Raw genomic sequence first — 113,529 nt, forward strand, 5'->3', positions numbered from 1 at the left:
AAGGCTAAATCAATGTCAAAAACAAATTCTGTATCGGCCTTACGCGAGATCAAGAAAAAGCGTACTGCATCACGACCGCGCTGCAACGCCAATTCTCTTTCTTCAGGCGTCATCTCAGGAGTAACGCCGCCAGACCATTCAACCAAATCACGCACGGTTACATAAGATCCCGCGCGCTTAGAGATTTTCACCTCTTCACCATTGCGCATCACGGTAACCATTTTGTGCAGCACATAGTCTGGATAGGTTTTGGGAATCTCCCAACCGCGCTTTTGAGCTACGCCCTGCAAGCCTGAGCGAACGCGGGCAATCGTGCCGTGGTGATCACTACCCTGTACGTTGATCACCTTCTCAAAGCCACGATTCCACTTGCTAGTGTGATACGCAACATCAGGCACGAAGTAAGTAAAGCTACCATCAGACTTACGCATGACTCGATCTTTATCGTCGCCATCATCCGTACTCTTTAACCAGAGAGCGCCTTCGGACTCATATGTCTTACCAATACTTTGTAAATCGCCAACGATTTGCGCAACACTACCATCGGTATACAAGGAAGATTCCAAGTAGTAGCAATCAAATTTCACACCGAATGTTTTTAAATCAATGTCTTGTTCATTGCGCAAATAGGCAACCGCAAATTGGCGAATCGCTTCAATGTCATCCCTAAACTCTGGAGAAGTTTTAAATGCTGTAGCAATCTCTGCAATGTATTCACCGTTATAAGCTTGCTCAGGCCACTTGGCATCACCAGGCTTTAAGCCTTGTAAGCGAGCCTGAACTGATAAGGCTAAATTGGCGATCTGCACACCGGCATCGTTGTAATAAAACTCACGATGAACCTTGATGCCTTGGGTCGCCAATAAATTAGCCAATGCATCACCCAGCGCCGCCTGTCTTCCGTGACCCACATGTAATGGACCAGTTGGGTTGGCAGAGACAAACTCAATCATGGCGCTTTGGGCAGACCCAGCAATTGGAGCGGACTCTCCAAAATGGGGTCCCGTAGAAAGTATCTCTTGAACTACCGCAGTCTTGGCAGCATTACTGAGGCGGAAATTAATAAAGCCTGGACCAGCAATCTCACAAGATGTAATGAGTTCATTAAAGCCTGACTGCTGTTGAAGACGGTCTACCAAGGCTTGTGCTAACTCGCGTGGGTTTAGCTTCCAGGCCTTAGAAAGCTGGAGAGCGATATTGCAGGCAACATCCCCGTGATCAACTGCCTTAGGGCGTTCTAGACGTGGGGCAGGCGCTTCGCCTAGGCCGCGTTCCTGAGCTATGCCTTCAAGGGCATTGCTCAACATTTCAATTAAACGATTTTTATTAGTCGACAACATAGATAAGTGAGTTTATCAGGTGGTAAGCTATCGAAATGATCTATCAATTTCGCTCAAAGGCTGGACCAGACGTCATCATGCTGGCGGATCTGACTAAACGAATTTTTGATATTTTGGGCAGACCCCTGGAGCCTCGCGGCATCCTTACGCTAGAGCAACTCCCAGCACTCATTACCGCTCTTGAAACCGCTATCCTCAAAGACCTTGAGGAGCGAGCCAAATCAAACGATGAGACTGAGGGCGGCGCCGAGAAGCCTAAGCTTGCTGATCGCCTCGGGCAACGCGCCTACCCATTCCTGGAGCTTATGAAGCAGGCTAAAGCCAAAGACGAACCCGTTATGTGGGGTGTTTAGTCCAGTAGGCTTGCCAGCTGACGACGGGTATCTTCAACGCTTTGACCGCGGCGTTTAGCCAAATCTTCAACTTGATCATCTGAAAGCTTACCTACATTGAAGTAGCGGGCATCTGGGTGAGCTAAATAGAAACCGCTCACGCTAGAAGCTGGATTCATAGCCATGGATTCAGTCAGAGTCATACCAATATCTTCAGAACCAATTACGCGTAACAAATCTTGTTTAACCTCATGCGCAGGGCAAGCAGGATAACCAGGTGCCGGACGAATACCGCGGTACTCCTCATTGATCATCTGATCATTAGTCAAAATCTCATCAGTTGCATAGCCCCAGAGATCGGTACGGACACGATGGTGCAAGAGTTCAGCAAAAGCTTCTGCCAAACGATCAGCTAAGGCCTTCAACATAATGGCGCTGTAGTCATCATGCTTTGCCTGAAACTCAGCCACTTTCTTTTCAACACCATGACCCGTGGTGACAGCAAAGCAACCAAGGTAATCAGCAACACCAGAATCTTTTGGTGCAACGTAATCAGCCAAGCAACGATTAGGTCTACGAACACCGTCTACAACCGGACGCTCAGACTGCTGACGCAAGTTGTGCCATACAAACAAAGGATGCTCTCGAGCTTCATCGCTATATAAAACAATGTCATCACCAACCGTATTCGCTGGATAAAAAGCAACAACGGCATCGGCCTGTAGCCACTGACCTTTAATCAGTTTATCGAGTAATGCTTGAGCATCTGCAAATACCTTGCGCGCCTCAACCCCAACAATTTCATCGTCCAGGATGGCCGGAAACTTACCAGCCAAATCCCAAGTCTGGAAGAATGGTGTCCAGTCGATGTATTTAGCAATATCACTCAGCGCAAAGTTTTTAAATACACGACGGCCAATAAACTTCGGCTTTTCTGGAACATAAGCAGACCAGTCGATCATCTCGCGATTCTTGCGAGCCGCCTGTAATGAAATGGTTGGTGCAGCCTTCTTGTTCGCATGTTGCTCGCGAATTCGGACATAGTCATCACGCAAATCTTGAATAAATTTCTTGGCACTTTCATCCGAAAGCAAACTAGAGGCAACAGATACCGAGCGAGATGCATCAGGTACGTACACCACAGGGCCATCGTAGTGCGGGGCGATCTTCACAGCAGTATGCACACGAGAAGTAGTTGCTCCACCAATCATCAAAGGAATTTGGCGCTCACGGAACCAATCGTCACGCTGCATCTCTTGTGCAACATAAGTCATCTCTTCTAATGAAGGAGTAATCAGCCCAGATAAACCAACAATGTCGGCATTCTCTTCCTTGGCGCGCTTCAAAATTTCAGCACAAGGAACCATCACACCCATATTGGCTACTTCAAAGTTATTACATTGCAGAACAACAGTCACAATATTTTTACCAATATCGTGCACGTCACCCTTCACGGTAGCCATCACAATCTTGCCCTTGGCCTTGGCTTCGCCACCAGCAGCAATATGTTGACGTTTCTCTTCCTCAATGTATGGAATCAAAATTGCAACGGCTTGCTTCATCACGCGGGCGCTCTTCACCACTTGAGGCAAGAACATTTTGCCGGCACCAAACAAATCGCCAACGACATTCATGCCATCCATGAGTGGGCCTTCAATCACTTCGATTGGTCTGCCACCACCACCCATGATTTCTGCGCGTAATTCTTCGGTATCTTCTTCAATAAAAGTTGTAATGCCATGCACCAAAGCATGAGTTAAGCGCTCACGAACCTGCGCCTCACGCCAAACTAAGTTCTCAACCTGCTTAGCACCACCGCCCTTGAATTGATCAGCAATATCCAAGAGTCGTTCTGTTGGAGTTTTGCCATCTTTTTCTTTAAAGCGATTAAGGACAACGTCCTCAACACGCTCACGCAACTCCGGATCCAAATCGGCGTAAACGCCCAACTGACCGGCATTCACAATACCCATGTCCATGCCAGCTTGAATGGCGTGATACAGGAACACCGTGTGAATCGCTTCACGAACACGATCATTGCCGCGGAAAGAGAAGCTCACATTGGAAACGCCGCCGCTTACTTTGGCGCCAGGAAGATTTTCTTTAATCCAACGCGTGGCATTAATAAAGTCGACCGCATAGTTATCATGCTCTTCAATACCAGTGGCGATTGCAAAAATATTCGGATCGAAAATAATGTCTTCAGCCGGAAAGCCAATTTCATTCACCAAGATCTCATAGCAACGCTGGCAGATTTCTGTCTTGCGCTTAAAGGTATCGGCTTGCCCTACTTCATCAAAAGCCATCACTACAGATGCAGCGCCATAACGACGGATTAAGCGCGCTTGCTTTCTGAAAGGCTCTTCGCCTTCTTTCAAGGAGATCGAATTAACAATCGGCTTGCCTTGGATACACTTCAAGCCTGCTTCGATAACACTCCACTTGGAGGAGTCGATCATGATCGGAACACGAGCAATATCAGGCTCAGATGCAATCAGATTCAAGAAGCGAGTCATAGCCGCTTCCGAATCTAACATCGCCTCATCCATATTGATGTCAATAACTTGCGCACCATTCTCAACTTGCTGACGTGCCACTACGAGCGCTTCATCAAATTGATTATTCAAAATCATGCGAGAAAATGCTTTAGAGCCGGTGACGTTAGTACGCTCACCAATGTTGACGAAGCCAACATCGGTAGTCACGTTAAATGGCTCGAGACCAGAAAGCTTCATCGCTGGCATCGATTTTTTCTCAATCTTGCTCATGCTGCCGCCTCCGCATTCTCTTTATAGAAAGCACGAGGCTTGCGTTTAGCAACTGCATTGGCAATAGCGCGAATGTGATCAGGTGTAGTACCGCAACAACCACCAACCAAATTGACTAAACCGTCTTTAGCAAATCCGTCGACCAAGCTAGAGGTAATTTCTGGCGTCTCATCAAAGCCTGTATCACTCATCGGATTAGGCAAGCCAGCATTTGGATAGCAGGAAACTGCTGCATCGCAAATCCTTGCAAGCTCAGCAATATATGGGCGCATCAATGCAGCACCTAATGCACAGTTCAAACCAAAGGTGAGCGGCCTGATGTGGCGCAGGCTATTCCAAAATGCTTCGACTGTTTGCCCAGAAAGAATTCGTCCAGATGCATCAGTCACCGTTCCAGAAATCATGACTGGCAAGCGTTCGCCAGTCTCTTCAAAAAATTCATCAAGCGCAAAGAGTGCAGCTTTAGCATTGAGCGTATCGAAAATGGTTTCAACTAAAAATAAATCGACACCGCCAGCAAATAAGCCTTCAATTTGTTCACGGTAGGAAGCGCGCAAAGTATCAAAGGTGACGTTGCGTGCACCTGGGTCATTTACATCCGGCGAAATACTCGCAGTCTTTGGCGTTGGTCCAATTGCACCGGCAGCAAAACGTGGTTTATCGGGAGTGCTATATTTTTCGCAAGCAGCTCGCGCCAATCTTGCCGAGACTTCATTCATCTCACGAGCCAAGCTAGCCATTTTGTAATCTTCTTGCGCTACTGAAGTTGCGCCAAAAGTATTTGTTTCAATAATGTCTGCGCCTGCATCTAAATATTGCTCATGAATTTTGCTAATGATTTGGGGCTGAGTGAGAACTAACAATTCGTTGTTGCCTTTGATATCACCAGGATGATCAGCAAAACGAGTATTGGCTGGTAAGCCGCGATAGTCCGCTTCGGTTAATTTATATTGCTGAATCATGGTGCCCATGGCGCCATCCAAAATCAGAATGCGCTGCTTCAACAGCTCTGGAAGCTCTTGACCGCGGGTATAGGGCTGGGACAAACCATTAGATTGCATTGTTAAACCGGGATTAATCTCTAGAATCCCTTATTCTATTGGAAAAGCCACTTTTCATTTACCCCGGAGCCCTTATGTTTGGAACCATTCCAGAATTTAATCAAAGCCTAGAAATGTTTAAAACCATGTGGGGACAAGGTGCGGCAGGTCAGGCTGGGCAATTTCCCTTCACAGCAGATGCTTCAAAGGCCAGCGGCGGCTTTGCCTCAGCCTTTCCTGGTCTAGATGTGGATGAGCTTGAAAAGCGGATTAAAGACCTCAAAAGCGTTGAAAACTGGCTGAATTTGAACCTCAACATCCTCAAATCAACCATTCAAGGCCTTGAAGTACAACATGCCACGATGATGGCCCTCAAATCCTTTGGTGATGCGGTCTCCGCAGCGGGTGCAGCAGCAACAGGCACTAGCGAAGAATCCGAGACTAAGACGACTAGTGCTAAACCGCGGAAAACCGCAACACGCCGTCGTCGCAAAGCTGGCGACGCAACTTACCTCGACGAAGTAGGTAATTCAGATGAGCAATAGCCTCACCCATTGCAAACGTGAGTTGGTGAATATCTAATTCACGTTTAAACAAAACCGGCACAATCTCTCTTGCATGTGCCGGTTTTTTACATGCGCCCAAGGCATCAGCCAAACGCTCTTCATGGTGGGCTTTCAACTGAGCAACACGCGGCCTAATGCCGGTAAATGGTTTACCGTGTGATGGCAGCACCAACGCATCCTCAGGCAGTGCCAAATATTTTTCAATGGAGTCTAAATAGAGTCCAAGAGGATCGGCGTCTGGATCTGCGTCATAAACGCTCACATTAGTAGAAATGCGGGGCAACAACATATCGCCGGAGATCAAAACTCCAATCTCTTTACAAAACAGAGAAGCGTGCTCGGGCGCATGTCCATAGCCCATGATGACTTGCCAAGAGCGGCCACCAATCGAAATCATTTCGCCATCGAGAATACGGCGGTATTGACGCGGTACTCCAGGAACCATATTGCTGTAGTAGTTAGAACGCGCCCGAATTTTTTCTAAATCTTCAGCGCCTGTTAAACCATGCCTTTGAAAATGATCTGCAGAACCGCCACTACCTGCGCGTGAACCAACTGCTGCGCCACCCTCTTTGCAGCTTAACCATTGCGCAGTTAAATAATCTGTCATAGAAATCCACATGGGGACCTTCCACTTCTCACATAGCCATTGTGACAAGCCCACATGATCAGGATGCATGTGTGTCACGATAACGCGCAAGACTGGCAAGCCTTCAAGCTGGGTAGCAAATACTTGCTCCCAAGCAGCCCTGGTCTCATCGTTAGCTATACCGCAGTCCACAATCGTCCAGCCCGATACGCCGTCTATTTCATCGCGTAACAACCAAAGATTGATGTGATCCAAGGCAAAGGGTAGGCGCATTCTGATCCAGCGAACACCGGGCGCAACCTCCATGCTGCCGCCCACTTCCGGAAGCGCGTCTCCTAAGGGATAATGGACCGCAGCTTCAGCGCTTGCTTGGTTTTGAGTGCTCATATGAAATATTGTTTCTTTTATCTTTTAATTCTGGATTTGCTTTGACAACAGTTCCATCACCTTGCATTAATTGGTGTGACATTAACCCTGAAAATGGTTACTGTCGTGGCTGCTATCGTACGCTTTCTGAAATTGCTGATTGGTCAGACCTAACGAATCCCGAAAAGCTTGAGGTCTGGGAACAACTACAAAATCGCAAACCTCAAGCACCGCAGTAAATCCAATCTTTTTTCTGCACTACTCTCTTATTTATTTACATCGACAATCAATCGACCGCGCACATTTCCTGCCATTAATTCTTGCGCGTACTTAATAGAATCCTCAAGCGAAATTTCATGAGAGATTTCATCTAGAGTTTTTAGATCCACCAACTTCACTAACTGCTCATAGGCAGCAATTCGTTTAGCGCGTGGCACAGTAACACTGTTAACTCCATACAAAGTGACGCCGCGCAAAATAAATGGCGCAACACTCGCAGGAAAGTCCATGCCTTGAGCCAATCCGCAGGCAGCTACAGCGCCATCGCTCTTGGTCTGCGCACAAGCATTAGCCAGGGTATGACTCCCAACGCTATCAACCACTGCAGCCCAGCGCTCTTTTGCCAGCGGCTTGCCAGGAGCGGATAAAGTTGCGCGATCGATAACTTCAGTAGCACCTAATTTTTTGAGGTAGTCAGCTTCTGCCAGACGACCAGTACTAGCAACCACCGCAAATCCAAGCTTGCTTAGCAGTGTGATCGCAAAGCTACCAACACCACCTGCAGCGCCAGTTACCAAAACCTCACCATCGCTAGGCTTAAGGCCGTGCTTTTGTAATGCCATGACACAAAGCATGGCGGTATAACCAGCAGTGCCAATGGCTAAAGCCTGTTTAGCGGTAAGACCTTTTGGCAAAGGGATTAACCAGTCGCCCTTTACCCGAGCCTGTTGACCTAAGCCGCCCCAATGCCCCTCGCCGACTCCCCAACCATTGAGAAGCACCATGTCGCCAGTCTTAAAGTCTGGATTACTGCTTTCTAGTACTTCACCAGCAAAGTCGATTCCAGGCACCATAGGAAAGCTACGAACCACCGGGCCTTTGCCAGTGATAGCCAGGCCATCTTTGTAGTTGAGCGTCGAGTACAGCACCTTCACGCGCACATCCCCCTCCGGGAGGCTGGCTTCATCTACTTGAGCTAATTCTGCACGATAGCCTTGATCGTCTTTCTTTACCAATATTGCTTTAAACATGTCTCTTCCTTTTAGAACGAGGTATTTCCCCGCAGCAATTGCTTAATAGGTTTATCCTAACGAGCATTGCTGATTATGGAGGTTTCCATGAAAAAAATTCTACTATTAACTTCGATTTCTGGCTTGGTGCTCACTGGGTGCTATTCCACTCAGATCAATATGTCTATGGGCAATATGCGCCTTATTAGCTCTAGCGCAGCGCCACAGGATGTGATGGATTTCGCCACGAAGACCTGTAAAGACGATTTTTATGAGGGCGCAAGCTTTCTTTCCAAAGCGGGCAAAGAATATCGCTTCAAGTGTGTAAAAGCTGAAGAAAACGAAATCCTGATCCCGATTCCAGGAACAACAATAGCAGCCCCTGCAAAAGCTGAAGCCAAGTAAGCAAAACCAATGACCCCATTTACCTCACAAGAGCTACGCAAAGGTTTCGCATCATTTGCAACGGGGGTTACTGTCATCACTTGTTTGGATGAGGAAGGCAATCCTCACGGCATTACGATTAGTTCTTTTAATACCGTCTCGCTCGAGCCACCACTCATTCTGTGGAGCCTGAAGAAGCACTCACGACTGATGCCTTGGGTTGAGCTCGGTAAGAAGCATCTCATTCACGTACTAGAGCGCTCTCAAGAAAACTTGGCAATGCACTTTGCTACCGTCAAAACAGAGCAGTTCAAAGATATTGATCACAAGCTAGCAGCTAGCGGCCTCACCCAAATCGATCATTGCGTTGCTTACTATGAATGTGAAACTGTTTGCGTACACATTGGCGGCGATCACAACATTATTGTTGCTAAAGTCATCAACTTAAAAAATCATCCCGAACGAGAGCCGCTGATTTTTGCGCGCAGCCAATTTATTGGTCTCGATTTCGCTGAATCAAAATCTAGCTAGTACCAGCTAATATCAATTTATCCTCACAGGGAAAATGCCATGATGCGTTTATGGGGTCGTAAAAGTTCTATTAACGTTCAAAAAGTATTGTGGTGTCTTGCTGAGCTTGGCCTAAAGGAAGGCAAGGACTTTGAGCGGATTGATGCTGGACTACAGTTTGGCAAGAATCATTCGCCAGAGTTTCTCAAGATGAATCCGAACGGACTAGTGCCCACTATTGAGGTTGACGATGTAGTGCTCTGGGAGTCGAACACCATCCTGCGTTACTTAACTTCGCAATACGACAAAAATGGGCGTTTTCCAAAAGGTGTTGCAGCACAATACAGCTCCGAAAAGTGGATGGATTGGCAGCTGGCAACTTTTTGGCCCCCATTGCGTGCTGCATTTTTAGGCTTAACCAGAACTCCTGAAGCCGAGCGTAACTACGACGCAATACGCAAAGATTATCAAGAAACAAATAAAACGCTAGGCTTGCTGGATCAAGTACTGGAGACACAAGCGTACTGTTCGGGTAATCAATTTAATATTGGCGATATTGTGGTGGCCCTAGGAGTGCATCGCTGGGTTTTATTGAACGATACCTTCCCAGAAAAAACAGGTCCACGTAGTGAGCTAAAAAACGTTGAGCGCTGGTTAAATCAATTGAAATCGGAAACCCGCTTTAGCGAGTTTGCCGATAAAGAACTCAACATCATTAAGTAGTCTTTTCAGCTCTACTGCTGCTTAAATTTCTTAGCGTGGTGATCGGCGCCAATAAATAGATACATTGCTGGCACCACAAAGAGTGTGAATAGCGTACCGATAGACAGTCCAGTAAAAATCACGATGCCCATAGATTTACGTCCTGCAGCACCAGCCCCAGAAGCAATCACTAAAGGCAGTACACCCAAAACCATCGCAGCAGTTGTCATCAAAATGGGGCGTAAACGAACGCTACTAGCTTCCACAATCGCATCAAGCTTGCTGCGGCCCGCTTCTTGTAGTTCATTGGCAAACTCAACAATCAAAATACCGTGCTTACTAATTAAGCCCATGAGCGTGACTAAGCCAACCTGGGTATAGACGTTTAAGGTGGTGAATCCCAAATTAATAAAGATCAATGCTCCAAATAACGCCAATGGTACGGAGACCAAAATCACGATCGGGTCACGGAAGCTTTCAAACTGAGCAGCAAGCACTAAGAAGACAATCAAGATCGCAAAGAACATAGTTACCAGAAATCCGCCAGACTCGGCCATGAATTGGCGTGAAGGGCCAGCGTAGTCCATGCTGTAACCACTAGGCGCAACCTCCTTCAGAGTCTGACGCATAAATTCCAACAAGTCTGCTTGGGAGATAAATGGGGTGCTTACACCAGAAATCGTTGCTGAATTCAATTGCTGGAAGTGATTAATTGATTGGGGCACAACTCTTTGCTTAATGGTTGCAATAGTGCGTGCTTGAACCATGGCACCACTCGGAGTACGAATGTAGTAATCCAAGATTTGATCCGGATTGAGACGGTCAACTTGTTTCACCTGTGGAATGACGCGGTAAGAGCGCCCAGCCACCGAAAAGTAATTGACATAACCACCACCCAAGGCCGCAGATAGCGCTGCGCCAACTTGCTGCTGAGTCATTCCCAAAGCTGCTACTTTTTCTCGATCGATTTCTAAGACGTCTTGCGGCTTATCAATCTTCAAATCGGAATCAACGAAGAAGAAATTCCCACTACGACGCGCTTTATCAAGTACCGCTTGAGAGACTTCGTTTAAGGCCGTATAAGATTCCGTTGTATTAATTACCACCTGTACAGGCAAACCTTGTGCGCCCGGCAATGCAGGAAATTGAAATGCAGCAACGCGTGCACCAGCAATGGAGTTCCATTTCTGTTGCATATCTTCTTGAAACTTCGTTGCATTACGACTGCGCTCACCCCAGTCTTTAAGCAAGATACCGCCAAAACTAGAAGTTGGACTCGTAATCTGAAAGGCTTGCTCGTATTCTGGCTCTGCTGCTGCAATGGCATAAATTTGATCTGCATAAGTCTGCATTTGCGTAACAGTACTATTAGGAGGTCCTGATGCTTGCATCAAAACAATCCCCTGATCTTCTGTAGGCGCCAATTCAGCACGCGCCGTTGAGTACAAATAAGCTACGCCACCTAACAAGATAACACCCATCACGATGATGACCTGCCAAGTGCTTAGCAAATCACGCAAAGTGGTTTGATAGCTGTGATGTACCTTCTCAAAAATACGATCAATCTTTTGTACAAAAGGTGAAGCCTCTTGCTCTTCGGTAAAGATGCGAGAGCACATCATTGGGGATAGCGTCAAAGCAATCAATCCTGAAACCGCTACTGCACTAGCCAAAGTAAAAGCGAACTCAGTAAAGAGTGCGCCTGTTAATCCACCCTGGAAACCAATCGGGATATACACCGCAATCAGCACTACCGTCATCGCTAAAATTGGGCCGCCTAATTCGCGGGCAGCAATTAAAGATGCCTCTAACGGAGATTTGCCTTCTTTCATATGGCGGTCAACGTTTTCAACCACGATGATAGCATCGTCTACTACCAATCCAATAGCCAATACCAAGGCCAAAAGAGTCAGCAAGTTAATCGAATAACCTAGAACTTGCATTAAGAAGAATGTGCCAATCAAAGATAAAGGCATTGCAATCACTGGAACAGCAACAGCGCGAGCGCTACCTAAGAAGAGGTAGATCACCACAGTAACAATGACCAATGCCTCTAGCAAAGTAGAAACAACTTCATCAATAGAACTGGTAATAAATTTAGTGGAGTCGTACACAATCTTGCCGGTCATACCAATAGGTAGCTGCTTCTGAATATCCGGTACTACATCGCGGACTCGCTGCGCAACATCCAATAAGTTGGCTTGTGGCGCAACCTTAATCGCAATAAATACCGACTTCTTGCCACTAAAGGCAACGTTGGTGTTGTAGTCCTCAGATCCCAAGGTGACAGTAGCCACCTGATCTAGGTACACAAGATTGGCGCCATCTTTTTTAATGACTAACTTACGAAACTCTTCAAGCGTATGCAAATCTGTACCAGCAACTAAGTCCACTGACACCATATCGCCTTTAGTACTGCCAACTGCTGATAGATAGTTATTGGCAGACATAGCACTATAGACATCATCAGCACCAACGCCCAGACCGGCCATTTTCTCGCGATCTAACCAGGCACGTAAGGCAAACTTTCGCCCGCCAGTAATCTCCGCATTTTGTACGCCCTCGACAGAGTCAAGTTTTGGCTTTACAACGCGCAGCAGATAATCGGTAATCGCATTGTTAGGGATTTCATCGCTATAAAAACCCATATACATCGCGGCAGTAGATTGACCAACTTGCACCGTCAAGATTGGCTGCTGTGCCTGAGGGGGTAGCTGATTCTTTACTGCGCTAATTTGGGTTTGTATCTGCGTTAAAGCAGCATTGGAGTCGTAGTTCAACTTCAAGGTAGCAGTAATAGTAGAAACACCACTCACGCTAGCCGAAGATAGGTAATCAATACCCTGCGCCTGAGCGATAGAAGCTTCCAAGGGCTGGGTAATAAAGCCTGCGATGGTCTCTGGATCGGCGCCATAGTAGGCAGTAGTGATCGTCACAATCGCATTCTGCGTTTGTGGATACTGGTTTACCGGCAAAGAACCAATTGCCTTCAAACCAAAAATCAATATCAAAGCGCTCACCACCATGGAGAGCACTGGCCTACGGATGAATATGTCAGTCCAATTCATCTGCTACTTATTCCTGCGGCTTAGGATCAGGTGAGTTAGCTGGCTGCACCTTGTTATTAATAATCAATGGCGTGCCATTCTTAAGCTTAAGCTGACCGCTTGTGACAACAGTTGCACCCTCATCGACCCCCTTCAGAATGGCCACTTGATCGCCACGAGTTAAGCCAGTGGTTACAAATACTTGTTGCGCCTCAAGAGCAGGGTTACCCTGCTTATCTTTCTTGCCAGTTGGTTTGGCAATAAATACTGTTGAGCCGTAAGGGTTGTAAGTGACCGCTGTCTGAGGCAAGGTTAAGAGCTTCACTTGATCGCCAAGCTTGATGTTCACATTAGCAAACATGCCCGGCAGAATTTTCTTGTCCGGATTGGCTAGCTGCGCCTCTACTTGAATATTGCGAGTATTTGTATCAACCTTTGGACTCACGGCGGTAATCTTGCCAGTGAAACTTGCATCTTTAAATGCATCGGCTGTCACTACCACCTCTTGACCAACCTGAATTTGCTCAGCATTATTTTGTGGCAAGTTGAAATCGACAAAGATAGGATCAAGGGTTTGTAGTGTTAGTAACTTATCGCCAGGATTGACATACTGACCTGGGTTAATCGACACAATACCTATGCGCCCACTAAACGGTGCCTTCAGATTTTTCTTGGCTACCAAAGCCGTTTGCTGTTCGACTTGAGCTTGTTTGGATTTTGAATCAGCAGCGCTTGTATCAAATACGTTTTTACTAATTGCCTGAATTGCTAATTGCTGTCTATCACGCTCATTTATGACCTTAGCCAAATCAGCCATCGCTTTTAGGGAATTTAATTGAGCAACATCAGAAGCATCATTCAACTTAATCAGAAGATCGCCCTCTTTAACGTCTTGCCCAGACTTTACGGGCACCGTCTGCACCAAGCCACCAAGCTCAGTGCTTAGCTCTACACCTCTAAATGCGCGTACATTACCAACGCTAGTTAATTTAGGCTGCCACTCAGAAGTAGCAACAACCATTGTAGATACCGTAGCAGGAGGCAATCCCATGCCGGCAATGAAAGTTTTAATCATGAAAGTCTTCAACTGATTAAAAGCAAAGATCAAACCTAACAATAGAAATACACCGCAGAGCATGATGGTCATGCGACGTTGTAACGGCTCCATCGCCATCAATTTTTCATGCGCCTTAGTGCCACGCCATTTTTGGCCCATGCGCGCCCAAAAAGCTTTTGCTTTTTCCCAAAGGGCAATTGCTCTCTCGCGCAATTTCCACTCAATCGCTTTACGTTTTGTCCAAGCCCACAAGGCAAGAACTACGATGAGCTTGTTCTTAATGATTTCCAGAAGTTTCATTTTGATCTTTGTTCGCTATGTCTTTTGGTTTAAAAGCAGGGCCTTCACGATTCCACCAACCGCCGCCGAGTGCTGCAAATAATGCTGCCGTATCCGAGAAGCGCGTTGCTTGTGCTGAAACGGATTTCACTTTTGCTTGTTGATACTGATTTTGGTAATAAAGCACTGCTAAATAACTTGCTGTACCCAACTTGTATTGTTGTTGCACTAAATCTAAAGTCTCATAGGCATAACGCTCCGCATCTGATGCGGCCTTAAGTGCCTGAGCGCCAGTCTCTAGTGCCCGCAATGCATTGGCTACCTCTTGAAATGCATTTAAGACGGTTGCTTGATATTGAAAAGCTGCCAGCTCATAGTTGGCGATAGCGCCGCGACGCTGTGCGAGTAACTGACCACCCTGGAATAAAGGCTGCAAGATGCCGCCTCCTAAGGACCATAGCGCAGAGTTTGGCCCAAACAATCCATTAGAGGTTAATGAAGCAGCGCCAATCGATCCAGTGATATTGAATTGTGGCAATAAGTTTGCTGTAGCTACGCCTACAAAAGCATTCTGCGCTTTGAGCTGTGCTTCAGCAGCCCGGACGTCAGGGCGCTGTCGCACCAAGCTAGATGGCACCGATAAAGGAAGCTTTTCTGGCAAATGTAAATTAGCTAAATCAAACTTAGCAATGTTTGCATTGCTTGGGATCTCCCCCACTAGCACTGCCAATTGATTCCGTGCAAAGGCAAGGTTTCTTTCGTAATTAAACAGATCTACTTGAGAATTAGATACCAAGGTTCTCTGTGAGGTGACATCCACTTTTGAAACCGTGCCAATGATTAATTGCTTCTCAGTTACTTCAGCGAGATTGGTTTGGGCTTTCAAAATTTCTTCTGTGGCTTGCATCTGCGCACGTAATGCCGCTTCTCTAACTGCGCTAGTCACTACGTTGGCTGTTAACGAAAGATAAGCTCCCTCCAGCTGGAACTGAGCAACCTCTGCTTGAGCCCGAGCGCCTTCGACAGCACGACGTGCGCCACCAAACACATCCAACTTATACGTCACATTGACTGTCGTGTTGTAAAGGTTATAAGTGTCGGAACCATAATTCATGCCATAGACAGCAGATGGTTGCTTTTGTCTTAAAGCATTTGCACCAACACCAATCGCTGGAAAGTATTGGCCGCCAATTTGTGCATTGACATTTTCTTGTGCTGCACGCAATGCTGCGTCAGCTGCGCCTAAATTCGGATTCTGCTCAAGAGCTCTTTTAATAAGGGCATCAAGCTCAGGAGATTTGTAAAGCTCCCACCACTGCGCCTCAATATCAGCACCTTCAACAAACTCTTGATCAGTACCGCCCGGAACTCCTGGAGCAGGCGTAAGTTTCTTGGCTAAAGGAGTTTCTGTATAGGAAGAAGTCTTTGGTGCTTCAGGCTGCTTAAAGTCTGGGCCAACCGCGCACGCCGAGATAGTTGCTGCACATATGAGCGCTAGCAAGTTCAAGCGTGAGAACTGGGGTATCGACAGAAACATGGTTTGCAACAAATATCCTCTTTGTGAAGAGATATTTGAACACAAAAATGCAATCAGGGCTTCGTAAAGCCCTGATTTACCTGGTAAATTTTGTCCACAACTTTAGGTGAATGTCAAACAAGCAAATACTTATTTGAAACATCCATTTCCAAAAGTTGTAGCGCCCAAGGTTGGAGCTTGGTTACATGAGGCAGCCGCAGCTGCATTTCCGCCGCTGCTACTACTGCTACCCCCGCCACCACAAGCAGAAAGCATGATAGCTACAGAAAAAGTGAGGGCTATAAGCTTAGTCATAACTTTAGTTTGCCAATACTGCGATTGAAGCAAGGCTGCTGCCATTTGCATTGGTTGACTTCACGCGATACAAAGCTCCAACTGCACCAGAAGCATCTGTGTACGAAGTGTCTGAAGTTGTTCCAATTTCGGTATATGCTCCACTAACTTTCTTCAAGATAGAAAAGCCAGTTGGACTACCGCCGTTATCGGTCCAACTAATGCCGACTCCACCACTTCCAGCAGTAGCAACTAAGTTTGTTGGGATTGCTGGTGGCTGATTAGCAGCCACACAAGAAATTACTGTTTTATCTACAACCACTCTAAATTTATATGGAGATGCTTTGATGATCGGTAATATATAACCATTTCCACCGGTACAGCCAGTAGTAGAACTTAACATTAACGTAGATTCGACTACGTTTGCAGCGTAAGTAAAGTTAGTTACGCCAGTACAGCCACCAGTATTATTTCCGCTCCCCGTAATTCCTCCAAGAGGTATTAAGTTCATTGAAAGATTTTTTCCACCGTTAGAGAATGTCCAAGTATTCACCAACTTTTGCAGCCCTGTAACTGGATCAGTATTAAAGTTCGAGTTTGGCATCCCCGCTGTTTTAGCGCTCGCGGAAGAAGGGTCATAAGTAGAACAAGTCCAGCTTCCGTTGAGCTCGGATTCAGTACTTACTCCCTGTGCTGAGCTGTTAATGCTTGCAACAAGATCATTCAAGGTATCCGCTGAAATTACCTGGCCATCTTTAAAGGTAAAAGGAATGATTGAGTCAGCCGCATTGCTAACAACTGCAACAGCAATTCCTGCGCCAGTAAATAAACCAACCAGATAAACAGCAATGCGCTTCATCTTCATGACAGATCCCTAATAAATAAAATGATGCGTGAAATAGTAATACAAAAATCTATAAATTGTTTTAGGTTTGTGAAAATATCCGTTTTTTCACATAAATCTGCAGGAAATGCTTATTCGACCGTAACGCTCTTTGCTAGGTTTCGAGGCTTGTCCACATCAGTGCCGCGCGCACAAGCTGTGTGATACGCCAATAGCTGAAGAGGAACTACATGCAATATTGGTGAGAGGTTGCCATAGTGCTCAGGTAGCTTGATGACATTGATGCCCTCACTGCTTGAGATGTGGCTATCTTGATCAGCAAACACGTAAAGCTTACCACCACGCGCTTTTACTTCTTGCATATTGGATTTGAGTTTTTCCAACAGGATGTCATTCGGCGCTACTGTAACTACCGGCATTTTGTCAGTGACTAATGCAAGTGGGCCATGCTTTAACTCACCAGCTGGATAAGCCTCTGCATGAATGTAAGAAATTTCTTTTAGCTTCAATGCGCCCTCAAGCGCAATGGGATAGTGCATGCCACGGCCAAGGAACAAAGCATTCTCGCACTTAGCAAAAGCATCGCTCCATGCAATGATTTGAGGCTCAAGAGCCAGAACTGCATGAAGCGCTTTTGGCAAATGACGCAACTCGCGAAGCATTTCTTTTTCTGTTTCAGGAGAAATTTTGCCATCACGTTTAGCAATTGAAACCGCCAAGAGATAAAGCGCTAATAGCTGCGTTGTAAATGCTTTCGTAGAAGCAACCCCAATTTCAGCACCAGCTTTGGTCAAGAAATGCCAACCTGTTTCTCTAACCATAGCGCTGCTTGCCACGTTGCAAATTGCCAATGTGTACTGATGGCCTAGGCTCTTGGCATGACGCAAGGCGGCTAAGGTATCCGCAGTCTCGCCAGATTGTGAGACCACCACAATCAATGTTTTTGGATTGGGTACAGTTGTGCGATAGCGATACTCACTCGCAATTTCAACTTGTGTCGGAATACCGGCAATATCTTCTAGCCAATATTTAGCAACACATGCGGAGTAGTAGCTGGTACCGCAAGCCAAAATCAATACTTGATTGAAAGCTTTCCAGTCTTCTGGTTTAGCTTCAAATAGTTCAGGGCCGAAGGCAGCGATGTTGGCAAGCGTGTCGCCAATTGCTCTGGGCTGCTCAAAGATTTCTTTTTGCATGTAATGCTGATACGGCCCAAGATCAACTGACTCAGCTTGAGCTGGCATGGGCTTAAGCTCTCTTTGGGCGACCTTACCTACTTGATCAATTACCTCAATACTGTCCGCCTTGAGAACCGCAACATCACCCTCTTCCAAATACATCATGGAGTGAGCGCGTCCCGCTAAAGCCAAAGCATCAGAGGCTAAGAAATGCTCATGGTCGCCAATGGCAACCACCAAAGGGGAGCCGACACGAGCGCCCACTAGAGTGCTTGGATTATCTTGAGCGATCACACCAATGGCGTATGCACCATGCAACTTAGGTAACACTGCTCTTACAGAGCTGGCAATATCTTTTTGACCACTTGCTACATACTGCTGATGAATTAAATGAGCGATCACTTCCGTATCTGTTTCAGAAGTAAATACATATCCAGCGGCTTTTAAATCTGAACGCAGAACTTCATAGTTTTCAATAATGCCGTTGTGCACAACTGCGATCAAACCATTTGAAGTGTGGGGGTGGGCATTTTGTGTATCTGGTTTGCCATGAGTAGCCCAACGCGTGTGGGCAATACCTAGGGTGCCGAAGAAATCTTTACCTTGCTCACCTAATTCAGAAACGCGAGCAGTCGTGCGCGCTCTTTCAATAGCGTGTTTTGCATCATCGCCATTAATCACCGCAAATCCACAAGAGTCATAACCTCGGTACTCTAGGCGGCGCAAGCCCTCAACCAAAACATCAACAATATTTTTATGGGAGGCCGCACCAACAATACCGCACATTATTTTTTACCCTTTGCGGTTTTCTTAACCGTCTTCTTGACAACTTTCTTTACAGCTATTTTTTTAGCTGCCACTTTCTTGGTGGCAATTTTTTTCACTGCCGTTTTTTTAGCTACAACTTTCTTTTCCTGCTTAACAGGGCGCTGCCACTGCAATGAAATTTGTTTAGCTCTAGAAACAGTCAGCTGGTTTGGAGGGGCATCTTTAGTAAGAGTTGTGCCAGCACCCAATGTCGCGCCACGGCCTACACGCACTGGTGCAACTAACTGAGTATCGGAGCCAATAAAAACATCATCCTCAATAATGGTCTGGTGTTTGTTCACGCCATCGTAGTTACATGTGATCGTGCCAGCACCAATATTGACTCTTGAGCCAACAATGGAATCGCCAACATAGGCCAAATGATTTGCTTTGCTATTAGCAGCAATTTTGCTGTTCTTCACTTCTACGAAATTACCAATATGCACATCATTGGATAAATCTGCGCCAGGGCGTAAACGTGCGTATGGGCCAATGATTGATTGATTGCCTACTTTTGCACCATCTACATGGCTATATGCATGAATAGACACGCCTTTACCAATCACGCTATTGCGAATCACGCAGTAAGGGCCAATCTTTGTGCCGGCATCTAAGGTGACGCAACCCTCAAAGACGCAGCCAACATCAATCGAGACATCGGTGCCGCACTCTAGAGTGCCACGCACATCAATACGTGCTGGGTCAGCAAGTGATACTCCCGCATCCATCAATTGGCTTGCAATATTGAGTTGGTGAACGCGCTCTAACGCAGCGAGTTGGTCGCGGCTATTAACGCCAACCGTTTCAAACTCATCATCAGCTTGCGTTGTACGAATCGGTACGCCATCTTTAACAGCCATCGCGATCACATCAGTCAAGTAATACTCACCTTGGGCGTTACTTGCACGCAAAGCTTTCAACCACTTCTTTAATGAGTTTGTTGGCAACACCATGATGCCGGTGTTGATCTCTTGGATTGCTTTTTGCGTAGGCGTTGCGTCTTTCTCTTCAACGATCTCTTTCACAGAGCCATCTACGTCACGGACAATCCGACCGTATCCAGTTGGATTGGCAAGGTTTTGCGTGAGGAGCGCAAGGGCACTGTCTTGACCACGAACACCATCAGCTAACTTTGCTAATTTAGCCAAAGTCTTTTTTGTGGTGAGGGGAACATCGCCGTACAAAACTAATGTGGGCTCTTGAGTATCTAATTTAGGCAGGGCCTGCAGAAGAGCATGGCCCGTTCCTTTTTGCTCCGCTTGAAGCGCCGTCGCTACCTTGCTAAAACTGGAGTCTTCTTTACTTGCATTTAATAAAAATGCTTTGACGTCTGCTGCGCCATGACCAACTACTACAACAGGACCAGATTTAGCCTTCTTATCTTGTAGTGAAAGAGCGGTACTGAGAACGTGTTGGAGCAGGGGCTTGCCTGCCAAAGTTTGCAGGACCTTGGGCAGAGCGGATTTCATCCGCTTTCCTTGCCCAGCAGCCAAAATGACGATATTCATAAAGGGGAATTATAAGTCCCCTGAATCATGGTTCCACAGGCCAATTCGTCTAAATCAGCCTCATCAATAGCCCTGTCACCAGTTGATCTAGCGGCAATTCCAGATAACTCAGTCGAAATCTCGAGATTTTTGAAATCAAAGGCTTCACCGTCCATCAAATGAGATGGGACGATGTGGTGCATTGAGCGGAATAAGTTCTCCACCCGGCCTGGATGCTTCTTTTCCCACTCGCGCAGCATTTCTTTCATTACCTGACGCTGCAGATTTGGCTGACTTCCACACAAATCACACGGAATGATGGGGAAATTCATATCTGCCGCATAACGCTCAAGCAATTTCTCGGGAACATATGCCAATGGGCGGATCACAATATGTTTGCCGTCATCAGAGCGCAACTTTGGAGGCATGCCTTTTAGCTTGCCTGCATAGAACATATTGAGCATCAAAGTTTCTAGAATGTCATCGCGATGATGGCCTAAAGCAATCTTCGTTGCACCCAACTCATCGGCTACGCGATACAAAATTCCCCTGCGCAAGCGTGAACACAATCCACAAGTAGTTTTACCCTCAGGAATTACGCGCTTCACAATGCTGTAAGTATCTTGCTCTTCGATGTGATACTGAACGCCCAAGCTCTTCAAATAATTTGGCAATATTTCGGCAGGGAAATTAGGCTGCTTCTGATCTAAGTTCACCGCAATAATTTCAAAATTGATCGGTGCACGCTCACGCAACTTCATCAGAATATCAAGCATGGCATAACTGTCTTTGCCGCCCGATACACATACCATTACCTTGTCACCCTCTTCGATCATGCCGAAGTCACCAATAGCTTGACCAACCAAGCGACAGAGTTTTTTCTCTAGCTTATTTTCTTCGAAGATAACTTTACGAATATCGCCCATAAGAGTTCTTTTCTAAATTCTTTTACTCAAGATGCTTTGATGCGAAACACTTCAACGCCCACCGAGTGGCAGTCTGGATATACATCTGGTTTGGCTGTACTCACACGTGCAGCCAAGACTTTAGGGTGCAGCAACATCGCAGTCACAATGTCATCACAGAAAGTTTCTTGTAAATGAATATGGCCCTGCGAGGCTCTAGCCTTAATGGTCTCACGCATAAAGTCGTAATCCACCACCTCATCCAACTGATCTTGGGTTGGCGTATTAAGCCCTAGCGGAATATAGAGGTCTACATTCAAAATAACGCGTTGCTCTGCTTTTTTCTCAAAATCATGAACACCGATGTTGATATAGATCTCATAGTCGCGTAAAAATAAACGACGACAGTCAACAAGAGCAGGATGAGAAAGAATTGCGTGCATGAATATTTACTTTTTAAAAATACTTAATTGGTTTTGAACATCACATCACGTGATGATGGCAGTAAGTGCTGTCCGCCATCGACATATAAAGTCGTTCCAGTAATAGCGCTAGATTCAGCTAAAAATACTGCTGCTTTTGCAATATCTGCAGGCGTTGAAGATTTTCCTAGTGGCGTCATTTGATGCGCCTTTGAAAAGCCGTCATTTGTTTGATCACCTGATGGCAAAGATATTCCAGGGGCCAATCCGACTATTCGCAAATGCGGCGCAAAATCCATAGCTAACAACTCAACAGAAGAAAGTAGTGCGGCCTTAGACAGGGTGTAAGACAAATAATCTGGATTGAGATTGATTAACTTTTGATCTAGCAATTGAATTACTGCTGGAATAACAGCAGGGATCCCTGCAGAAGTATTGGCTTTACTTTTTTGATACTCAAACATCAATTGAGATAACAAAATGGGCGCTGTCAAATTAACCTGCATATGATCTTGCAAACTTTTTCCACTTAACGGAGTGCTTGAGTTGGCGCGATCGTATTCAAAGATGGATGCACTATTTACCAGGCAAGCTAAACCAGGAAAGGCCTTACTCGCATTGAAGAAAAGCCCTTTGGTGGCAGCCTCATCAAGCAAGTCCGCCTGGAAAGCCTGGGCTTTCACACCCATCATCTCGATTTCTCTGATGGTTTCTTGGGCCTCTTGCTCAGATCGCCCATAATGAACTGCTACATCCCAACCCTGACGGGCAAACTGCATGGCAATTTCTCGACCTAGACGCTTGGCGGCGCCAGTCACTAAAACTGCCTTTTTTTGCTGGGATGGGGTCGTTGAACTAGGGTTCAATTAAATTCTCTTAGACTAGCGAGCTATGGATATTACCTTGACCAGCCTTGAAACGGAGCATAGTGCCGCTTTAAAGGCCAAAATAGCCTCCCAAATCGCCTCAGAAGGCGGCTGGCTGCCATTTTCTCGCTACATGGAGATGGCTCTCTATGAGCCTGGAATGGGCTACTACAGCGCAGGCGCCCATAAACTAGGAGCTGGGGGTGATTTCACGACAGCCCCCGAACTTAGCCCCCTCTTTGGCGCTGCTATTTGCTCTACCCTCTTGCCAGTACTTGAGGGACTCAAGGAAAAAGGGTTACCTGCTCAGATTTTGGAATTTGGTGCCGGCACGGGCAAGCTGGCAACTTCCATACTGACCCGCCTAAATGATCTTGGGTTTTCTTTGGCTCGTTACGACATTATTGAAATCTCACCAGACCTAGCTCAACGTCAACAAGAAAGAATTAGAAATACTGTTGAGCAACTCAATCTCAACACTCAGTGCACCTGGCTCACAGAACTACCAGAAAAATTCGCGGGCGTCATTCTTGCAAACGAAGTAATTGATGCCATTCCTTGTGACGCCATCATTTTTCAGAATGGTTTTTGGTATTGGTATGGCGTTACTTTGGAGAATGACAAACTAGCTTGGAAATTGGGTTCCCCAGTTGAGCAACAACTGCTCCCCGAAAGTCTGCTCAGTGGAAATTTCTCAGAAGGTTATGTCACAGAATTACATGCGCCTGCGAATGCTTGGATGCAACAAGTTGCCAAGCATTTAGATGTTGGATTGTTTCTTACTTTTGACTATGGCTTTCCGGAAAGCGAGTACTACCACCCGCAAAGGCTCGAAGGCACCTTGATGGCTCATCACCGTCATCACGCAATTCAAGACCCATTCCACCTTCCAGGTCTTTGCGACATTACAACTCACGTTGAGTGGTCGCAAATTGCTCGCAGTGCATTAGCTGAAAATGCTGATGATGTTTATCTGACAAATCAGGCTGCATACCTTCTGGATGCAGGCATAGGCGATATTGCGTTGGAGATAGGCGACCCCAGTGACCCAGAAACTTTTCTACCAATCTCGAACTCTTTACAAAAGTTGTTGTCTGAAGCCGAGATGGGCGAATTGTTTAAGGCCTTTGCATTTTCTAAAAACTTAGAAAGTCTGTTGCCAGGGCATGTACTTGAAGACTTGCCGGGCTTGCGCGGAAGAAACAGACTGTAGTTCTGACTGTTCTTAAGACTCTAGAGCCGCAGTGATTGCAGCCAACCTGGCAGACTCAAATGCGCTACCAATGCGCTCGCCATTGGATCGATCTTCTGCAGCAACACCAGCAATAATTTCTGCAGTATTGATGGATTGTGCATTACGCATTGCATTGATCAAAGCGGAAACATTCATTGCCAACTTTTCTGCAAGATTCAAAATCGCTTGAGCACGATCTGGCTTACGCCAAACATCCGCACGATTAAACCAAGCCAAAACATCAATCGCCTGATAAGAGGTATCGCGATACTTATTGATTAACACTCTTAGATCGCTAAATATTTCACTGAAATCTCGCACATCGATTGGCATACGAACGCAATCCGCCCATGAACGAATTTCACTAGCAGGTAGGTGCATTAGCGCAACAGCGCAGCGCTCCTCTAGACTATTACCTGCCAAAGCCAAATGCGCGATGAGCTCCTCGCGGAAAGACTCTTCTGCCAGCTTGGAAGTCAGCAATGACGGCAATACAGTGTTAGCGGCCCCAGTATTTAATAAAACCTGAAACAGGTGCATGGGCTTGGCAGAGACTAGGCCTCTAGCCAGCTCCTGCCAAATTCGCTCTGCTGATAATGCGCTTAATTCACCGGACTGAACAATCGCTTTTAAGGCAATGAGCGTTTCGTCAGCCACTCTAAATTCTGGGAAGCGTGCAGCAAAGCGAGCAATTCGCAATAAGCGCAGTGGATCCTCGGCAAATGCATCTGATACATGACGAAATATTTTGGCTGCTAAATCTTCTTGACCATTATGTGGATCAATAATCGGACCGAATTGTTTTCCGTCGACACCCACTTCTTGCGCCATTGCATTGATGGTTAAATCTCGACGCTCTAAATCCTGCTCCAAGGTAACGGAAGGATCGGCATAGAAATGAAATCCTTTATAGCCTTTACCAGTCTTGCGCTCAGTACGGGCAAGCGCGTATTCAGCTTGCGTCTCTGGATGTAGGAACACTGGAAAATCTTTACCAACAGGCCGAAAGCCCTTGGCTATCACCTCTTCTACGCTGGATCCAACCACAACATAATCAATGTCGTGCACAGGCAAGCCCATGAGGGTGTCCCTGATGGCGCCGCCCACTGCGTAGATTTTCATTACTGCATGCCCTCTAAAGTGCGACGACTCATTTTGAATACATCCGTCAAAGCATCAACTCCATTTACCGGCAAGACATTAGGCGCTTTCATGGAGGCAATATTGTCACGTGACATCAATGTAGGACCAGGCAAGAATTCAAATGCCAATGCTTGTAGGTAGCCCACAAAGGCTGGTACTGGAATAATGGCGCAAGAGGTCTTGGCTTTACGCGCAGCGAACTCCACAATTTCTTTCATGGTGTAAACCGTTGGGCCCACCAAATCATAAGACTGGTGAATTGTTTGCGGCATTGATAAAGATTTCACAAATGCAGTCGCAACATCATCCACGCTTACCGGCTGAAATTTCGCCTGATGATTTGCTAAAGGCATAGCAGGAAATAACTTAGTCAATTTAGAAAACAGGTTAATGAACTGATCTTGGGCACCGAAGATGACCGATGGCCTGAAGATAGTCCAATCTAAATTGCTTTCTTTGACCGCAGCCTCGCCATCACCTTTACTGCGCTGATACATTGATGGGCCTTGAGAATCGGCTCCCAATGCGCTCATATGCAAATAGCGCTTTAAGCCATGCAACTGCATCGCCGTAATAATATTTTTTGGCAACTCTACGTGCGCAGCCTTAAACACTTTTCCATAAGGCTGTGCTGGCTTATCGTGCAACACGCCGACCAAATTAATCACTGCGCCATTAGGCTTGATACGCCCACAAAGACTCTGCAATTCATCAAACTCATGAATATCAGCCTCTTCCACATGCACTTTAGGCAACATACGCAATTCACGTGCAGCAACTAAGTGGCTCGTTGGCACTAATACAGAATAGCCCGCAAGCTGAAGTTGCGCAGCAATGACTCGCCCCACAAATCCATTGCCACCGATGAGAAGGATGTCATATTTCATAAGAAGCTTTCTTTGCTTTACGCAGTAATTGATTGTTTAAGGAAGCTCAGATTGAGTTGCAGCCTTTGGTGTAATAACACCTAAGCGCTGTTTTAATGACTGTGTAGAACCATTGATGACTGATGAATAGTAATTTGCATTAGAAAGTACATTCTTCACATAAACACGCGTCTCAGTAAATGGAATAGTCTCAGCAAAAATAGCACCCTCTGTTGGACCGGATAATTTTTCACGCCAAGCTTTTGAGCGAGAAGGGCCTGCGTTATATGCCGCAGAAGCTAAAACCCAAGATCCATCCAGATCAACAAGAACCATATTGAGATAATTGCTGCCCAATGTCAGATTGGTATTGGTATCGCTCAATTTGTCATTGGTGTAGTTTGTCATGCCAATCTTCTTAGCAACATACTTCGCGGTATTTGGCATCACCTGCATTAATCCTGATGCGCCTACAGATGAAGCAGCATTCATAATGAAGCGCGACTCTTGACGAATCAAGCCATAAGCCCAGGCAAGATTCAAATCAATCTGGCGAGCAATTGGAGAAAGCTCCTCTTTGTATGGCGTTGGATAACGCAAACTAAAGTCGTGCTCTTGCTTGGTACGATCTGCAGTATTAACGACACGGTCATACAGGTTGATGCGCTTTGCATACTCAGCTGCTGCAATCAACTGCTTGTCAGTCATATTGCGCAATTCCCAATTCCACTCACGGTTGCCTTCAAAGCGAAGATTCATGGCATATAAACGCTCGCCACGAATAAAGCCCTTGCGGCTGGCCATTGCATCAATCTCTTGCTCGGTTACCTTGGTTTTAGCGGGCGCATGATTTGATTTGCCCAACTCTTCACGCGCAAGTTGCCCATAAAAATTGTATTGGTCAGCAATTAATTCAAAACTCTCTTTGGCTTTTACATCTTGACCTTCGGCCTTGAGCGCACGACCGTACCAATAGGTCCATGCTGGATCTTTGCTGCGTACCGCAGGGTTCATGCCATCAATTGCATTTTTTACCAAGACCCAATCCTTAGCACGCAATCCTGCGCGCACTTTCCATTCTTGCGATTCAACGGAAAGGAGCTCGTTATAACCAAGCTCTTGCTGGAGGCGATACGCATCATCTGCATTCGGATCTAATTTCTTCGCCAAAAATTGTCCGATCACGCCCCATGCGACTGCTTGGTTTTCTTTGCTATAGCGAGATGCGCTTTGAGAAAAGTCACGATAGGCCTTGGATGGGTCCGCCTTCGCTGCTTTGACGATATCTCCAATTGGATCTTCACCACCAAGGCGACGAGCCATGGTGTCATAACCCCTCTCGCTTGCAGCGCGACCAATGGCTTTAGCTTCGCTGGGAGTCATGCCGCCAGCAGCAACTAATGAGGGAACCAATTCTTGGCATGCCTGACCAAAATAACTAGGATCTAACAGCACCGATCGGGAATCAATTGCCAACTTCGTTGGATTCTCACCTTGCGATAACTTTGATAACAAGGAGTAGCACTTTACTTGCGTGTCGTCATCCAAAACAAATTTGGCATACTCCGCATCAAAGCGCGCCCAGTCCTTGCGCTTACCCAACACCAAAAGCCAGTCATTCCGCATACGATCAGCCAGTGCTGTACCCTGGTACTGATTTAAAAAAGCAACGACCTGAGCATCGGCGCTGTAATCATTGCGTGCTCCACCAGCACTATCAAATAGCTGCGGCTTGATCCGGAAATAAGTTACGTAATCATCAAATGGGTAATTGGCTAAATTAGATGAAAGCTGCTGGGTACGAAATACATCGTTCTTTTTTGCTGCCTCACGCAAATCGATGAACATCCGATCAGTATCAGTAATTTCGGCAGGAGCTGCTTTGCTCTCATAAGACTTGGGTAGGTTTGGCTTTTTTAGCTTTTCTGCATAAGAATTGGATATGCCAAGCGCTAGACCCAAAACCAGAATTTTGGCCCACTGATGGTATTTGCTATTAACTGTTGCAGACTTCATTCTTGCGATCTAACCCTATCTCTATTTGCAAGGCTTCGGCCCTGCGATACTTGATTACTATATTCTTTAATTTTCGCCTGATAATGGTCGATATGCACGAGAATTCACCAAAAACTCTTCGTCAAAATTTACTGAAACAACGCACTAGCTTTGCATCTGAGCAAAATTACGCTCAAATTCAAGCCTGCCTAATCGATCACTTAAATCAATTGCTAGCAGAGCAAGGTAAATCTTGGCAATCCATTGCTCTGTATTGGCCCATTCAGGATGAAGTTGATTTACGCTCCACCTTGCTGGCCTGGGTTAAAAATGCCCCCAACCGGACTCTCACGCTGCCCCTTGGCACCATTGATAAACATCTCGATTTTTATCAATGGTGCCAAGGGGATCAATTAATTCCCAGTAAGCATGGCGTACCAGAGCCAGATCCCAACAATGCCTTAAGACCACTCATCAATCCGGACTGCATTCTGATTCCCTGCGTTGGCTGGTCCAGCTCAGTTGAGAACGGTAAACCGCATTACTGGCGACTGGGCTATGGTGGCGGATATTTTGATCGCACCCTAGCCGATCTCAGAAAGAAAAATTCCAAGCTGGTTTGCGTTGGGATTGGTTTTGATTGGCAAAAATTAGATGATGCCCAGTGGGCGGCTCAAACTCATGATGAGCCTCTAGATATGCTTTTGACGGAGTCTGGCTTACTAAGTTGATTTACTTTGTTAAATCTAAGTTATCAGCAATCGCCAAAACTGCATCAGCCTGGTTCAGCGAATAGAAGTGAATTCCGGGTGCGCCTGCAGTTAACAACTGATCACATAAGTCTGTCACTACTTCTTCACCAAATGCACGAATTGAGGCAATGTCATCACCATAAGACTGAAGACGCAAACGAATCCAGCGTGGAATTTCAGCGCCGCACGCATCAGAAAAGCGCAATAACTGGCTGCTATTGGTGATCGGCATAATGCCGGCGATGATCGGCTGTATTACGCCCTGGTCATAGGCCTCGTCCACAAAGCGGAAGTAAGCATCGCTGTTATAAAAATATTGAGTGACGGCGGAGTTTGCGCCTGCCTTCATTTTTTGCACAAAGAAGTCCACATCACTAGCAGGCGACTTTGCCTGTGGATGGGTCTCTGGATATGCAGCTACATCAATGTGAAACCAATCGCCTGTTTCTGCACGAATAAATTCAACTAATTCGTTCGCATGATGAAACTCACCATACTGGCCCATGCCAGATGGCAAGTCACCGCGCAAAGCCACAATGCGCTTCACACCTAATGCTTGATATTGCTTGAGCATCTCGCGCACGCTTTCACGTGAGCTACCAACACAAGATAAGTGAGGAGCAACTGCTGCACCAGCAGCATGTATATCGCTCACCACTTTTAATGTGCCAGACTGAGTAGAGCCACCGGCACCAAAGGTCACGGAATAAAACGAAGGCTTAAGCGTTTCAGAAAAACGCTCGCGCACCAGATGCAACTTACTCTCACCTTCAGGTGTTTTTGGAGGAAAGAATTCGACGCTTAATTCCATGATTTTGGGCCTAGGTTTCTATGTGACTGGATTAATAGCGATAGTGGTCAGCCTTGTAAGGGCCTTCCTTCGTTACGCCAATGTAAGAAGCTTGCTGGTCTGACAATACTGTCAACTCTGCATTGAGAGTCTTGAGCTGCAAACGTGCAACCTTTTCATCCAAATGCTTAGGCAATGTGTAAACACCCACTGGGTATTTATCTGTGCCTACTGCATTCCACAATTCGATTTGTGCGATCACTTGGTTTGCAAATGAAGAGCTCATCACATATGAAGGGTGTCCTGTACCGCAACCGAGGTTAACCAAGCGGCCTTTAGCCAAAATGATGATGCGCTTCTCAGGCTTGCCATTAGCAGCTGGGAAAATCACATGGTCAACTTGTGGCTTGATCTCTTCCCACTTGTACTTTTCAATACCAGCAACATCGATCTCATTATCAAAGTGGCCAATGTTACAAACGATGGCTTGATTTTTCATCTTAGCCATATGGTCATGTGTAATCACGTGGTAGTTGCCTGTTGCAGAAACAAAGATGTCTGCTTTATCAGCAGCGTAATCCATTGTTACCACACGGTAGCCTTCCATTGCAGCTTGCAATGCGCAGATTGGATCTACTTCAGTAACCCAAACTTGGGCAGACAAAGCACGCAATGCTTGCGCAGAGCCTTTACCTACGTCGCCGTAACCACAAACTACAGCAACCTTACCAGCCACCATCACGTCAGTAGCACGCTTGATCGCATCAACCAAAGACTCGCGGCAACCATAAAGATTGTCGAACTTGCTCTTGGTTACAGAGTCATTCACGTTAATTGCTGGGAACTTCAACTCACCCTTAGCAAACATTTGATACAGACGATGAACACCAGTAGTCGTTTCTTCTGTAACGCCTTTAACTTTTTCTAAGCGTGTTGAATACCAAGTTGGGTCTTGCGCCAATTTTTTCTTGATGGCAGCAAACAAAATGGTTTCTTCTTCGCTAGTTGGATTGCTTAAGCAAGCTTGGTCTTTTTCAGCGCGTGCGCCAAGGTGCAACAACAATGTAGCGTCGCCGCCGTCATCCAAAATCATATTGGTGTAGCCGCCATCAGCCCACTCAAAAATACGGTGGGTAAAGTCCCAATACTGCTCAAGAGTTTCGCCCTTAATCGCAAACACTGGTGTGCCATTAGCGGCAATCGCTGCTGCTGCATGATCTTGTGTAGAGAAAATATTGCAAGAAGCCCATTGAACTTCAGCGCCAAGCGCCTCAAGTGTCTCGATCAACACTGCAGTTTGAATGGTCATATGCAAAGAGCCAGTAATGCGTGCGCCACGCAATGGCTGTTGTGCAGAAAATTCGTCACGAATGGCAATCAAGCCAGGCATCTCAGTTTCAGCAATCGCAATTTCTTTACGGCCGAAGTCAGCTAAAGAAATATCAGCAATTGCGCAACGAGTTGCAACAAAGTTATTTAAGTCAGTTACGGTATTCATTAATGCTCCAGCTAAATACGATCCAATGCTGGAGTAGAAACTCGCTAGCCATTGAATCATGGGTTAGCGAGCGCGGTTGCAATTAGCAAACTCTGGGGGTTACCTTAGAATCCACTCCCTTCAAGCCTGGGGAAGTGCTGGGTCTCAGCATTCCTTGCAACGCTCCTTGAAGGTATGCCGTAATTGTAAACAATTACGGCATATTTCGCCTCAATACGACTACAAACTACGTATTTCCTACTTACAGACCTGCTGCGGCACGTAATGCAGCCGCTTTGTCTGTTTGCTCCCATGTAAATTCTGGCTCCTCACGACCAAAGTGGCCATAAGCAGCAGTCTTTTTATAAATTGGGCGCAAGAGATTGAGCATCTTCACGATACCTTTTGGACGCAAATCAAAATGCTCAGAAACCAATTGAGCAATCTTCTCATCCGAAATCTTGCCAGTGCCAAATGTGCTCACCATCACTGAAGTAGGCTTAGCAACACCAATCGCGTAAGAGATCTGAATCAAGCACTTGCTTGCCAAACCAGCGGCAACTACGTTCTTCGCAACATAACGACCAGCATATGCAGCAGAGCGGTCAACCTTGGATGGATCCTTGCCTGAGAAAGCGCCACCACCATGAGGAGCTGCACCACCGTAAGTGTCCACAATAATTTTGCGGCCAGTTAAACCGCAATCGCCTTGTGGGCCGCCAATAACAAAACGACCTGTTGGGTTTACCAAAAAGTTAATTGCGCCTTTGATTAAGTGCTTAGGCAAAACTGGTTTGATGATTTCTTCGATGACTGCTTCGCGCAATTTTTCGAGAGAGATATCTTCATCGTGCTGAGTAGACAACACAACTGTATCGATGGAGTCAGGCTTGCCATCCACATAACGCAATGTCACTTGTGACTTCGCATCAGGGCGCAACCAATTCAAACGGCCATCGCGACGCAATTGTGATTGGCGCTCAACCAAACGATGTGACAAGTGAATCGGCAAAGGCATCAGCTCTGCAGTCTCATCACAAGCGTAACCAAACATCAGACCTTGGTCACCGGCACCTTGATCCAAGCCATCATCATGGGCCTTATCAACGCCTTGAGCGATATCAGGACTTTGCTTGTCGTAAGCAACTAACACTGCACAACCTTTGTAGTCGATACCGTAAGCAGTGTTGTCGTAACCAATTTCACGCAAGGTATTACGAGCCACTTGGATGTAATCAACGTTAGCGTTAGTGGTGATTTCACCAGCCAAAACAACCAAGCCGGTATTACATAAAGTTTCTGCTGCAACACGTGCAGTTGGATCCTGAGCCAAGATGGCATCAAGAATCGAATCAGAGATTTGGTCTGCTACTTTATCGGGGTGACCTTCAGAAACGGATTCTGAGGTAAAGAAGTAATCATTTGCCATTGCATATTCCTTTAAAAATTAACACGATCATTGGGACAACTCGACGTGCCAGGAACCACAACGGCGACGCTTTAGCAGAATTTATGAATCGCCCTGCAAGTTGCCTTAACTCAGCGATGGGGGAATTTTATCCGAAAAATGCCTTATTCGGCAAGGCATGCTGAAATCCACACACTGAGAGCGGCATTGAATATCATTAGGGGGTGAGAAAACTCCTACTTAAGCTCTGCCTCAATACGATTGCCGTGCTGCCTCTTGCGCTTATGCAGGTAATTGGAGCCCTTTTAGGCATGTTGGCTTATGTAGGCTCCAAACAATATCGCTCGTTCTTTAGACCGCAATATGAAGCTGTTGTTATTGCACGGGGACTCCCTTTCAGGCTTTGGAGCGCCGTAAGAGCCTCCGGAATGTTGTTTTCAGATAGCTTGTGGATTTGGCGCAACCCTGCAAAAGCACTGCAGTTGGTTGAAGTGCAAAACTGGGATGTAGTTGAAGCAGCGATTGGCGAAGGACATGGCTTAGTCATGCTTACTCCACACCTTGGCGGCTTTGAAATCATTCCGCGTGTCTTGGCACAACATTTTCCAGCAACGATTCTGTATCGTCCATCACGCCAAGAATGGCTCAATGAAGTGGTTGAAGAAGGTCGCGCTTATCCAAACATGCATTTTGTTCCGACCAACCTGAATGGCGTGCGTCAAATGACGCGGGCACTCACACGCGGCGAGGCTATCGGCATTCTTCCAGATCAAGTGCCCAGTGGGGGTGAGGGTGTATGGGTGCCATTTTTTGGGCGCCCCGCTTACACAACGCCATTACCAGCGCGTCTTGCCAACCGCAACAACACGCCAGTAGTGATGTTTACCGCCAAGCGCAAAGACATTGGTCAAGGCTGGCTCATGCAGGCAACTCGTCTTGAGCCTCTGTCTGAAGACGCCACCATTGCTGCCGCAGAGTTGAACGTTGCGATTGAAAATGCTGTACTCGTCGCACCAGAACAATTCATCTGGTCATACAACCGCTATAAGCATCCTGCCGGTGCAGAATTGCCACCAAGCACTTAGCTATAGAATTAGTTATAAAATTTCGAAATGACCTGGTTACAAAACCTCTTCAATTTCTTAGCGCTTAGTCTTTTGCGTCTCTTTGCTTTTCTGCCGTACACCATAACCGTCCATGTAGGCTATGGTCTAGGTTGGCTTGCAGCCCATATACCCAATGGCCGCACTCATGTTGTCAAAACCAATTTGCGTTTGTGCTTTCCTAATCTCAATGAAAAAGAAATTGATGAACTTGCAATTGAGCACTGGAAATTGTTTGGTCGCAGCGTATTAGAGAGAAGTCGTATCTGGCTGGGCAGCGGCAAACAAATTACCGATATCGTCACAATCAAATCAGCCATTACTCTAGGCGATCGCAAGCCACGTCTACTCATTAATCCTCACTTTGTTGGCCTTGAAGGTGGTTTTATGGCGCTTTCAGTACTGGCTAATGAGCATGACTGGCCCCGTGGCGCTGGCCTCTATCAAAATATGAAGAATCCATTCTTCAACCAAAAAATGATCGAGTGGAGAAATCGTTTTGGTGGAAAGTCGATTGAAAGACAGAGCCGCTTACGCGATCTCATTCGAGAAATTCAAACTGGCAACTTTATTTTCATCGCCCCCGATATTGATCTAGGCCCACGTGACTCAGTCTTTGTGCCCTTCTTTGGCATTCAAACCAATACCATCACCTCAGTATCGCGCTTGGCTAGGCTGAGCGGTGCTGAGGTATGCCTCATGACGACTACCTTGAACAAAGACCGTAAAGGCTATACCTGCAATATCAGCGAGCCCCTGCCAAACTTTCCTAGCGATGATGTTGAAAAAGATACCGCACGCCTAAATCAATATATTGAAGAACTTGTTCGCGAAAGACCGGCAGAGTACTATTGGGTTCATAAGCGCTTTAAACACAGACCCGAAGGCGAACCCAGTCTTTACGATTAAACGGAAATATTTTGAGTACCAATACTAGCAATCCAGTACGCAAGCTACGCTTCACCAAAATGCATGGTGCTGGCAATGACTTTATTGTGATCAATGGCATTGATCAAGACTTGAGTGGCATCACCAAAGCGCAATGGCAAGCCTTGGCCCATCGTCAATTTGGCATTGGTGCCGACCAGATTCTTTTAGTTGAAAAAGCAACGCGCCCAGACGCTGATTTTCGGTACCGAATTTTTAATGCCGATGGAGGCGAAGTAGAGCAATGCGGCAACGGGTCTCGTTGCTTTGTTCGCTTTGTATTAGATCAAGGCCTCTCTAATAAGAATCCTTTGCGTGTCGAGGTTGCACATACCGTCCTCACATTGAAGTCTCATCCTGATGGTCAGGTTGAGGTGGATATGGGTGCGCCTATTTTTGAACACAGTCACATTCCATTTAACGCCAATGGCCTGGCAAGCATTCAAGAGTTTCAAGAGATGTTGTATGCGCTACCACTCAACCATCCTGCAACGCACGACAGCTTAGTTGGCGTTCTCTCGATGGGCAATCCACATGCAGTGCAAGTGGTTGGTGACGTTGATAGCGCACCCGTTTTAGAAGAAGGTCCTGAGATTGAAAAGTTTTCTGCGTTTCCGAAAAAGGTAAACGTAGGCTACCTGCAAGCAATTAATCGCAATGAAATTAAGTTGCGCGTCTTTGAGCGTGGTGCCGGGGAAACCTTAGCCTGCGGTACTGGTGCTTGCGCAGCCGTGGTTTCAGGCATCCGCAGGGGTTTACTAGACTCGCCAGTGAAAGTGCATACGCGCGGTGGCGACCTGCAAATTGCTTGGGGCGGAATGATTAATGGCGATGCCCAGCCAGTCATCATGACTGGTCCGGCAGTTACCGTCTTTGAAGGCGAAACAGAGATCTAAAAGCTATTTCTCTTAGATTCCGTATTTCTCGCGATAAGCCTTAACTGCAGGCAAATAATTAGTTAACTGAGTATCGCTTGATGCCGTTAAGAAGGACATCAAGCCAGCCAGATTAGCAATCGAAATTACTGGCAAACCAAACTCTTGCTCTACTGCCTGCACGGCAGATTTTTCACCAATCTCGATTGCATTCCCTGAGCGCTCCATACGATCCAAAGCAATCAATACTGCCGCAGGCTCTGCGCCTGCTTTCCGAATGAGATCGACAGACTCTCTGACTGAAGTGCCCGCAGAAATCACGTCATCAATAATGACTACGCGCCCTTTTACTGGTGCCCCAACTAGCATCCCGCCTTCGCCATGATCTTTTGCTTCTTTGCGGTTATAGGCATAAGGAACATTAATACCGTCATCCGCTAAAGCGATAGCAGTTGCCGCTGCAAGGGTGATTCCCTTGTAAGCAGGCCCATAAAGCATGTCGAACTGCAGATTGGATTCTTGCAGGGCTTTGGCGTAGTAACGGCCAAGGGCGCTTAAACGAGCGCCATCATTGAATTCGCCGGCATTAAAAAAATAGGGTGAGAGTCTTCCCGCTTTGGTTTTAAACTCCCCGAAGGACAAAACCTTTGCCTCCAAGGCAAAACGAATAAAGTTATCTTGATTTGAATTATTTGAGCTCATAGGCCTACATGTTACGCATCATTTCCGCGAACCTCAACGGTATCCGTTCTGCAGTCAAAAAAGGCTTTCTGCCATGGGCTGTTAAGCAAAAGGCTGATTTCATTTGCATGCAAGAGCTCAAGGCTCAGCGTGATGACTTAGAAGACGCCATCCTCAACCCCGATGGCATGCATGGCTATTTCCATCATGCCGAGAAAAAAGGCTATAGCGGCTGCGGGATTTATACCCCCCATAAGCCAGACGAGGTCTTGTACGGCTATGGCAATGAGGAGTTCGATGCCGAGGGGCGTTATGTAGAAGTACGCTTCAAAGGGCTTTCTGTTATTTCCGTCTATATGCCCTCTGGCTCAAGCTCGCCCGAGCGCCAAGAAGCCAAGTATCGCTATCTTGATAGCTTCCTGCCACATCTCGTAGCGCTCAAAAAATCTGGTCGTGAAATCGTCTTATGTGGTGACGTCAATATTGCCCATCAAGAAATTGATCTCAAGAACTGGAAAGGCAATCTCAAAAATTCTGGCTTCTTACCCGAAGAGCGCGCATGGCTTACTAACTTATTTAGCAAAGTAGGTTACGTCGATGTCTATCGCGAACTTGAACCAGAGGCAACTGAAACTTGCTACACCTGGTGGAGTAATCGTGGTCAAGCCTATGCAAAGAATGTTGGTTGGCGTATCGACTATCACATCAGCACACCAGGCATTGCTGCTACCGCCAAAAAAACCGCTGTTTACAAAGAAGAAAAGTTTTCAGATCATGCACCACTGACCGTGGACTACGACTGGAAAATCTAAGCAACAAGAAAGGCGGAAGGTATCTTTTTTACCGCCCTTACTCTTCTTTACTCCCCTTCTTTTTTGATCTGAACGATCTTGAAATGAATGGTTACCCAAATCAGCAATAGGACGGGGGCGCCAATAATGGCGGTGCCGTAGAAGAATGCTTGGTAGCCAAAGTTATCGACAAACACTCCGGAGAAGCCCGCCAGCCATTTAGGCAAGAGCAGCATCATCGAACTAAACAAAGCGTACTGAGTTGCCGAGTAACGGATATTGGTAAGTGACGACAAGAAGGCAATAAAGGCTGCGCTGGCGATTCCAGAACTTAAATTGTCAGCAGAGATTACCCAAATGAGTCCATGCAAATCATGGCCCTGCGTTGCAAGCCAAGCAAATAACAAATTGCTGACTGCTGAAAGCACTGCGCCTACAAATAGTATTCGCAATACACCAAAACGCAAAGTGAGTACGCCACCCAGAAAGGCTCCCACTAAAGTCATTACCACACCAAAAACTTTACTTACTGCAGCAACTTCATCTTTGGTATAGCCCATATCAACATAAAATGGATTAGCCATAATGCCCATCACCACATCGCTAATGCGATAGACGGCAATTAAAGACAAAATCAATACTGCATGCCAACGATAGCGAGTGATAAATTCTGCAAAAGGCTCAACCAAGGTTTGGTACAGCCATGCTTTGGCAGTGCGAACTTTTGCTAGCTCATATCTTGCCGGCTCTTTGCTCAACAAGGTCGTTACAACACCAACCCCAATTGAGGCGGCCATACAGAGATAAGCAAATTGCCATGCACTCGCATCGTAACCACTGCCTGATTCGGCACGAGCAGCTAGCCAAAGAACGCCAGCGCCAGCCCAAATTAAAGCCAGTCGATAGCCAGTTTGATAGGTGGCCGCTAAAGCAGCCTGATGATCACTATTAGCTGACTCAATTCGAAAGGCATCCAATGCAATGTCTTGAGTAGCAGAACCGAATGCCACTAATAGCGCACACCAAACAATGGAATTGAGAGCAAGCTTAGGATCCAAAGTGGACATGCCAACAAGACCCAAGATGATGAGCGCTTGCGCAAAGAGCAGCCAACTACGGCGGCGACCAAATAACTTTGTGAGCAAAGGAATTTGCAAACGATCTACGAGCGGAGCCCAAACCCACTTGAAAGCATAGATCAAGCCAACCCAAGTTAAGTAGCCGATCGTACTGCGATCAATGCCTGCTTCGCGCAACCAAAAACTGAGCGTGCCCAGAATCAGCAATAAAGGCAACCCTGCAGAGAAGCCCAAGAAGAGCATTCGCAGACAAGGCCATTCGAGATAAACCCGAAAGTCTTTTAACCAAGATTGGACTGCGGTCAACACCTTTGAATTTATATTCTATGCGCGACGAATGCGGAATAAAGCGAGGCTGCCAAATAGATTTGGCATCAAGGTAACCTGACGACCCTCATGCAAGATGCATTGGTCGAGAACCTTAAGTCCAAGACTAGATGCCAACTTCTCAAAGTCAGCAACAGTGAGTACGCGTACATTAGGCGTGTTGTACCACTGATAAGGCAAGCTCTTCGAGACTGGCATGCGGCCCAAGCCCACAGCAAGGCGATGGGACCAATGTCCAAAATTTGGAAAAGAAATTACTGACTCTTTTCCCACGCGAACGACTTCGCGCAAAATCTTTTCAGTTTGATGAATGGTTTGCAAGGTCTGTGACAGCACGACCGTGTCAAAACTATTATCTTCAAAGAGCGCTAAGCCACCTTCTAAATCCTGCTGGATCACGTTCAAACCTTTTTGCACACAAGAGAGAACGCGTGCATCATCAATCTCAACGCCATAGGTGTGAACTGGTTTTTGTTTCTGCAAAAATTCCAGGAAGCTGCCGTCACCACAACCAAGATCCAAAACTTGAGTATTAGGTGCAATCCAATTGGCTATGGCAGCAAAGTCAGCGCGCTTATTAAAGTTACTCATACTTGAGCCTCGCGCATTTGCTTAAAGTAAGCCCTTACTAGATTGTGATAGCGCGCATCATCTAGCAAGAATGCATCGTGACCATGTGGCGCATCAATTTCAGCATAAGTGACTTCGCTCTTATTACTCAACAAAGACTGAACAATCTCGCGACTACGATTAGGCGGGAAACGCCAATCGGTTGAAAAGCTCACCACCAAAAACTTAGCCTGAACCTCTGCCAGAGCACGATCCAGGCTGCCATCATATCGGCGCGCAGGATCAAAATAGTCTAGCGCGCGCGTAATAAGCAGGTAGGTATTGGCGTCAAAGTAGGTTGAAAACTTATCGCCCTGATGGCGTAAGTAGCTCTCGACCTCAAACTCCACATCAAAGCTGAAGCGGTAGTCATTTGACTCGCCATTAGGGCGCTGCAATTCACGTCCAAACTTTTCGGCCATATCGTCATCAGACAAATAAGTAATGTGGCCAACCATACGAGCCAAACGTAAACCACGTTTAGGCACAACGCCATGCTCGTAATAATTGCCGCCATGAAAATCAGGGTCAGACAAAATGGCATTACGTGCAACTTCATTAAATGCAATATTTTGTGCGCTGAGTTTTGGGGTCGATGCGACCACAACACAATGCTCTAAGCGCTTAGGAAACTGAATTGACCAAGCCATTGCTTGCATGCCGCCCAAACTGCCCCCCATTACCGCAGCGAATTTGCGAATACCCAGCTTATCCGCCAAACGGGCTTGAGTATTTACCCAATCTTCGACAGTAACTACAGGGAACTCAGAGCCATAAGGCTTGCCGGTTGCAGGATTAATACTCATCGGCCCAGTAGAGCCAAAGCAAGAGCCTAAATTATTTACGCCAATAACAAAGAAGTGATTGGTGTCCACGGGCTTGCCTGGACCAATCATGTTGTCCCACCAACCAATGTCCTTAGGGTCTTCTGGGCTTGGGCCGGCTACATGGTGAGATGCATTGAGCGCATGACAAACTAGTACGGCATTACTTTTATCAGCATTGAGTTTGCCGTAAGTTTCAATCACTAAATCGTAGCCAGACAACATGGCGCCACTCTGCAAAGGCAGGGGCTCGGCAAAATGAATAGTATTTCTAGAGAGGTGTAGCTCGCTCATTCTGACAGGAGAAGGCGCAAACTAACATCAGAGGCTTCTGTCGGCAACTTTTTAAATCCGCTACGGGCAAAGCGATGCCAACGCCCCAAAACAAAACTCATCAACATAGCAGCACGGATGCTGACCTCTTCTTGACCCAGCTGCGCCCAATTACCACCTTGGGTTTGAGCAATACGCAGAGCCTGCTTCAGCGAAGCCTCAACACGATCTAACACCTGAGTAATGCGCTCTTGTAAGCGATCATCTTCTTGTAGTAATGCATCTCCCAATAGAACACGAGTCATTCCAGGATTCTTTTCGGCAAAGAATAAGAGCATCTGCAAAATACCGCGCGCTTGAGCAAGGCCAGATTCTTCCTTTTGATTAATTTGATTAATCAATCCGAAAACTGTTTGCTCAATAAAAGAAATTAGGCCTTCGAACATCTGCGCTTTACTAGCGAAATGACGATAGAGAGCGGCTTCTGAAACTTCAATCTTGGCGGCTAAGGCCGCAGTAGTAACGCGCTCACTTTTAGGGTTTTGCAACATCTCAGCAAGCACTTGCAAAATCTGTAAGCGGCGCTCACCTGGGCGGGGGCGCTTACGGGCCTTGCCAGCATCAGCGTTGCTGGCGTTGATATCTGCTGGCTCTATAGATTCACGCATGTTTGTTTACTTATCTCGAGCGAATCATCGTTCCGAACGCCTGCTCGGTCAGGATTTCTAACAATAAAGAGTGCTCGATACGACCATCGATGATGTGCACTGAATTCACGCCACTCTTGGCTGCATCTAATGCAGAAGAAATTTTAGGTAGCATGCCGCCAGAAATCGTGCCATCAGCAAACAAGCCATCGATCTCACGAGCAGTTAAGTCAGTAAGCAACTTGCCGTCTTTATCCATCACACCCGGAATATTGGTCATCATTACCAACTTCTCCGCATGGAGGATCTCAGCCATCTTGCCCGCTACCAAATCTGCATTGATGTTGTAAGCCTGGCCTTCTTCACTAAATCCAATTGGTGAAATCACCGGAATAAATGCATCGTCTTGCAACGCTTTCACAACTGCAGGGTTGATGGCCTCAATTTCACCTACAAAGCCTAGATCAATTGTTCCGCCAGCATTCTTTTCATCAGCAACCAGCATTTTCTTGGCGCGAATGAGGCCACCATCTTTACCAGTCAAGCCAACCGCTTGGCCGCCAAAGTGGTTAATCAACATAACGATGTCTTGCTGCACTTCGCCACCGAGAACCCACTCAACTACTTCCATAGTTTCTTCGTCGGTCACGCGCATACCCTGAATAAAGGTACCGGTCTTACCAATTTTCTTGAGGGCTTCATCAATCTGTGGTCCGCCGCCATGAACCACTACCGGATTCATGCCAACCAACTTCAACAAAATGACATCGCGCGCAAAAGATTCTTTGAGTCGCTCCTCAACCATAGCATTTCCGCCGTACTTAATCACGATCGTTTTGCCGTGATAAGAGCGGATGTAAGGCAAAGCCTCAGCCAGAATCTCCGCCTTCAATAAAGGCGAAATATCACTAATAGTTGGTAAATGCTTAGTCATTGCTACTTAAAATTTATTCGCCAAACAATTTTTGACGGAGTTCGCGACGCTCTTGAGCCTCAAGAGATAAATTGGCTGTAGGCCTTGCAATTAAACGGTTCAGGCCAATTGGCTCACCTGTTTCTTCACACCAACCGTAGTCACCAGACTCGATGCGCGCCAGTGCTTGCTCTACTTTTTTGAGCAACTTACGCTCACGATCACGCGTACGCAATTCCAACGCATGCTCTTCTTCAATCGTTGCACGATCAGCAGGATCTGGAACCAAAATATTTTCACGAAGATGCTCAGTCGTCTCAGATGCATTTTTCAAAATGTCGTCTTTAAGAGTGAGTAATTTTTGACGGAAAAAATCCAACTGCGCAGCACTCATGTAGTCCTTGTCGGACATCTTGAGCAATTCCGCTTCAGTTAGTGGGGCACCTTTTGCAACTTTAGTGCTCGCAGCTTTGCTAGCTTTTGCAGCAGTTGCTGGTTTTGTTGCTGTTTTTACCGTCATTTCATTCTTTCCTGATTTGAAGCATTATTGCCCCATTCTGCCAAACTTTTACAGCCATTTAATCAATATTCTTCAATATTCATAATAACCGCCGTGGCGGCGGATTGTACCCGAATCTTCCTAGGCCAAACATCCCTCAAGCCCAGCCAATAGGGTGTCCTTAGGCAAATCGATACCTATGAAGACCATACGGGTTTGCTTGGGTTCAGCACCCCATGGGCCAGCTAAATCGCTACCCATCATCTGATGAACGCCCTGAAACACCACTTTTCGGCTACTTCCCTTCACATAGAGCACGCCCTTGTAGCGCAGCATCTTCTCACCAAAGACCTCCAAAATGCCCCCTAGGAAATCTTCCAACTTTTTGTGATTAAAGGGTTTATCACTACGAAAAACGAAGGATTGAATGCGATCTGTATGGCCTGCGTGGCCATGGTGATGCTGGTGATCATGACTGTGATCGTGTCCACAGGTGCTATGGTCATGATCGTGGTCATGGCTATGGTCATGGCCGCAATTGGCATGATCATGATCGTCCTGCTCCAAGAAATGCGGATCAATATCCAGCTTGGCATTTAAATTGAAGCCCTTGAGGTCCAAAACTGCATTTAAAGGCACTACGCCCTTAGAAATACCTGCAATCGGGGCTCTCGGATTCATATGCATCAGGCGATTACGCAAAGCATCTACTTCACCAGGCGTCACTAAATCTGTCTTGGTAATAAAGATCTGGTCGGCAAAGCCAACTTGGCGCTGAGCCTCCTCATGTTCATTCAATTGCTGCTGGCCATGTTTGGCATCTACCAAAGTCACCACAGCATCCAAAACGTAATGGTCGGCAACATCATCGTCCATAAAGAATGTCTGGGCTACCGGGCCTGGGTTGGCCACGCCAGTGGTTTCAATCACAACGCGATCAAAACTTATCTTCTTGTCTTTGCGTTGCTCCCAAAGCTCATTGAGCGCCTCTACAAGGTCGCCACGGATAGTGCAGCAAATACAACCATTGCTCATCTGCACGATGTTCTCTTGGTTGTCTTGCACCAAGATATCGTTATCAATATTTTCTTCGCCGAATTCATTCTCGATCACAGCAATTTTTTTGCCATGCTCTTCAGTCAGAATGTGTTTGAGCAAAGTGGTTTTGCCGCTTCCTAAGAAGCCAGTCAAAATGGTTACCGGAATTAATGCCATGGATGATCCAATCAAAATCTAAAAGCCGTCATTTCCCAAAGCGGGAAACCTTCTATATTACCGAGTTCCTCAGTCTTTGCCAGCCTTTGCGCGTGGATGCGCTTTATCGTATGCCTGAGCAAGGTGCTGAAAATCTAGCGAGGTATAAATCTGGGTGCTGGCGATGCTGGCATGCCCCAACATCTCCTGAACTGCACGTAAATCTTGCGAGGATTGCAGCACATGACTTGCAAAGCTGTGACGCATCATATGAGGATGTACATGAGTGGGCAATCCAGCGCGCATCGCCAAAGTACGCAATCTCGCCTGTACCGTACGTGGCGATAAACGCTTGCCGGTAGCTGATAAAAATAATGCAATGGATTCTTCCGAGTAACTTCCGGCATCCCGTAGCTCTCGCCATGCAGCAAGCGATTTCATTGCTGGGACACCAACGGGTACTGAACGTCGTTTACCACCTTTACCCAATACAGTTACTTCAGCAGCATCCCAATCTAGCCAGCCTGCAGATTCATGTTGGCGATCCTTGCTTTGCATGACATCAATGCCCAGCAATTCAGACAAACGCAAGCCAGATGAGTAGAGCAAATCAATAATCGCTGCATCTCGGATCGATTCCAAATCTTTCTTTTCTTCAGCCTCTTTGACTGCCTGATTAACCAGAGAGAGGGCCTGCTCCACCGATAGCGCCTTAGGCAATGACTTCAAACGCTTGGGCGCCTTCACGTCATCAACCGGATTGGCAACTAGATTGCTGGTGACCTTACCGGTACGGGCATCGCGCCTCGCATCTTTCTCAGTAAGCCAGTCATACCAACCGCGCCATGCAGAAAGCGCTCTCGCAATGCTTCTCGAAGATTTGCCTTTGGAATGTAGGCGACCCGCCCAACGACGCACATGGCCGTTACTCACCTTTAATAATTCAATGGAATCTTCTAGAGCAAAATTTTGGAGATCACTTAGATCCATGCCGTAGGCTTTGAGGGTATGCGGCGATAGTTGACGCAACACATGCAGCTCATGCAAGTACTCCTGCATGAGCGGATAAAGATCAGTCGCCTTTAATTTCATAAGCCTGGGTACGATCCAAAGCTGCAGCGGTTAATTCAGCGATCTGGCGTAAATAGAACGCGCCCATATCTGCAGTAAAGCGAGACTCGTCCTTGCTGGCCAATAACAATACAGCTGGTGATTGGGTGGCGCCAATACTTTTGCCCAGTGGTAAGCCAATAGCCACCATGCTTTGCCATTCAGGATCAATAGTTGTTTGGGTTGCCAATAAATCTACGCTGGCAGCTGCCAATTCTTTGGCTGAGCCACATAGCGGTGCATCTACCCAAGGACCAAAAGCAGAGTTAGGCGATAACAATTGCGCGGACTCTACTTCAAATACTTCCGCTAAGCCTGAGGTAATTGCAGACTCCACATCACCTTTGTTATTAGCTTTCATCAAGCGCAATAGCCATGCAACCAAACTTTGTTGTGTTTTATCGTTGCGACTACCAAAGTGCAACATCTCGCTTAAGCGACGATTGAGCTCTTGGTTTTGCGTACGCAACACTGTCATCTGACGCTCTTGCAAAGAAATCGCACGATCCTCGTGTGGATGCTTAATCCGGATCTCATTGAAGAGATCGGCGTAGCGCTCAAAGAAGCCCGGAGTTGCACGCAACCACTCGGCAACTAATTCTTCTTGCTCGGCCTGCTTTGGATCGATTGCGCTCATGTATTACTTTCTCAAATGACTTTTTTATTAACTTAATTTATTTGCTTAACTTAGCTTTTTACGCAAGAGCTCGTTTACCTGACCAGGATTTGCTTTGCCTTGGGAGGCTTTCATGATCTGCCCTACTAATGCATTGAAGGCCTTCTCTTTGCCAGCGCGGAACTCTTCAACAGACTTCTGGTTGGCCGCCAACACTTGATCGATGATGGCTTCGATGGCGCCGCTATCACTAATTTGCTTCAAGCCCTTTGCGTCAATGACTTGATCAACCGTGCTGATAGCTTTGCCCGCAACAGCCTCTTCCCAAAGAATGGCAAAGATATCTTTAGCAATCTTGTTAGAAATTGTGCCGTCAGCTACACGCGTCAGCAATGGTGCCAAGTGGTCTGCTTTTAATGGCGCATCTGCCATAGCAATGCCGGCGCGATTTAACGAAGATGCAAGTTCGCCAGCAATTAAATTGGCAGCAGCTTTTGCAAGTGGTTTGCCTACGATCGCTAAAAGCGCTTCAAATACTTTTGCAGTATCGCGATCTTGTGTAAGCAACTGCGCATCGTATGCACTTAAACCAAATTCGCTTTGCCACTGCTCGCGCAATTGGGCTAGAAGCGCAGGCATCTTACTACGCACCTCTGCGATCCATGCGTCATCAATCACTACTGGCAATAAATCGGGGTCTGGGAAGTAGCGATAGTCATTCGCATCTTCTTTGCTACGCATGCTACGCGTTTCGCCACGATCAGGATCGTATAAACGCGTTTCTTGAACAACAGTGCCGCCATCTTCAATAAGTTCGATTTGACGACGCACTTCATATTGAATAGCTTCCTCCAAAAAGCGGAAGGAGTTCAAGTTTTTGATTTCGCAACGGGTACCAAATTCAGCCTGTCCTTTAGGACGCACTGAAACGTTGGCATCGCAGCGGAAAGAGCCTTCTTGCATATTGCCGTCACAAACGCCAAGCCACACAACCAGGCCGTGCAGTGCCTTGGCATAGGCAACTGCCTCAGCAGCGCTGCGCATCACCGGTTCAGTCACGATCTCCAGCAAAGGTGTTCCTGCGCGGTTTAAATCAATGCCGCTAGAAGGTTCGCCATGAGGGCCAGTAAAACCCTCTTCGTGAACTGATTTGCCGGCATCCTCTTCCATATGAGCGCGTGTCAGCTCAACCACCTTGACTTCATCGCCTACCAAGATTTCAAGATAGCCACCGACAACAACCGGAATATCCATCTGGCTAATTTGATAGCCCTTAGGCAAATCAGGATAGAAATAGTTCTTACGCGCAAAAATACTCGCTGGTGAAATCTTTGCATTCACAGCCAAACCAAAACGAATCGCATGCTCTACAGCCTGACGATTGAGCACAGGCAAAACGCCAGGCAACGCGAGGTCAACTGCGCATGCTTGTGTATTTGGCTCGGCACCAAAGCGCGTACTTGCGCCACTAAAAATCTTAGACTGTGTTTGTAGCTGAGCGTGGGTCTCTAGACCAATGACGACTTCCCATTGCATCACGCCACCTCGCTTGCTGGACGCAAATGCCAATCGCTGGCTTGCTGATATTGGTGAGCCACTTGCAACAAGCGCGCTTCAGAAAAATAGTTGCCGATAAGTTGCATACCAATTGGTAGATTATTTGTATTGAATCCGCAAGGAACACTCATCGCTGGCAAGCCTGCTAAGTTAGTAGACAGGGTGTAAATATCTTCTAGATACATTTGTACAGGGTCTTTTGACTTCTCACCCAAGCGCCAAGCCACATCAGGGGCTACAGGCCCCAGGATGACATCGCACTGGTTAAATGCAGCCTGAAAATCTGCTGCAATAATGCGGCGAATTTTTTGCGCCTGCAGATAGTAAGCATCATAGTAACCATGACAAAGAACATAGGTTCCGATCATGATGCGACGCTTTACTTCTGAACCAAAACCTTCGGTGCGTGACTTCGCATACATGTCATTGAGATCGCGATATTCATTCGCGCGATAGCCATAACGAACACCATCAAAGCGACTTAAATTGCTGGACGCCTCCGCTGGTGCCAAAACGTAATAGACCGGAATTGATAATTTGGTCTTGGGCAAACTCACCTCAATTAATATGGCACCTAAATTTTCTAAAAGCTTGGCTGCCTCATTAACGGATTTCGCAACATCACTTGCTAAGCCGTCGGCAAAAAATTCTTTCGGTAAACCAACACGCAAACCTTCTAATGGTTTTGCAGGGTTTGCATTACCTTCTTTCCAATTCTGATTGAGATAGCGACCATAGTCTTCTCCAGAATCCGCCAAAGAAGTGGAGTCACGCGGATCATGGGAAGACATTGCTGAGAGCAGTAGAGCGCAATCTTCGGCAGTCTTGCCCATGGGGCCCGCTTGATCCAGTGAAGAGGCATAGGCAATCATGCCGTAGCGCGACACGCGCCCATAACTTGGCTTTATTCCGGTCAAGCCACAAAATGCAGCTGGCTGACGAATGGAGCCGCCTGTATCTGTTCCGGTAGCGATCGGCGCTAAACCAGCTGCAACGGCTGCAGCCGAGCCACCTGACGAACCACCAGCCACGTGAGCAGCATTCCAAGGATTTAAAACCGGCCCATAGGCGGAGTTTTCATTAGAGGAGCCCATTGCGAACTCATCCATATTGGTTTTGCCCAAACAAACCATGCCAGCACCATGGGGATTGTTTTCATCTGGAATTCCCAGATTGGCAACCACTGTGGCATCAAACGGACTCTGATACCCAGCCAAGATTTTGGAGGCTGCAGTCGACTTCCAGCCACGCGTTACGAAGACATCCTTGTGGGCAACGGGGATGCCAGTTAGCTTGCTAGCCTTTCCTAAGGAAATTAACTGATCTGCTTTAGATGCTTGCTCTAAACTTAAGTGGGCATTCACATCAAGATAGGCATTCCACTGTTTTCCAGCCTCAATACGATCCAAAAAGTACTGGGTTAACTCGGTACTGGAGACCTCTTTTGCAGCCAGTGCTTTTGCCATTAAGGCGATAGGGGTGTTGTGCCAACTCATTCGATCACCTTTGGCACGAGGAAATAGCCATCATGCTGCGCAGGGGCTGATTTCATATTTTCGGCACGGTGATCTGATTCGGTGACCTGGTCAACACGCATTGGCTGAGCCAAATCACGTAAAAAGAGGATCGGATGCGCCAATGGCTCAAGACCGCTTGTATCAACGGCCTGCATTTCCTCAACCAAGGAAAAAATGGCCTGTAATTGAGGCAAAACTGCCTCGGCTTCTGCCTGATTTAACTCAAGCCTAGAAAGGTGCGCAATGCGCTGGACATCATCAAGTTTCATGGGGCGCTAGAGTATCATTCCTATATATTTTCATTAACACTTTCTATTTTCCCACTACATCATGTTTGGTTTTTTCCGCAGCTACTTTTCCAATGACCTAGCCATCGACCTAGGAACCGCTAACACGTTAATTTATATGCGTGAGCGGGGTATTGTCCTCGATGAACCCTCTGTTGTGGCAATTCGCCAAGAAGGCGGTCCAAACGGCAAAAAGACCATTTTGGCTGTCGGCAAAGAGGCAAAAGCGATGTTGGGTCGTGTTCCAGGGAATATTGAGGCTATTCGCCCAATGAAAGACGGTGTTATTGCCGACTTCACGATTACCGAACAAATGCTCAAGCAATTTATCAAGCTTGTGCACGAAAGTAAATTATTAAAGCCAAGCCCACGCATCATCATTTGCGTTCCTTGTGGATCTACTCAAGTTGAACGTCGTGCGATTCGCGAATCTGCATTAGGTGCTGGTGCATCACAAGTATTTTTGATTGAAGAACCAATGGCTGCTGCAATTGGTTCTGGCTTGCCAGTTTCTGAAGCTGCTGGATCAATGGTTGTTGATATCGGCGGTGGTACAACTGAAGTTGGCGTGATGTCATTAGGTGGCATGGTTTACAAAGGCTCTGTTCGTGTTGGTGGCGACAAATTTGACGAAGCCATTACCAATTACATTCGTCGTAACTACGGCATGTTGATTGGCGAACAAACTGCTGAGTTGATCAAGAAAACAATTGGCTCTGCTTTCCCTGGCGCTGAAGTGCGCGAGATGGAAGTAAAAGGTCGCAATCTCTCTGAAGGCATTCCACGTAGCTTTACTGTTACTAGCAATGAAATTTTGGAAGCATTGACTGATCCATTAAATCAAATCGTGACTGCAGTAAAAGCGGCTCTCGAGCAGATTCCACCTGAGTTGGCGTCCGACATTGCTGAGCGCGGCATGATGCTCACAGGCGGCGGCGCCTTATTGCGCGACCTCGATCGCCTCTTGTTGGAAGAAACAGGCTTGCCGATCCATGTTGCAGAAGACCCTTTAACTTGCGTGGCTCGTGGTTGCGGTATCGCACTTGAGCGCATGGATAAGTTAGGCGGAGTGTTCTCGCACGAGTAAGCGACATACACGTCGACCAGGGAATTGCAACATAGCGCTCCACCACTTTTCAGACAGGGCATTCCGGCCTTACTTAAACTGATTGTCTGTCTGTCGATCAGCATCGCCCTGATGCTGATCGATTTTCGTTTCAAAGCACTAGACCCCATTCGTAATAACGTCAATTGGATTTTGCGTCCCCTTGAATATGTGATGATGGCACCACGCAACGCCTTCGAAGCAACATCAGAATATTTCACCACCCGATCAACTCTTGATCAAGAAAACCAAGTCATGAAAGTGCGTCAAGCAGAGCTTTCATTGCTAGCGAATCAATCTGAATTTTTGATGGTAGAAAACCAAAACTTGCGCGAGCTCATGACGCTGCAAAAGCAAGTGCCATTCAAAACATTGCCAGTAGAAATTCTGTTTAACCCACCGAACCCAATCTCGCAGCGCATCGTAATTAATCGCGGCAGCAACGATGGGCTGAAGCTTGGGAACCCAATCGCCAATGATTCCGGCATCCTGGGTCAGGTTGTGCGCCTGTATGAACGTTCTGCCGAGGTTTCTTTATTGGAGGACCGTGACTTTGCGGTTCCCGTCCAGGTAGCTCGTAACGGACTGCGGGCTGCTGTATTTGGGGCTGGGCGCGGCAATCCTTTAGAGCTTCGTTATTTACCGGTAGCTAGCGACCTAGAAGTTGGCGACATTTTGCTGACATCCGGAATTGATGGCGTTTATCCCCCCGGCTTTGCTGTGGCGGTGATTAGCAAAATTGAGCGCAATGCTGATAAAAATTCTTCTAACGTCTTTTGCGTACCAGTTGCCGCAGTCAATCGCTATCGTCAAGCGCTGGCTCTTTTGTACGATCCTCAATTTGATGCCAAGGCAGCAGTCAATAACAAATCCGCTTCTGGAGCGCCGTTAACCAATATCCCAGGCAGAAGACAAACGCGTGCGCGAGGAATGCAATGATCGATTTCCAGAGCGGCTATATCCTGCGCCCGGTAAATCCGGTCTTCATTTATTTCAGCTTATTTTGCGCACTGCTATTAAATCTTTTGCCGATTGGTAATTATGGTTGGGTGCCTGATTGGTTGATTCTCTGCATTGTGTTTTGGAATATTCATCAACATCGTTATGTCAGCGTGATTACTGCTTTCATTCTGGGTTTGATGATGGATGTTCACAACTCAGATCTACTGGGCTTGCATGCCTTTAGCTATTCACTGGTCGCTTATGTAGCAATCTCCTGGCATCGCCGCATTGTGGCTCTCACAGTGCTTTCACAAGCCTTGCATCTACTGCCCATTTTCTTATTGGTATCGCTATTTCCAGTATTGGCGCATTGGCTGCTCAGCGGTGAGCTGTATTGGTGGGCGCTGACTGGCGCAATTCAGGCGTTAATAGAAGCGATGCTCTGGCCATTGGCTACCCGTATCTTGCTAGCGCCACAGCGTCGCCCTATAGATGTTGATCACAATCGACCTCTCTAAGAAGCAGCATGGTTTCTTTTAAAAAACCGGATCTCGACTCATTCCAGGAGCGCATTCATATTGCGACTCTGTTTGTCACATTTTGTTTTCTACTGTTGATTACTCGCCTGGTTTGGTTGCAGCTCGTAAGCCACGGAAAGTACGCCCTATTAGCTGAAAGCAATCGCATTGCTTTAGTTCCCGCACCTGCTAACCGCGGCCTTTTAATTGATCGCAATGGCATTGTCATCGGCAGAAATTACTCCGCCCTCACCTTGGATGTGAATGCTGAAGAGGTAAAAGGGAACGTAGATCAACTCATTAACGAACTTTCTGAAATCATTGATATTTCCCCAAGAGATCGTCGTAATTTCAAGCGATCTCTGGAAGATTCCCGAAATATGGGCACTTTTCCCCTGCGGTCCATGCTCAACGAGACGGAAACAGCCAGATTTATGGCCAATCGTTACCGTTTTCCGGGGGTAGAGATCCGAGCCAGAAGCTTTCGGGAGTACCCATACAACGAATTGGCCTCCCACTTAATTGGATATATTGGCCGCGTTTCTCAGAAAGATAAGGAACGCATGCAGGCTGAAATTGAGGGCGCCAAAGCAGATGATCCCGATGCATTACAAGCCTCTTTTTTGCCGGGTATTCAGTATGTTGGCAAGATTGGCTTAGAGCAAAGCTATGAAACTGTTTTGCGTGGAGTGCCTGGGTATGACCAAGTAGAAATTACTGCAGGCGGCAAACCAGTACGAACACTTTCGAGTTCGCCATCAGTTCCTGGAAAAAATGTTGTGCTCTCGGTGGATATCAAGTTGCAATATTTAGTAGAGCAACTGTATGGTAATTTCCGCGGTGCGTTTGTAGCAATTGAACCGGAGACGGGCGATGTGTTGGCATTTGTGTCTAAGCCGAACTTCAATCCAAATGACTTTGTTGAAGGTATTGATTCGGTGACTTGGAAAGAGTTAAATGACTCTCCACAGAAGCCGCTCTATAACCGTCCACTAAAAGGCATCTATCCACCGGGATCAACTTACAAACCTTTTATGGCACTTGCGGCTTTAGAAAATAAAAAGCGCACGCCATCACAAACTATTTCTGATCCTGGCTACTTTGATTTTGGTAATCACACCTTCCGTGATGACAAAAAAGGTGGTCACGGCATTGTTGATATGCAAAAGTCCATTGTTGAATCTTGTGACACTTACTACTACATGCTTGCGCGCGACATGGGCGTAAATATGATGCATGACTTTATGAAGCCGCTGGGTTTTGGCCAAATTACCGGCATTGATTTACAAGGTGAGGCACGAGGTGTTCTACCATCTACTGAGTGGAAGAAAAATACTTTCAAGAAACCAGAGCAGCAAAAATGGTACGAGGGTGAAACCATTTCATTGGGAATTGGGCAAGGTTATAACGCCTTCACCATTTTGCAATTGGCTCACGCTATGGCAAACGTTGCCAATAATGGCATCGTCATGAAGCCCCACTTAGTCAAAGCCATTGAAGATCCTTTTACCCGCAACAGAGTTCTCACCACACCAAAAGAAAGCTATCGCATTGATCTCAATGCTGAGAATATTGAAGTGATTAAAAAAGCCATGGTCGAGGTTAATAACTCCGGCACATCTGCCGCAGCATTTAAAGGTACTGGATATCAAGTGGGCGGAAAGACTGGAACTGCGCAGGTATTTAGTTTGAACTCCAAAGATTACAAACATGGATCCACAGCAGAATTTTTGCGTGACCATGCTTTGTACATCGCTTTTGCTCCAGCGGACAAGCCAACTATTGTGATTGCGATGGTTGTAGAGAACGCAGGCTTCGGCGCGCAGTATGCCGCCCCAATTGCACGCCAAGCACTGGACTACTACATTGAGGGCAAATGGCCCAAGGAGGTTCCCGAATGGAAAAGAGCCCCTTAATTAAAGTTAAAGGATTTTTCTTTAGCCTCTTTGCTGGTTTAGATCGCCAGCTAGGCCTTATTCTGCTTGGCTTAGCGGCTGTTGGCTTTTTTACTTTCCTATCTGCCAGTCAAAATACTCCCGTACAAATTGCAGATGAATTACGCAACCTTGCTCTGTCATTTGTAGTGATGTGGCTTGTGTCGCGTATTCCACCAAAGTGGTTAGAGATGGGTGCAGTTTGGATTTATGGATTAGGCGTTGCGCTTTTAATTGCAGTGGCCGCATTTGGATTAATTAAAAAAGGTGCGCGTCGTTGGCTTAATGTTGGCGTAGTTATTCAGCCATCTGAAATTATGAAAATCGCGATGCCACTAATGCTAGCCTGGTATTTCCAGAAGCGCGAAGGCATTCAAAAATCTTGGGACTATGGTGTCGCTGCAATTATTTTGGCAATCCCCGTCTTCTTAATTGCCCGCCAACCAGACTTGGGTACTGCGCTACTTGTTTTTGCCGCAGGGATGTATGTCATTATTTTGGCAGGACTACCCTGGAAGTGGATCCTGCCATTTGTAGGGCTCGGTGTTACTGGAATTTTGTTAATCATTATTTTTGGCGGCACTATTTGTGCCCATGATGTAGTTTGGCCATTTGTTCATGACTATCAAAAGCATCGCATCTGTACTTTGCTTGATCCGACTAGCGATCCATTGGGAAAAGGCTTTCACACGATTCAATCTATGATTGCTATTGGCTCTGGTGGATTCTTTGGTAAAGGCTGGTTCCAAGGAACACAAGCGCACTTAGAATTTATTCCAGAAAAGCATACTGACTTTGTATTTGCTGTTTTCTCAGAAGAGTTTGGCTTACTGGGCAATCTGGTTTTGCTTGCGCTTTTCTTTGCGCTGATTAAGCGAGGCCTCGCAATTTCTGCCAGCGCACCCAATTTATTTACGCGCTTGCTGGGTGCGGCAGTGACTTTAATTTTCTTTACCTATGCATTCGTCAATATCGGCATGGTAAGCGGCTTATTGCCAGTGGTTGGTGTGCCACTACCATTTATTAGTTACGGCGGTACTGCATTGGTAACGCTAGGGTTTGGAGCCGGCATCCTCATGAGTATTCATCGTCACCGCCGCTTAGTACAAAGCTAATCCAATAGGATTGCATAATTTTTGTTTTTGATTTTTGAGATTCTGAAGGCAACAAAAAAGCCCGGCATGCCGGGCTTTTTTATCAACAAAGGAAGAATTACTTCTTACGCTTGTTAACTGAATCTTTAAATGCTTTACCAGCAGAAAACTTAACAGTTTTTGCAGCAGCAATTTTGAGTGGCTCGCCAGTTTTTGGGTTACGACCCATACGTGCAGCACGCTTGCCAGAAGCAAAAGTACCAAAGCCGATCAGTTGTACTGAGTCACCTTTAGTAACAGCTTTGATGATTGTGTCGATTGCAGAATTCAATGCGAATTCAGCTTTGGCTTTAGAAATCTCCGCGTCGTCAGCAATCGCTGCGATTAGTTCGGCTTTGTTCAAGTGAAGCTCCTTATAGATATTGATGTCAGCGCACATTACGCTTACATGATTTTAACCACAAAAAATTACAAAAATAAAGTTGCGTTACAGCAATTTTTTACAACGACTACAAACTACTCATCCAAAACAGTGATATCGGAAACAAAATACTCTGTATCACCAAAACAAGTGGTTGGTAAACCAATGTGTTGCTCATACTTTAAAGCAACCTTTTTGCCTAAATTAGCATTTATTTTTTGCGCCACACTATCTTCGCGCACCGTAAAGAGGAATTTTTCTGACATGGTGCCCGGCATAGAAACCATGGCCAATTCACCTTCCCAGGTTTTGCATACGTAGCCACGATTGGAGAATTTCTGTACATATCCTGCGCGCTCACCGCTTCCGTAGCTCCAATTCAGCATTGCCCACGTATAGACCGAAACACCCACTAACCCAATTAAAACAAGGCTTAAGAGCCACTTTATAAAGCTATTCATCAGACTTTCCTTGGCAAATCTCCACACAAACCCTTAGCGGGTCCTTATATCTTCTATACGCAGTATATGTGCATCCCAGCGGAAGAAATAGTCTATTTAACTGCCGCATCCAAATTAAAATATCAGCAATTACCTCACTTAGACAAAATCCATGGAAATTCGCCACATCATCTTTTTAATTTTTGTAGCCTCGGCGGTTTATGTTTATTACAGAGGAAAAGTTCGTTTTGGGGTCGTGAGATCTCTTACGGATTACCAGGTACTTTTGGCCCCCGTAAATACAGTTTTATATTTATTTTCCAAAGTAAAGGCGAGCGCCTTTATTCCGGTAAACCAATTTCCAGAGATGAAGTCTATTCAAGATAACTGGGAAATCATTCGCCAAGAGGCGCTTTCCTTGCAAGAGGGTGGCTCAATTGCAGCCGCTACCGGCTACAACGACATCGGCTTTAATTCGTTCTTTCGCACTGGTTGGAAGCGTTTTCACCTCTGTTGGTATGGCAAAGAGGTGCCATCAGCCCAAGCCAAATGCCCTAAAACAGTCGCCCTTCTAAAATCCATCCCTTCGGTCAAGGCGGCTATGTTTGCCTCCCTACCCCCTGGAGCAACGCTGGTAAGGCATCGAGACCCCTATGCAGGCTCTTTGCGCTATCACATTGGCTTAGTAACGCCCAACGATCCCAAATGCTTTATTGACGTAGATGGGGAGCGCTACTTCTGGAAAGATGGTGAAGCAGTCATGTTTGATGAAACCTATATTCATTACGCTGCCAACGAAACAGATCAACAAAGAATTATCTTGTTTTGCGATGTTGAGCGTCCGGTTTACACCAAAGTTGTTGAGCTATTCAATCGCTGGTTTGGACGATATGTCATGAGTGCCGCCTCATCCCAAAACGTTGCAGGCGAAAAAGTGGGGTTTGTAAATGTTCTATTTACCTATTTTTACCAACTCCGAGCACAAGCCAAAAAGTTAAAAGCAAAACATCGCACTGTTTATTACGTTGGCAAGTGGGTACTCATTTTGGGAATTTTGTGGGCTATTTTTTGGTAAAGCCAACTTAGTTTTTGGGACTTAATAACTGAACAATTTGCTCAGGACTTATTGAGCCCCAAATTTCCACGCGTTTTTTGCGGCTATTTTGGCCAGACAAAAATTGAATTTGCTTTTGGGGCACCCTTAACTGCTTAGATAGCCAAGCCAATAAGAGCTCATTGGCCTTATTTTCCAAGGCCGGCGCCTGAAGGGAAATTTTCAAACAGCCATCATGAAGACCAACGACTCTTGTCACCTTCGCCCCTGGTTGGCAATGTAAATTTAAGGCAATTCCGGTGGGGGTTTGTTTTAACCAAAGAGGCGTCATCAAAGTACTTTAAACTGAAAGCATGACGATGAAGAATTCTCAAGCTTTAGAGCAGCTATTTTCCAATAATCGTGCCTGGGCCGAAAGCATGGTGGCACAAGATGCCAATTTCTTTAAGCGCCTAGTTTCTCAGCAAGCTCCTGAATACCTTTGGATTGGCTGCTCCGACAGTCGAGTCCCGGCAAATGAAATCGTAAACCTACTACCGGGCGAACTATTCGTTCATCGAAACGTTGCCAATGTTGTTGTTCATACCGACTTAAATTGCTTATCTGTTATTCAGTTTGCTATCGATCTTCTTAAAGTGAAGCACATATTGGTGGTTGGCCACTATGGTTGCTCTGGTGTCCATGCGGCACTAACCGATAAACGCGTTGGTCTAGCAGATAACTGGCTGCGTCATGTGAAAGATGTACATCAAAAACATGGGCGTTATTTGGGTGAAATGATTCCAACGCCCAAGCGTCAAGATCGCCTATGCGAACTCAATGTTATCGAACAAGTTGTTAACGTATGCGAAACAACCATCGTGCAAGATGCGTGGGCACGCGGACAAAATCTCACAGTGCATGGTTGGGCTTATCGCCTTGAAACTGGTTTAGTAAACGATCTAGGTATGTCGAGTAGCTCAATCGAAGAAATGACAGAACGCTATGCTAAATCGGTAAAGCGTTACGAATCAGAGCAAAACTAATTTGCTCAAATCCATTTCTAATCAAGTAGGCGTCGCGCTACTAAGACTGCTTGCCCTGTTGCCCTATAAGGCGCTGGTCGCAATCGGTTATGGCCTTGGATATATTGCGGCCCGTATTCCGAGCGATAGAAATCGAGTAGTCAAAACAAATCTTCATTTGTGTTTTCCCAAACTCAGCACCACTGAAATCGATGATCTTGCCAAAGAACATTGGCGCTTACTTGGGCGCAGTCTGGTAGAAAAAAGCATCATCTGGTGCGGCAGCTCAAAACAATTAAGCAAGATGATTGAGGTGAAATCTGCCGTAGACCTCTCTAGTAAAAAGCCGCGCATCTTGGTCAACATGCATTTCACAGGCATTGAGGGCAGCATTATTTTGAGCGCTCTCTCTAAAGAAAAACATTGGCCACGCACCTCTGGATTTTTTCAGCGAATGAAAAATCCATTCTTCAACAAAAAAATCGTGGATTGGCGCAATCGTTTTGGAGGAAACTCGATTGATCGACAAGGTAATGCAAAAGCAATTATTCGAGAAATTCGAAATGGGGACTTCATCATCATTGCACCCGATATTGATCTAGGCCTTAAGGATTCGGAATTTGTTCCTTTCTTTGGAATTCAAACAAATACCATCACCACTATCTCGCGTTTGGCAAAAATTACTGGTGCTGACGTTTGTTTAATGACCACCACGCTAAAGGCAGATGAATCTGGCTATCTTTGTGAAATTAGAAGACCGTTAGAAAACTTTCCGGGGGCAGACCCCAAGTCTGACACCGCACGCCTTAATCAATACTTTGAAGCTGAAATTCGACTTCGGCCGGCCGAATACTACTGGGTTCATAAGCGCTTTAAAAATCGTCCAGATAATGGTCCGAGCCCCTATAACCCTTCTATCTAGGGGCCTTTTGTCCTATCATTAGGGGATGACCGAACGTATTGGGCTATTTGCCGATCTCCACAGTAATTTAGAAGCTTTTAATGCTTGTATGGCTCGCGCCGAGGAACTTGGCGTTACTCGCATGGTATTTCTAGGTGACCTCGTAGGGTATAACGCCGATCCTGTTGCACTCATTGAACGTATTGCCACGCTCGTTGAAAACAAGAAGGCAATTGCCATTCTCGGCAATCATGATGAGGCTGTTTTTAAAGATAGTCGCAATCAAATGAATGCCAGTGCCAATGCCGCCATTGAGTGGACTAAATCTCAATTACATAATGATCATGTAGCGTTTCTTAAAAATCTTCCGTTGATGGTTCAAGAGGAGAAGATTTGTTTTGTGCATGCCTCTGCCTACAATCCGGCCGAGTGGAATTACATCACTGACAGCATGAGTGCATGGCGTTGCGTACAAAGCTCTGGGAAAAATTACACCTTTGTTGGTCATGCACATGAGCAAGCACTTTTTTACCAAAGCGCCGTTGGGAAACTCATTCGATTTGCGCCGCACCCTGGTGATGACATCCCTGTGCTACCCCATCGTCAATGGGTCGGCGTTGTTGGATCACTTGGTCAACCCCGAGATGGAAATCCAGAAGCCTGCTTTGCCGTTTTTGAGCCTGCCTCAGAAGTGCTGACATTTCATCGCACACCCTACGATCACTACACTGCCGCAGAGAAAGTGCGTCGCGCTGGCCTGCCAGAAGACCTGGCAAACCGCCTCATTACCGGCAAATAAATAATGCCCATCAATACCGACATTGAAGCTGTAGACGATATATTTCAAGAAGGTAAGGTAGTAGACGGCTTTGTCTTAGGCAAGGAAGTGCATCGTGGCGGAATGGCTAGCCTTTTTTCAGCAACGAAAGAGGGTATAGATATCCCTATTTTGCTGAAGATACCGCGTGTTGGCAGAGATCAACCAGTAGAAAGTTTGATCGGCTTTGAAACCGAACTCACTATCTTGCGGTCTCTAAAAAGTCCTTTTGTTCCGCAATATTTAGGTTCGGGCAATATGGCCACGCGTCCTTATATTGCGATGGAAAGAGTTGATGGCCACCCACTAGAGGACTACATCAAAGAAGGCAAAGTATTTACGATTGACGAGGTCGTGCGCATTGGCGCAGATTTAGCGCAAGCTGTTCAATCACTGCACTCACAAGATGCCATTCATCTAGATGTCAAGCCTGAAAATATTTTGATTGATGAAAAGGGGAAGTTAACACTCATTGACTTTGGTTTGTCGCACCACGCTCGGTATCCAGACCTTCTTGCAGAAGAGATGCGCAAAGGTATTGGGTCTGCACCCTATATTTCTCCTGAGCAAGTGGCAGGCATTCGCTCTGATTCGCGCAGTGATATTTTTTCTATTGGCGTGATCATGTACGAGCTGCTAACTGGCGAACTGCCATTTGGCAACCCTCAAACGATGAGCGGTCTGCGCAAGAGGATGTGGGCTGAGCCCTTTCCGCCACGCGCTATTCGCAGAGAAATTCCGCGCTGGTTACAAGAGGTAGTGCTGAGATGTCTGGAGCCACGCGCCGCAGATCGCTATCAAAGCGCTGCGCGTTTACGTCAAGTATTACGAGATCCCGAAGGCGTTACCCTCACAGAACGCGCCGACCGCGTTGAACCACCCAGCTTTTGGGAAAACCTCAAAGGCATGTTCAAAGCCGCTGGTTACGAGCCTTCTCCCAGCCCCCGGCCTAGTATGGGCAGCCTTGATGCACCCCTCATGATTGCTGCGATAGATACACGCCAATCCGATGAAGCTTTGCGTGAGCGCATGCAAACCACGGCAAAGAATTTATTGCAGGCCTATCCAGAGAGCCGCTTGGTTTGCATCAGTACGATTGCAAGCACCCCAACTTATGAGGGCAATCATGAAAGCCAAACAGCTAGCGGCATCGTCCGCGGCCACTTAGTACAGCTGATGGAGTGGGCTAAACCGCTCAAATTACCACCCGAAAGAATTTCTTATCACGTACTAGAAGCAATGGATCCCGCCTCTAGGATTGTGGAGTTCGCAAAAGATAATGATGCGTCACTCATTTTGATTGGGGCATCACACAAGCTACCTAACAAAGTAACGCCTTGGAGAACCTCAATGACTAAGATCGTCGAAGAGGCTCCCTGCAGCGTTCATATTGTCAGAACTTAATTAACGCATTTTTTCTTGCTTTTGATCCAGGATAAGTTCTGGCTCTTGCGCCTCAATCCAGTTATCGCGATTTAGCACACTAGTTAATTGCTTATGGTCTAACTCACCAGTCCACTTAGCAACCACGATAGTAGCTACACCATTGCCAATTAAGTTCGTTAATGCACGCGCCTCAGACATAAAGCGGTCAACACCCAAGATGATCGCCAAACCAGCTACCGGAACATCTCCGACAGCAGAAAGGGTGGCTGCTAAAACGATAAACCCGCTACCAGTTACGCCTGCTGCGCCCTTAGATGTGAGCAGCAGCACCAGCAAGAGCGTGACCTCTTGCATGAGTGTCATCGGCGTATTGGTTGCTTGCGCAATAAATACTGCGGCCATTGTTAAATAAATAGAGGTGCCATCTAAATTGAATGAATAACCCGTTGGAATAACGAGGCCCACACAAGTTTTCTTGGCACCCAACAGCTCCATTTTCTCCATCATGCGCGGTAAAACAGATTCGGATGATGAGGTGCCCAGGACAATTAATAACTCTTCTTTGATATAGCGAACGAATTTAAAAATATTGAATCCGTTAAATCGCGCAATGATTCCCAACACAATAAACACAAAGAGCAAGCAAGTTAAATAAAACGAGCCCATTAATTTGCCCAGTGAGAACAAAGAGCCTATGCCGTATTTACCAATAGTGAATGACATTGCGCCGAATGCGCCAATAGGCGCAAACTTCATGATGACGCCAATCATGTCAAAAAGAACGTGCGATGTTTTTTCGATCAGGTCGAACACCATCGTTCCGCGACCGCCAAACTTATGCAATGCAAATCCAAACAATATTGCAATGAAAAGGACCTGCAAAATTTCACCCTTAGCAAATGCATCTACCGCACTGCTCGGGATAATATTCATTAAGAAATCAGTGGTGGTGCCCATTTTTCCAGGCCCGGTATATGCAGCGATTCCCTTGGTATCCAAAGTTGTTGGGTCGATATTCATGCCGGCACCAGGCTGAAGCAGATTAACCACGACCAGACCAACCACTAAAGCAATACTGCTAACAATCTCAAAATACAAAAGGGCTAGTCCGCCAGTTTTGCCAACCTTCTTCATATCTTCCATGCCGGCAATACCGAGAACTACCGTACAAAAAATAATGGGGGCGATTAACATCTTGATGCCCTTAATAAAGGCATCGCCAAACGGCTTCATGTCCGTACCCAAGCTTGGGTAGAAATGACCCAATAAAATACCTATCACAACAGCTGCAAGTACTTGAAAATAAAGGATTTTATAAATCGGTGGCTTCTTTAAGCTTATTGTCATGGCGACTTCCTTTATTTGGTGAGCTCTAAACTTCTAGTTTAGTCAAATTGAAATGCTGCCTCGCACCATATATACATGGGCTTTAACGGATAATGCAGGCATGGAAGAAAAAGTACGCGTTTCTAAATTACTCTCTGAACTTGGTCTTTGCTCACGTCGTGAGGCTGACTCTTATATTGAGCAAGGCCTAGTGACTGTAGATGGTGAGGTAGTGAATGAGTTAGGTACGCGTGCGTTCCGTCACCAAAAGATTGAATTGCAATCGGGTGCAAAAGCACAACAAGCTTCTCGTATTACGGTCATCCTTAATAAGCCGGTTGGTTACATCTCTCACTATGACGATGAACAGGAATACCAACCAGCAGCGTCTTTGATCACACCCGAAAACTACTTTGCCAGCCCACTAGACAAAGGTCGTAGCCCTCGCTTTAATACCAAGGGTCTAGCGCCTGCAGGACGACTGGACATTGACTCGACGGGTATGTTGGTATTGACCCAGGATGGTCGCATTGCCAAATTGTTGATTGGTGAAAATAGCCCAATCGAAAAGGAATATTTAGTACGCGTTGAGGGAGCCCTCTCCTTCGAAGATTTAGATCGTCTGCGGCATGGCCTATCGCTTGATGGCGTAGTACTAAAACCTGCGCAAGTCAGTTGGCAGAATGAAGATCAACTTCGCTTCGTGTTGCGCGAGGGTCGTAAGCGCCAAATTCGTCGCATGTGTGAGATGGTGGGCCTTAAAGTATTAGGTCTTAAACGGGTCAGAATGGGTCGCATCTCTTTAGGCCCACTACCACCGGGCCAATGGCGCTATGTAAGGCCTGAAGAGCAGTTCTGATGCACTTCAGGCGCTTATAATTGCGCACAAAACCAGATTAATCAACGCAGAATTACCATCGAAACTATCACCTCCAGCACTCCAGGCGCAGAAGTCTTAAGACGCCGTAGCTTTGCCATCATCTCTCACCCGGATGCCGGCAAAACGACGCTTACAGAAAAATTGTTGCTTTACGCAGGAGCCATTCAAATTGCAGGAAGTGTGAAGGCTCGTAAAGCGAGCCGTCATGCAACGTCTGACTGGATGGAAATTGAAAAGCAACGCGGCATCTCGGTAGCAAGCTCTGTGATGCAGATGGAATACCGCGATTGCATCATTAACTTACTGGATACCCCAGGACACCAGGACTTCTCCGAAGATACCTATCGAGTTTTAACTGCGGTTGACTCAGCCCTTATGGTGATTGATGCCGCTAACGGCGTTGAATCTCAAACCTTACGCTTGCTTGAGGTATGTCGCGCACGCAACACACCTATCGTGACTTTCATCAATAAGATGGACCGTGAGGTAAAGCCTCCAATGGAGCTCATGGATGAGATTGAAACAGCGCTTGGTATAGAAGTAGTTCCTTTTACATGGCCAGTTGGCATGGGTAAATCCTTTGCTGGCGTTATCGACATTGCCAATATGCGTATGCGCATGTTTAAAGCAGGCGAAGATCGCGTTACCGAAGATTCTCATGCTGTAGTTGATGTCAATGACCCGGCCCTTAAGGAACGTCTTGGTACCGACCTAGAAAACGCCTTAGCCGAAGTAGCCTTAATTAAAGATGCAATGCCCGCATTTGATCTCGAGGCCTTCTTGGCTGGACGTCAGTCGCCAGTGTTTTTTGGCTCAGCTATCAATAACTTTGGTGTGCGAGAGATTCTTAATACATTAGTTGAGCTTGCGCCATCGCCAGGCTCACGCAAAGCATTGCAACGAGAAGTGAGTCCTGCAGAAAATAAATTCTCCGCAGTAGTATTTAAGATTCAAGCAAACATGGATCCAGCACATCGCGACCGTGTGGCATTTCTACGCATCTGCTCGGGACACTTCCAGCGAGGCATGAAACTTAAGATTTGCCGTAATGGCAAAGAAGTGCGCACAAACAATGCGCTCTCTTTTCTCTCGCAACGACGCGATATTTTGGATGAAGCCTTTCCAGGCGACATCATTGGCCTGCCAAACCATGGCCTGCTACGTCTTGGAGATACGCTGACCGAAGGTGAACAATTGCAATTTACTGGTTTGCCATTCTTTGCTCCAGAAATTTTCCGCATGGTGGAGTCTGCGGATCCATTGCGCTCAAAACAATTGCGCACAGGACTGATGCAGTTGGGCGAAGAAGGTGCCATTCAAGTCTTTAGGCCAATGGCGGGTGGCACCATGCTGCTTGGTGCGTTTGGTCAGCTGCAATTTGAAGTGGTTAGCCATCGCCTCCAAACTGAGTATGGCGCAGAAGTAAGGCTTCTACCCGCCCGTTATAGCTTGGCGCGCTGGGTGAGCTCAGATGATCCTGTAGCCCTGAAAAAATTTACGCAAGAAAATATTCATCGCATGGCAGAAGACGTTGTTGGCGCATCTGTTTTCTTAGCGTCACACAAGTCAGAGTTAGACGTTGCACAACAACGCTGGGAGTCCATTCAATTCCATGCGCTGAGAGAGCATGCGGGCCTCATTTATCAATCAGATTTAGCGGGCTAAATCATTCTGCCGCTTTACTGAATTAGCGTTTTGCTTTGCAATCAAATACGGCAACCATCTGAGTGTCGCTATTTCTGAATGAGGCGACCTTACCGTACTGCGCACAATAGACGCTTGCTTTTTGAGTTAATTGCTCAATTGACTCACCGCTACTGTTTAGAAAAGTAACGTGATTGGAGTCTGATGCATCGGTATACACTGCAGCACAGCCAACCAATAAGGCGAGACAAAACAGATTTACTGTAGAAAACTTCAATGTCACATTCATCAAACATCCTTTGTATTTAATTTAGGATTCATTCGGCTTTAATTTTTTTATCAGTCTTACTGTAATTGCGCTGGCAAACGGCTTGTAGATCAAAATACCGGCAATTGCCACTGGGTAGGCCACCAACCAAACTTCGAACCAAATCCTTAAGAAATTTTCTGCAGAACCAATACGCGCAAATGTGGTGGCACACGTAATCGTTGCAGACATTAAAAAGCCCATTATCAGAGCAAAAATAAGATTTGGGAGATTCTTCATAGGCACATCATAGCTTCTAGGGTGCTTAACTGTTATTCTGGACTGTGATCACTATTGTGCGCCCTAGACAGGGGAATCTCTTTAGCAAGCCCTCGAGATTCATCATTCCATTACTCTAGGAAAATTCCATGGCTGTAGGCCAAAATCAAAGAACCAGAAAAAATGACTCTATGCTCACTAAAACAGGTAAGGCCCGCTTAGGCCCCCTGAATACTGCGCAACTTAATAAGCTACTAGAGTCAAGCACTAAGCCGAAAGAAAAAAGCAAAATTTTGCGAGCACTGAGCAAACGTCCAGCTGTTGCCGCATAATTAAAAAGCCCCGCCAATAAAATGAGCGGGGCTTTTTAAATTCAGCATTTTAAGAGCTATCTATTTCTATGCCTGTTTTATCAACATTCTCCTCCCGAGGATAACGGTTGATACAACTAATACAGCAAAGATTAAGTTCATCATAGTAAGAGAATCGCCAAGCAAAACGCTAGCGGCCACTAGTGTGCAAAAGGGTTGAATGAGCTGCACTTGACTTACCCTTGCAATGCCACCAATCGCAAGCCCTTCGTACCAAAAGAAAAAACCAAGGAACATTGGAAATAAGCTGAGATAGATAAAGCTAGTCCAAGCAACCGCTCCAGCGTCTATGTACCCTGGACCATAAGTGAACCATGTCATCACGATGTTGAGTGGCAATGAAATCACCAAAGCCCATGAAATTACTGCGCGAGGGTTCATTTTTCTGGAGAGCTCGCCGCCCTCGACATAACCAATGCAGGCACTGATTCCACCAAGTACTAGAAGGCCATCAATATAAGTGAAGCTTCCAGAACTCTTCAACAATGCATATAGGACAACTAAGCCCGCACCCAGTAGAGATACCAACCAAAACCCCAAGGATGGGCGCTCTTTAAACCGTAGCACTCCAATTACGGTTGTAGCTAAGGGCATCATCCCCAAGATCACCGCACCGTGGGATGGGGAGCCATCGGCCATTGCTACAGTAGTCAAGATGGGAAATCCAAACACCACGCCTAAAGCGATAACAACAAACTTCACAAAATTAACTTTGTTTGGTGTGGTCTCTTTTTTATAAATAAGGTAAGTCAGAGCAATCAGGCCTGCTAATGTCGCCCTGCCAAAAGCAATGAAATAAGGATTAAAGCTTAAGACAGCAATCTTGCTTACCGGTAGCGTTAAGCTAAAAATGAGGATGCCGATAAAACCAATCAGCATCCCTTTGCTTTCTTTATTCACCATCACCCTTTATTTAATGTTGAATTGATTGTATTAATAATCTTCCAGGAGTGGGCTGTAATATGTAAGCACTTCTTATGAAATTAAACGCTCATATTCATGCCATCTACCTTGCACCCTCTGCAGGGGCTCAGATGCAAACCATCAACTACGCCAGAGTCAATGCTTGCTCAGGCATTGAAGGCGATCGTTATGCCATGGGTACGGGAGCATATTCGGCTGTTGAGCCCACAAGGGTGCGTCATCTAAGCCTGATTTCTGTATCAGCCATTGAAACCGCAAATGACTGGTTAAGAGCGGGTGATGAGCCCACTTTTGATGCCGCTGAAACACGTCGCAATATCGTTCTAGAAGGAATCACAGCAACCGAGTTGAATGACCTAGTGGGCAAACAATTTCAACTGGGCAACTTGCAACTGCTAGGCACAGAACTTTGCACCCCTTGTGAAAGGCCGGCACAACTACTGAGCAAGCCCAGCTTTATGGAGGCATTTGAAGGGCGCGGAGGAATTCGAGCCGAAGTTCTGAATACCGGAACCCTTGCTATCGGCGACAAACTAACCCTGAACAATGAAAAACACCATGATTGATTACCGAGACAATCTCTCGATTACTGCCGAACAAGCTATCGACCTCTATAAACGCTCCACCCTGGGTGAGCGTCGCCCTGTAGACAATATTCAAACCTTTGAGGCTATGCTTAAAAATGCCAACCTCACTATTACGGCCTGGGATGGTGAAAAGCTTGTGGGCATCTCTCGTTCACTCACTGACTTTGCTTATGTAGCTTATCTTGCGGATTTAGCAGTAGATCAACAATATCAACGATCTGGCATCGGCAAAAAATTAATCGAAGAAACCAAAAAATGTCTTGGCCCAGAATGCATGATTGTGCTTTTAGCGGCGCCCAAAGCAAATGAATACTATGAACATATTGGTTTTGAACACAATCCACGCGCCTGGACTCTTAAAAAGTAATTCAGTCTTTATCATCAGTACATGACTATTACTCGCTTTTGCCTAGTTCGCCATGGAGAAACCGATTGGAATGCTGCCCGCCGCCTTCAGGGACACACAGATATTGACCTAAATGCGAGAGGCCTTGCTCAAGCAAAGCAAATGGCCCGTGCACTCAAAGAAATCAATTTGCAATTTGATGTTTTATATACCAGCGATCTTCAGCGCGCAGCCAAAACTGCACTAGCAATTGAGCAGTTATTTAATACAGCTGCAATTAGAAATACTCAATTGAGAGAGCGTCATCTGGGCGCACTCCAAGGACTTACCACTAATGAAGCGCCAACACGCGAGCCAGATCTTTGGAAATCCCATCTAAGTAGAAATATTGAAGAAAACTTAAGAGACGGTGAAAGCATTCAACAATTTGCAAATCGTATTCAATCGGCGCTAGAGCAAATTCGAGCTCAACATACTGGCAAAACTATTTTGCTGGTAAGTCACGGCGGCGCCTTGGACATGATGTATAGGGTGGCAAGCAATCAGGCGCTAGCTGCCGAAAAAGCAGTATCAGTACCGAATGCCTCACTTAATTGGATCAGCCATGACGGGCACTCTTGGAAAGTCGAGGGTTGGGCAGATACAAGTCATCTGGATAATTTGGCGCTAGATAATCTAGATCTCTAAAATAAATGCCTCTAGAGGCTTATGATGGGCACATGAAATCATTTATTCGCGTAGCAGTCCTTTTAATTGCCTGGACAATCTATATCCCAGCGTTTGCGGTCGATGATGTTCCTGATGGACTGCCAGATCGCATCGTTGGAGATATTGGCGGGGCTGTTTATACCTCTAACTTACATATCGGCACCGAAGGTACTCAATCCTTAGTGCTGCCGTATGCTTTTTTTGACTATCAACGTTTTTTTGCTCGCATTGATGAGGTGGGTATTAAAACTTTCAAAATGGGTTATGGATACTTTGAAGTCATTGGAAAAATTAATTTAGATACCTACAAAGTAAAGTCATCCATCAACGGCAACTCTATTAATCGTAGTGACCCCATTCCCCTGGGCTTAGGCACCTTTCAAGAGACGCCCATTGGTGGGTTTTTTGTTAATGCTTATCACGACTTTGGAAAATCCAAAGGCGCACTTTATGAGTTTTTGTACTTTGCTGAAATTGAGACCTACAAAAAAGTGGTGGTCTATCCGCAAATTGGCATTGAGAGACAGTCAAACCAATATGCCAACTACTACTATGGCATCAATGCTGGAGAGTCCAGCCTGACAGGCTATGCAGCCTATAGCGCCCCAGCCACCAACAATCTATTAGCAGGCTTAATGGTAGAAATTCCGGTGGTTGATAACTGGTATATCAATATTTATGGCAAACGCAAGTGGATGGGCACGGGAATCAATAACAGTCCAGTTATGAATCGCTCATTTCAGGACAACGTTTTCATGGCACTAGCCTATCGCTTTAAGTAGTCCAAGATAAAGCAGTAATTAAGCCACCCGTAGGCGGCTTAATGTAGCCATAGCTAGAAACTTACTTTACAGGATGTAATTTATTTTGATCTGATGCGCAGAAGTCTACGATCACATCAGCAAAATTTAAATAACGAGAATTGCTTTTTCTAAAACGATCAATCTCTGCGGCCAGAGGTGAAACTGCGCCCTTAAAGACAGCATCTTCGTAACCAGGATGATATGGGGCCTCTTCAACAAATTTATTTGTCATACATTTACCTTAATAAGTTAGCACCCGAAATGAATTGATTTCAGGGAAATTCGATGGGATAGCGCTGCGTTCGCGGCGCGATAAAGCGACGAACTATTCGATCTGAATTAGCATGAAGACTCTCCCAAAGCGGTCCATCAAAAACATAGCCTAGCCATGTAGATGGATGCCGCTCCCCCTGTCCTTGATACCTGAGAGATTCACACTAAGCCTAGCTTAGGGCTTGCTCCTTCGGTGCGCCATAAAAATGGCGGCTCTCCAGACGGCTATTTAGGATAAGCAGTACCTTCCTGGTGGATACCTGAGCGTTCATGGGAGTTTGCGCCTTCGGTGGAGGGAAGCCCCTCGCTCTCCTGCTTGTAAAAATTATAACCTGATGATACTTTTATCAAAATAGTGATTTATACCGATATGCCCTTAAAAAGTCATTACAAGAATAGAGAGGCCCGAGATCAGCATTACCAACTCCATTAATAGTAAAAATTTCTTTTCTGGTAATGCGAGCACAATTCTCTTAGAGAAGATGGAGCCAAGCAAAACGCAGCTGCCAATAAGCAGACCTTGAATAATGGCGGCCGTATTCAAAAAACCAAGTTGATGGAAAGTAATGCCCTTGGTAAATAGAATGGATAAAGTGCTGGCGGCCTCTGTACCTAAAAATGCCCCTTTAGTTAAACCATAGGCTAGAAAGAAGGGTGTATTGATCGCACCTGTTGTTGCAACAATTCCTGTCAGATAGCCGATAGCAGCGCCTACCAAACCCATCTGCCAAAGTTTTAAATAAAAATTCTTTTTGCGCATCCAACGACGAATTGGAATTAATAAAATTAAAAAGATTCCTAAAGTAATTTCAATTAGGCGCTCATCAAGCTGCACTAAGGTACTAACGCCTAGCACCGTAAATGGAATTGCAGTAAGGCTATAAACAAAACAAACCCGCCACTGAATGACGCTCCACCATAAAAAAATTCGGGAGAGATTTGCTACTGTAGCCACCAAAGCAATTACTGGTATTGCCTGAATAGGTCCATAGAAATAAACCAATGCAGGCATCAATATGATGGTGGTGCCAAACCCGATGACACCGCCCAAGATACCCGCGCCCAGACCCAGCAAGCCAAGAATAAAGGCTTGAAGAAGAAGATCAAGCAAGTTTATTCATCTCGATTTAATTTTTAGTAGGCTTTTTAACGCCCCTGACAATCTACAGGCATTTCCCACATAGGCTTACCCTGACTGTAATCGCAGTTAACGCCAACTGGCGAGGTGGTGCTAGCAAGACAGCCGCTCAAGATCAAAGAAAATAAAGCGACTGACAGAGTTAAGAATCGTTTTTTCATATTTATATTTCCCAATCAAATTATTTTTGTCATTAAGACCAAAATGCCTTCATCATTTCAGCTTGGTCGCGCGCTCGACCCAGAAGAGATTTTACTTTTTATCAATCTAGAAATCCATCTTGCCAAAGAAACAATCAGCAAGATTCCAGTGACGTCACCTAGAAACATAACCTCGAGGCCGCCCCATAGATCCTGCGACCGACCATCCAAATAAAGAATTGATTGCGTAACCAAGCTATTGAGAATGGCATAACTTAGGGAAATGGCGAGCAAAGAGCGTAAAGATAGATTTGAAAGATCGCTTTCTAATTGAAATTTTTCCGAGCAAATCTTACATACAAGCCAAGGGACACCAGCGCTACCGACAGACAATACAAATACCAGACCAAATTGCCCAGGAAATGGAAATATAACGCCCCACAAATTGGAAACTATAAAGATAGCAAGTGCGCCAATTGGGCCAGTAACTAAGGTCATTAGTATTTTGACGCCACTGGGCAGGTGTACCAAATGTGCCCCTGGAGTCAAGTACAAAAAATCTGTGCAAAGATTGTTTGCGAAATAGAAGAGTCCGTACCCAAGCGTTAGGATGACGAATAGTTTGAAACTATGAGAAAAGGTTTTCATCCAAAAAACATTTTGTATAAGGGCCACCCCAGGTTTAATATAACCAATGTGATAAGGGTTCCAAAAGTAAATTTCATGCCGGTTACCCTCAAACTGAAATCTGGGGGTGGCGTATTAATACCCTTTGCATGAATCAAGCGCCCAATAATTAAAGTGATGCCAGGAAGAAGAACCAACCACCAAGGTGCGCCATTTAACTCTAAGCACGCAATCAAAATAATTCCAAACGGCACATATTCAGCAAAGTTACCTTGTGCGCGAATAGCTCTCTCAAGATCTTCGTGACCCCCACTTCCCAAGCCAACCTTATTCTCTCTTCTAAGAGCAATGACAGCAAACGAGAGATTGATGAAGATGATGGTCAATACAGCAGCAATGATTGAGGTGATGAATAGCATCCTTATCTTCCTTATAGAACTTCTAAAACCTTGCTTAGCGAGGAACCTTCGTAGTTTGGTTTTTCGCCAATTTCTTCGAAGGGGTGGCCTAAACGATTAACCCAAAACACATCAAAGCCGAACCACTTAGCTGCTAGGGCATCCCAAGCATTACTCGATACAAAAAGTATCTCTTCTTTCTTCACCGGAAACGCTTTAAGTAAAAGCTCGTAGGCTTGTGGGGCAGTTTTAAATAGACGAACGTCCTCAATAGTGACCACTTTATCAAGGTAGGGCTTTAGCCCATTACTTTCGACCACTGTTGCCAACATCTCTCTACTGCCGTTTGAAAGAATCGCCGTTGAAATACCCTTTTCCTTGATTGCCTTGAGAACGCTCAAGCTATCTGCAAAGCCTGTCAGCTTGGCATACTGATCCATCAGTCGCTTCTCATGCTCGACAGTAAGATTTAATCCCATTCGCTTACAAACATAGCGTAATGAACGAATCGTCAATTCCCAAAATGGAAGATAGTGCTTGCTGCCATGGGGATTGGGATCACTCATAGTTACTAAACGGGTGTATTCGATTTGGCGGTCACGCCACATCAAAGCAAAGGCCTGACCGTGACCGGGAAATAATTCTTCTGCCAACTGCCCCATGGAATACACATCAAATAATGTTCCATACGCATCAAAAGATACAAGCTTATACATTCTGACCCTACTTTCTAGACTTATATTTATGAATAGCTTCTTTCAAATCCGAATACTCTTCGCAACCAAAAAGACAGGCTTTATCCAGTCTGGCCAATAAAGCCTCGGCGCCCGGCAAGTCATTCTTGGTTAACTTGAGCATTCCGTAATACTCAAGAGCGCCACGATGATTAGGATCTATTTTCAATGCAGTTTGATAGTATTTCTCCGCTCCAGCCAAATCAGGCGGCTGTTTTTTACGAAGGCTATAGCCTAGTAAATTATTCCAGTCTGCCGAGCTTGTGTCATTAGCAGCCTGTAATTGCTGTATTGCCTGCTCATACTTTTCAGCCTTAATACTTGCCCTTGCCTGAGTTAGCCAAACTGGGTCTTGCTTGGCGGGGGCAGTATCTGCAGCATGAGATCTCCCAAGTATCGAAAGAAACAACATAGCCGATAAGATTATTTTTTTCATTTGAAGGCCCATAGCGAAGAATCTATCTTTTATATACCGATTATTAAAGTCTCGCTTGAGTGAGCACAGAAGGGCGATTAACCAGGGCCTGAGGAAGCTTAATCCTTGTCGGCATACTGCATTTCGCCGTTCCCAAACGACCAATTTTCCTTGCTTACTTCAAGCAGATTGATAAAGATATCTTGAGGTCTGACTTTAAGTTTTTCTACTAAAGCATCGCAAATAGCTTTATAGAGGCTCTTTTTAAGATCCGTAGATCTGCCAAAACTGATGGTTGCCTGAATAAAAATAATCCCTTCTGAATATTCAATGCCCAAATAACTTTTTGGAATATTTAATTCTGATGCATCGTGTCTAGTAATAATCTGAAACTTATCATCTGCAGGAACATTGATTTGCTCCCGCATCACGTTATAGACAATATCCCCGACTTGCTGAGCAAAGCTCTCAGAGTGTTTTTTGCTTAAATCAATTCTGACTAATGGCATCACTATTCTCCTTAGATCCGTCCATCTTATAGGGCTCTAGTTATTTATGTTTAACTTGAATGCGCCCCAAAGAAAAAACCACCCGAAGGTGGTTTTGGTGTTTCTTGATGGCCCCGGGAGGAATCGAACCGGGGCCGAGGATGCTCAACCTTATGCCCAAAATTCTTTAATTTTTGATGCCTCCACCTTTGCTCGATCATATCCAGTTCGCAATGCGCCTTCGATCTGCTTTGGATCTAACAAATTTACGCCCTGAGGAGTGCCGGCAACTATCCACTTTACTTTTGTACCAGTTGCTTCTACATCTTTAATGTTTTGACTAATAGGGTGTGGAATTGTTGTGAGAATCGCTCCAGTAACACCATCAGTTAATGTAATGATCAAAGCTCTTTTTGAGCCCGCCACTAAATCTACATGGGCTGGATTAGAACAAATTCCCCCATCCATGACATAACGCTGACCCAACAATGTTGGCCCAGCAACGCCAGGTAATGAACTGCTTGCGGCGGCGCCATGCGCCAAGGCAATATTATTTTGCTTGGCAGATTGCTGCCCTACAATTAATCGCTCTCCTGTGTAGCAATCAATTCCAGTTGTAAACATTCTTTTTGGGGGCCAACTTGTTTTGCTATCACCAGTTAACAAAGCGGCTAATTTTTCAATGCGATCACTGTTTAATTTATTGTCAGCGGCTAGTGCGGCGGCGCCAATGATTCTGCGTGTTTCAATACTGCCATCCGTAGCACTCATATTGACCTTATCGGCTCTCATCTGACTTATATTAGGGGTCGCCACAGGCGCTATCTTAGAAAAGATTTCTGGAAACTTTCCAAAAAAATCAAACTCTGTTCGCAAGCGATAAAACTCGCCAGAAAGTAGTGATGACCCCATGTATGAACCGGCAGAAGTACCAACAACTAACTCAGGAATATTGGCCATATCTAGACCAGCCTCATAAAGGCCATGAAAAAATCCGCAATACCAAGCGATGTAATACTCTCCGCCACCACCGAGCACCATAGTCCGATCCAATCCTTTTGCTAAATTGGAAACGGTTGGTTTTATTGCGATAGGAATTGCTAAACCATCATCAGAAAATAACTTTTTAGATATTTCATTTGCTTTAATTTCAATATTTGACTTTTGTGAAGCCGCTTGAGCATTGGCAGCATCAATAGCAGTTCCAGCAGAGCCGGCAACCGCAATGGCTCCAGCGGTAGAGGCTTTCAAAAAATTACGGCGTGACAATTGAGTCATAGAGGCTCCCGGGATAATCTATTAATTTATAGCAGATTCCCAAATGAAAAAACCACCCGAAGGTGGTTTTAGTGAATCTTGGTGGCCCGGGGCGGAATCGACCAGGACCGAGGATGTCTGACTCTGCTTTAGACTATCCAATACCCATTTTTCTTAAGGCTTAAATGACTTGGATCATTACCAAATATCTACTAACAGCAGGAATGGTTGTATTCATCTCTGAAGCCGCTAAACGCAGTGATAGATTAGGCGGCTTTATTGCGGCATTGCCCTTAATGACTCTTTTAACTCTTATATGGCTGTATGTAGAAAACCAGCCTGAAGAGAAAATTGCCAATCACGCCTATTACACCTTTTGGTATGTGATTCCAACGCTACCTATGTTTCTATTATTTCCATATCTACTTCCTAAGCTGGGATTTTGGATAACTATGGGGGCTTGCATAGTGGCAACAGTTATCTGCTTTGGCTTATTTGCCTTGGTAATGAAGAGCTTTGGAATTAATCTGCTCTAAATGAAAAAACCACCCGAAGGTGGTTTTAGTGTTTCTTGGTGGCCCGGGACGGAATCGACCAGGAGCTAGGAAGCCCGCTCCTTCAAGATCGCCCGAATATCTCGATATATCTGGAGACCCGCAATGAGGATAAGTGAGAGGGATAGCGGCACCACCGAAATATAGCCAACCTTCTTAAAGCTAACTGCGCCAATAATGCCGCCAATTAAGAACATTCCAAAAATGCATAAATGGGTTTTAAGCTTTTCTCGATTGGCTTTGACATAACCGCTCACATTGGCCTCTTGTGATTTATTCCAATAAACCAACTTACCAAGCTCAATGCCTATGTCAGTGATAACGCCCGTCATATGAGTCGTTCTAATTTCTGCTCGAGAGGCCTTGGTGACAATTGCATTTTGTAAGCCCATTACAAAACAGAGGAGTAGGGCAATGGCTGGGACCGTTAAAGGCAAATACAAATTTAAGTTTGCTCCAACAAGCCCAAATACCAGTAGCAAGATGGCCTCAAGCAATAGGGGCAAAGCAAACTCACTATGAATTTTTCTCCTGTGCCCCCAATTAATCAGAATGGCTGTCGTCGCGGCGCCAAATAAAAATGAGAGCAATAGAGATATGCCGCCCAAAACTGAAATGAAATCATTGAGGGCGAGATCATCGCCGATAGCAGAAATGATGCCGCTCATATGGGATGTGTAACGAGCGATTGCTAAAAAACCACCAGCATTAACAGCCCCTGCGACAAAGGCCATATAAGCACCCAATTGAATGTTGTTCTTATGAGACCTTTGAGCGCTGGTTAACAACTGAATGAACTTAATTGGCATCTAAGCTACATTCTACGACTCAATACTATCAACGACTCAAGGCGGATGACCCAAATGAAGAAACCGCCCGCAGGTGGTTTTGGTGTTTCTTGGCGGCCCGGGGCGGAATCGACCAGGACTGAGGATGTCTGATCCTAGCTAGCTTGCTTGTGCCACTTCTGCTTTTCCTCCGGACTCATATTTTCCCATTTGGCTTTACGGGCCTTCATCTCAGCCTGCTCTTCAGGCGTTAATCCATCAAAGAAAGCCTTTCTCTCGGCTTTCATTCTTTCTTTTTGCTCAGGAGTAATTGATTGCCATTGAGCCTTCATTTGATCGCGCATCTTATGCCAGTATTCTTTACGCTCTTCTGGAGTTGCCTTAAGTAATGCGGCATCAGTTTGTTTCATTTGCTCAAGGCGTTGATCAAATGTCAGGTTGCTGTTTGCCAACGGATTTGGTGGTTCAGGTATCGCCGCACCAGCCAAGGAAAATATAGATATGCCAAATAGCAGTCCCAGTACAAATTTCTTAGAACTCATAACGCCCCCTCTTGTTGGTTATTCCTCATTCTAGTCCCGACCAATGGATCCTCATCCGTCGGCCAAAATGAAAAAACCACCCGAAGGTGGTTTTAGAGTCTCCTCCAGTCAATAACAATCTCGACATAGAATTAAAAAAAAGCCCCCAATCTAACATCTATTAAGCGTTTCTGTATTGGCGCTTACCCTTGATTACCAGTATTTAAAAGGCCTCTCGGCATCCACATCTCCGCCTAGGGCCCTCATATTCATATTGCAGTGGGGACATGTAAGGCCATCCCACTCCGACAGATGAGCACTAGAGTGGCAACTGGTGCAAACAGGCGGCATACTAATTTCAGCATTAATACTTCCTGGGTGAGCAATTGCATAAGAATCAATCGTTGAACAAGACTTGCAGACCATTGCCACTTTAGAAGAGTGCAGCCCCACTTCTTTGCCGATACCGCTAATACATTCAAACTTGCAGGAACGGCATACAAATTTATATCTAGCCATTAATCAACCTCACTAATTCTTTTTAGATTGAAGTGCTAACTTCTTCATGTGAGCATCCTGAATGAGCAATTGCCTTTCTTGATTGGCTACTCCAATAGTGATCTTTCTGGCTATAAGATCCGCATACACACCATCAATCTTTTTAAAGAAATCCTCGTAGACCAATTTCTTTTCGGGACTTAAGCCCTCCAAAGCAATAGGTCGGCAGGAATTTGCTTCAGCCAGATAATTCGTTAGCGCCTTAGCTTGCTCATCTGTCAATTTATCCGCGGAGCTAAACAAGGCCTTTGCATGAGCATTATTTCTTGTTACAGCAATAACCTGACTATCGACCAACAAAGCATCAGCGCTTTGATTTCCGCGAATGATGCAATCATTTAGTCGCTTTGCTACAGAGCCTGAATGATCGGGCGCTGGAGCTGTCATTGGTGATGGGGTTTTAGCAAGCTGTACTGGATTATTAGGTGCAACATTTGTCGCACATCCACCTAGGAAAACAATTCCTATCAAACTTAATTTAAATATATTTTTCATTTGGTAGTCCATTAGTTATTGATAGACAAAGTCAGCGCGACGATTTTCTTTAAACGCCGCCTCTGTCTGAGCTGGGTTAGCTGGCTTTTCTTTACCAAAGCTCACCGCCTCTAACTGAGATTCGCTGATGCCTTGAGCGAGCAGGGCCTTTTTAACGGCTTCAGATCGCTTTTGGCCCAAGGCTAAGTTGTATTCAGCTGTTCCACGATCATCGGTATTACCTTGAATAATGATCGATGCTTTTTGCTTTTGAAATGCCTTTAAGTAAGAAGCGTGTGCGGAGATTGTCGAAACATATTTTGGGTCTACGGTAAAGCTATCAAACTCAAAATAGATTGAGCGCTTACCATACACACTAGACTTTGGATCACTAATGGGGTCGTAAGTCATAGAGCCCTTCGCATTAACTTCAGCCACCCCATTGGCGTCATCTAACTTGACGCTACTACAGGCAGAGACGAATAAAACCAATAGTGCCAAAGGCAATATTTTTATAAATTTAAACATGATAAGATTTCCCAAACGTGGCTACATACTGCTAGCCAAATAGCAAAGGGACATGCCACTAAAGCACGTCCCACCTAAGAAAATTAGGCTGTAGCTTTGGGTGGCTTAAATGCTGAGTCGGGAAAGTTTTGAGAAAATAGCACTTCATTTGCCGTAGCAAATTTATGCTTAGTCATTGGTGGAAGAAAAATCACAATTCCAACGTCGCTAAAACTTGCAGTCACATGACTCATGAGGTACATAGTATGAACCTGCTCTTTGTCATCAGCAGATTCAGAGCTGCTGTGTGCTTGCTGTGACATTGAAGCATTGCTGTAGCTACCAACGAGCTCTGCCCGCTCAATCGCAGACTGGATAAAAATATTTCCGGCCGCCGCCTTAAATGCAATTAAGAAGAGGCATATTAATAGAACGAGTGTTTTACTACGAAGCAACATGGATGAAATTCTATACCCGATTGGTATATTTGTCGTTTTAAACGACACTCCACCCAGCCCATAAAAATAAAAAACCACCCGAAGGTGGTTTTGGTGTTTCTTGGTGGCCCGGGGCGGAATCGAACCACCGACACAAGGATTTTCAATCCTCTGCTCTACCGACTGAGCTACCAGGCCAAGACTTGGAATTATAAATGAAACTGGAAGTGGGCTTAGTAAATGTGCCTACTGCGGCTAACTCTGTTGATTTACAGGGAAATCCTGTCGGGGTGGGGATGTTTTATCCTGCTTAACGGTAGGAGGCGGGATAGAGGACTATTAATTCTCTGTACTATCAGCGCTATTATTAAGTTTCATCAGAGGGAGCGATATGGGCACAGGTGACATGGCCGCATGGGCACAAGCTATAGGAACTTTTTTGGCCATTTTAGCGGCCGGCTTAATTGCCACATGCCAATCACAATCTCAATATCAAAACAGTCTTAAGTTACAAAAGATACAAGACTGGAACAAGGAGGTAATTCTTTGTGAGGCCGTAGTAGAAATCATCAAAAATTCTGCCGAGAGGGTGCGGTATGTTTTTGACACCTTTCAATCCCGCGAAGACATCATTGATGTAGCAACAAAACTTAAGCACTATGATTTTGAGTGCCTAAATGATGTAATTGAATCACTCAAGCAAATCCCTTTAAATTACCTACCGTCGGCAAATTTAGTAAGCGATGTTATGGCAATGATTTCAGCCATTAGACAGCTCGATATTCAAGTCGATAAAGCAACCTACGAATACAAAACTATTGATGCCACCAAAACCGCAACATTTCTAACTGTAGTATCGCAAATTAAAAACTCAACAAAAGATACGCACACAAGGGCTAATAAGCACTTAACGTCAATAAAGAGTGTCGTTATTTAACGAACAACAGGAACAACTATGGATGAAAAAGAACTTGCCTGGACAAGAGTGGTTGAACAAAGAAAGCAATTAGACCAGCTTGTTTATGTAGCTTTTGGTAGCGCCGCTCTTTATATCCTTGCGATTGTCATTTTTGATTTTCACGCAAGCCAAGCATCAAACATATTGGTAGTTATAGCTGTTATCGCGAGCAAATATTACGCTGGCTACAAGAGTGATAAATTGGAAAAAGACTATTACAAAGAATTTCCACCTAGCCGACATACCTAAGAATGGTTATCCGCTTAATGTTTCATTGCCTTCTGTAGCTGTTGCTGTGCCTTAGCGACTTGCTGACGCTGTCGCTCAGCTTTAACAGCCTCCTGACTGCGCTTAACTTGTTGCTTAAGCGTATCTATACGCTGTTGCTGTGGCGTGAGTGGTTTTATAGACTTGATGGTTTCTACTTCTTTAATCAGCATCAATATATTTAGTAAGACAGGTTTAAGTAAAAGCAGGTTTTTTGACGGATAGAAAAACCCTGCGTTTTGTTAAACCCTTTATTCAAGAAAACAAAAAACCACCCGAAGGTGGTTTTAATGAGAAATAGCCTTGTCAACCAACCCGCATTGGCAACAAGATCATTTGACGACCACTGAAATGAAGCCTCTCTTGGATCTCCAGCGGAGTTTGGTTATGTAGAAACTTGGTAAAGAAATTAGTCTTAGCAAAAAGCAACTTACTAGCAAATGAAATGCTCTCATTTGGGAACTCTTGATAAGCCTGATCTGTTAACTTCATGAATTCTTTGATAGGATCTGTACCAAAACCAATCTTATAAGTAGCCGCCAAACCATGTTGATGACAAAAATCAACATAGTAAGACATGGATTTTTCCATTTGCTCTCTTAATGCTTCTACCTTTTGATGTCCATCAAAGCTAGAGGCGTCGACCTCTCCCACTGCCACAAAAACATAATTCTTGTAGTGAGGAAATAATCTCATTGCCCACATCAGAGCATGAATGCTTGCTCCACGATGACGGCTAACCAAAATGATTGCGGCTGGTTTAGATCGGTCTAGTGCTGGTACCTCAGACTTTGTGCTGTCTACCAAATTGTCTGGGAATGCCTCATCCGCCTTACTCAACTCAGCTCTAAATGCCTCATAGTGCTTTCTTGTAAGCAAGCACAAGACAACCACAACACTTGTTACCAAGATAGTTAACCAACCACCTTCAAATAATTTTTCACTAATCGTAATTGTCAAGATGGATGCGGTAACAACAAAACCGAGAGCACTTAATAAGAAATGCTTGAACCAACCTTTATCTTGACTATGCTTGATCCAATAGACTGACATTCCAAACAATGACAAGCTGAATGTTAAAAACACATTGATGCTGTACAGAACTACTAAGGTGGCAACAGAACCGCCTGTAAAGATCAAAATTAGAAATGCGGCGATGCCCATCACCAAAATACCGTTTTGTCTTACTAGACGACTAGATAATTCACGAAACTGGCGAGGCACCCAATAGTCTGCGGCCATATTGGATAGAACTGTTGGGCCATCTAAAAAACCAGTTTGCGCCGCAACAAACAAAAGGCCTGCTTCAAGCAACAAGACAACGGCCAAAGCAATTGCGTTAATGTCGCCACCATTCGGATTTAAATGCTCAATGATCATTCCAAATGCGGTGGCGTTTAATGTTTGACCGTCAACCTTCTCGGCACCCCAAAGCATATACAGCAAAATAATGCCGCCCGCTGTAATGGCCAATGAGAAGGCCAAGTACCACATCGTTCTTTTGCCATGAGGCACTCTGGGTTCAGCAAGCGTATTCACATTATTAGACACCGCCTCTAAGCCGGTATAAGTACCGCCGCCCAACGAATACGCCTTGAGAAATAGCGAGGCGACCATAATCCAACCAAGATTGCTTCCTAAAGCATTCGCTTCCGAAATGGCATTAGGCATTAAGTTGCCTAATTCTGGAGCATGAACACCAATGCCATAAGCGATCAATATCGCATGGGTAATACAAAAACCCAAAAAGATTGGCAACAATACAACGATAGATTCTTTAATGCCTCTAAAGTTCAGGAAAATTAAAAAGACGACTAAACCTAACTCAATCATGAGTTTGTAGTCTTGAAACTCTGGTGGTATCAAACTAAATGCGGCATCAACACCACTAGCCAGTGATATCGCAATAGTGAGCACATAATCGACGAGCAAGGCTGACCCAGAAATTAATCCCGCCTTTGATCCCAACAAAGCTGTAGCAACACGATAACCGCCGCCACCCGTTGGAAATAATTCAATAATTTGGTTGTATCCCAAGGCAATAATAAAGACAGTTAAAGCCGTTGCCATTGCTAGAAACAAAGCCATATTGTGATTTGCCCCTAAGGCAAGAAATGCCTCTTCGGGACCATAGCAAGAAGATGAAAGTCCATCAGCCCCCAAGCCAACCCATGCCAGCAATGGAATGATCGCAATCGCATGGCGTGTCTTAGGATCCATTGGATCCAAGGCTTTACCCCTAAAGAAATTAATGATTTTTTTCATGATGTCCTTCTTGTTTCTTGGTTAAATGTCTAAACGGTATCCAATGCCCGTTTCGGTAAGTAGGTACTTCGGTTGTGCGGGATCATCCTCTAACTTTTGCCGTAAATGTCCCATGTAAATTCGCAAGTAATGACTGTCTTCGACGTGTTGTCCACCCCAGACTTCTTTTAAAAGTTGACGATGCGTAACAACGCGGCCTTGATTGACCAATAAAACATTTAAGAGCTGATATTCAGTCTTACTTAAATGAATTTCTTGATTGGCTTTAATTACTTTTCTAGTGCTCAAATCAATTTGAATATCGCCAAATGAAAAGGTGGGTGTATTGGCTTGAGCAATATTGAGACGACGCAATAAGACACGCATTCTTGCCATGAGCTCAGCAGTGCCAAATGGCTTGGTCAAGTAATCGTCCGCACCTGCGTCTAAGGCTTTTACCTTTTCATGTTCAGCAATTCTGGCAGATAAAACCAGAATAGGGTTTGATGACCAAGTCCGATAGCTCTTAATAAATTCAATGCCGTCACCATCTATTAAGCCTAAGTCCAGTATCACCACATCGGGTTTGGTTGAAGCCGCAACTTGTAGGCCACCCTTAACGCTACCTTCCAATACAACCTTCAAATCCATGCTCGTGACAACCTTAGCGATCAAATCACGAATCTGTACATCATCTTCAATGATGAGAGCTTGCCTCGGAGCGTTATCAATACTCATGATTGACGGAACTCCGGATATTGAAAGATCGGCAAAGTAAATTCAATCGTAGAGCCCTTACCGCTTGAATTATTTTTTGCCGAGATTGTTCCGCCATGAGCTTCAACGATGGTCTTACAGATTGCTAAGCCAACACCCATGCCTGATTGCTTAGTATCAGAGATTCCCCTGGAAAACATTTCGAATAGCTCAGCAGGGTTTTGTTTAAATCCAACGCCTAAGTCTTGAATGGAAATGAGCAACTGTGATGAATTAAAACTAGCAGTAACAACAATCTCTGTCGAAACATCTGAATACTTCGCCGCATTCTCTAAAAGATTGGATAGCACCCGCTCAATCAGCACTTCATCAAAATACATAGGCGGCACATCAGCAGGAATATGGGCGATCACCCTTCTATTGGGAAAGGCGCCATTGAAATGCTTAATACTTGCGCCCATAACATCCTCAAGTGGTTGCCATTCCTTTTTCAAGGTTGGGCCTTGAGTCTGAAGCCTTGCCATCTCTAGTAAGTTGCCGATCATGCCAGCCAATCTCATGCCTTGATTACGAATCGTTTCAAGATCTTTAATACTTTCTTTACCTAATTCTGGGTGATTAGTCTGTAAGTTCTCAGCCAAGCCCACCATAGTAGTTAGTGGGGTGCGGAGATCGTGAGATAGCGAAGAAAGAATCGCACTTTTTAGCCTCTCTGTTGCGGCCTCAACCTTACTTTCTTCTTCGGCCTTAAGAGACCTTAATTGGGCTACAGCCAAAGCAATCAAATTAGATGCTGTTTGTAACAAGTCATCTAAACCATGTTTTCTAATAGACCTTGTGGGATCAGACGCAATCAGAATCCCGTATGTTTTAAGTTCCGCACGAATCGGGATAAAGATAATTGAGCTTCCATCAATTTCATCTATTTCATGAAAGATGCGATTACCACTTTGAATTGCCCAAGCAATGGTTTGAGAATCAAATTTAGACTGCTTGAGCTCTTCTGGATTATCCGTAATGAATAACTCGATCTCTATACCTATTGGCTCTTCTAGGGCAGATTTAGCAACCTGAATAATCTGCTCGTCTGATTGGGCGCTAAAAAGCCCACGAGATAGAGTCTGAAGGGCTCTAGCTAATTTTTCACGAGCCAAAACATCGCTAATTTGCTCCTTCAGCCTTGCGGCTAAATGTCCGGTCACCAAACCAACAATCAGCATTACTAAGAAGGTAATAAGGTATTGACTATCGTCAACCGAGAATGAAAATCTGGGGGTTACAAAAAAGAAGTCGAAAAAGGCCACATTGATAAACGCAGAAAATATGGCGGCATTACGACCCAATGCTGTAGCAATCAAGAAGGTGCTCAATAGGAAGATCATCACAATATTGGCAAGATCAACCAGCCCCAATAAAGCCGTACAAATCAGACTCAAGATTGAAGCAACAGCCACACAAATCAAACCCGAGAAAAATGGCTGATTAGCAATTGAGGAATTTATTGTCTTTTTGTCCACATAAGCATTTTGAATCCATCGGTGTAAAAAAGGCGTAAAAATCGTTATTAAAATTTTTACGCCATAAAACTTTCTACCGACCAAAGCCCTTTCTCACAGCCCCGCTTGCCAGCTCAATCTGACTATCTAGCTCGCCTGCTTCTACTGCGCTTTTAACTAACTCAAGCGCTTTAACCAACTCAGCGGGATTGCCAACTTCCACGCTGTGCTTACCTTTAGCAAGCTCTAATGGTCTACTACCGTATTTGACACAGAAGCAAACTTTGCCCAATTCATTTTTGAACCACCATTCTCGAATGCGCTTAGGTAATTCAATTTGCTTGCGTAGCCCTGTTTCTTTATCCGTAAAGCTACGATATTTTTTGACTACAAACTGCGTGCCATCTATTTGACTTTTTGCTAACTGTATTTGCTCCCACAATTTGTTTGATAGCTTGTTCCTGCGCATCACCATTGCCGGTAAATGCGTTGGCTTTTTGGCACTCGTAATTTTTAATCCGTCTAAAACACCCATTTATATTGCTCCTTTTTTCACTTGGTTTACTTGGTTCAGTTAGGTCACTTGGTGACTTGGTGAACTTGGTAGATATAGGTTTAAGAAAACGCAGGTTTTTTGCTACTTTTTGGCGTTAAAAAACCTGCTTTTCCATAAACCCTATATAAACAGTAGCTTCAAAGGCAATAAAGGACTACCGAAAAAGGCCGAAATTCGTCGTTTTTGGGCTATACGGGGGGTGTTGTTTAATCCTGAAAATTCTCAATTTTGCGAATTGCGCTTTGTACCGAAGCAAGAAATTTACAAAAACAGCTCTGGCAATACCTATTAATTTCGCAAATACAAAATTGATTATTAGTTATAGGTAGGTAGTTGTTGCGTCAAAACCTTCGGTCCTCGTCAGTGCGCATAGTGTTCATTCGAAAGAGTAATGAAAAGCACTCAAATCAGCGCTATATGCGTGCGATACATCCAATCTACTAGCTGAGTAGCTGAAATACACAAAACAGCACTATGAGCTTGTAATTAATTGCTTAAATTCACCATACCAAATAAGACTAATTTATTTACGGTGTTTTATTAGGTTAGCTAAATAAACACATATAAATGAGACTTAAAGTTGGCACGCTGAATGTAATAGTGCTGTGAAATCCGTTCTGATGTGTGACGGTACACAAGGGTTGCTCATTACTCGCTTCTTCGCACTAACTAGCTGATGGCTAGATGCTTAAACGACGTCTCGATATGACAGTACCGTTTGCGAAGTCGTAATAGTTGGTAACGCAGTAATGCGTGAATAAAGTGAGTGGGATGCCACAAATTAACCCACAAACACACCCACATGGCTTCTGGCATTGGTAGTGAGTGTGTTGCGTAAGACGAGTACATAAAAGGAGATCGCAAAACCTGCCTTTCTTGTTAAATCAAGTTGTGCGTGCCAGTTGTTAATCCTCAGCAATGATTAGCTATCGCTACGCCTTTAACAAGGCGTGGCTTGACTTCCTAGCAATGACCTAACTCAAAAGCAAAGCCCTTAATAAATCATTTAATAGAAGATTAAAGAAATGAGCGGCAAACAAAAGCGTTAGCTTTTGTGTAGACGCAAGCGAACTTTAGTTCGCTCTTAAATTAACTCTGAAGTTAAGCTAAAGATTTAAGGGAAATTATGAGTACGTACAAAGTGACCTATACAGCTTATTCAAAAGGAAGTAATGAGGTAGTGAGCGAAGGGATAATGGAAATTAATACAAGTACCGCTTATCAAGCAGAGCAAGCTGTTAAAGCAATATTTTCTGGGCTAGATGTGATTATTCGGTATACAAACAACGCTTAATTATTGATTAAAGCTCAATCTAGCGCCTCATTTGATCGCTTTTTCCAATTGAGAGTCATTCTCAATTATATGCTAAGATGAGAACAATTCTCATTAAGTATATTTGGCATTTCTGATGTTTTTCTCATTTAGTACAAACCGCACGGCCTTTATCGGCCTAATTAGCGCCCTTTATTTGGGGGCTCTATCTTGTGCTGTAAGAGCAGAGGCGCCAGTTAGTGACATGCCCATTGTTATGGCTGAATCACCTGTCAGTGATTCACCTAAACTTGACGGCGCATTTGCTGTTGAAGGGGATACAGAGCAGTGGAGCATTCATGGTCAGTCTACTTATATCGTTCAGCAGAAAAATAACTTTAACTCACCTTACTACGGACAAAACAGCCTTCTCAATAAATCTGAAGGCGGTGGTGGCAAGAGCTACACATTAAGTGCTACAGCGTTCTTAGGGGCAAGACTTTGGGAAGGCGCTGAAGTTTATTGGAACCCAGAGATGTTCGAGGGAACACCTTTTAATGGACAGCTTCTTGGCTTAGGTGGATTTCAGAATGGTGAATTACAAAAGGGCGCATATGCTCCGCCAATCTACTACACGGCTCGCGCCTTTATTCGTCAGACCTTTGGCTTAGGTGGTGGGAAAGAACATATTGAAGGCGGCCCCAATCAACTTGCTGGCAATCTCGATAAAAATAGAGTCGTCGTTACCTACGGTAAGTTCGCCACATTAGATTTCTTTGATCAAAATAGCTACAGCCACGATCCACGGACACAGTTTCAAAACTTTGCGCTTTTCTCTATGGGCGCTTATGGCTATGCCGCAGACAGTAAAGGCTATACCTATGGCGTTGTAGCAGAGTGGTATCAAGACGATTGGATTTTGAAGGCGGCAAGATTGGCGATGCCGACTATTCCGAATACTGCTCAGCTTGACTACAGCATGAGCCAAGACTATGGCAATCAAATTGAGTTAACTCATGAGCATGAGCTCTGGGGTAAGCCCGGCGCAGTAAGGGCTCTTTACTACCAACAGCATGCCTACATGGGCAACTACCAAAATGCGATTAATCAAGCTCAACAAACTAACAGCACTCCTGATGTAACTGGTGTTCGCAAAGCGGCGCAGAGTTCATGGGGATATGGTTTTAATATTGAGCAGGCCATCAATGATGATGTTGGTATCTTTGGTCGTTGGAGCTGGAATCCAGGCACAACCGAAGCACAGACAGTAGATATAAGTCGGTCGCTATCAGGCGGTGTGAGCATCAAAGGCTCTATTTGGTCGCGACCAAAAGATACAGTGGGCATAGGTTATGCCGCCAATGGAATCTCTTCGTCGCAAATTAGTTATCTACAGCAAGGTGGTATGGCCGCATTTATCGGCGATGGCGCACTTAGCTACAAAAAAGAGCAAATCTTTGAAACCTTCTACAGCGCAAAAGTTTATAAAGAGCTATTCATATCTGCTGACTATCAACGGATTGCTAATCCAGCCTACAACTCTGCTCGTGGCCCAGTCAATTTCTTTGGGCTTAGGGCGCACATAGAAATTTGATGCCCTTATATTAATTAATTTTGTCGTTTTGTCACGACGGATTAGCTAAATAGCAATACATAAGCTTTTCCGCAAAACCTTATGTTTACTGGCTTAGAAGGCATAACCAGTTGAAATCATTAAGGAAATCAACTTGACAATTAACGATCCAAAATCGGTAGGAATTTTAGAAATAAGAAAACATACTTTAGACATAGCAAAACTTTATTTACAAAGGAAATCTATGTCAAAAAAGGCCAAGACACTCAATCAAGCAGAGCTACGCAAAGTACTTGATTACATCTCAACTCGTAAACACTCAGCACGCAACAGGGCAATGCTAATGACCACATTTTTAAGTGGCATGCGTGTCGCGGAGGTGGCGTCGCTTAAATTTAGCGATGTAGTGGATAGCGAAGGCAGCATACGCAACGAAATCCGCTTAACTCCTGAAATGACAAAAGGACAGTACGCAAGGGTAGTGTTTATAAATGAGCGCTTGTGTAAGGAGCTACAGCAATATATTCGCTTCTATAAACCAGCAGATAAGACTATGAAGTTCTTTTATAGCCAGAAAAAGGATAGCGATGGCTTTAATGCGAACACGCTCACACAGCACTTCCACTTTCTTTATAAGAGGGCGGGGGTAGATGGCGCATCAAGCCACAGCGGTCGAAGGAGCTTCATTACCAACCTTGCCAGCAAAGGCGTATCCGTCCGCGTGCTAATGAGCCTAGCTGGTCACAGATCGATTTCGACTACACAATCCTATATCGACATTAACGACAATATGCTTCGTAGTGCTGTTGAATTGGTCTAGAACCTTTTGATTTTTGCCGGGGGGAAATTTATTTGCTTTAGATAGTCTGTAAGCCTTGCGGTCGCAATCCAGTAATCCCTGTCATTTAGCTCTTTCACCAACGACACAACTTGGGTGAGCACTTGGTTATCTGCCAATAATTTTGGAAGCAACAGAGTCGGAAAATAATTTTCCCATCTCCTAATTTTTAAATGATCTCTTCTTGAACTTAATAATTCGCCTCGAATCATAAAAATAAGCCTGAGATATTTCTCATGTAAAACAAAATACTGCTGACTGAAATCAAACTCTCTTCCTAGCAAAACTGGTAAGCGATCCTTAATTACATTTAACAAATCAATTTCATCAAGAACTTCATCAGTAAGTTCTTTTGAAAGCAGATGGAGCTCTCTATATCTATCTATTGATTCGGAAACCCACAATATTAGAAACTCGTTCATTTTTTCGTGGGCCACCTGTAAGAACCTGTTGTACTCCTTAAAGCTCCCTAGATAGCTCAAGATCTCTTGCTTTTGTTTTGAAAAATCAAGGTCCCTAATCCAAACCTTTTGATTGTCTTTAAGGTAATTTTCCCAAATAGCCCTTAGCTCAGATGCGTCTTCATCAAATAGAAGATCCTCGGGAAAACCCAGCTCATATTCAACATCTATTTTCCGCAAGTATTGCTCAACGATTTCTGATTGAGAATAAGGATCCCCAATGGAGACATTAAAGACGTCAGAATAGCTGGGAAGATAGGAGGCTGGGTCAACATAGAAAACAGTGAGTATGTCATCTAGCTCCGCCAAATCCGAATCAGAAAGCATATCTGGATATGGGTACAAGTTATTTTTTAAAAAGGTTCTCAGTCCAAATGTATTAGCAAGATAACCTTCACTTTTTAGGTAAGCATCTTTAAGCTGAACTGCTTTAATAAAAGCGGGGGAATGAGACTGATTACGTATTAAGTCTGCTTTAGACTTTCTCATAGCATTCTTAAATGCTTCATTCTTAGTGATGTTGGAGTCTATATATTCGTTCCAGTTCACTTCAATCCTCTCAGTGCTTTATTTTATGGCTCAGTTAAATCACGCCAGAAGGTGGTTTATTAAAAAGCAGGGTTTTTGTACTTGTCAAAAAACCTGCTTTTTAATAAACCTACACCTTCTTGGGCTTTTTGACAGGCTTCTTACCACCTCTTAGCCACTCAAGATGCTCTCGCTCTTCTTCGCTGAGCCTATCTTCTGCCCGTTCAAGGATTTGCCGCTCTAACTTGTGTATTTCCTTATCTCGCTCATTAACTACAGCAACAGCTCGTCCAAAACCAGCTTTCACTAAGGCAATATTGCCAGCGCTAACTGCTTGCGTTCCGCCTTTGCCTTCACTAACCGACTTGCTCCAAGCATCCATATAAATTCGATTTGCCCTAGCTTCGCGTTGCTTTTGTAGCTCTTTAATATCTTCAACGGCATTGCCATCAGCATCTTGTAATGCCTGCTTATAGATTTCAATGCGAACTTCACGCTTATCTTTCCAACCTAGCTTTTGCTTTTCTTCTTCGCTCTTTGGTGGCTTATGTTTTTTTCGTAAAACCTGCTGTTCAGTCCACGCATCATCTAATGCCTTTTGCTGATGAACATTAAGCAGGCTTTTATTCTTCTTTGCCTCTACCTCTTCGCCACGCTCTAATTGCTCAATCGCCTCTCGTAATCGCTCGGGTATATGAGTGGCATTTAACTTTGGCATCTAGTTCTTTGCGCTAAAGAGTGTCTATCTCTTAACATCCCAGCTGTTCAATAGCTTGGTGCCTTTATCTACCGAGAATACAAAGTTGTTAGTTTTGTATGGACTAGAGGAGCGATATTTCCAAGTCTCGCAAGTCCACGCACCGCCAGCAGTAGCGCCGCCGCAGGTTGAAACACTTATCTCGTTTGGTGCGCCAAAGATTTCTCTAACCTCGGTTGAGGACATTCCGATTCTGAGCTTATCTATATTCTCTTCATTAAAGGCTGAAGTAATTGCGCAACTCACAACCAACCCCAATAATGGCAAAAGAGATAAGAAGGGCTTATTGAAGTAATTTCTCTTATTGGTTTTGGTCTCTAAATTAAATAATTTCAGCATTTCACCCTCTTTATAAATGGCTATTTAAATCTTACACATATAAAAATAATAATCAACTTAACTAGCCAAGTATGTCCGCCTTTAACATCGGCGTTAGCTTGCTGTAATGCCGCTCAATCATTCCTACACTCGTGCCCATTTGTTTGGCGAGCGTATGGATATCAACACCCTTAGCCAATGACTGCGTGGCATATGTATGGCGTAGGCTATACAGCGTCCTGTTCTGCCCGCTAGCATCTTTGCGCAGATGACTACGAACCATTAAATTTCTAAAGATGTTCTCCATGTGGCTTAGCTGGCTGTTATCAGGCAATACGAATATCAGCCTATCCAGCCTTGCCTCAATAACGGTATTCAGGTTCTTATATTCCAGCTTTTGCCACTTAATCAAATGCTCTAGAACAGCCACTACTTCACGCCTAGCAATCAAGTAGCGTGGTCCTGTCTTGCCGCTCACCCATATACGCAAATACTTCTTATTGCCTACCCAGTACCACTGTAAGTGTTGCCACCGAACACGCAATGCTTCTGTACCATGACGCACGCCTGTATGTAATAAGAACTGAACATAAGCGCCGCACAATATACGCATCTTTAGCGTGTGCTCTGTATAGGAGCTCTTTTGCCATGTCTCTAAGTAGCTGAGCATTTCAGCTACTTCTTCGTTATTAAAAGCGGGGCGCGCCATACCCTTGGCGCCTTTGCTATTCAAGGCTGGCACGATATGACTTGCCGTAACCATGCCACGCTCACGAGCTAAAGTGATAACCCTGTTGTAGGCACTTGAGTGATTTAATTTCGTACTACCTTTGGGGACCTTTCCCATCATCGCCATACGCCATGCTTCAAAGTCGGAAATTAATTCAGGAGTGATGTCTTTAATTTCATAAGCACCGAAGAAAGGAATTAAGTATTTGTTAATCGCAAATTCGTAATCTCTATACGCACGCTTGCCTGTGCTGGCATTGATAGAGCGGCGCATGTTTGCTAATTCATCTATCGCAATTTGCTTAAACGTCTTCATCGCTAAAGCTAAGCCGAAGTTTATTTTTATTTGTGCTGTGTGATAAATCGAGATAGCTTGTATCTTTGCTTGCTCGACATCGTCTGTGCCTGTTGTTGCGTTATGCCACTTGTTGTTAGCTAACTTAAATCGACACTGCCACTGCGATGACTGCGAACGCTTATAGACATTGAGTTTGCCGTCCATTAGCTTGATAACAGCATCGTCGCTAACAACTGCGTCAGCAAAAAGATAATTGAGATTAGACATAGCAACTCGCGTCAATAAATTACGCTTGCTATTGTGTTGTCAGAAAATTATTTGTGCGACCTAAATATTTTTGCCGCGCGGCGCTCTGTTTATACGTGTGGTGTTTATAGTTTTTTTATTTGTCGCCACACCCGCAGATGCTTATTTTACAAGGGTTTGCGGGTAGCTTAAGTCAATGTCTTGACACTGTTTTTTACTCAAAAATTAGCGTTTTCAATCCTCTGCTCTACCGACTGAGCTACCAGGCCAAGACTTGGAATTATAACGAATTGGCTTGGGGTTCTATGAAATTTCCCTGGTTTGCCTTTGATGCTTGGGTTTTGCTCAATTATTTAGGGCTGCTGCCCTTTGCTTGGGGGATTAGCTTTCGCCTTTATTGCGGGAGGTATCAATTCCAAGGGCTTTAAGCTTGCGATACAAATGCGTTCTTTCTAGGCCCGTGTACTCTGAAATCTTGGTCATACTGCCGCCCATGATTTGCATTTGATGCTCAAAGTACGCCTTCTCAAACAAATCTCTTGCCTCTCTTAAGGGAAGATCAAAGTAAGTTTTTGCAATTCCACTAATGTATTCGCCCGCTGCAGGTGCGCTAACTAACTCAACAGTTGCTTGCTTTGGCGCAGAAATACTATTTGAGCTAGATTGAACTGCCCGCTCCTGCTCTGGCTCAACATATTTTGGGGAGCTCTCCAAAGCTTTGCTGACCGTCTTCAAAAGCTTTTGTAAGGCGATTGGTTTTTCTAAAAAGTTGAGCGCGCCAATGCGAGTAGCTTCAACAGCAGTATCAATTGTTGCGTGACCAGACATCATGACTACTGGCATGGTGAGTTGACCCGTGTTAGACCACTCTTTTAATAAAGTGATGCCATCAGTGTCTGGCATCCAGATGTCTAGCAAGACTAAATCGGGGCGCATTTGTTCACGAATAGTGCGCGCCTGAATTGCGCTCTCTGCAGAGTACACAGTATGGCCTTCATCCGTAAGAATCTCATTGAGAAGCTCACGAATTCCCATCTCATCATCAACAACCAAAATACTGGCCATGCTTAGGCTGCCTCTTTTGCTAGATTCATAAACAATATTGATACTTGCGCACCAACCACTTCTTCGCCCTGCATACGGTTTCGAATTTCAATTTTGGCAGAGTGATCATCAATAATTTTCTTGACTACCGCCAAACCCAATCCCGTACCTTTGCTCTTTGTTGTTACGTAAGGTTCAAAGGCTCTTGCCAATATCTTAGCTGGAAATCCAACTCCGCCATCACTTATTGTTAATCGCACTGCATTTTGAGCTTGCCCATTGCGCTCACCATAAGGCACTAACTCTGTTTTAACCTCTACCGGGCTGCCGGGATTAGGGCCCTCTAAAGTCGAATCTTGGGCGTTTTGTAACAAGTTATGGATAACCTGTCTTAACTGCGTTGGATCACCCATGATTTCTGGGCAATTTGGATCTAATTGAGTGCGCAAGGGACTGCCCTCATAAAGACCCAAAATTTCAGAGGTAAGCGTATTAATAGAAACCGGTTTTAGTTGTGGTGTTGGTGTCTTTGCAAAATCCCTAAAGTCATTGACCATTTCTTTCATGGCCTGCACCTGCCCAATAATGGTTTCGGTACTACGGTTAATCATCTCTTCCTGCTCTGGGCTCAACTTACCAGCAAGCTTATGTTGCAGTCTTTCAGCTGAAAGCTGTATTGGCGTCAGAGGATTTTTAATTTCATGGGCAAGGCGACGTGCAACCTCACTCCATGCAATCGATCTTTGTGCGCTCACTACATCTGTGATGTCATCAAAGACCACCATGCGCAAATCCCCCGTAAGCTCAGTGCCACGGACAAAGAGAGTAACGCCCAAGTCATTTTCAAACTCGTTCGCGCTATGCAATTGAATTTGCTTTTGCCAAACTGGCGCGCTAGTTGGAGCAGTTTTTTGCTCTACACCACCCTCACCAAGCACTGCAAGCTTCATAGTTGAAAAGCCTTCTTTAATGGCTTCTTCAAACTCTATGAGAGCAGGGTTGCTGCTGAGGGGCTTCCCATCCAGCAGGGTAAGATCTTTAGCAAAAATTCTGTCTGCGCCCGCATTACTAGAAACAATGTTGTAGTTTTTATCAAAAATGCATACGCCTGCAGTAAGGCTGCCCAATACGCGCTCTAAGAAGGCTTTGGATTCTTGTAAAGAGGTGCGGGTGTCAGCCAGCTGCCTGGTCATGACATTAAATTGCCGCGTTAGCATGCCGAGCTCGTCACCAGTATCAAGTTCAGGCTTGGGCGACAAGTCACCCTGAGCAACCGCTTGGGTGCCCCTTAACAACATTAAGAGAGGCCTAGCGAGCTGCCTACCCAACATGAGGGCTAAGGTAATCGCCACAAATACCGCAAAGAAAAGGGTCAGTGTCAGCGTTCCCACGAACATCTTGCGCAGACCGGTTCGTCCTAGAGCTTTTTCTTGATATTCACTATACGCAGATTCCACCGCAAAAATATTCTTAGCTAATGGAGTTGGGATGTAGCGCACTAATTGTAAAAAATACTTATCATCGCCATCTTTTCCGGAGTCAGCTTTGCTATTGACAGTCTTTTTGCGAACAATTGGGATAATCGCCCTAATTCGATATCCGCGCTGACCACCCTCAACTTCAATTTGATCTAAAAAAGTTGTCCCCTTCTTTTTAAATGCTTCAGCAACTACGTCGGCACTGGGGACGGGAAAATATTTTTTAGGCTTTACTTCGCTAGTAAAAATTAAATTGCGCTGCATATTGAAGAGGCTAACTTCTTGAATGCCAAATTGATTGCGAATCTTCATAACTGCAGTAGCAACCTGCTCTGTACTCGTACCCGAGGGCATCTGCACTATCTGTTCAGCAATAAAGTTGCCTTCACCCAGAATCTCTTCTTGGGCTACGCGCAAGGTAACGCGACCCAACTCTAAACCCGAATTAAGCGCTGTCTCTACTTTGACGTCAAACCAGGTTTCGATACTGCGCGATACGAACTGCAAAGAAACGCCATACAAAATTAAGCCCGGAACAATGCCAACTAATGCAAAAATCATTGCGAGCTTTGCAATCAAACGGGTACCAAAATGTCCTCGATACCATCGCACCGCAATCACGGCCACCAAAGTTAAGATGACTAAAGTTAAGCAAATTCCGATCACTACATTGGCGGCGTATAGCCAGATAAAGTAGTTATCAAAAAATTCTGTATTGGATGAGGCAATTGCCAGCAAAACCAATAGCAACAAAGCAAATGCGCCGATGACCCCAATCGTGATCGGAATTATTTTTTTACTCCAAGCTTTGGATGTAAAAAAACCCGGATCCAACATGGCTGTTATCGGTCTCATCGTTTAATCAGATTGGGTCCGTTGGAGGAAAATGGAAAGCGATACCAATCGCTCGACACATTCCAGTCGCGGTTATTAAGTGCATTTACCTGGAATGGTTTTGGTAGTTTGCTCAGGTCTAGTGTCATACGCAGTGCTGCGGTATAAGACCTACTGGGATCTAATTGTGCGTTATCCATCACGCGCCATCCACCAATACTGCCGACCGCTTGCAGTGCCTCAGAAATAGTTTTGGCAGAAAAAGTAAATCCTTCTGAAGCAATTCGATACTGCTGTGTGAGGGGCTGATAAGACAAGCGAGCTTGTCGTTGTACAAGAGCAGATTTTTCGTCAAACCAATACCAACGTGAGCGCGTTAAGTCGAACTCGGTTTGAAAATACAAAACCACGCCCTTTTGCACTGCGTCTTCTAATCCTGGCGATAGCTCAATCTGAAAGGTGGCATTAAGAAGCCAGTCGTTATCCGCCTTCTCTAACTCAAAGGATTTAATCTTGATGCCTTCTGCACTGACGGCTGATGAAAACACGCTCAATACCATCATGAACAAAAAGAGAAATTGTTTAATGCTTCGGCTCATGGCCCATTTTTCTTAAACAAAGCATAGTAAAAACCGTCATTTAACTCGCCAGGCAAAATCTGGCCTGGAGCGGCTAATCGTACCGCATCAGCATGTTGCTCAGCAAACCAACTGGCCTGATCATCGCCCTCCTCGGGGAATATGGAGCAAGTGACGTATAAAAGCGTACCTCCCGCTTTGAGCATCTTCCACGCTTGATTCAAAATTGCGCGCTGTCTTTCTTGCAGGGCTCTAATATCTGCCTCTCGCCTGAGAAATGGGATGTCTGGATGGCGGGACACGATTCCCGAAGCTGAACAAGGTGCATCGAGCAGAATCTTGTCAAAATGAATGCCATCCCACCAAGCTGCTTTTGATGCATCACCACGCAGCACCTTCACCTTGTCAGAATGCAAACGAAGACGATCTAAATTGCCACCAATTTTTCCAATCCGTTCGCCATCTAGCTCAAGGGCGCGCATTGAACAATCTGCCAGCTCTAATAGATGCGCTGTTTTTCCGCCGGGGGCAGCACAAGCATCAAGAACCAACTCCCCCTCCTGGGGATTTAATAGGATTGCCGCTAACTGCGCTCCAGCATCCTGTACAGAAACGGCGCCTGTATAAAAACCCGGGAGATCCGATACGGGCACCGCCTCAGGCAATAGAAGTGCTAAAGGCAATTGAATTCCCGCCAACTCATTGATTGGCCTTGATGAAATTCCGACCTCAGACAATAGGGATTGGTATTGTTCGCGCGTGTATTGCTTTTGGTTTACGCGCAAAATTAATGGCGCACGCTTGGCTTGTTGAAACAAAATGGATTGCCATGCTTTGGAGTAATTGCGCTTGAGATTTGCGCGCCACCAGGCGGGCACATACATTGGAATTGGGTCAGGTGGATAACATTTTTCACCCTCAGGCGGCTGAACTAATAGACTCACCTTGCGTAGGACTGCATTCACCAAACCTTTGGCATACATAGTTTCATCATATTCACCACACGCCTTAACCGCCTGATCAACAATGGTGTGGGCTGGATAGCCTTTACTCTCAGCGGCATCTTGCAAAAATAAAGCAATCGCAACACTTAACAAATGATCTACTTCTGGGGGAGGTGTCTTTGGAATAAATTGCTTAATCAACTCGTGAGAGCGCACCCATTTACGAAGAGCGTCAAAACTTAAACTCTGCACGATTGGGCGCTCATGTGCTTCGAGCTGATCCAGAACTTCCGTAAGCGATCTTCCACTCATGACCTCGCTTATCGCTTGTGCAGCAATAGTGATTGCTTCAGAAAGCGGGAGACTGCGGGGTGTTTTTTGATCAGTCAAATTAATTTGCTCCGGGATATGCCCCGTTTTTTGCCATACTCATTAGGCGTGCCACGCGCTCTTCAGTAGGCGGGTGGGTTGAAAAAAGTTGTGCAAGGCCGCCAGCACTCAAAGGATTGAGAATCATCATCTGCGCAGTTTCGGGGTGCTGTTCAACCGCTTGAAATGGAATGCCTTGAGCATAGCTGTGAATCTTTTCCAATGCGTGCGCAAGCGCCTCAGGGTCTGCGCTGATTTCTGCACCACCGCGATCGGCCTCGTACTCTCTTGCGCGAGAAATGCTCATCTGAATCAAGCTTGCTGCAATTGGTGCCAAGATTGCGACCATTAAGCTGGCGATGGGATTATTGGGTCTGCCTTCAGAGTCACGTCCACCAAAGAACATGGCAAAGTTGGCCAATGCCGAAATCGCTCCAGCCATCGTGGCAGCAACAGTGGAAATCAAAATATCCCGATGACGAACATGAGCCAGCTCATGGGCCATCACACCACGTAATTCACGATTAGAGAGAATTTTCAGAATGCCTGTGGTTGCTGCAACTGAGGCGTTGTCTGGATTACGCCCGGTTGCAAAAGCATTGGGAGCATCTTCGTTAATCAAAAAGACTTTGGGCATTGGCAAGCCGGCTTTCTCCGACAACTCTTTTACTAGGCCATAAAACTGTGGCGCCGATCTTTCATCAACCTGTTGCGCATTCGTCATCTTCAGCACCATGGTGTCAGAAAACCAATAGCTAAAGAAGTTCATGCCAACCGCCATGAGCAACGCCATTAACATGCCTTGCTCTCCACCCAGCATGCCACCAACCACAATAAATAGCGCAGTAATCGCTGCCATCAAAACAGCAGTCTTTGCAAAATTAAACATTTCTACTCCTTTGATTGAAAGTGCAACTGTTTCTCGCTAATCGACTGAATGCATGTTTTGGCATCTATTTTTTTACCGCCAGGTTTTTGCATTTCCAAAATCTCAATAATTCCTTCGCCACATTGAATATATACGCCATCATTGCCAAACCCCAGAACGTCGCCCGGGCTGCCGGCAGGGCTTATGGCCTGGCCATCTACAGGTCTTGAGTTCCAAAATTTCATGGCCAGGCCATTGAGATTGCTGCTTGCGCCTGGAAATGGATTGAAGGCACGAATGCGTTGATCAATTTCTTTAGCGCTTAGGGTCCAGTCAATTTCGGCTTCGCTCTTCAGTATTTTTTCAGCGTAAGTAATGCCTTCTTTTTCTTGTGGCACTCGTTTTACATCTTTACTTTGCTGTAATTGATTTAAAACATCAACAATCAATTTTGAGCCGAGCAGCGCTAACCGATCATGCAAGCTTGTACTAGTTTCATCGCGAGCAATCTCAAGGTCCGCTATTAAAACGGTATCTCCAGTATCTAAGCCAACATCCATTTGCATAATGCAAACACCTGTCTTGAGATCTCCCGACTCAATCGCTCGCTGAATTGGTGCTGCACCTCGCCAACGCGGCAGTAATGAAGCATGAATATTAAAACTGCCATGTCTACCTGACATCTCGCTAATATCCAAAATTTCTTGCGGCAGGATCAGGCCATAAGCAACCACCACCATGGCATCAAACTCAATTGATGACAAATGCTCATAAGCTGCTTGTGCTTGAGCCTGCTTTTGCGAGTCAGTGCTTGCGCGCCTTAATGTCTCAGGTTGTAACACTGGAATATGGTGTTGCAAGGCAAACTCTTTAACCGGGCTTGCTTGCAGGTGCATGCCCCTACCAGCACGACGATCGGGCTGCGTTAAGGCCAAAACAATTTCATGACCGGCATCGTAAATCGCGTGCATCGCTTGCGCGGCAAACTCAGGAGTTCCAGCAAAAACAATTTTCATTGGGGCGCTTAGCGCTGACCTACTAATTCTTTAGCGCGCTTCTTCATTTTTTGTGAGATACGGGTTCGCTTCAATATCGACAAATATTCAACGAATACTTTTCCTTGCAAATGATCTAGCTCGTGCTGCAAACAAACGGCCAATAAACCATCGGCTTCGATTTCAAATTCTTTGCCGTCAACATCTAGGGCTTTCACGCGGATCTCCGCAGGCCTTTCAACCTCGTCATAAAACTCTGGAACAGATAAACAACCCTCACGCCAAGATTTGGTTTCCTCGCTTGTCCAAACGATTTCTGGATTGATAAAAACCATCAGTTCGTTTTGCTCATCAGATACATCAATCACCACAATACGCTCATGAATATCCACCTGGGTTGCCGCTAAGCCGACACCTGGCGCCTCGTACATCGTGTCTGCCATATCGGCAACAATTTTTTTAATACGAGCATCAACCTGCGCCACAGGTTTAGCAACCTTGTGCAGGCGGGGGTCTGGGTAGCAAAGGACGGTTAATAAAGCCATATAAGAATTATCCAACAGAGCTATCAGTCTGTCCTGATTGTTGCAATTCCCCTAAAGAACAAAATTGGATTATGAAAACAATGCGCGCAGCAATCCCCGCCCTTCAAATTCATCGTGGGAGTCCAGATTACCCACCCCGACTCTACGATTTGTATGATCCTCCAGCAACGCTCTATATATATGGCGATATCAGACTTCTGAAGATGCCCATGATTGCCATCGTAGGCTCAAGAAACGCTAGCCTAGAGGGCTTAGAAAACGCACGCCTCTTTGCGCAAGCACTATCAAAAGCAGGCTCGCTAATACTGTCTGGCCTAGCAAGGGGGGTGGATAGCGCCGCCCACCAGGCCACTCTTGAGCTGGGGTCCAAACATCCTACTGCAGCGGTATTGGGCACCGGGGTAGATATCGTCTACCCACGCCAAAATATTGGGCTATCCCATGCCATTAGCCAACAAGGGCTCTTAATCTCTGAGTTTGAATTGGGGGTGAGACCAAAAGCATTTCACTTTCCCAGGCGAAATCGCATTATTGCGGCCCTAGCCCTTGGTGTAGTAGTGGTAGAGGCAGCCGAAAAGTCTGGCTCCCTCATCACTGCACGCCTAGCTGCAGACCTAGGAAGAGAGGTTTTTGCCCTTCCTGGGCCCATCTATAACGACAATTCTGCTGGTTGCCACCTGCTGATTCAACAAGGGGCAAAACTAGCCTTCAGACCGGATGACGTTCTTGAGGAGCTTCATTTTTAGCAAAAAACCCTCTTTTAATGCCCTAAAAGTGGCTTTTTGCCTAAAAATTCTAAATTTAGATCTAATCAAAAGAGACCAAAAATAGGGTGTTTTGGACTTTTCCTAATTTATCGGTTAATAATAAAAAAGGGGTATGCAGTTGGCTATGGTCAATTTTGGTTTAAATTGATCGTCCGTTTTACCCCGAAAAACATCATTTCTAGCTCAAATTTAGGCAAAACGCGTGGCAACTAAAGCAACTACCAAAAAAAGCAGCTCCAAGACTACCGCCGGGGACCACCCTAAGGCGCTCATCATTGCAGAGAAGCCTTCTGTTGCCAATGACATTGCTAAAGCCCTGGGCGGCTTTACTAAATATGAAGATTATTTTGAGAGCGATGAATTCTTAATCTCTTCCGCAGTTGGCCATTTATTAGAAATTGCTGCCCCCGAAGAGTTTGACGTAAAACGCGGCAAATGGTCTTTTGCCAATTTGCCAGTAGTGCCTCCTTATTTTGACTTGCGTCCGATTGCAAAAACAGAGTCGCGCCTCAAGGTCTTACAAAAACTCATTAAGCGCAAAGATGTCACTGCACTGATTAACGCCTGTGACGCCGGGCGTGAGGGTGAATTGATTTTCCGCTTAATCGCGCAACATGCAAAAGCATCGCAATCGATTAAACGCTTATGGCTGCAATCGATGACGCCAGCAGCAATTCGCGAAGGCTTTACTAACCTGCGCTCAGATGACGATATGAAGCCGCTTGCTGATGCAGCCCGTTGCCGCTCAGAAGCAGACTGGCTGGTCGGTATTAATGGCACGCGTGCAATGACTGCTTTTAATAGTAAGAGTGGTGGATTTTTCTTAACAACTGTTGGTCGCGTGCAGACACCAACACTCTCCATTGTTGTTGAGCGTGAAGAGCTGATTCGTAAGTTCATCTCCAAAGATTATTGGGAAGTAAAAGCGGAATTTATCGCTGCAGCTGGCGTGTATGAAGGGCGCTGGTTTGAGCCGAAATTTAAAAAAGATGTTGCAGAACCTGATGCACGTGAGAACCGCTTGTGGAGTGAGGCGGCGGCGCAAAGCATTGTGGCAGCCTGTCGCGGTAAAAAAGCAAGCGTCACTGAAGAGGCTAAGCCTGCTACCCAGCTTGCCCCACAGCTATTTGATTTAACGAGCTTACAACGCGAAGCAAACGCGCGCTTTGGTTTCTCTGCAAAGAATACTTTGGGTCTTGCTCAAGCTTTATATGAGCGCCACAAAGTATTAACGTATCCGCGTACTGATGCAAAAGCACTTCCTGAGGACTATCTCGATACTGTTAAACAAACCATGGAGAACCTTGCTGAAAATTCGCAAGACTACCGCGCTTTTGCTAAACAAATCTTGCAAGGTGATCCGAAGGATCCGAAAGCTAAAGCGGGTTACGGCTGGGTTAAGCCAAATAAGCGAATTTTTGATAACTCTAAAATTTCTGATCACTTTGCGATCATTCCAACATTAGAGACGCCTAAGAATTTAAGTGAGCCTGAAGCCAAACTTTACGATTTGGTTGTCCGTCGTTTCTTGGCGGTATTTTATCCAGCTGCAGAATTCCGCGTCACTACACGCATCACCGAGGTCTCTGGGCACCACTTCAAAACTGAGGGTCGCGTGCTTGTAAACCCAGGCTGGCTAACGGTTTACGGCAAATCCAATCAAGCGGATGATGAGCTGGTCCCAGTTCAAGAGGGCGAAGCAGTACAAACAGAATCTATTGCTGCCGTGCCTTTAAAAACTAAGCCGCCAGCTCGCTATACCGAGGCAACTTTACTGTCTGCAATGGAAAGCGCCGGCAAGTGGGTTGATGACGATGAGATGCGTGAAGCAATGGCTGAAAAGGGCCTGGGAACTCCTGCAACGCGCGCCGCCATTATTGAAGGCTTGCTTGCTGAAAAATATATGGTGCGTGAAGCACGCGAATTGATTCCAACTGCAAAAGCTTTTCAGTTAATGACTTTGTTACGTGGCTTAGATGTAGAAGAATTAACTCGCCCTGATTTAACTGGTAGCTGGGAAAATAAGCTATCACTCATCGAACAGGGCAAGATGAATCGCGATACCTTCATGCAAGAGATTGCGCAGATGACTCAGCGCATCGTGAAGCGCGCCAAAGAATACGACAGCGACACTATTCCGGGCGACTACGCCACTATGACCACGCCGTGCCCGCACTGTAAGGGTCCGGTCAAAGAGAACTATCGCCGTTTTGCCTGTGAAAAGTGTGGCTTCACCATTAGCAAAACACCTGGTGGACGTGCTTTTGAATACCCTGAGGTTGAAGAGTTGTTGCGTGAAAAAACCATCGGACCATTGCAGGGATTCCGCAGCAAAATGGGTCGCCCGTTTGCAGCAATCATTAAGTTAAGTGAAATTCCAGAAGACGATAAAGATTATCCAAATGCTGGCTTTAAGCTCGAGTTTGATTTTGGCAACGCGCAAGATGACGAAACTGAAGAGGTTGATTTCACGGGTCGCCAAGCTCTAGGCGTTTGCCCAAAGTGCTCTGGCGCAGTTTATGAAGATGGGATGCGTTATGTTTGCGAAAAGAATACTGGGCCTAACAAGACCTGTGATTTCAAAACTGGGAAGGTAGTGCTGCAGCAAGAAGTTTCTGCGGAGCAGGTTCAGAAGTTGCTGAAGGAAGGTAAAACAGATCTGCTCACCAACTTTAAGTCGAACCGCACTGGGCGTGGCTTTAAAGCCTATTTGGCCTTAGATTCGGCTGGCAAAATTGGCTTTGAATTTGAAGCCAAAGCGCCTAAAGCTGAGGGCGCAGCCAAAGCGCCCGCGAAGAAGCGTGCTGGGGCCAGTGCTGCAACCAAGTCTGCTGCAAAGCCAAAGCGTGCAAGCAAAGCAAAGTCATCCTCTAGTAGCTGAGCAGTAATAAGCTTGGCCGCTAGAGCGGACCACAAGATTCCTCTTGAGCCTAAGGCTATTGCTAAAAATATTCCTGGGCGTTGAGTGAGCGCGCCGATGATTGGCAAACGATCCCCGGCAACACAGCGCACACCAACAAATTCACTCGCCTTTATTAATGCGCGAAGATCTGCTTCTGGATAATTCACCAAACCTTTGGCTTGTTCACGATTGAAATCATCACTCGCCCCTCTTGGCGACAAATCATCTTCGCCCTCATCAAAACTAGAGCCCACAATCCATTGATGGCTCCCGTCATCAAGCCTTGCAGCGGGCAAACAGTAACCATCACCAGAAATACCAACCCTGGGCAACTTGCTGACCCAAGCATCGCCTTCTTTGACTTTGAAAATACTAAGCTGGCCCCTTACTGGCCTTAAGGGCAAACGAATGCCAACGGTGCTCATCAAAGCCTTAGCCTCGATGGCACAGGCCACTACAAGCTTATTTGTAGTAACAATGATTTGATTTGCATCATCGAATAAATACCACTGATTCTCACGCTCTTCTAGGCGTGCAACCCGCGTATTCCACAGACAAGTTAATTGCCGATGTTCTTGCAACAACCGTTTACTTGTTTCGAGCAAATTTAAGCCGGCGCCGCGTGGCAGCCAAACACCGCTTTGCTCAACTCCACAAATTTTTGCAGCTTCTTGAGCATCCAAAACAATTGCCATATCTTGATCAAGGCCTAAAGAGCGAAGATGCTCTGTCATTTCAGCGCGATCGAAATTTTTATCTTTTTTGGTCGGCTGAAATATCCCATGCTGGTGCCAAACATTTTTCCAGCGAGCTTCGGCGAGTAAAAAAGCAATGCGCGTTAGACGCAATAAACGAGGAGAGCCTTTGCCAATATGGGGATGGGCAATCGCATAAGCGTGGCTTGAACAAGCCGTGGCGGGTGAAGGAGCTGCGTCGACAATACAGACTGCTTTGCCGCGCTCGAGCAATTCATTTGCAATGGTTGCGCCGCAAATGCCTGCCCCAATCACCACTATTTCATGGTGTTGGGGTTTGATCATTTAAATAAATCTAGATAGATATTGGTGCCGCTGAAAGCTTAGGCGTTCAAGCGTTTTTCAATCTTGGTACGCATCTCAGCCAATTCCTTCGGCAAGCGCTCACCAAGGTGCTCAAACAACTCTGTGTGTAGCTTGAGTTCGTTTTTCCAGTCATCCACCTTGGCGGTAATAACTTTCTCGAACTTCTCAAGTGAAAAGTCTAAGCCCTTCCAATTCATATCACCGTGCTCTGGTGAAATACCAAATACGGTTTCAACACCTTTTGCGGTGCCGTCTGCACGACCCAAGATCCATGCCAGAACGCGCATGTTTTCGCCGTATCCAGGCCAAACAAACTTGCCATCGTCGCCTTTACGGAACCAGTTCACACAATAAATCTTAGGCAATACAGCGCCTTCAGCTTCAAGCTTCTTGCCAATATTGAGCCAATGCTGGAAGTAGTCGCTCATGTTGTAACCAGCAAATGCAATCATTGCAAATGGGTCACGACGCACAACGCCAACTTGACCTGTAATAGCAGCAGTGGTTTCAGAGCCCATCGTTGCGGCCATATACACACCTTCTACCCAATCACGCGCTTCGCTAACGAGAGGTACGGTGGTTGAACGACGACCGCCGAACAAGAATGCATCGATTGGAACGCCTTCTGGATCATCCCACTTAGGATCAACAGCTGGGTTGTTTGTGGCTGCCATTGTGAAACGGGAGTTTGCATGAGCGGCTTTGCGACCTGCAGCGCCATCAGCCGGAGTCCAATCCTTGCCTTGCCAATCGATCAAATGTGCTGGCGGTGTTTCTGTCAAACCTTCCCACCAAACATCACCATCATCAGTCAAACCAACGTTTGTAAAGATCACATCTTCATTTAATGAGTCAATGCAATTTGGATTTGTTTGACGGTTTGTTCCGGGAGCAACGCCGAAGTAACCAGACTCCGGGTTAATCGCGAACAAACGGGTTTTGCCTGTGACAGCATCTTTGCGTGGCTTAATCCATGCAATGTCGTCGCCAATAGTTGTTACCTTCCAGCCGTCAAATCCTGCTGGTGGAATCATCATGGAGAAGTTGGTTTTGCCGCAAGCTGACGGGAACGCTGCAGCTACGTGATATTTTTTCCCTTCAGGTGAGGTAACACCCAAGATCAACATATGCTCTGCGAGCCATCCTTGCTCGCGGCCCATGTTAGAAGCAATGCGCAAGGCAAAACATTTTTTACCCAACAATGCATTGCCGCCGTAACCAGAACCAAATGACCAAATTTCACGAGTTTCTGGATAGTGAACGATATATTTGGTTTTGTTATTTGGCCAAGCCATGTCCTTTTCGCCTGGGTTCAAAGGCTTACCAACTGTATGAACACAAGGAACAAATTCGCCATCAGCACCAAGCTGATCAATAACCGCCCTACCCATGCGAGTCATCAAGCGCATATTGATCGCAACATATGGGCTATCGGACAACTCAACGCCAATATGCGCGATTGGGGAACCAATAGGGCCCATGGAAAACGGCACAACATACATAGTTCTACCGCGCATTGATCCATCAAACAATGGTTGAAGCGTAGCGCGCATTTCTTTTGGCTCAACCCAATTGTTGGTTGGGCCAGCATCTTCTTGTTTGGCGGAGCAGATATAAGTGCGGTCTTCAACGCGTGCCACATCATCTGGATCAGATAGGGCCAAGAATGAGTTTTTACGCTTTGCTGGGTTGAGGCGCTTGAATACGCCCGCCTTCACCAATAACTCGCAAAGCTCATCGTACTCAGCCTGTGAACCATCACACCAACGAATGGCATCAGGCTTAGTCAGGGCGGCAACTTCGCCAACCCACTCAATTAAACGCTTGTTTTTTACATACGCTGGCGCATTTACATTGATCTGGCCACTGGTAGTTGAAGTCATGTGTTTCCCTATGAAAATTGAATTTTTTAATCCTGCAATTTTATCATTTTGGATGAATTTTTCCCTTCAGGCCGTCACGGCGTAAACCCTCTATTTGCCAATACAAAATTGGCTGAAGATTTTCCCCAAAAGGTCATCTGGAAGCAGTTTTCCGGTAATTTCACCGAGGTGTTTTTGGGCTAAAGAGAGCTCTTCTGCAAACAATTCAAGCGAATTATTACCATTTGCTGCGAATTGTTCTGATTTTTCAATATGTTCGGCAGCTCGCTCTATGCAATCTAAATGCCTTCTACGGGCCAAAATTGCGCCTTCTTGTGGGCCGGCCCAGCCTACCAACTCCAGAATCTTCTGTTTTAGCTGCTCTATTCCAGCGCCCGTTTTGGCAGAAATCAATAGCGCTTCGCCAGAGGCTGTTTTGGGTGGCTCTTGAAGTAAATCTGACTTATTCACAAGCTCAAGAACGGCGCATTTAGGGGGTAATTCTTTCAAAATCTGGGTTTTTAGGTCGTCCTGCTGGGGGGTTGACTGGGCATCAGTCAGAAAAATCACTAAATCAGCCAGGCGGATCGAATCCCAAGACCGTTCAATGCCTTTTGCCTCTACAACATCGGTTGTGTCACGCAGACCAGCCGTATCAATAATGTGCATCGGAACGCCATCAATCGTGATGCTTTCTTTAACTCGATCTCGGGTGGTTCCTGCAATAGGGGTAACAATAGCCACCTCTTCACCGGCCAAACGATTGAGCAGAGAGCTTTTTCCAACGTTAGGCGCTCCAGCCAACACCAGCTGAATCCCATCGCGCAAGATTTTTCCCTGCTTTGCGCCAGTGCGCAAGGCTTGTAATTTTTCTTTAACGGCGGTCAAGCGTTCTCGGGCCTGAGCATTTTCTAAGAATTCGATTTCTTCCTCAGGGAAGTCTAGGGTCGACTCAACCAATATTCTGAGTTGGGTGATTTCCTCAATTAAGTTATTGATGTCATCAGAAAATGCACCCTGCAACGAGCGGGCAGCGCCACGAACAGCCGCTTCGCTTTGTGCGTCAATCAAATCAGCAATCGCTTCGGCCTGAGTTAAATCAATCTTATTATTTAAGTAAGCACGTAAAGTAAATTCTCCCGGCTCAGCAATAACCAGGCCATCATCCTTGCCCAACTCAAGACAACGCTTCATAACCAACTCAAGCAGTTGTGGACCGCCATGACACTGAAGCTCTAAAACATCTTCGCCCGTGAATGAAGCGGGGCCAACAAAGTAAATGGCAATGAGTTGATCGATAGCCTGGCCATGTGCGTCACATAGCGTTAATAAGTTTGCCTGCCTTGGGGATAGTTTTTTTTGAAAGAGGGTGGTTGTAAGGCCATTCAAGTTTTGTCCGCTGATTCGAACAACGCCCACACCAGCCTTGCCTGACGCGGTTGCGACAGCAATGATAGGCAATTTTCTCGTCATCATTGCTGTCTACTTATTACAAACTTTTATGCAGCGCGCAAATTACTTAGCGGGCTTTTTTCCAAACATTTGGTTAATCTGCCACTGCTGCGCAATCGAGAGAAGATTGTTGGTAACCCAATACAAGACTAGGCCAGCGGGGAAGAAGAAGAACATGATTGAAAACACAATTGGCATGTACATCATGACTTTTGCCTGAATTGGGTCTGGTGGCGTTGGGTTCAACTTGGTTTGGACAAACATCGAAACCGCCATGATGACTGGCAAGATGTAGTAAGGGTCAGGAACTGAAAGGTCGTGAATCCACAATACCCATGGGGCTCCACGCATCTCTACCGAAGACAACAACACCCAATACAAAGAAATAAATACTGGGATCTGAATCACCACTGGTAAGCAACCACCCAGTGGATTGATCTTTTCCTTGCGATACATCTCCATCATGGCTTGATTGAGTTTTTGTGGTTCGCCCTTGTACTGCTCCTTCATAGCCGCCAAGCGTGGCTGCACTTCCTTCATGCGGGCCATTGACTTATAGCTTGCAGCAGATAAGGGGAAGAACACCAACTTAATTAAGATGGTTAATAAAATAATAGACCAACCCCAGTTACCAGCAATATTGTGAATGTGCTCCAGCAACCAAAAAATAGGTTTGGCCAGAATAGTTAGATAGCCATAGTCTTTAAGCAGCTCCAGTCCAGGTGCTATAGTTTCCAACATGCGCTCTTCTTGTGGACCAACAAATAACTGCGCATTAGCGATTAATGTGGTTCCAGCTGGAATTGCGCCTAATTGTGTCTGCATTCCGACTCGGTACAAATCACTATCGATTTTTCCTGAGTAAATATCTCGCGGCAATTTGTCATCTGGAATCCATGCACTAGCGAAGTAGTGTTGAACCATAGCAACCCAGCCAGGCTGTCCGGCCGATACCTGTGCGGGTGCAGTAAATTTATTTTTCTCCATATCTGTAAATGGGACCTTTTTAAACTTATCCCCATCGGTATAAATTGCTGGCCCAGTAAAAGTGCTTGCAGAAAAAGCACCTCCAAAAGGTCCAATTTTTTGCTCCTGGGAGCCATCTCGCACAATCTCTGTATACAAACTCAGTGGAGCTCCATTTGCTGCCACCTGTGTAACCCGATGCCCAACATAAACATCGTAACTTTGAGGATTCAGGAGAAATGTTTTTTCTAGTTTCACACCGTTACGCTCGGCGGAAAGAACCAAAAACGGTCTACCAGACTCGTCTTTACCTGAGCGGTCAAGCTTAAATGTGCTGGTGTGGTTGGGCAAATCCGCATTACCAACAGCCACCAAACCCGAGCGAGCTACATAGGTGTGGGTAGGTGTATGTTGGAAAATTTCTACTGGTTTTTGATCTGGGGTTAGTTCTTTTAATAATTTCGCACCAACGACGTTTGCGCCTGCAGAGCTTATCTCCAACGAGAGAAGGTCGTTAGACAAAACAAATTTTTCAGCATTCTCGCCTGTTATTGCTTTGGAGTTAGGCGCCTGGGTAATGGGTGTGCCTGCTATTGCCGCCGGGGTATCAACCTTGGGTGGTGTCGCCTTATCGTTTGATGAAGCAACAACAGCTGGAGATCCACCAAACAAGGATGGTTTTCCCTCATGAACCTGCCAATTGTTGTAGAGCATGAGACCCGACATCGAGAATACAGCCCAAAGAATTGTTTTTTTAAAGTCCATTTACATTCACTTAAGTTGATGTTTTGTTTCTTTTAAAGCGGGGTCATACCCGCCGTGTGACCAGGGGTTACAGCGAAAAATGCGCCACGCCGTAAGTCCAAAGCTTTTAATAAATCCATAGTGACTAAAGCAGTCACAAGCGTATTGCGAACAACTGGGCACGTATTTGCAGTGCATTCCTAAATACGGACTCAAGGCTAGTTGATAAATCTTTAATAGCCTAATGGCCGCATTATTTAAAACGCGCACGTTAAAGCAACCCCGAAATCTGAGAGCGCAAAGTTTCTTTTTCTTTTTTTCTGAGTCTGCCTCGGGTCTCGCGACCAATTGGTTTTTTGAGCTTAACCACAACATCTTTATTTAATGTGTTGGCTTGAGCCATCCAAACCAATTCGCGGATCATCCGCTTTAGGCGATTTCGATCAACCGCTCTTTTGGCTAACTTTTTTGCAACCGCAACACCCAAGTCAGGCTGAAGGCCTTCTTGAGTAGATGCAATATACATACCCCAATACAAACTTGTCTTGGGGCGTGTTTTTAGTAATTCAGAAATCCTTGCGCTATTCAATGGCTAAATTAAACAGCCAAACGCTTGCGACCTTTTGCACGGCGAGCATTTAAAACTGCGCGTCCGCTCTTGGTTTTCATGCGAATACGGAAGCCGTGTGTGCGCTTGCGACGGGTTACTGAGGGTTGGTAAGTTCTTTTCATGTTCGATCCCTGGAAAACCAAGTATTTTCCTTGTTGCAGAGCAAAAGGTCAATCCATCTTGATGAATATGTAGGTGTTTTTCTCTATTTTTTCTCAAATTTCACTTAAATCATTAATTTAAATGAAGATTTTCTTATTATTCACAAGTTATCCACAGCTTTTCCACGTTTTTCTTGCTTGTGGATAACTTTAGAGCATCGCTACAATGGATCCTCCAAAAATATGAGCAACTTACACAATCCTCCCGCCTTGAATTCAATTAGCCCACTGGGGTTTTGGGATGATGCTATCGGCATTTTGTCCCGCGAACTGTCGCCCCAACAGTTTAAAACATGGATTCAACCCCTTACTTTATTGTCTTTTGTTGAAAGTGATGACTCACTAACAATAGGCGCTCCCAATCGCTTTAAGTTGGATTGGATTAAAAAGACGTTTGCGGACCGATTCCAGGAACTGGCCTCCCAGTACTTTGGGCGCCCAATTAATGTAGGCTTTACTTTGGCGGTGGAAGGCAGCTCTGCAAGTGCAGCACCCACAATGGTCGCGGATGAGCCTGCACAAAAAAAGATCTCGATTGAAGTCGTGGAACCCAACATTTCGGTTGAGGAAAGCGCTTTTGAGATTGAAGACCACTCCAAGCTCAATCCAAACCTTACTTTTGAAACATTTGTAACCGGTAAGGCCAATCAATTGGCTAGGGCTGCATCAATTCAGGTAGCGCACAACCCGGGCACCTCTTATAACCCCATGTTTTTATATGGCGGGGTTGGTCTAGGTAAAACCCATTTGATCCACGCTATTGGCAATCACCTCCTAAAAGAGAAGCCTAACGCCAGAATTCGCTATATTCACGCTGAACAGTACGTTTCAGACGTGGTTCGCGCATATCAACAAAAGGCGTTTGATCGCTTTAAGCGCTATTACCACTCCCTAGATTTATTGTTAATTGACGATATTCAATTTTTTAGTGGGAAGTCTAGAACGCAAGAAGAGTTCTTCTATGCGTTTGAGGCCCTATTGAGCAATAAAGCCCAAGTCATTATTACTAGTGACACCTACCCCAAAGAAATGGCGGGCATAGATGATCGACTTATCTCTCGCTTTGATTCTGGTTTAACGGTTGCGATCGAGCCGCCGGAGCTAGAAATGCGGGTAGCTATTTTGATGAAAAAAGCTATTAATGAAGGCATCCCTATGAGCGAGGATGTGGCGTTCTTTGTAGCTAAACACCTACGCTCAAACGTTCGTGAGTTGGAGGGGGCTTTAAGAAAGATTCTTGCATTTGTTCGCTTTCATGGCCGGGAAGTAACTATTGAGGTTGCCAGAACAGCATTGAAGGATCTGCTTTCCATTCAAAATCGCCAGATCTCTGTTGAAAATATTCAAAAAGCCGTTGCGGATTTTTACAGCATTAAGGTCGCAGATATGTACTCTAAAAAGCGTCCGGCAAATATTGCTAGGCCCCGCCAAATTGCGATGTTTATGGCTAAAGAGTTGACCCAAAAAAGTCTTCCTGAGATTGGTGAATTGTTTGGCGGCAGAGACCACACAACCGTCCTACACGCCGTTCGCAAGATTGCAGATGAGCGAGCACATGATGGACAGTTAAATCATGAAATCCATGTTATCGAGCAAACCCTAAAGGCTTAGTTTTTTGCTTGTGGATAAGGCTGTGGACAACCCTATGGATAAGTTTGGGGATTAGATGTGGATAAATTGTGGAAAGAGTCAGCTTCATGCAAAAATAGGGTGTTGATAAAAAGTTATCCCCTTTTTATGCAGTGCTTATACAAGAGTTTTCCACAGGTTTTTTAGTCTTCAAAGTGTTGTTTTGTAAGGGGTTTTTGACTTATCCACGGAATTTCAGACCCTTATTACTATTACTACTAAGATATATACAAGGATTTAAAAGCAATGCAACTCGTTAACACTTCTCGCGATAGCCTACTAAAACCCCTTCAGGTTGTTAGTGGAATTGTTGAACGCAGACACACACTGCCAATTTTGGCAAACCTCTTATTTAAAAAAGTTGGAGAGAAAGTTTCATTTATCTCTACCGATATTGAAATTCAAATAACAACCAATGCTAATTTTGGTGTTGGAGCAGAAGATGTCACAACAACTGTAGCCGCAAGAAAATTGCTTGATATTTTGCGTGCGTTACCAGAAGGCCCAGTGTCTTTAAATCTTAAAGATAACAAAATGGTTGTACAAAGCGGCAAGAGTCGCTTTTCTTTGCAAACCCTATCTGCGACAGAGTTTCCGGTGATGCAAAGTGTTGGCGAAGTGACTGCCGCATGGAAGATGTCGCAAAAGAGCTTCCGCCAGTTAATTAGCCAAGTACATTTCTCAATGGCTCAGCAAGACATTCGTTATTACCTAAACGGTATGTTGTTAGTTATTGAGGGTAAAGAGGTTGTTGCTGTTGCAACTGATGGTCATCGTCTTGCTTACTCTCAGGTTGAGTTGGCTGAGGCGCCATCTGGCTCAGGTCAAAAGCAAGAAATCATTATTCCTCGCAAAACAATTTTAGAGTGCCAACATTTATTAGAAGATTCTGATGAGTCTTTGGAAATTAGTTTGACTGCAAATCAAGTGAAATTTTCTTTCGGTGATATTGAGTTGATTTCAAAATTGGTTGAGGGCAAATTCCCAGACTTCCAACGAGTGATTCCTAAAGGACAGAAAAATTCATTAGTGGTTGGGCGTGATGCCCTGCAATCAGCCCTCCAGCGTGCTGCCATTTTGACAACAGATAAATTCAAAGGTGTTCGTTTTTCTTTATCTCCAAATCGCATCACTATTCAATCAACCAACGCTGAGCAAGAAGAAGCTCAAGAAGAGATTGAAACTGAATATGCTGGTGATGCTGTAGAGATTGGATTTAACGTTAGTTATTTATTAGATGTTTTATCAAACCTCAAGAATGAGAAAATTCAAATTAGTTTGGGTGATGCAAATAGTAGCGCTGTAATTACTCTGCCTGGCTCAGAGAGTTTTAAGTATGTTGTGATGCCAATGCGTATTTAACTTAGAAAAAAATGACTGAAGAAAAAAAAGTAGTAGAGCAGTACGGCGCTGCATCGATTCAAATCCTAGAGGGTCTTGAAGCTGTTCGTAAACGTCCTGGTATGTACATCGGAGACACCTCTGATGGAACCGGTTTACATCATCTCGTTTTTGAAGTTCTAGATAACTCTATTGATGAAGCGTTGGCTGGGTATTGTTCTGAAATCACAGTAGTGATTCAAACAGATAACTCCATCTCAATTGTTGATAACGGTCGTGGTGTTCCTACAGGCATTAAATACGACGATAAGCATGAGCCAAAGCGTAGTGCTGCTGAAATCGTAATGACCGAGCTGCATGCCGGCGGTAAGTTTGACCAAAACAGCTACAAAGTTTCTGGCGGCTTACATGGCGTTGGTGTAAGTTGTGTAAACGCACTATCTAAGTGGTTGAAGTTAACTATTCGCCGTGACGGTAAAGCGCACTACATGGAGTTTGCGCGCGGCGTAATTCAAAACCGTAATATTGTTGAAGAGAATGGTGTTGCAGTTTCTCCGATTACGGTTACGGGCGACACAGAGCTTTCTGGGACCGAAGTTCACTTTTTAGCCGATGAGACAATCTTTGGAAACGTAGAGTTCCATTATGAAATCTTAGTTAAACGTATTCGTGAACTCTCGTTCTTAAATAATGGCGTACACATCAAACTGATTGATCAGCGCACCGGTCAAGAAGAAGACTTTGCTTTTTCGGGTGGCGTGAAGGGGTTTGTTGAGTACATCAACCAAACTAAAAACGTATTACACCCTAATATTTTTTATGCTGAAGGTGTTCGTCCATCTGATTTAGGTGGTCAGATTACTGCTGAAGTATCAATGCAGTGGAATGACAGTTTTAGCGAACAGGTGCTTTGTTTTACTAACAATATTCCACAGCGTGATGGTGGTACACACTTAACCGGCTTGCGCGCCGCAATGACCCGTGTCATTAATAAATATATTGATGAAAATGAGGTTGCCAAAAAAGCGAAGGTAGAAATTTCTGGCGATGATATGCGCGAAGGCTTAGCCTGCGTCTTATCCGTCAAAGTTCCGGAGCCAAAGTTTTCTAGTCAAACTAAAGATAAATTGGTATCTAGTGAGGTTCGTGGTCCTGTTGAGGAAATTGTTGCGGAAGCCTTAAGCGCTTATTTGCAAGAGCGCCCAGCAGATGCCAAGATTCTGTGCGGCAAGATTGTTGACGCTGCACGAGCACGAGAGGCAGCACGCAAAGCGCGTGACATGACTAGACGTAAGGGTGTTTTGGATGGACTTGGTCTGCCCGGCAAGTTAGCTGACTGCCAAGAAAAAGACCCAACCAAATCTGAACTCTTTATTGTTGAGGGTGATTCCGCGGGCGGCTCTGCCAAGCAGGGCCGTGATCGTCGCTTCCAAGCGATCCTGCCTTTAAAAGGAAAAATTCTGAACGTTGAAAAAGCACGTTTTGACAAAATGTTGGCTAGCCAAGAGGTGGTGACTTTAATTACCGTTCTTGGAACTGGCATTGGCATTGAAGAATATAAGGCGGAAAAACTTCGTTACCACCGCATCATCATCATGACCGACGCGGACGTTGACGGTAGCCACATTCGCACATTGTTATTAACCTTCTTCTATAGACAGATGCCAGAGTTGATCGAGCGTGGTCACATCTATATTGCTCAACCACCGCTTTATAAGGTGAAGTTTGGCAAGAATGAGCAGTACATTAAAGATGACAATGAACTCAATCAGTTGTTGTTAAAAATTGCTTTGGAAACTGCCTCCTTACAAACACCTTCTGGTGAGGTTATTGAGGGTGAAGCGCTTAATGAGCTGGCAAAACACTATCAAGTGATTCAGTCCATTGTTGATCGCTTGTCACGCACGATTGATGAAGATGCTTTGCGTGCAATTGCTTCTGGTACACCACTCAATCTTGACACAGAAAAATCAGCAAATGAGTCTGCTGATCGACTAAGACAAGCGCTTGCGGATTCTCTGAATCCATTGGCTTTACCCCCAGAAATTATTGTGCAAAAAGAAGATCGCACAGAGCGCT

General features: G+C 45.4%; 118 protein-coding genes, 1 tRNA gene, 1 pseudogene and 2 riboswitches (2 of these 122 only partly in view). Of the genes and pseudogenes, 41 read left to right on the forward strand and 79 right to left on the reverse strand.

The features are described 5' to 3' along the window. Positions 1-1,340, reverse strand: partial view of an arginine--tRNA ligase gene (gene argS, locus ICN18_RS02050; protein ID WP_216188886.1) — the 5' portion only. The gene continues 388 nt to the left of window position 1, outside the view; only the first 1,340 of its 1,728 coding nucleotides appear in the window; its start codon is at positions 1,338-1,340; its stop codon lies beyond the left edge, outside the window. Positions 1,341-1,375: 35 nt separating this feature from the next. On the opposite strand from argS, the gene ICN18_RS02055 reads away from it, so the two are divergent. Beyond that, positions 1,376-1,693 carry a DUF1840 domain-containing protein gene (locus ICN18_RS02055; RefSeq protein WP_216188887.1) on the forward strand — a complete coding sequence of 106 codons (318 nt, stop codon included), beginning with the start codon at positions 1,376-1,378 and terminating at the stop codon, positions 1,691-1,693. Here ICN18_RS02055 and metH read toward each other — a convergent pair. Both metH and ICN18_RS02065 read right to left on the reverse strand, forming a co-directional pair. After that, complete coding sequence (gene metH, locus ICN18_RS02060) at positions 1,690-4,440, reverse strand: methionine synthase (protein ID WP_216188888.1); 2,751 nt, start codon at positions 4,438-4,440, stop codon at positions 1,690-1,692. The two genes, ICN18_RS02055 and metH, sit on opposite strands and share 4 nt — an antisense overlap. Further along, entirely contained in the window at positions 4,437-5,501 is a 1,065-nt protein-coding gene (locus ICN18_RS02065) for a homocysteine S-methyltransferase family protein (RefSeq protein ID WP_216188889.1), read from the reverse strand. Before ICN18_RS02065 ends, metH begins: the two co-directional genes overlap by 4 nt. A 74-nt stretch (positions 5,502-5,575) precedes the next feature. On the opposite strand from ICN18_RS02065, the gene ICN18_RS02070 reads away from it, so the two are divergent. Beyond that, complete coding sequence (locus ICN18_RS02070; RefSeq protein WP_216188890.1) at positions 5,576-6,025, forward strand: PhaM family polyhydroxyalkanoate granule multifunctional regulatory protein; 450 nt, start codon at positions 5,576-5,578, stop codon at positions 6,023-6,025. On the opposite strand, the gene ICN18_RS02075 is transcribed toward ICN18_RS02070, so the two are convergent. Next, positions 5,937-7,022: an MBL fold metallo-hydrolase gene (locus tag ICN18_RS02075; RefSeq protein WP_216188891.1), complete on the reverse strand. Its 1,086-nt coding sequence runs from the start codon at positions 7,020-7,022 to the stop codon at positions 5,937-5,939. The two genes, ICN18_RS02070 and ICN18_RS02075, sit on opposite strands and share 89 nt — an antisense overlap. Before the next feature lie 41 nt (positions 7,023-7,063). Here ICN18_RS02075 and ICN18_RS02080 point away from each other — a divergent pair, with 41 nt between their 5' ends. Beyond that, complete coding sequence (locus ICN18_RS02080) at positions 7,064-7,240, forward strand: DUF1289 domain-containing protein (RefSeq protein ID WP_216188892.1); 177 nt, start codon at positions 7,064-7,066, stop codon at positions 7,238-7,240. A gap of 27 nt (positions 7,241-7,267) precedes the next feature. On the opposite strand, the gene acuI is transcribed toward ICN18_RS02080, so the two are convergent. Then, positions 7,268-8,251 carry an acrylyl-CoA reductase (NADPH) gene (gene acuI / locus ICN18_RS02085; RefSeq protein WP_216188893.1) on the reverse strand — a complete coding sequence of 328 codons (984 nt, stop codon included), beginning with the start codon at positions 8,249-8,251 and terminating at the stop codon, positions 7,268-7,270. Positions 8,252-8,338: 87 nt separating this feature from the next. On the opposite strand from acuI, the gene ICN18_RS02090 reads away from it, so the two are divergent. Genes ICN18_RS02090 through ICN18_RS02100 form a run of 3 tightly spaced genes read left to right on the forward strand, consistent with a single transcriptional unit; the run spans position 8,339 to position 9,847 of the window. After that, on the forward strand, positions 8,339-8,635 hold the full coding sequence (locus tag ICN18_RS02090) for a hypothetical protein (RefSeq protein ID WP_216188894.1): 297 nt from the start codon (positions 8,339-8,341) through the stop codon (positions 8,633-8,635). Between the two features lie 9 nt (positions 8,636-8,644). After that, positions 8,645-9,145: a flavin reductase family protein gene (locus ICN18_RS02095; RefSeq protein WP_216188895.1), complete on the forward strand. Its 501-nt coding sequence runs from the start codon at positions 8,645-8,647 to the stop codon at positions 9,143-9,145. Between the two features lie 39 nt (positions 9,146-9,184). Continuing rightward, a complete protein-coding gene (locus tag ICN18_RS02100) occupies positions 9,185-9,847 on the forward strand; it encodes a glutathione S-transferase family protein (RefSeq protein ID WP_216188896.1) in 663 nt (220 codons plus the stop codon). 11 nt (positions 9,848-9,858) lie between these two features. Here ICN18_RS02100 and ICN18_RS02105 read toward each other — a convergent pair whose 3' ends face one another. From ICN18_RS02105 to ICN18_RS02150, 10 genes are all read right to left on the reverse strand, one after another. After that, the gene (locus ICN18_RS02105; RefSeq protein ID WP_216188897.1) at positions 9,859-12,894 is read right to left on the reverse strand and encodes an efflux RND transporter permease subunit; all 3,036 of its coding nucleotides are present in this window, start codon (positions 12,892-12,894) and stop codon (positions 9,859-9,861) included. Positions 12,895-12,901: 7 nt separating this feature from the next. After that, a complete protein-coding gene (locus ICN18_RS02110) occupies positions 12,902-14,041 on the reverse strand; it encodes an efflux RND transporter periplasmic adaptor subunit (RefSeq protein ID WP_369411866.1) in 1,140 nt (379 codons plus the stop codon). A 166-nt stretch (positions 14,042-14,207) separates the two neighbouring features. Next, positions 14,208-15,746, reverse strand: coding sequence for an efflux transporter outer membrane subunit (locus ICN18_RS02115; RefSeq protein ID WP_216188899.1), 1,539 nt, complete (start codon positions 15,744-15,746; stop codon positions 14,208-14,210). A gap of 129 nt (positions 15,747-15,875) precedes the next feature. Beyond that, positions 15,876-16,040: a hypothetical protein gene (locus tag ICN18_RS02120; RefSeq protein WP_216188900.1), complete on the reverse strand. Its 165-nt coding sequence runs from the start codon at positions 16,038-16,040 to the stop codon at positions 15,876-15,878. 4 nt (positions 16,041-16,044) lie between these two features. Beyond that, a complete protein-coding gene (locus ICN18_RS02125; RefSeq protein ID WP_216188901.1) occupies positions 16,045-16,884 on the reverse strand; it encodes a fibronectin type III domain-containing protein in 840 nt (279 codons plus the stop codon). Positions 16,885-16,994: 110 nt separating this feature from the next. Beyond that, positions 16,995-18,827, reverse strand: a complete 1,833-nt coding sequence (glmS, locus tag ICN18_RS02130; protein ID WP_216188902.1) for a glutamine--fructose-6-phosphate transaminase (isomerizing) — start codon at positions 18,825-18,827, stop codon at positions 16,995-16,997. Beyond that, entirely contained in the window at positions 18,827-20,356 is a 1,530-nt protein-coding gene (gene glmU / locus ICN18_RS02135; protein WP_216188903.1) for a bifunctional UDP-N-acetylglucosamine diphosphorylase/glucosamine-1-phosphate N-acetyltransferase GlmU, read from the reverse strand. The genes glmS and glmU overlap by 1 nt, the downstream gene beginning before the upstream one ends. Further along, the gene (gene ttcA, locus ICN18_RS02140) at positions 20,353-21,261 is read right to left on the reverse strand and encodes a tRNA 2-thiocytidine(32) synthetase TtcA (protein ID WP_216188905.1); all 909 of its coding nucleotides are present in this window, start codon (positions 21,259-21,261) and stop codon (positions 20,353-20,355) included. Before ttcA ends, glmU begins: the two co-directional genes overlap by 4 nt. Before the next feature lie 26 nt (positions 21,262-21,287). After that, positions 21,288-21,683, reverse strand: coding sequence for a dihydroneopterin aldolase (locus tag ICN18_RS02145; protein ID WP_216188906.1), 396 nt, complete (start codon positions 21,681-21,683; stop codon positions 21,288-21,290). 23 nt (positions 21,684-21,706) lie between these two features. After that, entirely contained in the window at positions 21,707-22,528 is an 822-nt protein-coding gene (locus ICN18_RS02150; RefSeq protein ID WP_216188907.1) for an SDR family oxidoreductase, read from the reverse strand. 25 nt (positions 22,529-22,553) lie between these two features. On the opposite strand from ICN18_RS02150, the gene ICN18_RS02155 reads away from it, so the two are divergent. Then, positions 22,554-23,741, forward strand: a complete 1,188-nt coding sequence (locus tag ICN18_RS02155) for a class I SAM-dependent methyltransferase (RefSeq protein WP_216188908.1) — start codon at positions 22,554-22,556, stop codon at positions 23,739-23,741. Between the two features lie 12 nt (positions 23,742-23,753). Here the strand turns inward: ICN18_RS02155 and ICN18_RS02160 are convergent, their stop codons facing one another. The 3 genes from ICN18_RS02160 to ICN18_RS02170 are packed head-to-tail and all read right to left on the reverse strand — an operon-like array spanning position 23,754 to position 27,787. Then, entirely contained in the window at positions 23,754-24,884 is a 1,131-nt protein-coding gene (locus tag ICN18_RS02160) for a tRNA nucleotidyltransferase/poly(A) polymerase-related protein (RefSeq protein WP_216188909.1), read from the reverse strand. Next, the gene (locus tag ICN18_RS02165; RefSeq protein ID WP_216188910.1) at positions 24,884-25,792 is read right to left on the reverse strand and encodes a complex I NDUFA9 subunit family protein; all 909 of its coding nucleotides are present in this window, start codon (positions 25,790-25,792) and stop codon (positions 24,884-24,886) included. The genes ICN18_RS02160 and ICN18_RS02165 overlap by 1 nt, the downstream gene beginning before the upstream one ends. A 36-nt stretch (positions 25,793-25,828) precedes the next feature. Then, entirely contained in the window at positions 25,829-27,787 is a 1,959-nt protein-coding gene (locus tag ICN18_RS02170; protein WP_216188911.1) for a lytic transglycosylase domain-containing protein, read from the reverse strand. 92 nt (positions 27,788-27,879) lie between these two features. Between ICN18_RS02170 and ICN18_RS02175 the strand changes: the two genes are divergently transcribed. Beyond that, entirely contained in the window at positions 27,880-28,497 is a 618-nt protein-coding gene (locus tag ICN18_RS02175) for a 5-formyltetrahydrofolate cyclo-ligase (protein WP_255532041.1), read from the forward strand. Position 28,498: 1 nt separating this feature from the next. On the opposite strand, the gene metF is transcribed toward ICN18_RS02175, so the two are convergent. The 3 genes from metF to metK form a co-directional block, all read right to left on the reverse strand. After that, complete coding sequence (gene metF / locus ICN18_RS02180; RefSeq protein WP_216188914.1) at positions 28,499-29,329, reverse strand: methylenetetrahydrofolate reductase [NAD(P)H]; 831 nt, start codon at positions 29,327-29,329, stop codon at positions 28,499-28,501. Between the two features lie 31 nt (positions 29,330-29,360). Then, entirely contained in the window at positions 29,361-30,806 is a 1,446-nt protein-coding gene (gene ahcY, locus ICN18_RS02185; RefSeq protein ID WP_216189432.1) for an adenosylhomocysteinase, read from the reverse strand. A 61-nt stretch (positions 30,807-30,867) separates the two neighbouring features. Then, positions 30,868-30,980: riboswitch (S-adenosyl-L-homocysteine riboswitch) on the reverse strand. Positions 30,981-31,047: 67 nt separating this feature from the next. Further along, positions 31,048-32,214, reverse strand: a complete 1,167-nt coding sequence (metK, locus tag ICN18_RS02190) for a methionine adenosyltransferase (RefSeq protein WP_128112853.1) — start codon at positions 32,212-32,214, stop codon at positions 31,048-31,050. 203 nt (positions 32,215-32,417) lie between these two features. On the opposite strand from metK, the gene ICN18_RS02195 reads away from it, so the two are divergent. Genes ICN18_RS02195 through dapF form a run of 3 tightly spaced genes read left to right on the forward strand, consistent with a single transcriptional unit; the run spans position 32,418 to position 35,119 of the window. Further along, the gene (locus tag ICN18_RS02195; RefSeq protein WP_216188916.1) at positions 32,418-33,278 is read left to right on the forward strand and encodes a lysophospholipid acyltransferase family protein; all 861 of its coding nucleotides are present in this window, start codon (positions 32,418-32,420) and stop codon (positions 33,276-33,278) included. Between the two features lie 27 nt (positions 33,279-33,305). Next, on the forward strand, positions 33,306-34,205 hold the full coding sequence (locus tag ICN18_RS02200; protein ID WP_216188918.1) for an LpxL/LpxP family acyltransferase: 900 nt from the start codon (positions 33,306-33,308) through the stop codon (positions 34,203-34,205). Between the two features lie 59 nt (positions 34,206-34,264). Continuing rightward, positions 34,265-35,119: a diaminopimelate epimerase gene (dapF, locus tag ICN18_RS02205; RefSeq protein ID WP_216189433.1), complete on the forward strand. Its 855-nt coding sequence runs from the start codon at positions 34,265-34,267 to the stop codon at positions 35,117-35,119. A gap of 12 nt (positions 35,120-35,131) precedes the next feature. On the opposite strand, the gene pyrE is transcribed toward dapF, so the two are convergent. Continuing rightward, positions 35,132-35,800, reverse strand: coding sequence for an orotate phosphoribosyltransferase (pyrE, locus tag ICN18_RS02210; RefSeq protein ID WP_216188920.1), 669 nt, complete (start codon positions 35,798-35,800; stop codon positions 35,132-35,134). Positions 35,801-35,808: 8 nt separating this feature from the next. Here pyrE and ICN18_RS02215 point away from each other — a divergent pair, with 8 nt between their 5' ends. Next, positions 35,809-36,591, forward strand: coding sequence for an exodeoxyribonuclease III (locus tag ICN18_RS02215; RefSeq protein ID WP_216188922.1), 783 nt, complete (start codon positions 35,809-35,811; stop codon positions 36,589-36,591). A gap of 47 nt (positions 36,592-36,638) precedes the next feature. On the opposite strand, the gene ICN18_RS02220 is transcribed toward ICN18_RS02215, so the two are convergent. From ICN18_RS02220 to gatC, 12 genes are all read right to left on the reverse strand, one after another. Beyond that, positions 36,639-37,958 (reverse strand): AmpG family muropeptide MFS transporter, encoded by a 1,320-nt coding sequence (locus ICN18_RS02220; protein ID WP_369411850.1) that lies wholly within the window; start codon positions 37,956-37,958, stop codon positions 36,639-36,641. Positions 37,959-37,973: 15 nt separating this feature from the next. Next, on the reverse strand, positions 37,974-38,567 hold the full coding sequence (gene metW / locus ICN18_RS02225; protein ID WP_216188924.1) for a methionine biosynthesis protein MetW: 594 nt from the start codon (positions 38,565-38,567) through the stop codon (positions 37,974-37,976). Next, complete coding sequence (gene metX, locus ICN18_RS02230) at positions 38,564-39,703, reverse strand: homoserine O-succinyltransferase MetX (protein WP_216188926.1); 1,140 nt, start codon at positions 39,701-39,703, stop codon at positions 38,564-38,566. The genes metW and metX overlap by 4 nt, the downstream gene beginning before the upstream one ends. After that, entirely contained in the window at positions 39,700-40,350 is a 651-nt protein-coding gene (gene slmA / locus ICN18_RS02235; RefSeq protein ID WP_216188928.1) for a nucleoid occlusion factor SlmA, read from the reverse strand. Before slmA ends, metX begins: the two co-directional genes overlap by 4 nt. A gap of 10 nt (positions 40,351-40,360) precedes the next feature. Continuing rightward, complete coding sequence (argB, locus tag ICN18_RS02240; protein ID WP_216188929.1) at positions 40,361-41,263, reverse strand: acetylglutamate kinase; 903 nt, start codon at positions 41,261-41,263, stop codon at positions 40,361-40,363. Between the two features lie 13 nt (positions 41,264-41,276). Beyond that, complete coding sequence (gene dksA, locus ICN18_RS02245) at positions 41,277-41,654, reverse strand: RNA polymerase-binding protein DksA (protein ID WP_088525877.1); 378 nt, start codon at positions 41,652-41,654, stop codon at positions 41,277-41,279. A gap of 228 nt (positions 41,655-41,882) precedes the next feature. Next, positions 41,883-42,956: a CobW family GTP-binding protein gene (locus ICN18_RS02250; RefSeq protein ID WP_216188930.1), complete on the reverse strand. Its 1,074-nt coding sequence runs from the start codon at positions 42,954-42,956 to the stop codon at positions 41,883-41,885. Between the two features lie 69 nt (positions 42,957-43,025). Then, a complete protein-coding gene (locus ICN18_RS02255; protein WP_216188931.1) occupies positions 43,026-44,027 on the reverse strand; it encodes a tyrosine recombinase XerC in 1,002 nt (333 codons plus the stop codon). After that, complete coding sequence (locus ICN18_RS02260) at positions 44,008-44,682, reverse strand: DUF484 family protein (protein WP_216188932.1); 675 nt, start codon at positions 44,680-44,682, stop codon at positions 44,008-44,010. Before ICN18_RS02260 ends, ICN18_RS02255 begins: the two co-directional genes overlap by 20 nt. Before the next feature lie 45 nt (positions 44,683-44,727). Then, positions 44,728-46,197 carry an Asp-tRNA(Asn)/Glu-tRNA(Gln) amidotransferase subunit GatB gene (gene gatB, locus ICN18_RS02265; protein WP_216188933.1) on the reverse strand — a complete coding sequence of 490 codons (1,470 nt, stop codon included), beginning with the start codon at positions 46,195-46,197 and terminating at the stop codon, positions 44,728-44,730. Then, complete coding sequence (gene gatA / locus ICN18_RS02270) at positions 46,197-47,714, reverse strand: Asp-tRNA(Asn)/Glu-tRNA(Gln) amidotransferase subunit GatA (protein ID WP_216188934.1); 1,518 nt, start codon at positions 47,712-47,714, stop codon at positions 46,197-46,199. The genes gatB and gatA overlap by 1 nt, the downstream gene beginning before the upstream one ends. After that, entirely contained in the window at positions 47,711-48,004 is a 294-nt protein-coding gene (gene gatC, locus ICN18_RS02275; protein ID WP_216188935.1) for an Asp-tRNA(Asn)/Glu-tRNA(Gln) amidotransferase subunit GatC, read from the reverse strand. The genes gatA and gatC overlap by 4 nt, the downstream gene beginning before the upstream one ends. 61 nt (positions 48,005-48,065) lie before the next feature. On the opposite strand from gatC, the gene ICN18_RS02280 reads away from it, so the two are divergent. From ICN18_RS02280 to rodA, 5 genes are read left to right on the forward strand one after another with little or no spacing between them, the layout of a single operon-like run. Then, positions 48,066-49,109: a rod shape-determining protein gene (locus ICN18_RS02280; protein ID WP_068319852.1), complete on the forward strand. Its 1,044-nt coding sequence runs from the start codon at positions 48,066-48,068 to the stop codon at positions 49,107-49,109. Positions 49,110-49,133: 24 nt separating this feature from the next. Next, positions 49,134-50,066, forward strand: a complete 933-nt coding sequence (gene mreC, locus ICN18_RS02285; protein WP_216188937.1) for a rod shape-determining protein MreC — start codon at positions 49,134-49,136, stop codon at positions 50,064-50,066. Then, complete coding sequence (gene mreD, locus ICN18_RS02290) at positions 50,063-50,587, forward strand: rod shape-determining protein MreD (RefSeq protein WP_215391803.1); 525 nt, start codon at positions 50,063-50,065, stop codon at positions 50,585-50,587. Before mreC ends, mreD begins: the two co-directional genes overlap by 4 nt. Before the next feature lie 8 nt (positions 50,588-50,595). Further along, on the forward strand, positions 50,596-52,503 hold the full coding sequence (gene mrdA / locus ICN18_RS02295; protein ID WP_216188939.1) for a penicillin-binding protein 2: 1,908 nt from the start codon (positions 50,596-50,598) through the stop codon (positions 52,501-52,503). Further along, on the forward strand, positions 52,485-53,636 hold the full coding sequence (rodA, locus tag ICN18_RS02300) for a rod shape-determining protein RodA (RefSeq protein ID WP_216188940.1): 1,152 nt from the start codon (positions 52,485-52,487) through the stop codon (positions 53,634-53,636). Before mrdA ends, rodA begins: the two co-directional genes overlap by 19 nt. Before the next feature lie 97 nt (positions 53,637-53,733). Here the strand turns inward: rodA and ICN18_RS02305 are convergent, their stop codons facing one another. Together ICN18_RS02305 and ICN18_RS02310 are read right to left on the reverse strand one after the other, a co-directional pair. Continuing rightward, entirely contained in the window at positions 53,734-54,018 is a 285-nt protein-coding gene (locus ICN18_RS02305) for an HU family DNA-binding protein (protein ID WP_048812313.1), read from the reverse strand. 113 nt (positions 54,019-54,131) lie between these two features. Further along, the gene (locus ICN18_RS02310) at positions 54,132-54,497 is read right to left on the reverse strand and encodes a DUF8785 domain-containing protein (RefSeq protein ID WP_216188941.1); all 366 of its coding nucleotides are present in this window, start codon (positions 54,495-54,497) and stop codon (positions 54,132-54,134) included. A gap of 157 nt (positions 54,498-54,654) precedes the next feature. Between ICN18_RS02310 and ICN18_RS02315 the strand changes: the two genes are divergently transcribed. Continuing rightward, positions 54,655-55,551 (forward strand): aspartyl/asparaginyl beta-hydroxylase domain-containing protein, encoded by an 897-nt coding sequence (locus ICN18_RS02315; protein ID WP_216189435.1) that lies wholly within the window; start codon positions 54,655-54,657, stop codon positions 55,549-55,551. Positions 55,552-55,558: 7 nt separating this feature from the next. Here the strand turns inward: ICN18_RS02315 and ICN18_RS10495 are convergent, their stop codons facing one another. After that, positions 55,559-55,861 (reverse strand): DUF167 domain-containing protein, encoded by a 303-nt coding sequence (locus ICN18_RS10495; protein ID WP_369411851.1) that lies wholly within the window; start codon positions 55,859-55,861, stop codon positions 55,559-55,561. A gap of 22 nt (positions 55,862-55,883) precedes the next feature. Here ICN18_RS10495 and can point away from each other — a divergent pair, with 22 nt between their 5' ends. The 4 genes from can to ICN18_RS02340 are packed head-to-tail and all read left to right on the forward strand — an operon-like array spanning position 55,884 to position 59,656. Beyond that, positions 55,884-56,555, forward strand: a complete 672-nt coding sequence (can, locus tag ICN18_RS02325; RefSeq protein WP_216188944.1) for a carbonate dehydratase — start codon at positions 55,884-55,886, stop codon at positions 56,553-56,555. A gap of 1 nt (position 56,556) precedes the next feature. Beyond that, complete coding sequence (locus ICN18_RS02330) at positions 56,557-57,456, forward strand: LpxL/LpxP family acyltransferase (RefSeq protein ID WP_216188945.1); 900 nt, start codon at positions 56,557-56,559, stop codon at positions 57,454-57,456. A gap of 25 nt (positions 57,457-57,481) precedes the next feature. Continuing rightward, complete coding sequence (locus ICN18_RS02335; protein ID WP_216188946.1) at positions 57,482-58,234, forward strand: metallophosphoesterase family protein; 753 nt, start codon at positions 57,482-57,484, stop codon at positions 58,232-58,234. 3 nt (positions 58,235-58,237) lie between these two features. Beyond that, on the forward strand, positions 58,238-59,656 hold the full coding sequence (locus ICN18_RS02340; RefSeq protein WP_216188947.1) for a protein kinase domain-containing protein: 1,419 nt from the start codon (positions 58,238-58,240) through the stop codon (positions 59,654-59,656). Here the strand turns inward: ICN18_RS02340 and ICN18_RS02345 are convergent, their stop codons facing one another. Next, the gene (locus ICN18_RS02345; protein ID WP_216188948.1) at positions 59,657-60,985 is read right to left on the reverse strand and encodes a dicarboxylate/amino acid:cation symporter; all 1,329 of its coding nucleotides are present in this window, start codon (positions 60,983-60,985) and stop codon (positions 59,657-59,659) included. It abuts the gene before it with no gap. A 100-nt stretch (positions 60,986-61,085) separates the two neighbouring features. On the opposite strand from ICN18_RS02345, the gene ICN18_RS02350 reads away from it, so the two are divergent. Together ICN18_RS02350 and ICN18_RS02355 are read left to right on the forward strand one after the other, a co-directional pair. Continuing rightward, positions 61,086-61,823, forward strand: coding sequence for a pseudouridine synthase (locus tag ICN18_RS02350; protein WP_216189436.1), 738 nt, complete (start codon positions 61,086-61,088; stop codon positions 61,821-61,823). 57 nt (positions 61,824-61,880) lie between these two features. Continuing rightward, positions 61,881-63,509 (forward strand): peptide chain release factor 3, encoded by a 1,629-nt coding sequence (locus ICN18_RS02355; RefSeq protein ID WP_216189437.1) that lies wholly within the window; start codon positions 61,881-61,883, stop codon positions 63,507-63,509. A 22-nt stretch (positions 63,510-63,531) separates the two neighbouring features. Here ICN18_RS02355 and ICN18_RS02360 read toward each other — a convergent pair whose 3' ends face one another. Then, positions 63,532-63,777, reverse strand: a complete 246-nt coding sequence (locus ICN18_RS02360) for a hypothetical protein (protein WP_216188949.1) — start codon at positions 63,775-63,777, stop codon at positions 63,532-63,534. Between the two features lie 21 nt (positions 63,778-63,798). Continuing rightward, positions 63,799-64,035: a DUF2798 domain-containing protein gene (locus ICN18_RS02365; protein ID WP_216188950.1), complete on the reverse strand. Its 237-nt coding sequence runs from the start codon at positions 64,033-64,035 to the stop codon at positions 63,799-63,801. A 128-nt stretch (positions 64,036-64,163) separates the two neighbouring features. On the opposite strand from ICN18_RS02365, the gene ICN18_RS02370 reads away from it, so the two are divergent. Then, a complete protein-coding gene (locus ICN18_RS02370) occupies positions 64,164-64,346 on the forward strand; it encodes a hypothetical protein (protein ID WP_216188951.1) in 183 nt (60 codons plus the stop codon). A 66-nt stretch (positions 64,347-64,412) separates the two neighbouring features. Here the strand turns inward: ICN18_RS02370 and ICN18_RS02375 are convergent, their stop codons facing one another. After that, on the reverse strand, positions 64,413-65,288 hold the full coding sequence (locus tag ICN18_RS02375; RefSeq protein ID WP_216188952.1) for a DMT family transporter: 876 nt from the start codon (positions 65,286-65,288) through the stop codon (positions 64,413-64,415). Between the two features lie 74 nt (positions 65,289-65,362). Here ICN18_RS02375 and ICN18_RS02380 point away from each other — a divergent pair, with 74 nt between their 5' ends. The 4 genes from ICN18_RS02380 to ICN18_RS02395 are packed head-to-tail and all read left to right on the forward strand — an operon-like array spanning position 65,363 to position 67,732. After that, positions 65,363-65,875, forward strand: coding sequence for an MOSC domain-containing protein (locus ICN18_RS02380; protein WP_255532042.1), 513 nt, complete (start codon positions 65,363-65,365; stop codon positions 65,873-65,875). Beyond that, a complete protein-coding gene (locus ICN18_RS02385; protein WP_216188953.1) occupies positions 65,868-66,263 on the forward strand; it encodes a GNAT family N-acetyltransferase in 396 nt (131 codons plus the stop codon). The genes ICN18_RS02380 and ICN18_RS02385 overlap by 8 nt, the downstream gene beginning before the upstream one ends. Positions 66,264-66,284: 21 nt before the next feature. Then, on the forward strand, positions 66,285-66,929 hold the full coding sequence (locus ICN18_RS02390; protein WP_216188954.1) for a histidine phosphatase family protein: 645 nt from the start codon (positions 66,285-66,287) through the stop codon (positions 66,927-66,929). A 32-nt stretch (positions 66,930-66,961) separates the two neighbouring features. Then, on the forward strand, positions 66,962-67,732 hold the full coding sequence (locus ICN18_RS02395; RefSeq protein ID WP_216188955.1) for a MipA/OmpV family protein: 771 nt from the start codon (positions 66,962-66,964) through the stop codon (positions 67,730-67,732). Positions 67,733-67,793: 61 nt separating this feature from the next. Here the strand turns inward: ICN18_RS02395 and ICN18_RS02400 are convergent, their stop codons facing one another. The 9 genes from ICN18_RS02400 to ICN18_RS02440 form a co-directional block, all read right to left on the reverse strand. Next, positions 67,794-67,985 (reverse strand): hypothetical protein, encoded by a 192-nt coding sequence (locus tag ICN18_RS02400; RefSeq protein ID WP_216188956.1) that lies wholly within the window; start codon positions 67,983-67,985, stop codon positions 67,794-67,796. 168 nt (positions 67,986-68,153) lie between these two features. Further along, positions 68,154-68,257: riboswitch (glycine riboswitch) on the reverse strand. Positions 68,258-68,402: 145 nt separating this feature from the next. Further along, positions 68,403-69,137 carry a sulfite exporter TauE/SafE family protein gene (locus ICN18_RS02405; RefSeq protein WP_216188957.1) on the reverse strand — a complete coding sequence of 245 codons (735 nt, stop codon included), beginning with the start codon at positions 69,135-69,137 and terminating at the stop codon, positions 68,403-68,405. A 35-nt stretch (positions 69,138-69,172) separates the two neighbouring features. Continuing rightward, the gene (locus ICN18_RS02410; RefSeq protein ID WP_216188958.1) at positions 69,173-69,325 is read right to left on the reverse strand and encodes a hypothetical protein; all 153 of its coding nucleotides are present in this window, start codon (positions 69,323-69,325) and stop codon (positions 69,173-69,175) included. Positions 69,326-69,382: 57 nt separating this feature from the next. After that, a complete protein-coding gene (locus tag ICN18_RS02415) occupies positions 69,383-69,802 on the reverse strand; it encodes a hypothetical protein (RefSeq protein WP_216188959.1) in 420 nt (139 codons plus the stop codon). A 146-nt stretch (positions 69,803-69,948) separates the two neighbouring features. Then, entirely contained in the window at positions 69,949-70,350 is a 402-nt protein-coding gene (locus tag ICN18_RS02420; protein WP_216188960.1) for an MAPEG family protein, read from the reverse strand. Positions 70,351-70,361: 11 nt separating this feature from the next. After that, entirely contained in the window at positions 70,362-71,045 is a 684-nt protein-coding gene (locus ICN18_RS02425; RefSeq protein ID WP_216188961.1) for a haloacid dehalogenase type II, read from the reverse strand. Between the two features lie 7 nt (positions 71,046-71,052). Further along, positions 71,053-71,499 carry a tetratricopeptide repeat protein gene (locus ICN18_RS02430; RefSeq protein WP_255532043.1) on the reverse strand — a complete coding sequence of 149 codons (447 nt, stop codon included), beginning with the start codon at positions 71,497-71,499 and terminating at the stop codon, positions 71,053-71,055. Between the two features lie 98 nt (positions 71,500-71,597). After that, positions 71,598-71,987: a tautomerase family protein gene (locus ICN18_RS02435; RefSeq protein ID WP_216189440.1), complete on the reverse strand. Its 390-nt coding sequence runs from the start codon at positions 71,985-71,987 to the stop codon at positions 71,598-71,600. Between the two features lie 150 nt (positions 71,988-72,137). Continuing rightward, a complete protein-coding gene (locus ICN18_RS02440; protein WP_216189441.1) occupies positions 72,138-73,244 on the reverse strand; it encodes a patatin-like phospholipase family protein in 1,107 nt (368 codons plus the stop codon). 164 nt (positions 73,245-73,408) lie between these two features. Between ICN18_RS02440 and ICN18_RS02445 the strand changes: the two genes are divergently transcribed. Beyond that, positions 73,409-73,759, forward strand: a complete 351-nt coding sequence (locus tag ICN18_RS02445) for a DUF3147 family protein (RefSeq protein WP_216188962.1) — start codon at positions 73,409-73,411, stop codon at positions 73,757-73,759. Positions 73,760-73,824: 65 nt separating this feature from the next. Here the strand turns inward: ICN18_RS02445 and ICN18_RS02450 are convergent, their stop codons facing one another. The 7 genes from ICN18_RS02450 to ICN18_RS02480 form a co-directional block, all read right to left on the reverse strand. Beyond that, positions 73,825-74,586, reverse strand: coding sequence for a YoaK family protein (locus ICN18_RS02450; protein WP_216188963.1), 762 nt, complete (start codon positions 74,584-74,586; stop codon positions 73,825-73,827). Between the two features lie 134 nt (positions 74,587-74,720). After that, a complete protein-coding gene (locus ICN18_RS02455) occupies positions 74,721-75,107 on the reverse strand; it encodes a DUF3106 domain-containing protein (RefSeq protein ID WP_216188964.1) in 387 nt (128 codons plus the stop codon). Positions 75,108-75,299: 192 nt separating this feature from the next. Beyond that, a complete protein-coding gene (locus ICN18_RS02460) occupies positions 75,300-75,605 on the reverse strand; it encodes a hypothetical protein (RefSeq protein ID WP_216188965.1) in 306 nt (101 codons plus the stop codon). Between the two features lie 12 nt (positions 75,606-75,617). Continuing rightward, positions 75,618-76,139 (reverse strand): hypothetical protein, encoded by a 522-nt coding sequence (locus tag ICN18_RS02465; RefSeq protein WP_216188966.1) that lies wholly within the window; start codon positions 76,137-76,139, stop codon positions 75,618-75,620. Between the two features lie 15 nt (positions 76,140-76,154). After that, positions 76,155-76,646: a peptidoglycan-associated lipoprotein Pal gene (pal, locus tag ICN18_RS02470; RefSeq protein ID WP_216188967.1), complete on the reverse strand. Its 492-nt coding sequence runs from the start codon at positions 76,644-76,646 to the stop codon at positions 76,155-76,157. 83 nt (positions 76,647-76,729) lie between these two features. Continuing rightward, entirely contained in the window at positions 76,730-77,083 is a 354-nt protein-coding gene (locus tag ICN18_RS02475) for a hypothetical protein (RefSeq protein WP_216188968.1), read from the reverse strand. Positions 77,084-77,184: 101 nt separating this feature from the next. Continuing rightward, positions 77,185-77,260, reverse strand: a tRNA-Phe gene (locus tag ICN18_RS02480). A gap of 193 nt (positions 77,261-77,453) precedes the next feature. Between ICN18_RS02480 and ICN18_RS02485 the strand changes: the two genes are divergently transcribed. Continuing rightward, entirely contained in the window at positions 77,454-77,999 is a 546-nt protein-coding gene (locus ICN18_RS02485; RefSeq protein ID WP_216188969.1) for a hypothetical protein, read from the forward strand. Between the two features lie 18 nt (positions 78,000-78,017). Continuing rightward, entirely contained in the window at positions 78,018-78,269 is a 252-nt protein-coding gene (locus ICN18_RS02490; protein WP_216188970.1) for a hypothetical protein, read from the forward strand. 14 nt (positions 78,270-78,283) lie between these two features. On the opposite strand, the gene ICN18_RS02495 is transcribed toward ICN18_RS02490, so the two are convergent. From ICN18_RS02495 to ICN18_RS02515, 5 genes are all read right to left on the reverse strand, one after another. Beyond that, on the reverse strand, positions 78,284-78,460 hold the full coding sequence (locus tag ICN18_RS02495) for a hypothetical protein (RefSeq protein WP_216188971.1): 177 nt from the start codon (positions 78,458-78,460) through the stop codon (positions 78,284-78,286). A 133-nt stretch (positions 78,461-78,593) separates the two neighbouring features. Continuing rightward, positions 78,594-80,552: an APC family permease gene (locus ICN18_RS02500; RefSeq protein WP_216188972.1), complete on the reverse strand. Its 1,959-nt coding sequence runs from the start codon at positions 80,550-80,552 to the stop codon at positions 78,594-78,596. 21 nt (positions 80,553-80,573) lie between these two features. Continuing rightward, the gene (locus ICN18_RS02505; RefSeq protein WP_201721704.1) at positions 80,574-81,269 is read right to left on the reverse strand and encodes a winged helix-turn-helix domain-containing protein; all 696 of its coding nucleotides are present in this window, start codon (positions 81,267-81,269) and stop codon (positions 80,574-80,576) included. Continuing rightward, a complete protein-coding gene (locus tag ICN18_RS02510; RefSeq protein ID WP_161485598.1) occupies positions 81,266-82,765 on the reverse strand; it encodes a DUF4118 domain-containing protein in 1,500 nt (499 codons plus the stop codon). The genes ICN18_RS02505 and ICN18_RS02510 overlap by 4 nt, the downstream gene beginning before the upstream one ends. 73 nt (positions 82,766-82,838) lie before the next feature. Next, positions 82,839-83,279, reverse strand: a complete 441-nt coding sequence (locus ICN18_RS02515) for a DUF6641 family protein (RefSeq protein ID WP_216188973.1) — start codon at positions 83,277-83,279, stop codon at positions 82,839-82,841. A gap of 1,147 nt (positions 83,280-84,426) precedes the next feature. Here ICN18_RS02515 and ICN18_RS02520 point away from each other — a divergent pair. The 3 genes from ICN18_RS02520 (at position 84,427) to ICN18_RS02530 (ending at position 86,945) form a co-directional block, all read left to right on the forward strand. Further along, entirely contained in the window at positions 84,427-84,594 is a 168-nt protein-coding gene (locus ICN18_RS02520) for a hypothetical protein (protein WP_216188974.1), read from the forward strand. Positions 84,595-84,817: 223 nt separating this feature from the next. Further along, the gene (locus ICN18_RS02525; protein ID WP_255532044.1) at positions 84,818-86,146 is read left to right on the forward strand and encodes a carbohydrate porin; all 1,329 of its coding nucleotides are present in this window, start codon (positions 84,818-84,820) and stop codon (positions 86,144-86,146) included. 223 nt (positions 86,147-86,369) lie between these two features. Further along, complete coding sequence (locus tag ICN18_RS02530) at positions 86,370-86,945, forward strand: tyrosine-type recombinase/integrase (RefSeq protein WP_216188975.1); 576 nt, start codon at positions 86,370-86,372, stop codon at positions 86,943-86,945. Here the strand turns inward: ICN18_RS02530 and ICN18_RS02535 are convergent. Then, a complete protein-coding gene (locus tag ICN18_RS02535) occupies positions 86,942-87,973 on the reverse strand; it encodes a hypothetical protein (RefSeq protein WP_216188976.1) in 1,032 nt (343 codons plus the stop codon). The two genes, ICN18_RS02530 and ICN18_RS02535, sit on opposite strands and share 4 nt — an antisense overlap. Positions 87,974-88,082: 109 nt before the next feature. After that, a complete protein-coding gene (locus ICN18_RS02540; RefSeq protein WP_216188977.1) occupies positions 88,083-88,670 on the reverse strand; it encodes a hypothetical protein in 588 nt (195 codons plus the stop codon). Positions 88,671-88,728: 58 nt separating this feature from the next. Between ICN18_RS02540 and ICN18_RS02545 the strand changes: the two genes are divergently transcribed. Beyond that, a complete protein-coding gene (locus tag ICN18_RS02545; RefSeq protein ID WP_216188978.1) occupies positions 88,729-89,004 on the forward strand; it encodes a hypothetical protein in 276 nt (91 codons plus the stop codon). Positions 89,005-89,109: 105 nt separating this feature from the next. On the opposite strand, the gene ICN18_RS02550 is transcribed toward ICN18_RS02545, so the two are convergent. The 8 genes from ICN18_RS02550 to def all read right to left on the reverse strand — a co-directional run bounded on the left by ICN18_RS02550 (position 89,110) and on the right by def (position 97,955). After that, on the reverse strand, positions 89,110-90,321 hold the full coding sequence (locus ICN18_RS02550; protein WP_216188979.1) for a tyrosine-type recombinase/integrase: 1,212 nt from the start codon (positions 90,319-90,321) through the stop codon (positions 89,110-89,112). 360 nt (positions 90,322-90,681) lie between these two features. Next, a complete protein-coding gene (locus ICN18_RS02555; protein ID WP_216188980.1) occupies positions 90,682-91,365 on the reverse strand; it encodes a response regulator in 684 nt (227 codons plus the stop codon). A gap of 2 nt (positions 91,366-91,367) precedes the next feature. Beyond that, positions 91,368-93,677 (reverse strand): sensor histidine kinase, encoded by a 2,310-nt coding sequence (locus ICN18_RS02560; RefSeq protein ID WP_216188981.1) that lies wholly within the window; start codon positions 93,675-93,677, stop codon positions 91,368-91,370. Continuing rightward, positions 93,674-94,255: a DUF4390 domain-containing protein gene (locus ICN18_RS02565; protein ID WP_255532045.1), complete on the reverse strand. Its 582-nt coding sequence runs from the start codon at positions 94,253-94,255 to the stop codon at positions 93,674-93,676. Before ICN18_RS02565 ends, ICN18_RS02560 begins: the two co-directional genes overlap by 4 nt. Further along, positions 94,252-95,568 (reverse strand): 16S rRNA (cytosine(967)-C(5))-methyltransferase RsmB, encoded by a 1,317-nt coding sequence (rsmB, locus tag ICN18_RS02570; RefSeq protein ID WP_216188982.1) that lies wholly within the window; start codon positions 95,566-95,568, stop codon positions 94,252-94,254. The genes ICN18_RS02565 and rsmB overlap by 4 nt, the downstream gene beginning before the upstream one ends. A gap of 1 nt (position 95,569) precedes the next feature. After that, positions 95,570-96,436: a zinc metalloprotease HtpX gene (gene htpX / locus ICN18_RS02575; protein WP_216188983.1), complete on the reverse strand. Its 867-nt coding sequence runs from the start codon at positions 96,434-96,436 to the stop codon at positions 95,570-95,572. Positions 96,437-96,438: 2 nt separating this feature from the next. Beyond that, complete coding sequence (fmt, locus tag ICN18_RS02580; RefSeq protein ID WP_216188984.1) at positions 96,439-97,431, reverse strand: methionyl-tRNA formyltransferase; 993 nt, start codon at positions 97,429-97,431, stop codon at positions 96,439-96,441. Positions 97,432-97,439: 8 nt separating this feature from the next. Next, the gene (gene def, locus ICN18_RS02585) at positions 97,440-97,955 is read right to left on the reverse strand and encodes a peptide deformylase (RefSeq protein WP_216188985.1); all 516 of its coding nucleotides are present in this window, start codon (positions 97,953-97,955) and stop codon (positions 97,440-97,442) included. Between the two features lie 71 nt (positions 97,956-98,026). Between def and dprA the strand changes: the two genes are divergently transcribed. Both dprA and ICN18_RS02595 read left to right on the forward strand, forming a co-directional pair. Then, complete coding sequence (dprA, locus tag ICN18_RS02590) at positions 98,027-98,701, forward strand: DNA-processing protein DprA (protein ID WP_216188986.1); 675 nt, start codon at positions 98,027-98,029, stop codon at positions 98,699-98,701. Positions 98,702-98,924: 223 nt separating this feature from the next. Beyond that, on the forward strand, positions 98,925-101,603 hold the full coding sequence (locus ICN18_RS02595) for a DNA topoisomerase III (RefSeq protein WP_216188987.1): 2,679 nt from the start codon (positions 98,925-98,927) through the stop codon (positions 101,601-101,603). On the opposite strand, the pseudogene mnmC1 reads toward ICN18_RS02595, so the two are convergent. The 7 genes and pseudogenes from mnmC1 to rpmH all read right to left on the reverse strand — a co-directional run. Beyond that, positions 101,573-102,664 (reverse strand): annotated as a pseudogene (mnmC1, locus tag ICN18_RS10425) (FAD-dependent 5-carboxymethylaminomethyl-2-thiouridine(34) oxidoreductase MnmC1); the annotation flags it as partial. The gene ICN18_RS02595 and the pseudogene mnmC1 sit on opposite strands and share 31 nt — an antisense overlap. Positions 102,665-102,702: 38 nt before the next feature. Next, positions 102,703-104,568 (reverse strand): phosphoenolpyruvate carboxykinase (GTP), encoded by a 1,866-nt coding sequence (locus ICN18_RS02600; RefSeq protein WP_216188988.1) that lies wholly within the window; start codon positions 104,566-104,568, stop codon positions 102,703-102,705. Between the two features lie 90 nt (positions 104,569-104,658). Then, positions 104,659-106,020: a tRNA uridine-5-carboxymethylaminomethyl(34) synthesis GTPase MnmE gene (gene mnmE / locus ICN18_RS02605; protein ID WP_216189444.1), complete on the reverse strand. Its 1,362-nt coding sequence runs from the start codon at positions 106,018-106,020 to the stop codon at positions 104,659-104,661. A 42-nt stretch (positions 106,021-106,062) separates the two neighbouring features. Next, a complete protein-coding gene (yidC, locus tag ICN18_RS02610) occupies positions 106,063-107,730 on the reverse strand; it encodes a membrane protein insertase YidC (RefSeq protein ID WP_216188989.1) in 1,668 nt (555 codons plus the stop codon). 6 nt (positions 107,731-107,736) lie between these two features. Next, positions 107,737-108,084, reverse strand: a complete 348-nt coding sequence (gene yidD, locus ICN18_RS02615) for a membrane protein insertion efficiency factor YidD (RefSeq protein ID WP_216859961.1) — start codon at positions 108,082-108,084, stop codon at positions 107,737-107,739. Then, positions 107,981-108,298: a ribonuclease P protein component gene (gene rnpA, locus ICN18_RS02620; RefSeq protein WP_255532046.1), complete on the reverse strand. Its 318-nt coding sequence runs from the start codon at positions 108,296-108,298 to the stop codon at positions 107,981-107,983. The genes yidD and rnpA overlap by 104 nt, the downstream gene beginning before the upstream one ends. 8 nt (positions 108,299-108,306) lie before the next feature. After that, on the reverse strand, positions 108,307-108,441 hold the full coding sequence (gene rpmH, locus ICN18_RS02625; RefSeq protein ID WP_011903922.1) for a 50S ribosomal protein L34: 135 nt from the start codon (positions 108,439-108,441) through the stop codon (positions 108,307-108,309). A gap of 222 nt (positions 108,442-108,663) precedes the next feature. Between rpmH and dnaA the strand changes: the two genes are divergently transcribed. The 3 genes from dnaA to gyrB all read left to right on the forward strand — a co-directional run. Further along, entirely contained in the window at positions 108,664-110,091 is a 1,428-nt protein-coding gene (gene dnaA / locus ICN18_RS02630; RefSeq protein WP_255532047.1) for a chromosomal replication initiator protein DnaA, read from the forward strand. A gap of 264 nt (positions 110,092-110,355) precedes the next feature. Beyond that, positions 110,356-111,471, forward strand: coding sequence for a DNA polymerase III subunit beta (gene dnaN, locus ICN18_RS02635; protein WP_216188991.1), 1,116 nt, complete (start codon positions 110,356-110,358; stop codon positions 111,469-111,471). Positions 111,472-111,482: 11 nt separating this feature from the next. Next, positions 111,483-113,529: the 5' portion of a DNA topoisomerase (ATP-hydrolyzing) subunit B gene (gyrB, locus tag ICN18_RS02640; RefSeq protein WP_216188992.1), read on the forward strand. It continues 452 nt past the right edge of the window; only the first 2,047 of its 2,499 coding nucleotides appear in the window; its start codon is at positions 111,483-111,485; its stop codon lies off the right edge, out of view.

The organism is Polynucleobacter parvulilacunae (genome assembly GCF_018881715.1).
Classification (GTDB): domain Bacteria; phylum Pseudomonadota; class Gammaproteobacteria; order Burkholderiales; family Burkholderiaceae; genus Polynucleobacter; species Polynucleobacter parvulilacunae.

What these genes read in the sequence shown, in the direction of transcription:
- acuI (WP_216188893.1), bottom strand. Translation starts at nt 8,251, where the DNA reads ATGTTTAAAGCAATATTGGTAAAGAAAGACGATCAAGGCTATCGTGCA.
- ICN18_RS02200 (WP_216188918.1), top strand. Translation starts at nt 33,306, where the DNA reads ATGACCTGGTTACAAAACCTCTTCAATTTCTTAGCGCTTAGTCTTTTG.
- ICN18_RS02520 (WP_216188974.1), top strand. Translation starts at nt 84,427, where the DNA reads ATGAGTACGTACAAAGTGACCTATACAGCTTATTCAAAAGGAAGTAAT.
- ICN18_RS02440 (WP_216189441.1), bottom strand. Translation starts at nt 73,244, where the DNA reads ATGACTCAATTGTCACGCCGTAATTTTTTGAAAGCCTCTACCGCTGGA.
- ICN18_RS02145 (WP_216188906.1), bottom strand. Translation starts at nt 21,683, where the DNA reads ATGCACGCAATTCTTTCTCATCCTGCTCTTGTTGACTGTCGTCGTTTA.
- ICN18_RS02215 (WP_216188922.1), top strand. Translation starts at nt 35,809, where the DNA reads ATGTTACGCATCATTTCCGCGAACCTCAACGGTATCCGTTCTGCAGTC.
- ICN18_RS02515 (WP_216188973.1), bottom strand. Translation starts at nt 83,279, where the DNA reads ATGGGTGTTTTAGACGGATTAAAAATTACGAGTGCCAAAAAGCCAACG.
- ICN18_RS02465 (WP_216188966.1), bottom strand. Translation starts at nt 76,139, where the DNA reads ATGAAAAATATATTTAAATTAAGTTTGATAGGAATTGTTTTCCTAGGT.
- ICN18_RS02280 (WP_068319852.1), top strand. Translation starts at nt 48,066, where the DNA reads ATGTTTGGTTTTTTCCGCAGCTACTTTTCCAATGACCTAGCCATCGAC.
- mrdA (WP_216188939.1), top strand. Translation starts at nt 50,596, where the DNA reads ATGGTTTCTTTTAAAAAACCGGATCTCGACTCATTCCAGGAGCGCATT.
- ICN18_RS02260 (WP_216188932.1), bottom strand. Translation starts at nt 44,682, where the DNA reads ATGAGCGCAATCGATCCAAAGCAGGCCGAGCAAGAAGAATTAGTTGCC.
- ICN18_RS02365 (WP_216188950.1), bottom strand. Translation starts at nt 64,035, where the DNA reads ATGAAGAATCTCCCAAATCTTATTTTTGCTCTGATAATGGGCTTTTTA.
- dksA (WP_088525877.1), bottom strand. Translation starts at nt 41,654, where the DNA reads ATGTCCGACAAGGACTACATGAGTGCTGCGCAGTTGGATTTTTTCCGT.
- ICN18_RS02100 (WP_216188896.1), top strand. Translation starts at nt 9,185, where the DNA reads ATGATGCGTTTATGGGGTCGTAAAAGTTCTATTAACGTTCAAAAAGTA.
- ICN18_RS02430 (WP_255532043.1), bottom strand. Translation starts at nt 71,499, where the DNA reads ATGAAAAAAATAATCTTATCGGCTATGTTGTTTCTTTCGATACTTGGG.
- gatB (WP_216188933.1), bottom strand. Translation starts at nt 46,197, where the DNA reads ATGCAATGGGAAGTCGTCATTGGTCTAGAGACCCACGCTCAGCTACAA.
- ICN18_RS02155 (WP_216188908.1), top strand. Translation starts at nt 22,554, where the DNA reads ATGGATATTACCTTGACCAGCCTTGAAACGGAGCATAGTGCCGCTTTA.
- ICN18_RS02175 (WP_255532041.1), top strand. Translation starts at nt 27,880, where the DNA reads ATGCACGAGAATTCACCAAAAACTCTTCGTCAAAATTTACTGAAACAA.
- mreD (WP_215391803.1), top strand. Translation starts at nt 50,063, where the DNA reads ATGATCGATTTCCAGAGCGGCTATATCCTGCGCCCGGTAAATCCGGTC.
- fmt (WP_216188984.1), bottom strand. Translation starts at nt 97,431, where the DNA reads ATGAAAATTGTTTTTGCTGGAACTCCTGAGTTTGCCGCGCAAGCGATG.
- ICN18_RS02395 (WP_216188955.1), top strand. Translation starts at nt 66,962, where the DNA reads ATGAAATCATTTATTCGCGTAGCAGTCCTTTTAATTGCCTGGACAATC.
- ICN18_RS02095 (WP_216188895.1), top strand. Translation starts at nt 8,645, where the DNA reads ATGACCCCATTTACCTCACAAGAGCTACGCAAAGGTTTCGCATCATTT.
- dapF (WP_216189433.1), top strand. Translation starts at nt 34,265, where the DNA reads ATGCATGGTGCTGGCAATGACTTTATTGTGATCAATGGCATTGATCAA.
- argB (WP_216188929.1), bottom strand. Translation starts at nt 41,263, where the DNA reads ATGACTAAGCATTTACCAACTATTAGTGATATTTCGCCTTTATTGAAG.
- glmU (WP_216188903.1), bottom strand. Translation starts at nt 20,356, where the DNA reads ATGAATATCGTCATTTTGGCTGCTGGGCAAGGAAAGCGGATGAAATCC.
- ICN18_RS02110 (WP_369411866.1), bottom strand. Translation starts at nt 14,041, where the DNA reads ATGGAGCCGTTACAACGTCGCATGACCATCATGCTCTGCGGTGTATTT.
- ICN18_RS02485 (WP_216188969.1), top strand. Translation starts at nt 77,454, where the DNA reads ATGGGCACAGGTGACATGGCCGCATGGGCACAAGCTATAGGAACTTTT.
- yidC (WP_216188989.1), bottom strand. Translation starts at nt 107,730, where the DNA reads ATGGACTTTAAAAAAACAATTCTTTGGGCTGTATTCTCGATGTCGGGT.
- ICN18_RS02455 (WP_216188964.1), bottom strand. Translation starts at nt 75,107, where the DNA reads ATGAGTTCTAAGAAATTTGTACTGGGACTGCTATTTGGCATATCTATA.
- ICN18_RS02090 (WP_216188894.1), top strand. Translation starts at nt 8,339, where the DNA reads ATGAAAAAAATTCTACTATTAACTTCGATTTCTGGCTTGGTGCTCACT.
- htpX (WP_216188983.1), bottom strand. Translation starts at nt 96,436, where the DNA reads ATGTTTAATTTTGCAAAGACTGCTGTTTTGATGGCAGCGATTACTGCG.
- ICN18_RS02445 (WP_216188962.1), top strand. Translation starts at nt 73,409, where the DNA reads ATGACTTGGATCATTACCAAATATCTACTAACAGCAGGAATGGTTGTA.
- dprA (WP_216188986.1), top strand. Translation starts at nt 98,027, where the DNA reads ATGAAAACAATGCGCGCAGCAATCCCCGCCCTTCAAATTCATCGTGGG.
- rpmH (WP_011903922.1), bottom strand. Translation starts at nt 108,441, where the DNA reads ATGAAAAGAACTTACCAACCCTCAGTAACCCGTCGCAAGCGCACACAC.
- ttcA (WP_216188905.1), bottom strand. Translation starts at nt 21,261, where the DNA reads ATGGGCGATATTCGTAAAGTTATCTTCGAAGAAAATAAGCTAGAGAAA.
- ICN18_RS02450 (WP_216188963.1), bottom strand. Translation starts at nt 74,586, where the DNA reads ATGCCAATTAAGTTCATTCAGTTGTTAACCAGCGCTCAAAGGTCTCAT.
- ICN18_RS02415 (WP_216188959.1), bottom strand. Translation starts at nt 69,802, where the DNA reads ATGACCTTAGTTACTGGCCCAATTGGCGCACTTGCTATCTTTATAGTT.
- ICN18_RS02400 (WP_216188956.1), bottom strand. Translation starts at nt 67,985, where the DNA reads ATGACAAATAAATTTGTTGAAGAGGCCCCATATCATCCTGGTTACGAA.
- ICN18_RS02555 (WP_216188980.1), bottom strand. Translation starts at nt 91,365, where the DNA reads ATGGCCAGTATTTTGGTTGTTGATGATGAGATGGGAATTCGTGAGCTT.
- ahcY (WP_216189432.1), bottom strand. Translation starts at nt 30,806, where the DNA reads ATGAATACCGTAACTGACTTAAATAACTTTGTTGCAACTCGTTGCGCA.
- ICN18_RS02340 (WP_216188947.1), top strand. Translation starts at nt 58,238, where the DNA reads ATGCCCATCAATACCGACATTGAAGCTGTAGACGATATATTTCAAGAA.
- ICN18_RS02375 (WP_216188952.1), bottom strand. Translation starts at nt 65,288, where the DNA reads ATGGTGAATAAAGAAAGCAAAGGGATGCTGATTGGTTTTATCGGCATC.
- ICN18_RS02410 (WP_216188958.1), bottom strand. Translation starts at nt 69,325, where the DNA reads ATGAAAAAACGATTCTTAACTCTGTCAGTCGCTTTATTTTCTTTGATC.
- ICN18_RS02360 (WP_216188949.1), bottom strand. Translation starts at nt 63,777, where the DNA reads ATGAATGTGACATTGAAGTTTTCTACAGTAAATCTGTTTTGTCTCGCC.
- ICN18_RS02250 (WP_216188930.1), bottom strand. Translation starts at nt 42,956, where the DNA reads ATGGCATTAATTCCGGTAACCATTTTGACTGGCTTCTTAGGAAGCGGC.
- can (WP_216188944.1), top strand. Translation starts at nt 55,884, where the DNA reads ATGACGATGAAGAATTCTCAAGCTTTAGAGCAGCTATTTTCCAATAAT.
- pal (WP_216188967.1), bottom strand. Translation starts at nt 76,646, where the DNA reads ATGTTTAAATTTATAAAAATATTGCCTTTGGCACTATTGGTTTTATTC.
- gatA (WP_216188934.1), bottom strand. Translation starts at nt 47,714, where the DNA reads ATGAGTTGGCACAACACCCCTATCGCCTTAATGGCAAAAGCACTGGCT.
- ICN18_RS02490 (WP_216188970.1), top strand. Translation starts at nt 78,018, where the DNA reads ATGGATGAAAAAGAACTTGCCTGGACAAGAGTGGTTGAACAAAGAAAG.
- ICN18_RS02380 (WP_255532042.1), top strand. Translation starts at nt 65,363, where the DNA reads ATGAAATTAAACGCTCATATTCATGCCATCTACCTTGCACCCTCTGCA.
- ICN18_RS02600 (WP_216188988.1), bottom strand. Translation starts at nt 104,568, where the DNA reads ATGACTTCAACTACCAGTGGCCAGATCAATGTAAATGCGCCAGCGTAT.
- def (WP_216188985.1), bottom strand. Translation starts at nt 97,955, where the DNA reads ATGGCTTTATTAACCGTCCTTTGCTACCCAGACCCCCGCCTGCACAAG.
- ICN18_RS02120 (WP_216188900.1), bottom strand. Translation starts at nt 16,040, where the DNA reads ATGACTAAGCTTATAGCCCTCACTTTTTCTGTAGCTATCATGCTTTCT.
- ICN18_RS10495 (WP_369411851.1), bottom strand. Translation starts at nt 55,861, where the DNA reads ATGACGCCTCTTTGGTTAAAACAAACCCCCACCGGAATTGCCTTAAAT.
- ICN18_RS02565 (WP_255532045.1), bottom strand. Translation starts at nt 94,255, where the DNA reads ATGAGCCGAAGCATTAAACAATTTCTCTTTTTGTTCATGATGGTATTG.
- ICN18_RS02460 (WP_216188965.1), bottom strand. Translation starts at nt 75,605, where the DNA reads ATGGCTAGATATAAATTTGTATGCCGTTCCTGCAAGTTTGAATGTATT.
- ICN18_RS02530 (WP_216188975.1), top strand. Translation starts at nt 86,370, where the DNA reads ATGTCAAAAAAGGCCAAGACACTCAATCAAGCAGAGCTACGCAAAGTA.
- ICN18_RS02425 (WP_216188961.1), bottom strand. Translation starts at nt 71,045, where the DNA reads ATGTATAAGCTTGTATCTTTTGATGCGTATGGAACATTATTTGATGTG.
- dnaA (WP_255532047.1), top strand. Translation starts at nt 108,664, where the DNA reads ATGAGCAACTTACACAATCCTCCCGCCTTGAATTCAATTAGCCCACTG.
- ICN18_RS02435 (WP_216189440.1), bottom strand. Translation starts at nt 71,987, where the DNA reads ATGCCATTAGTCAGAATTGATTTAAGCAAAAAACACTCTGAGAGCTTT.
- ICN18_RS02495 (WP_216188971.1), bottom strand. Translation starts at nt 78,460, where the DNA reads ATGCTGATTAAAGAAGTAGAAACCATCAAGTCTATAAAACCACTCACG.
- ICN18_RS02385 (WP_216188953.1), top strand. Translation starts at nt 65,868, where the DNA reads ATGATTGATTACCGAGACAATCTCTCGATTACTGCCGAACAAGCTATC.
- ICN18_RS02560 (WP_216188981.1), bottom strand. Translation starts at nt 93,677, where the DNA reads ATGAGACCGATAACAGCCATGTTGGATCCGGGTTTTTTTACATCCAAA.
- ICN18_RS02335 (WP_216188946.1), top strand. Translation starts at nt 57,482, where the DNA reads ATGACCGAACGTATTGGGCTATTTGCCGATCTCCACAGTAATTTAGAA.
- ICN18_RS02345 (WP_216188948.1), bottom strand. Translation starts at nt 60,985, where the DNA reads ATGACAATAAGCTTAAAGAAGCCACCGATTTATAAAATCCTTTATTTT.
- rodA (WP_216188940.1), top strand. Translation starts at nt 52,485, where the DNA reads ATGGAAAAGAGCCCCTTAATTAAAGTTAAAGGATTTTTCTTTAGCCTC.
- ICN18_RS02370 (WP_216188951.1), top strand. Translation starts at nt 64,164, where the DNA reads ATGGCTGTAGGCCAAAATCAAAGAACCAGAAAAAATGACTCTATGCTC.
- ICN18_RS02420 (WP_216188960.1), bottom strand. Translation starts at nt 70,350, where the DNA reads ATGCTATTCATCACCTCAATCATTGCTGCTGTATTGACCATCATCTTC.
- metH (WP_216188888.1), bottom strand. Translation starts at nt 4,440, where the DNA reads ATGAGCAAGATTGAGAAAAAATCGATGCCAGCGATGAAGCTTTCTGGT.
- ICN18_RS02475 (WP_216188968.1), bottom strand. Translation starts at nt 77,083, where the DNA reads ATGTTGCTTCGTAGTAAAACACTCGTTCTATTAATATGCCTCTTCTTA.
- ICN18_RS02500 (WP_216188972.1), bottom strand. Translation starts at nt 80,552, where the DNA reads ATGAAAAAAATCATTAATTTCTTTAGGGGTAAAGCCTTGGATCCAATG.
- ICN18_RS02105 (WP_216188897.1), bottom strand. Translation starts at nt 12,894, where the DNA reads ATGAATTGGACTGACATATTCATCCGTAGGCCAGTGCTCTCCATGGTG.
- gatC (WP_216188935.1), bottom strand. Translation starts at nt 48,004, where the DNA reads ATGAAACTTGATGATGTCCAGCGCATTGCGCACCTTTCTAGGCTTGAG.
- metK (WP_128112853.1), bottom strand. Translation starts at nt 32,214, where the DNA reads ATGGCAAATGATTACTTCTTTACCTCAGAATCCGTTTCTGAAGGTCAC.
- ICN18_RS02070 (WP_216188890.1), top strand. Translation starts at nt 5,576, where the DNA reads ATGTTTGGAACCATTCCAGAATTTAATCAAAGCCTAGAAATGTTTAAA.
- yidD (WP_216859961.1), bottom strand. Translation starts at nt 108,084, where the DNA reads ATGTTGTGGTTAAGCTCAAAAAACCAATTGGTCGCGAGACCCGAGGCA.
- glmS (WP_216188902.1), bottom strand. Translation starts at nt 18,827, where the DNA reads ATGTGCGGTATTGTTGGTGCGGCCTCCCATAAAAATATTGTTGATGTT.
- pyrE (WP_216188920.1), bottom strand. Translation starts at nt 35,800, where the DNA reads ATGAGCTCAAATAATTCAAATCAAGATAACTTTATTCGTTTTGCCTTG.
- ICN18_RS02525 (WP_255532044.1), top strand. Translation starts at nt 84,818, where the DNA reads ATGCCCATTGTTATGGCTGAATCACCTGTCAGTGATTCACCTAAACTT.
- mnmE (WP_216189444.1), bottom strand. Translation starts at nt 106,020, where the DNA reads ATGACGAGAAAATTGCCTATCATTGCTGTCGCAACCGCGTCAGGCAAG.
- ICN18_RS02170 (WP_216188911.1), bottom strand. Translation starts at nt 27,787, where the DNA reads ATGAAGTCTGCAACAGTTAATAGCAAATACCATCAGTGGGCCAAAATT.
- ICN18_RS02505 (WP_201721704.1), bottom strand. Translation starts at nt 81,269, where the DNA reads ATGAGTATTGATAACGCTCCGAGGCAAGCTCTCATCATTGAAGATGAT.
- ICN18_RS02125 (WP_216188901.1), bottom strand. Translation starts at nt 16,884, where the DNA reads ATGAAGATGAAGCGCATTGCTGTTTATCTGGTTGGTTTATTTACTGGC.
- ICN18_RS02055 (WP_216188887.1), top strand. Translation starts at nt 1,376, where the DNA reads ATGATCTATCAATTTCGCTCAAAGGCTGGACCAGACGTCATCATGCTG.
- metX (WP_216188926.1), bottom strand. Translation starts at nt 39,703, where the DNA reads ATGAGCGAGCTACACCTCTCTAGAAATACTATTCATTTTGCCGAGCCC.
- ICN18_RS02540 (WP_216188977.1), bottom strand. Translation starts at nt 88,670, where the DNA reads ATGCCAAAGTTAAATGCCACTCATATACCCGAGCGATTACGAGAGGCG.
- ICN18_RS02115 (WP_216188899.1), bottom strand. Translation starts at nt 15,746, where the DNA reads ATGTTTCTGTCGATACCCCAGTTCTCACGCTTGAACTTGCTAGCGCTC.
- ICN18_RS02310 (WP_216188941.1), bottom strand. Translation starts at nt 54,497, where the DNA reads ATGAATAGCTTTATAAAGTGGCTCTTAAGCCTTGTTTTAATTGGGTTA.
- ICN18_RS02255 (WP_216188931.1), bottom strand. Translation starts at nt 44,027, where the DNA reads ATGAAATTAAAGGCGACTGATCTTTATCCGCTCATGCAGGAGTACTTG.
- ICN18_RS02160 (WP_216188909.1), bottom strand. Translation starts at nt 24,884, where the DNA reads ATGAAAATCTACGCAGTGGGCGGCGCCATCAGGGACACCCTCATGGGC.
- dnaN (WP_216188991.1), top strand. Translation starts at nt 110,356, where the DNA reads ATGCAACTCGTTAACACTTCTCGCGATAGCCTACTAAAACCCCTTCAG.
- slmA (WP_216188928.1), bottom strand. Translation starts at nt 40,350, where the DNA reads ATGCGTGAATCTATAGAGCCAGCAGATATCAACGCCAGCAACGCTGAT.
- ICN18_RS02065 (WP_216188889.1), bottom strand. Translation starts at nt 5,501, where the DNA reads ATGCAATCTAATGGTTTGTCCCAGCCCTATACCCGCGGTCAAGAGCTT.
- ICN18_RS02350 (WP_216189436.1), top strand. Translation starts at nt 61,086, where the DNA reads ATGGAAGAAAAAGTACGCGTTTCTAAATTACTCTCTGAACTTGGTCTT.
- ICN18_RS02075 (WP_216188891.1), bottom strand. Translation starts at nt 7,022, where the DNA reads ATGAGCACTCAAAACCAAGCAAGCGCTGAAGCTGCGGTCCATTATCCC.
- ICN18_RS02390 (WP_216188954.1), top strand. Translation starts at nt 66,285, where the DNA reads ATGACTATTACTCGCTTTTGCCTAGTTCGCCATGGAGAAACCGATTGG.
- metF (WP_216188914.1), bottom strand. Translation starts at nt 29,329, where the DNA reads ATGGAATTAAGCGTCGAATTCTTTCCTCCAAAAACACCTGAAGGTGAG.
- metW (WP_216188924.1), bottom strand. Translation starts at nt 38,567, where the DNA reads ATGAGTAACTTTAATAAGCGCGCTGACTTTGCTGCCATAGCCAATTGG.
- ICN18_RS02165 (WP_216188910.1), bottom strand. Translation starts at nt 25,792, where the DNA reads ATGAAATATGACATCCTTCTCATCGGTGGCAATGGATTTGTGGGGCGA.
- ICN18_RS02550 (WP_216188979.1), bottom strand. Translation starts at nt 90,321, where the DNA reads ATGTCTAATCTCAATTATCTTTTTGCTGACGCAGTTGTTAGCGACGAT.